Here is a 115,343-nt window from a genome sequence, read left to right on the forward strand (position 1 = left end):
ACGCTGCTGACAGCAGATGGCAAAGTCATCGTGGTGCCAAATGGCAAAATTATCGCAGGGAATATTATCAACAGTTCCCGTGAGCCGAATCGTCGTACTGAAATTATTGTCGGCGTGGCCTATGACGCGGATATCGATGTGGTGAAAAATGTGCTGGGCGCTATCGTCGCGGCGGATAACCGTATCCTGCATGATAATGGCGTCACTATTCGGCTCAATGAACTGGGGCCGTCTTCGCTTAACTTTGTGGTGCGGGTGTGGACCAATAATGGCGATGCGGCGGCGGTGTATTGGGACCTGCTGGAGAACTTCAAACGGGCGTTGGATGAGCACCGTATCGGTATTCCGTATCCACAGATGGATGTGCATTTGCACCATACGCCGTCAGTCCAGACGGGGTCGCAGGGCGCGCCGACACTGTAGTTTTTCATGCGAATTTATGCCTGCGGCTGTTGTCTGTAGCGGAGTGTGAGCTATTTCCTCTATTGCATCGCATAACATGCTGTTTCATGATGGTCTTTGTCCCGGCAGAGGTGGATGTCCTGGCGGGCGTAATGAGAGGAAGATCAGACGTGATAAATGAACATAGCATTGATGACGAGGGGAAGGCGGAAAAGCCGCTGGGAAGTCAAAGCCTGTTTCGCGGTTTACAGTTGATCGAAATACTTAGCGACTATCCTAACGGGTGCCCGTTGGCGCGGATTGCTGAGTTGTCCGGCATGAATAAAAGCACCGTCCATCGCTTGTTGCAAGGGCTGGCTGGGTGCGGTTACGTGGTGCCTGCACGTCAGCCAGGTAGTTACCGACTGACCACCAAGTTTATCGCTATCGGCCAGAAGGCGCTCTCGTCGTTAAATGTGTTGCACGTAGCGGCACCGCACCTTGAGGCGTTGAACCTGACGGTAGGTGAGACAGTTAACTTCTCAACGCGTGAAGATGACCACGCGATTCTGATTTATAAGCTGGAACCGACTACCGGCATGATGCGTACCCGCGCTTACATCGGCCAGCATATGCCTTTGCACAGTTCGGCGATGGGGAAGATTTTCATGGCCTACGGCGCGGAGGATTACCCTGCAGAATACTGGCGGACCCATCAGAACAGTATTTATCCTCTGACTGATAACACCATTGTTGAGCTTCCCACCATGCAACAGGAACTGGCGGAAATTCGCCGCCAGGGGTTGGCGATGGACCGGGAAGAGAATGAATTGGGGGTTTCCTGTATTTCTGCGCCGGTGTTTGATATTCAGCACCGGGTGGCCTATGCCGTTTCCATTTCGCTGTCGATGGCGCGTTTGCAACAGATGGGGATTGATACGCTGGTTGACCCCTTACGGGAAACCGCCCGCACTATTTCCCTTGAGTTAGGATTTACACCGCCTGCGGCGTAAGCGGGCGTTTGGCATTGTGTTTCTCGATGCTTAGTCGGTATTCGCGCATTCATCTATCCAGATATTCACCTATTCAGACATTCGCCTATAGTGAATAAAGCCTGCCCCGGGTAGGCTTCGTCACTCACTCACGCGCAAAGGAGATACTGTGAAGCTGAACGTTCTGGTTTTGACTATGCTGCTCGGTTTGTCGTCACTGACGGCACAGGCCGGTAATGAGTTGCCCAGTGGGCCGCACATTGTGACTTCCGGTACGGCGAGTGTGGATGCAACGCCGGATATCGCCCGGCTGGCGATAGAAGTTAGCGTGTCCTCCAAAGATGTGTCCGACGCCAAAAAGCAGGTGGATGATCGTGTCGCGCAATACTTTGCTTTTCTGGATAAAAACGGTATCGACAAAAAAGATATCAACGCGGCCAATTTGCGTACCCAACCGGAGTACGATTTCCTGAAGAACGGCGGCTCGGTCCTGAAAGGGTACCGTGCGGTGCGGCAGGTGGAAGTCACGCTGCGTCAGTTGGATAAGCTCAATGAATTGCTGGATGGCGCGCTCAAATCGGGTCTTAACGAGATCCGGGCGGTGGAATTGGGGGTGTCTAACCCGGATACCTACCGTGAGCAGGCGCGTAAAAAAGCGATAGAGCAGGCGACACTACAGGCGCAGTCGTTAGCCTCTGGGTTTAACGCTACGCTGGGGCCGGTTTACAGTATTCGTTACCACGTTGCCAACTACCAGCCGATACCGGCTGCGCGTATGTTCAAAACCACCAATATGGCGGCGCAAAGCGAGGTGGCGCAAACCTACGAACAGCAGACTATTCACTTTGATGATCAGGTGGATGTGGTGTTTGAATTACAGCGAGCGCCCTGAGGGCGCCGCGTAAGCGAGTCGGTCTGACGAATTCAGGATTGACGTAGAACCTGGCGTCCGTGCGTGAGCAGGGCGTCGGTCACCTGCCGCATCATTCTGCTTTCCGGCGCGAAACGATGCCAGTACAGCATACGACGCTGGCATAGCCCCGGTGTCAGGTCGATAAGCTCGCCATTCGCCAGTTCGCGTTCTATCTGCAAATGGGGGATCATACAGCAGGTGGTGCCCTGGCGGGCGAGCTGCACGAACGCTTCAGATGAGTTAACGATGTGGCAGGGTACGCTACCCGGCGGCAGGTCGAAATTTTGCTGCAAAAATGCCTGATGCATATCATCCAAATGGTCGAACGCCACCACTGGCGCACGCAGCAGCGCCGAACGTGTTACCCCGTTAGGAAAGTAGCGATTGGCGAAGCCTGGCGAGGCGACGAACAGATAATCCAGCGCGCCCAGTTTATCTACCAGACAGCTTGGCAGCGGCTGCGGCTGAATACTTACGGCCCCTACCACTTCACCCCGGCGCAGGCGCTCCTGGGTTCGGGTTTCATCTTCCACCTGCAAATTCAACCTGATGGGGGAGTCCACCAGTACAGGTTGCAGGGCGGGTAACAGCCAGGTCGCCAGGCTGTCGGCGTTGACCGCCAGAGACAGCAAGAGTGGGGTTTCATTGCTGTTTTCATTGCCCAGCCACTCTTCTTCCAGCAATTCCACCTGATGCAGCAAGGCCAGCAATTTTTGCCCTTGTTCGGTCGGACGCGGCGGAATCGTTCTTACCAGTAGCGGCTGGCCGAACAGGTTCTCCAACTGTTTGATGCGTTGCGAGACGGCGGACTGCGTAATACAGAGTTTTTGTGCGGCGCGCTCAAAGCCACGCTCACGGATCACGGCGTCCAGCGCCTGAAGCGTGCGATAGTCCGGGCGTTTCATGAAGGTGAAGATTCCTTTGCGTAAAAACTATATTTGGCAATATGCCACATTTTTGTGAGGTATCGCCGAAAAAAATCGCCCGGCCTGCCGCTGTGAGACTGAAATATTACCGTACCTGACAGGCAAGGCTCTCCTTTTGACGATGGCATGCCCTATAATACGCACACGTTTTCGTAGCTACAGGCATAAGCACATCATGACGCAGGATGAACTGAAAAAAGCCGTTGGTTGGGCCGCACTCGACTATGTTCGCCCCGGTACTATCGTTGGCGTGGGAACCGGCTCTACCGCCGCTCACTTTATTGACGCACTGGGGTCTATCAAGCATCAAATTGAAGGCGCGGTTTCAAGCTCTGACGCTTCTACCGCCAAGCTCAAAAGTCTGGGGATTCCGGTTTTTGACTGTAATGACGTGGATGTGCTTGATGTCTACGTCGACGGCGCTGATGAAATCAACCCACACATGCAGATGATCAAAGGTGGCGGTGCCGCATTGACCCGCGAAAAAATCGTGGCGGCGATCGCGCGTCAGTTCGTGTGTATCGTCGATGCGTCCAAACAGGTTGATGTGCTGGGGCGTTTCCCATTGCCGGTGGAAGTTATCCCGATGGCGCGCGCCTATGTGGCCCGTGAGCTGGTCAAACTGGGTGGTCAGCCGGTGTATCGTGATGGGGTTATCACTGATAACGGCAACATTATTCTGGATGTGCACAATATGGATCTGTCGGATGCGGTGGCGATGGAAAACCGCATCAATAGTCTGGCTGGCGTGGTAACGGTGGGGTTGTTTGCTAACCGCGGTGCGGATGTCGCGCTGGTGGGGACCGCCGATGGGGTGAAAACCGTTCGCCTGAAATAAGTCATTCCTGACGCAACCTATTCTGGCCACAGCAGTGTCGAAACCATAGTGTTGAAACCATCCCACTGAAAGCGTGCCATGAATAGAGTGCCATTGTTGTTATCTCTCGCAGAGGTCCGGCCACGCTAACAGCGGCCGGATTTTTTTATCTAAAAAATCCCACTTTCTCTAACGGCTCATTTTTGGTACTTAATATCAGTTTTTCTTATTTCGCATCATCCCTGTCTGGTCTTGCTGAGGGTTGGCAGTATTTTTTGCCATGAAATCACTGACGGGTGGAGGTAAGAAAAAACGCGAAGGCAATCGTTTGTATTGCCGCCTGCGTATTTTTTGTTATGTTTGCACAGACCGGTTTGCAAACCGTCATATCTGAAGTCTGAAAATAAGGTCGGGAAATGGCAAAGGTATCACTGGAAAAAGACAAGATTAAGTTCCTGCTGCTGGAGGGGGTACACCCGAATGCGCTGGAGAATCTGCGTGCCGCAGGTTACACCAATATTGAATACCATAAAGGGGCGCTTGACCCGGAAGCGCTGAAAGCGTCGATTCGTGACGCGCACTTTGTGGGGATTCGATCGCGTACGCATCTGACGGAAGACATTTTCGCAGCCGCTGAAAAATTGGTGGCAGTGGGTTGCTTTTGTATCGGCACGAATCAGGTTGAATTGTCGGCTGCAACCAAACGTGGCATCCCGGTCTTCAACGCACCTTTTTCCAATACCCGCTCCGTAGCCGAAATGGTTATCGGTGAACTGCTGCTGTTGTTGCGCGGCATTCCGACTGCTAACGCTAAAGCGCATCGTGGTATCTGGCACAAACAGGCGGTTGGCTGCTTTGAGGCTCGCGGTAAGAAGCTCGGTATCATTGGTTATGGTCACATCGGTACCCAACTTGGGATCCTGGCTGAAAGCCTGGGGATGCACGTCTATTTCTACGATATCGAAAGCAAATTGCCGTTGGGGAATGCCCAGCAGGTTCGTCATTTGTCTGAACTGCTGAATATGAGCGATGTAGTCAGTCTGCATGTGCCGGAAACCGACAGTACCCAGAATATGATCGGTGCCAACGAACTGGCGTTGATGAAACCAGGTTCGATTTTGATCAACGCATCACGCGGTACCGTGGTCGATATTCCGGCATTGAGCGACGCTCTTGCCAACAAGCACCTCTCTGGTGCGGCTATCGACGTGTTCCCGCAGGAACCGGCCACCAACAGTGACCCGTTCCTGTCGCCGCTGTGCGAATTCGATAACGTGATCCTGACACCGCATATTGGTGGTTCGACGGAAGAAGCGCAGGAGAATATTGGTATCGAGGTTGCCGGGAAACTGGTGAAATACTCTGATAACGGTTCTACCTTGTCTGCTGTCAACTTCCCGGAAGTATCGTTGCCGACGCACAGCGATCGTGCCAGCCGTCTGTTGCACATCCATGAAAACCGTCCTGGCATCATGACGCAGATTAACAACATCTTTGCTGAGCAGGGCATCAACATTGCAGCACAGTATCTGCAGACCAGCCCGACCATCGGTTATGTGGTTATCGATGTGGAAACTGACGGTGCTGACACCGCGCTGCAACTGATGAAAGCTATCCCCGGCACTATTCGTGCCCGTTTGTTGTACTAAGCAGCGAATAGCAAGTCGGTGGTAGCCGATATTGCGTGGATGAAAAGCCAGCTCGACGGGCTGGCTTTTTTTATGCTGACGCTGTCACGGGGACTTGCACTCACAGAGTGATGACGAGCTTACCGCGCATATGACCATTCAGTATGGCTTCGTGGGCCTGTTTTAGCGTTTCAGGCGTTAATCCGTTCAGGGTCTGGCTAAGGGTGCCCTGCAAGAGACCGTTATCCACCTGTTGCGCCACCTCACGCAGAATTTCTCCCTGACGAGCGATGTCCGGTGTGGTAAACATGCTGCGGGTAAACATGAATTCCCAGTGCAGCGCTGCGCTTTTTAACTTCAGCGCGTTTTGATCTAAGGGACGGGTGTTTTCCACGATGGTACAGATATGTCCCAGCGGGGCGATTAACTGACTGATGGCATCCCAGTGGCCGTCAGTGTCATTCAGGCAGAAAATGTAATCGACGTGCTCAATATTCTGCTTTTTCAGGTCATCAACCAGATGGCGATAATCCACCACCAGATGAGCGCCACGGTCGCGACACCATTGTGCGGAGTCGGGACGAGACGCCGTCGCGATGACGGTCACCTCGCTACGTTGTGCCGCCAGTGAAATCGCCAGTGAACCAACGCCGCCAGCACCACCGATAATCAACAGTGTTTTGCCTTTAGCTGCGGTCTGAATGTTCAAATGTTCAAATAGCCCTTCCCAGGCGGTCAGCGCTGTCAACGGCAAGGCGGCTGCTTCAGCCCAGTTCAGTGACGCGGGCTTGTGTGCGGCGATGCGGGCATCGACTAACTGATGGGTGCTGTTGCTGCCCGGGCGCGTGATATCACCGGCGTACCAGACTTCATCTCCGACGTTGAAGTTGCTGACACCTGAGCCGGTTTTTATCACGACGCCACTGGCATCCCACCCAAGAATACGCGGGTGTTGCAGACCGTTTCGACGTAATCCTGCGTGTACTTTGGTATCCACCGGATTAACCGACACCGCTTTTACGGCTACCAACAGGTCATGCTCACCGGGCTGTGGTAATTCGGCCGTAATTTCTACGAAATTATCAGGAGAACTGGGGTCAACGGCGATTGCTTTTACTGTCATGATCAATGTTTCCATCGTTGCGTGTTGGATGTAACAACAGTGTAGAACCTGTCGATAGTACTGATAAGATGGACAATCACTAACGACGTGTTCGACTGAGAAGAACAATCATGTTCAGACAATTGCAGGATATGGCGCTGTTCGCCCTTGTGGCGGAATGCGGCAGTTTTACCGAGGCGGCCAGACAGGCTGGTATGGCTAAGTCGAGTCTCAGTTTACGCGTCAGTCAATTAGAGCAATCGTTGGGGTTACGGTTGTTCAATCGAACGACTCGCAAGCTGAACCTCACCTTTGCAGGTGAACGCTATCTGGTGCATTGCCAGGAAATGCGCCAGGCCAGCGAGCGCGCTGAGATGGCGATGCAACACTTACGCGATAAACCCAGTGGGCGCTTGCGAATAACCAGTCCTGCTGGATTAGGGGCAACCTTGTTGGCGCGTTTGACCGCCGAGTTTCAGTCCCGCTTTCCGGCGGTATCGTTGGAGATTGTGGTGGCTGATCGGGTTATTGATCTGGTGGCAGAAGGGTTCGATGCCGCGTTGCGTACCGGTAAACCGCAGGATTCTTCCCTGATTGGTCGTTCTTTGGGGCAAGTGCCGCATTATCTGGTGTCTTCCGACGCCTATCTAGCGGCATTTCCGCCGATTACGCACCCGCGTGAATTGCAAGCGCACCGGTGTATTGCTCACCGTGCCTGGCCGGAATGGGGATTTCGCCGGGAAGCAGAGTATTTTCTCTGGCGGTTGCCGCAATCACACATCACTGACAATCTGCTGTATGCGCGTGCTTGTGTACTGGCGGATGGCGGTATTACGTTGTTACCGGCATTTTTGTGCCGTGAGCAGATAGATAGTGGTGAGTTGGTTTGTCTTTTGTCGGAATGGCAGGCTGATACTAATGATCTCTATTTGATTTATCCTGGGCGCAAGTTGAACTCTCCTGCTCTGAATAGCTTTATTGATTTTGCACTGAGCTTTGACGCGTTGTGCGATTATTCTTCACGGTAAACCATGCCGTTTTCCCAGGAAGTACAGTAGGGCGACGTACCCTGCGAAGGCTTTTTCTGCCCGTCAGTTATCGTCAGGCTATCAGCGTACGGGCTGCAACCTTCCTTTGCCATCTTTTGTATTTTCCCCTGCAAAGACTAATTTTCGGTTGATATCCCCGCCTGATATATGATGACTTCATCATAAAAAAGGAACCTGAGCGCTTCTGGTTACCACTTATCAACAGAGCATGCTACAGTCGTCACGGTTTTTCTTTTTTAAAGAAACAACAATACAATTAAAATAAAATGTCGTTTTGTTTTGCGCTTGGGAGTGACGTTTGTTGCCTTACCGGACGCTGATGTGGCAGCAGCCGGTGTATGCCTGGGAGTACTAAAATGGCGCAAAGCTATACGTGCTTCTGCTGTTGAGACAGCGGAAGTGTTCAGCATCTTGTAGTGAAAGTGAGAAATCGGAATGGCAGAACAAAAAGGAAATATTTCTTCGATAAATAACATTCGTCTTGTGACGCTGTTTATTACCCTGTTAACCATTATTTTGGTTCTGTTTGCTCTCTCAATAGGTACTGCCAGTTATTTTCTCAAACAGAGTAATGCCTCTCTGGAGCGGGCTAATCTGGTTTCCGATATCCGGGCTGGGGTCAGCAGCAGTATGGACCAACTGCGTGTTTCCCGTCAGTTGCTGGTTCAAGCCGTGGCATCGTCGCGTATCGGTGATACTGAGGCTTACAAACAGGCCTTTACCGAAGGTCTGGATCGCATCAAAAGCTCACAGAAGCGCTTTGATGAGTATATGGCGCGAACTGACAAATCCGCACAAGAGACATCCCTGGATTCTGAGTTGAGCGCCAACTACACCGCCTATCGTGACAAGATAATGTTGCCGATGGTGGAGTTTGTGCGTAACGGTGAATTCGAAAATACCATTGAACTGGAAACGACACTGGCTCGCCAGTTGGATACGAATTACGCCCTTCAGGTGCGTAAGGAAGTGAAGTACCTGACAGATCACGCAAACAGCATTAATGCGCAGGCCTCTGCTAACGCTCGTCTGGGGAATATCCTGATGGGAGCGTCGTTTATTTTAGCGATTCTGCTGGCCGCGCTGACGTATCTGGTCATCCGTCGGGCGATTTTGGTACCGGTTAACGTGCTGATTGCCCGTATCCAGAAAATTGCTCAGGGTGATCTTACCCAACCGGCTGAAAATCTGGGACGCAACGAAATCGGTATTCTGGGGCAAAACCTACAGCACATGCAGGAGTCTTTGACCAATACCGTGACGGTCGTTCGCGAAGGTGCCGATTCTATCTATCAGGGGGCGTCAGAAATTAGCGCGGGCAACGTCGACCTTTCTTCCCGTACGGAGCAACAGGCGGCGGCGCTGGAGCAGACGGCAGCCAGCATGGAAGAGCTGACCTCCACCGTGAAGCAGAACTCCGATAATGCCAACCATGCCAGCCAACTGGCACGTAATGCCTCCAGTAAGGCGGAGCAGGGTGGTTCTATTGTTCAGGACGTGGTGAGAACCATGGGCGATATTTCCTCCAGTTCGAGAAAAATATCGGAGATCACCAGTGTGATTAATAGCATCGCTTTCCAGACCAATATTCTGGCGCTGAATGCGGCGGTAGAGGCCGCCCGTGCTGGTGAACAGGGTCGGGGATTTGCGGTGGTGGCGGGTGAAGTGCGCAACCTGGCACAACGCAGCGCGCAGGCAGCGAAAGAGATTGAATCACTGATTGGTGAATCCGGCAAGTTAGTGGACGCTGGCTCCGTTCTGGTGGCAAAAGCGGGTGATACGATGGATGAGATCGTAAAAGCGGTTGTCAGCGTGACGGATATCATGGGTGAAATTGCCTCTGCATCTGATGAGCAAAGCCGTGGCATTGGTCAGGTGAATCAGGCTGTGCTGGAAATGGAAGGCACAACACAGCAAAACGCCGCACTGGTGCAGGAGGCTTCCGCCGCTGCGTCTTCACTGGAATCGCAGGCTGAGCGGTTGACCCAGGCGGTAGCAGTCTTCAAGGTGAGTCATCGCCGGGACCACGAGCCTGCTCGTGCCTCGTTACCATCCCGCCCAACTTTACAGGCAGTTCCCGCCGTGGCCGCTATTGGCGCGGGTAAAAGTAGCCGCAGCGAGCAGAATTGGGAAACGTTCTGACGGTTATCCGGGTGTGGCTTAATTCGCCACACATGATGATTACTTATTGTATTCAAATGAAAAGCCCGCCAATCGGCGGGCTTTATTGTCACAGGAACCGGCTGTGACAGCATAGAGCAGAATAGAAAGGGCGTAGTGTTACGCCATTTTCTTATACTTGATGCGATGTGGTTCCAGCGCCTCTGCACCCAGCGTACGTTTTTTGTACTCTTCGTATTCCGTGAAGTTACCTTCAAAGAATTCCACCTTACCTTCATCCTGATAGTCGATGATGTGGGTGGCGATACGGTCCAGGAACCAGCGGTCATGGGAGATGACCATGGCGCAACCTGGGAACTCCAGCAGGGCGTTTTCCAGCGCTCGCAGCGTTTCGATGTCCAGGTCGTTGGTTGGTTCGTCAAGCAGCAGCATGTTGCCGCCAACCTGCAGCAGCTTGGCCAGATGTACACGGCCGCGTTCACCACCGGAGAGCTCTCCAATCCGTTTACCCTGATCGACGCCTTTAAAGTTGAAGCGACCGACGTAGGCACGGCTTGGGATTTCGAAATTACCGATGCGCATAATATCCTGACCACCGGAAACCTCTTCCCATACGGTCTTACTGCCGTCCATTTTGTCACGGAACTGATCGACTGACGCCAGTTGAACGGTATCACCCAGTGAAATCGAGCCGGAATCCGGTTGTTCCTGAGCGGACAACATGCGGAACAGCGTTGATTTACCGGCACCGTTAGGGCCGATAATCCCAACGATGGCACCTTTAGGAATGGAGAACGACAAGTTGTCGATCAACACCCGGTCGCCATAGGACTTGGTAAGGTTCTGAACATCCAGCACCTTGTCGCCAAGGCGAGGGCCGGGCGGAATAAACAGTTCGCTGGTTTCATTACGCTTCTGGTATTCCACGCTGTTAAGTTCATCGAAGCGGGCCAGACGCGCCTTACCTTTGGCCTGACGGCCTTTCGGATTTTGACGTACCCACTCCAGCTCTTTCTCAATGGATTTACGCCGTGCGGCTTCGGTTGCTGCTTCTTGTGCCAGACGCTGATCTTTTTGTTCCAGCCAGGAAGAATAGTTGCCTTCCCATGGGATCCCTTCACCACGGTCCAGTTCCAGAATCCAGCCCGCAACGTTATCAAGGAAGTAACGGTCATGGGTGATGGCGACGACGGTGCCTTCATAGTCATGCAAGAAGCGTTCCAGCCAGGCGACGGACTCAGCATCCAGATGGTTGGTCGGTTCGTCGAGCAGCAGCATGTCGGGTTTTTCCAACAGCAGGCGACAGATAGCGACACGACGGCGTTCACCACCGGATAAATTGGCGATTTTGGCATCCCACGGCGGCAGACGCAGCGCATCAGCGGCTCGCTCTAGCTGATTATCAAGATTATGGCCATCGTGCGCCTGAATAATCGCTTCCAATTCACCTTGTTCTTTCGCCAGTTTATCGAAGTCAGCTTCCGGGTCGGCATAGGCGGCGTAAACCTCGTCCAGACGGGTCAGCGCGTGTTTCACTTCGCCGACTGCCTCTTCAATGGCTTCACGAACGGTGTGTTCCAGATTCAGTTGGGGTTCCTGAGGCAAATAACCGATCTTAATTCCCGGTTGCGGGCGTGCTTCGCCTTCGATGTCTTTATCAATCCCCGCCATGATGCGCAGCAGAGTGGATTTACCCGCACCGTTTAGCCCCAGCACGCCGATTTTGGCGCCGGGAAAGAAACTAAGGGAGATATTTTTCAGGATATGGCGCTTCGGCGGAACAACCTTACCGACGCGGTGCATAGTGTAAACGTATTGAGCCACGTTGCTCTGAGCCTCTTTCTGTCCAGTTTAGCGTTATGCCATTAAAAGCATGGCGCCTGTAGGGGCATGATACCGGAAGCGCACAAGTGCTCCACCGGCAAAAGGAATTTACTGTTGACGGAGTTTAGCTGTTTTCGCCTCATGATCCCAGCCATCCTGTCATCGTGTTGCTGACTCTGCGAGGCGGCTTCCATCCGTGATGATGTAATCGACACTGATATCCGCTAAAACTGCGAGTGTTATTGATACAACGGGGAAAACACGATGAATTTCGTTCTGTTTTAGCGCGCTTTCGGCGTATCGTTGCCGGGCTGGATATGCCACACTGATTTGGTTTGAAAAAGCCAGACGTTGCCAGTGTTAATGTGGTCGTTGTGGGTCTGGAACGGCATGGCTGAGCGCTTGAATTGATAACGCATTGATAACACATTGATAGTATGTTGATAGGGTATGAAGGCGGTATCTGGCGCAATAGCAGAATCGATAACGAGTGAGGTCAGGGCAGTATGTTCAAAATAGGGTATTGGCGATCTGTGGCCGCCGTGCTGTGTCTCGTTGGGGTTTCGTACCAGGTGCTGGCTGATTCGCTCGATGAGCAGCGGCAGCGCTATCAGCAAGTAAAGTCCGCCTGGGATAATAATCAGATGGACGTTGTTTCCCAATTGATGCCGACGCTGCGTGATTACCCGCTTTATCCCTATCTGGAATATCGCGCTCTGACTCAGGATCTCTCGACGGTTAGCACCGTGCAGGTCAGGCAGTTTATGACGTCACACCCAACACTGCCCGCGGTACGGACGTTGAATAACAGTTTTATCAATGAGCTCGCCCGTCGTCAGGACTGGAGCGGCTTGTTGGCATTCAGCCCTCAACCGCCTAAACCCGTCGCTTCGCTCTGCAACTATTTGTATGCCAAGGTGATGACGGGGCAGGCACAGGGTGTCTGGGAGCAGACACAAGAGATCTGGCTGACCGGCCGTTCTCTGCCACCGACCTGTGACAAGCTGTTTTCCGTCTGGCAGCAACAAGGCGGTTTAACTTCAATGATGGTGCTTGAGCGGATGCGGTTGGCCATGGATGCGGGCAGCGCCGGGTTGGTCAACCATCTTGCCCGGCAACTACCGGCAGATTACAAAACCATCACCGATGCGTTGCTGAAGTTACAAAGCAACACGAAATCGATTGAACGATTCGCCCGCTCTGTAGGCCCAACGGATTTTACTCGCAGGGCGGTGTTGTCGACATTTAGCCGTATTGCCCGTCAGGATCCCAATGAGGCACTGGCCCTATTACCGCAGTTAGTACGGCTGCAAAAAATGCGTCCGCAGGAACGCCAGAGCATGGAAGATGACGTGGCCTGGCGGCTGATGAGCAGTGATGCTACCGACGAACAGGCACGCTGGCGTGATGCGGTGATTTTGCGTAGTGCCTCGGCTCCCTTGCTGGAGCGACGTGTCCGTATGGCGTTGGGGCAAGGTGATCGTGTCGGTCTGGCACAGTGGATGGCGCGTTTGCCAGCTGAGGTGCAGCAAAAAGACGAGTGGCGTTACTGGCGAGCAGTACTGTTGCTTGAACAAGGGCAAAAGCAAGAGGGGGAGAATCAACTGCGCGAGCTGATGAAGACCCGAGGTTTTTACCCGATGGCTGCTGCACAGAAACTGAATGTTAACTATCCGCTGACGATCATGATTGCCGCCAAACCGGAGCGCTCGATTGGACAGTCACCGGAGGTGGCAAGAGTACGTGAGCTGATGTTCTGGGGACTGGAAAGTCTGGCCCGTTCAGAGTGGGCCGGTCTGGTCGCCAGCCGGGAGAGACCTCAGCAGGAGGCGCTGGCACGTTTTGCATTAGAACAACGTTGGTATGATTTGAGTGTGCAGGCCACGATAGTGGCGAAACTGTGGGATAACCTGGAAGAGCGTTTCCCTCTGGCATGGAGTGACGATTTCCGTCAGGCTATACAAGGTAAAGGAATTAGCCAGAGTTATGCCATGGCTATCGCTCGTCAGGAAAGCGCCTGGAATCCACAGGCTCGTTCTGCTGTAGGTGCAGCGGGGTTGATGCAACTGATGCCAGCTACCGCACAGCACACCGCCGAGATGTTTAACATTGCCAGTTATAGCAATAGCAGTCAGTTGCTCGATCCGCAGATGAATATTCAGCTTGGTACCAGTTATCTGGACTATGTCTATCAGTCGTTTGGTCAGAACCGTATTCTGGCGTCGGCGGCTTATAATGCGGGGCCGTCGCGGGTCAATAACTGGTTGAAAGACACAAATGGCCGTATTGATGCGATCGCGTTCGTGGAAAGCATTCCGTTTTCAGAAACCCGTGGGTACGTTAAAAACGTGCTGGCGTATGACGTTTTTTATCGCAGTTTGATGCAACAACGCCAGACGGCTTTGTTGATGAATAATGAGTGGCAGCGACGTTACTGATAAATCAACCTGTGACCGATTATCACCAAACTGCATGCGGATTTAGCACCTAACCGTCAGCAACGCGTGATTATCTCAATGCCCACCTCGTTGGGGCGGGTGTTTATCCTTTTTCCTGAACTTTTTTTTGAAGGGAATCGTATGCTATGCTGCTGTACTAGTTAAATAGTATGGTGGCCGTTATGACATTACCTTCACTTCACGATCCGAGTTTTTCCGAGTCAGATGATGAAAACTGGCACGCTTTTGTCAGCCTGTTTCAGCAGGCAATGGCAGAAGGATTGGAACAGCCGCTACTGCAATTGTTGTTAACACCGGATGAGAGGGCCTCTCTCGGTACTCGTGTGCGCATTATTCAGGAATTGATGCGGGGCGAAATGAGTCAGCGTGAATTGAAAAATGAGCTGGGTGCCGGTATTGCTACCATCACCCGTGGCTCTAATAGTCTCAAGTCTGCTCCAGTCAGGCTGAAAATCTGGCTGGAGGAGCAGTTGTTACCAGAGAAGAAAACATAACGCTTGGGGCTTCAGGCTGATGCCGCATGAATGGATTGCTGATAAACCGGGTTATGAAACGGCACCAGTGCCAGTAGCAGCGCCTGATAATACACGCTGGTTCTGGAGAGCTTGCCATCGGTAAATACGCCGATCGCACCACCCTGACGTTTGATGTCCTGAATGCCGGTAATGCGGGCCATTTCGTCCCCCAGCTCACGGCCTTGACCGATTCCCTGCAGAATGCTTTGCGGTAATACCAGACTGGCCGAGCGAGATTCACCCCGAATGGTGGCGTTTTCAATGACCATCCAGGCGAAGGTCATGCTTTCTTCGATACCTGCCTCGACTCCCACCCAGAAATCTGCTTCCGGGCGAACCTGACGAGCCCTCATCACGCGGTTCCTTGCGCCTGTTCGGGTTTCAACGGAGCCAAGTGGTTGACTGGGGACGCCACTGTCCACATCAACCCCTTCAATACGGCAATTATCTGCACCAAATACGTCGGCAAATGCTAAAGTTATGGCACTAATCTTGGCCGGGTTGGTCGTAGATGCGACAACATGGTACATAATGTTTCCCTACCTTGTAGTTAGTTTGACGCAGTATAACGGAAAAAAATCATGTTACAGGTATATCTTGTTCGCCACGGTGAAACAGAGTGGAATGTGGCGCGACGTATCCAGGGGCAGTCGGACAGTCCGTTAACCCCAGGTGGTGAACATCAAGCTCGTTTGGTCGCCGACAGGGTAAAAAAATTGGGGATCACCCATATTCTTACCAGTGATCTGGGGCGTACCCGACATACCGCCGATATTATCTCGCAGGCTTGTGGTGGCTGTCAGGTCATCATCGAACCAGACCTGAGAGAACTGAACATGGGAGTGTTGGAAGAAAGGCTGATTGATTCGCTAAGCCATGAAGAAGAAAGCTGGCGTAAACAATTGGTGGATGGCACCCGTGATGGCCGTATTCCCGGCGGAGAGTCCATGTCGGAGTTGGCTGTGCGTATGCACCGTGTGCTGGAAAAATGCCAGGCGTTAGAGCAAGGGAGTCGCCCATTGCTGGTCAGCCACGGTATTGCGCTGGGGTGTTTGCTAAGTACGTTGCTGGGCCTGCCCGCCTGGGCAGAGCGTCGTCTGCGTCTTCGCAACTGCTCGCTATCTCGTGTGGATTACCAGCAAAGCCCCTGGCTTGCTCCGGGCTGGATAGTGGAAACGGCCGGAGATGTTTCTCATCTTGATGCTCCGGCGTTGGATGAATTGCAGCGTTAACGCTGGATGGGAATCAGATATTCACAGCGTATGATTTTCGGGGGGTCAGCGTCATGGTCCCCTTTGGGATGAAAACGTTCGGCATCGAACCCTTTGCGCCGGGTCAGTTTATAGGTCGGCAGGCAGGTGTCGTATAGCGTGATGATGAAATCTTGCAAATCATCCGCCGGGCCTTCGTAGATAAACAACGCGTAATCGCCAGCCGGGAGTGTGACGGGCTCACCAGGGTGCACGCCTTCCGGTACATGATGAGGCTCCAGTGCGGTGGTATACAGCACTTCATGTTCATCATCTTTCTCTTTACTTGGGCGAGAATGATGCAACCCGTATAACACGGGTGGAACCTGCTTTACTTCACCCAGGTACTGACGCCAGAAGTGGATGCGTATTTCGGTGCGAAAACAGCTGATCTGTTCCAGATTACAGTTGTAGCTCTGAGTCAGGCCTACCAGCTGCGTTTCCGGCATGACGATAAATTGCGGTTGCGGCATGGTGAACGCACCCAGCCGAATCGGTGGATGGATACCAAAGGTGTTCCAGTCATCCGCCCGGCGATAGGAGGCTGGTGTCTGCGCAAACTGCTTTTTGAAGGCGCGGGTGAAGGTCTGTTGCGAATCGAAACGGTATTGTAAGGCGATATCCAGAATAGGGCGACTGGTCAGACAGAGTGCGACAGCCGCTTTGGTGAGCCGACGGGCGCGAATATAGGAGCCGATAGCATGACCTGTTACGTCCTTGAACATTCTCTGCAAATGCCACTTGGAATAGCCGGCCTTGGCTGCAACATTATCCAGCGATAAAGGCTGGTCCAGATGACCCTCCAGCCAGTTGAGCAGGTCACGTATGATACTGGCTTGATCCATAGATCGTCCTCATAGAACACACCGAGAGCTAAGCGTATAAGCTCGGCATAATAGCAACTTTTTCCCTGGCGCACTTACCAAGATTTTTGTGCCTTATGAATAAAGAATTTGATTAACATAGGTCACCAGAGAAATCTATCTGACAAACGGTCTGTAGACCACAGAAACTACGCTATGGTGGCAACGAGCGAAAGAACGGCAATTGTGAGAGAGTGGCAATGATGATGAAAAGACACGTTATATTGACGGTTGCAGCCCTGTTTTTCGGTATCACCTCAGCCAGGGCAGAAGAGATAGGTTCAGTGGATACAGCGTTTAAACTGTTAGGCCCAGACCATAAAATCGTGGTGGAAGCGTTTGATGATCCTGATGTGGCAAATGTCACTTGCTATTTGAGCAGAGCGAAAACCGGTGGCATCAAAGGCGGGCTTGGTCTGGCGGAAGATACATCGGATGCCGCTATCTCTTGTCAGCAGGTAGGGCCTATCACCCTGAGTGACAAGATAACCAGTAGTAAAGGCAAGGGGAATGTGGTGTTTCAGCAGCGTACTTCACTGATCTTCAAGAAATTGCAGGTAGTGCGTTTTTACGATGCGAAACGTAATGCGCTGGTGTATCTGACCTATTCTGATCGCCTGGTGGATGGTTCGCCGAAGAATGCGCTCAGTGCAGTACCGATTCTGCCTTGGGTGAAGTAACGACCACTGTCGCGAGAATGACTGTTCGTGAATAAAAAAGCCGAGAGCAATCCCGGCTTTTTCGTGGTATTTGAATAGCGGTACCTGATGTGCTGGGTGATCAGTCTTCCAGATCACCGCAGAAGCGATAGCCTTCACCGTGAATCGTCGCGATGATTTCCGGCGTATCGGCGGTGGATTCAAAATGTTTGCGGATACGGCGGATAGTCACATCGACCGTGCGGTCATGCGGCTTCAGCTCGCGACCGGTCATTTTCTTCAACAACTCGGCACGTGACTGGATTTTGCCCGGGTTCTCGCAGAAATGCAGCATGGCGCGGAATTCGCTACGCGGCAGTTTATACTGTTCGCCGTTGGGGCTGACCAGTGAGCGGCTGTTAATATCCAGCTCCCAGCCGTTGAAACGGTAACTTTCAACCAGACGACGTTCTTCCGTGCCGCCGCCCAAATTCATGGTGCGGGACAGCAGGTTACGCGCGCGAATAGTCAGTTCACGGGGGTTAAACGGTTTGGTGATATAGTCATCCGCACCGATTTCCAGGCCCAGAATTTTGTCGACTTCGTTGTCGCGACCCGTCAGGAACATCAGCGCTACGCTTGCCTGTTCACGCAGTTCACGTGCCAGTAATAAGCCATTTTTGCCCGGCAGATTAATATCCATAATGACCAGATTGATATCATGCTCGGACAGTATGTTATGCATCTCGGCGCCGTCTGTGGCCTCGTGAACAACGTATCCCTCAGCCTCAAAAATACTTTTGAGGGTGTTGCGAGTTACCAACTCGTCTTCGACAATAAGAATGTGGGGGGTCTGCATGTTTGCTACCTAAAATTGCCAACTAATATAGAGATTCGAAAGTACAGAAGTCCTGGTTCTCTCGGGCGCTTTGGGAAATCGTGTTCACCGTTTTTCGCCGACCGACTCAAGTACGCAAATACGTGTTGATGCACTTGTTTCCACCTGACGCACGGCCTGATAACAGGTAGCGATGAGGTTTTTCAACAGGGCCTATTGTGGCGCATAGTTTAACCTTATTAACAGCAACATAACAGTGAGCTCTGATTTCACCGACTGGCAAATCTACGGTTCCATTGACATATATCAAATTCCATTGTAGCACGTTAGCGCTTTGTGGAAAACGCGCTACGAATGCTGCTATCTATCACAATTTAACATTTTTATACTGACCACGGCATAATAAATGCTAATGGCTGAAGCGTTTCCATTTTCATGGAGTCGTCCCATTCAGGTCGGTGTGTCAAGGTTGACGTTTCTGTCCGCCTGTCTGATATACCCAACCCTGGTAGAGGGCCGGTCAAATCGTCGTTATATCTGAATCGTCAGCGCACCTGCCAGGTGTCGTTTGGGAGGTTATGTGCAGTTTTATATCATTTTAGTGGCACCAGCCAGGCCCGAGAACGTGGGGGCGGCAGCGCGAGCCATGAAAACGATGGGGTTTGGTCGTTTGCGGATTGTAGATAGTCGCGCGCATCTTGAACCCGCGGCGCGCTGGGTGGCGCATGGCTCCGGCGATATTCTGGATGGTGTCGATGTTTTTCCGACGCTTGCTGATGCGCTGGCGGATATTGATTTTACGGTGGCGACAACTGCCCGCAGTCGTGCGCGTTTTCATTACTACTGTGAACCGGCCCAACTGCTGGGGGTGTTGCAGGAAAAGCAGCAATGGGTGGGTTCTGCCGCGCTGGTATTTGGCCGGGAAGACGCCGGGCTGACGAATGAAGAGCTGGCGCTGGCAGACATCCTGACCGGTGTACCGATGGCGGCAGATTATCCATCACTGAATTTGGGGCAGGCTGTAATGGTGTATTGCTATCAGTTGGCGTCGTTGATGCAGGTGGCGGTAGCGGAGCCGATGCCTGCGGAGTCAGGGCAACTGGGAGCGCTGCGTGAGCGATTTTCGCGCTTGTTGGTTCGGGTTGGCGCGCGGCAGGATGAAAAGTTGTGTGACTGGCTCCAGCAGCGTCTTGGATTATTGGAACAGCGAGATAATGCCATGCTGCACAGACTGTTGCATGATGTAGAAAAAGCCTTGTTGGCAGAAGATAAGGGGAAATGAAGGTAATGCGGCGAAACATATCGGCAAGCCGTATTTACTGAACAATTGTCTGGCTTTTTTGTTTTTCTGTAGAGGCTTTCCCCATTGCGGTCATCGAGGGGCAAACAGCGAAATGAAGAAATCCGTTGACTTAGCAAGGAGATTGCCCTAACTAATAGGGCAGATAATTTTTTTGAATCACGAGAACGCTACGCGATGCATTACACCAGCCAGGTTACCACCACCATTATTATTACCACCGGTACTACCAGTAACGGTGCGGGCTGACGCGTACAGATGAATCCAGAAAAAGCCCGCACTTCAGAGTGCGGGCTTTTTTTTTACAGTTATTGCGGGCTTGTTTCTGCCCGTCAAGGATACAAGGCTGTTGCAAGCGGTTTTCAAAGGCGCTTTGGCGTTTTTGGCCAGAAAAAATTCAGGAGAACAGACAAGATGCGAGTGTTGAAATTTGGCGGGACCTCGGTAGCCAACGCGGAGCGGTTTGCGCGTGTTGCCGATATCATCGAAAGTAATGCACGACAGGGACAGGTCGCGACGGTGCTGTCAGCACCGGCGAAAATCACCAACCATTTGGTCGCCATGATTGAAAAAACGGTGGCGAAACAGGACATCCAGCCAAATATCATCGAAGCAGAAGTCATTTTTGCCGATTTATTGCAGGGACTGGCCCAATCCCAGCCTGGTTTTGCTTATGACCGACTGAAAGCGCGGGTAGACGAAGAGTTCGCCCAGCTCAAACAAGTATTACACGGTATCGCGTTGCTGGGGCAGTGCCCGGATAGCGTCAACGCAGGCATTATCTGCCGGGGCGAAAAACTCTCTATCGCGATTATGGAAGCGGTATTTCAGGCGCGTGGCTATCAGGTGTCGGTCATTGATCCGGTTCGCAGTCTGTTGGCGCAGGGGCACTATCTGGAGTCCACGGTTGATATCGCTGAATCGACCCGCCGTATTAGTGACCTGGTGATCCCGGCGAACCATGTGATCCTGATGGCAGGCTTTACCGCCGGTAATGATAAAGGCGAACTGGTGGTGCTGGGCCGCAATGGTTCTGACTACTCGGCGGCGGTGCTGGCCGCCTGTCTGCGTGCCGATTGCTGTGAGATCTGGACGGATGTTGACGGCGTGTACACCTGTGACCCGCGTCAGGTACCTGACGCGCGATTGTTGAAGTCGATGTCCTATCAGGAAGCGATGGAATTATCGTACTTCGGCGCCAAAGTTCTCCACCCCCGCACCATCGCTCCTATCGCCCAGTTCCAAATCCCCTGCCTTATCAAGAATACTGAAAACCCTCAGGCCCCGGGTACACTCATCGGGCTGGAAAGCGACGATATCCGCTATCCGGTCAAGGGCATCACCAACCTCAATAACATGGCGATGATCAACGTTTCCGGCCCCGGCATGAAAGGGATGGTCGGGATGGCTGCACGTGTGTTTGCCGTGATGTCACGTGCCGGTATTTCGGTGGTACTGATTACCCAGTCCTCTTCTGAATACAGCATCAGCTTCTGTGTATCCCAAAATGAGCTGTCGCGTGCGCGCAAAACGCTGGAAGACGAATTCTATCTGGAACTGAAAGAGGGTGTGCTGGAGCCGCTGGATGTGGTGCAGCGACTGGCGATTATTTCCGTGGTGGGTGACGGCATGCGTACGCTGCGCGGCTTGTCGGCGCGTTTGTTTACCGCGCTGGCGAGCGCCAATATCAACATCGTGGCAATCGCACAGGGGTCGTCCGAACGTTCAATCTCGGTTGTCGTGAACAACGACGTGGCGACCACAGGTGTGCGGGTGGCGCATCAGATGCTGTTTAATACCAATCAGACGCTGGACGTCTTTGTGATTGGTGTGGGCGGTGTAGGCGGCGCGCTGCTGGAGCAAATTCAGCGCCAGCAGTCATGGCTCAAACAAAAACACATTGATGTGCGGGTGTGCGGCATCGCCAATTCCAAAGCAATGCTCACCAACGTGCACGGTATTCCGATGGACCGCTGGCGTGACGAACTGGCGCGTGCGCGTGAGCCATTCAGCCCGGCCGCGCTCAGCCGTCTGGTGAAAGAGTATCACCTGCTCAACCCGGTGATCATCGATTGTACTTCCAGTCAGGTCGTGGCCGATCAATATGCCGATTTTCTGGCAGACGGTTTCCATGTCGTTACGCCGAATAAGAAAGCCAACACCGGTTCACTGCGTTACTACCACCAGTTGCGGCAGGTTGCGGCGAAATCACGTCGCAAATTCCTGTATGACACCAACGTTGGTGCAGGTCTGCCGGTTATCGAAAACCTGCAAAATCTGCTGAATGCCGGTGATGAGCTCATCCGCTTCAACGGTATTTTGTCGGGTTCCTTATCCTTTATTTTCGGCAAGCTGGATGAAGGCATGCCGTTGTCCGCCGCAACGCTGCTGGCGAAAGAAAAAGGCTTTACCGAGCCGGACCCGCGTGACGATCTGTCTGGTATGGATGTGGCGCGTAAGCTGTTGATCCTGGCGCGTGAGGCGGGGTATGAGCTGGAGCTGGAAGATATCCAGGTTGATTCTGTGCTGCCAGCGGAATACACGCAGGGCGATGTAGCCAGTTTTCTGGAACGTTTGCCGCAGTTGGATGCCGAATTTGCCCACCGGGTTGAAGCCGCGCGTGCAGAAGGTAAAGTGTTACGCTACGTCGGTAAGATCGAAGACGGCAAATGTCAGGTGACGATCAGTGCCGTTGGCGGTAACGATCCGTTGTTCAAAGTGAAGGACGGTGAGAATGCGCTGGCGTTTTACAGCCGCTACTATCAGCCGCTGCCGCTGGTGTTGCGAGGATACGGGGCAGGTAATGATGTGACGGCGGCCGGGGTATTTGCAGACCTGCTGCGTACGCTGTCGTGGAAGGTGGGAGTGTGAGAATGGTGAAGATTTATGCCCCGGCATCCATTGGGAATGTGAGCGTGGGGTTTGATGTGTTGGGCGCGGCGGTATCACCGGTGGATGGTACCCTGTTGGGCGATTGCGTTAGCGTGCGCGAAGCGGATCTGTTCAGCCTGCACAATGAAGGGCGTTTTGTCAGTAAGCTGCCGGATAACCCGAAAGATAACATCGTTTATCAGTGCTGGGAGCGGTTCTGTCAGGAGATTGGCAAGACCGTGCCGGTTGCCATGACGCTGGAAAAAAACATGCCGATTGGATCAGGTTTAGGCTCCAGCGCCTGTTCGGTGGTCGCCGGATTGATGGCGATGAACGAATTCTGTGGTAAGCCGTTGGATGATACCCGACTGCTGGCACTGATGGGTGAGCTGGAAGGCCGTATTTCCGGCAGCGTACATTACGACAATGTTGCGCCGTGCTTTCTGGGCGGCGTGCAACTGATGATTGAAGAGCAGGGCATCATCAGCCAGCCGGTACCGGGATTTGACGACTGGTTATGGGTGATGGCGTATCCGGGCATCAAGGTGTCCACGGCTGAAGCGCGGGCAATCTTACCCGCGCAGTATCGCCGTCAGGATTGTATTAGCCACGGTCGCTATCTGGCGGGTTTCATTCACGCCTGCCATACCGGTCAGGCGGAACTGGCGGCCACACTGATGAAAGACGTGATCGCCGAGCCGTATCGTACGCGCCTGCTGCCGGGATTCGCCGAGGCACGTCAGGCTGCCAACGAACTAGGGGCGCTGGCCTGTGGCATTTCCGGTTCCGGGCCGACGCTGTTTTCCGTGTGCAACGATATGGACGTTGCACAGCGTCTGGCAAACTGGCTGCGGGAAAACTATCTGCAGAACGACGAAGGTTTTGTTCATATTTGCCGTCTGGATACCGCAGGCGCGCGACAACTGGGATAACGCATGAAACTGTACAATCTGAAAGATCACAATGAACAGGTGAATTTCGCCGAGGCGATCCGTAAAGGACTGGGAAGCAATCAGGGCCTGTTTTTCCCGTTGGAGCTGCCTGAATTCGACCGCACTACCGTTGATGAACTGCTGGAGCTGGATTTTGTCACCCGCAGTAGTCGTATCCTATCGGCGTTCATTGGTGATGAAATGTCCGATGAAACCGTCTACCAGCGCGTGAAAGCGGCGTTCCGCTTCCCTGCACCGGTCGTGCCGGTGAGTGAGGATATTGCCGCGCTGGAGCTGTTCCACGGCCCGACGCTGGCGTTCAAAGACTTCGGTGGCCGTCTGATGGCGCAGATGCTGGCGGAGGTGGCGGGCGATCAACCGATCACGATTCTGACCGCGACGTCTGGTGATACCGGGGCGGCGGTTGCTCACGCGTTCTACGGCCTGAAAAATGTGCGGGTGGTGATTCTGTACCCGAACGGCAAGATCAGTCCGTTGCAGGAAAAACTGTTTTGTACCCTGGGTGGCAACATTCACACCATCGCTATCGACAGCGATTTCGACGCCTGTCAGGCGCTGGTGAAGCAGGCGTTTGATGATGAAGAACTCAAGCGTGCTATCGGGCTGAACTCTGCCAACTCTATCAACATCAGTCGTCTGCTGGCGCAGATCAGTTACTATTTTGAAGCGGTAGCGCAGTTGCCACAGGAAGCACGCAACCAACTGGTGGTATCGGTGCCAAGTGGTAACTTCGGCGACCTGACTGCCGGTCTGCTGGCGAAATCGCTGGGCCTGCCGGTGAAACGTTTTATCGCCGCGACCAATGCTAACGATACCGTGCCTCGCTTTTTGCAAAGTGGTGCCTGGCAGCCAAACCCGACAGTGGCGACGCTTTCCAATGCGATGGATGTGAGCCAGCCGAACAACTGGCCGCGCGTGGAGGAATTGTTCCGCCGTAAAAACTGGCAACTGAAGGATCTGGCGTTCGGTGCAGTGAGTGACGAAACCACCAAAGCCACCATGCTGGAACTGGAAGCGCTGGGTTATACCTCAGAGCCGCACGCGGCGATCGCTTACCGTTTGTTACGTGACCAACTGCAACCGGGTGAGTACGGCCTGTTCCTGGGTACTGCCCATCCGGCGAAGTTTAAAGAGAGTGTGGAAGCGATTCTGGGTAAAGCCTTGCCGTTACCGCAGGCGCTGGCCGATCGTGCAGATCTGGCATTGCTGTCGCACCACTTCGCCCCGGATTTTGCGCTGCTGCGTAAGTTCCTGATGGAGCTGCCGTACTAATCTACTCTGGGTCGTGAGGCAGACTGGCCTCACGACGACCTTGCCAAACGACCGGAAAATAGGGAACCATCTTCCGGTCGTTTTTGTTGTCAGCTTTAAACCACCTCCTTGGGAGGTGGTGATTGTTTTAAAGCACGCTAAACGTTGTGCTCATGTTTTCAGGCATCGCGCTCGCGACGTCGGAAGACGAGTTCGTCCGCCGAGGAGTCGGCAGGGTCGAAGTAATAGCCATCGCTGTTAAAATCTTTTAGCTGTTCCGGTTGTGTCAGACGATTTTGAATGATGAAGCGACTCATCAGGCCACGAGCCTTTTTGGCATAAAAACTGATCACCTTGAACTTGCCGTTCTTTTCATCCAAAAAGACGGGTTTGATAATCCGTGCCTTTAGTCTGGCGGGCTTGACGGATTTGAAGTACTCATCTGAGGCCAGATTGATCAGGATATCGTCGTTTTGTTCGGCCAGTGCCTGATTAAGCGTTTCCGTAATGGTATCACCCCAAAACTGATACAGGTCGTTGCCGGTGCCGTTTTTCAAGCGAATGCCCATTTCCAGACGATAAGGCCGCATCAGGTCCAACGGACGCAATACGCCATACAAGCCGGACAGTATGCGCAAATGCTGCTGCGCAAAATCAAAATCTGCCTCGCTGAAATCTTCCGCGGCCAGACCGGTATAGACATCACCTTTGAAGGCCAGCAGTGCCTGACGTGCGTTATCCAGCGAAAATTCCGGGCCCCATTCCTGAAAACGAGCGGCATTCAGGTCTGCCAGCTTGTCGCTGATGCTCATCAGCGAGGCGATATCCGCCGGGGTCAATTGCTTGCAATGCTGTATCAGTTGCTGGGAGTACGCCAGCAGCGCAGGCTGCGTATAGCGTTGAGTCGGCAGAGGGCTGGTGTAATCCAGCGTTTTAGCCGGTGAAAGGGTGATGAGCATAAGCATATCCCGTTGGTGTATTGGCAGGCCTTACTGTAGCAAAAGTCAGTAAAAAAGGGGCGATAGCTGCGACAGGCATGATAAATCGGTGTTATGTGGCGTAGCGCGCGATTTTTGGTTAAAAACAGGAATAAATAAAAATGGATGTTAGTTATTTCTTTGATTTTTAATCTTAATTTTCCAATTTTTCTTTTGGCTGGTTTTTTGCTGGTCCGCTTGCGCGGTCTTTGGCGCGTGTTATTATCAGGCTCTGGCGACAGTTCCTGCCACCAGTTCATGCACAAACAATGAGAAAGGCCAACATGACGGATAAACTGACTTCCCTACGCCAATTCACCACCGTAGTGGCAGATACCGGCGATATCGCGGCAATGAAGCTTTACCAGCCGCAGGACGCCACTACCAACCCTTCCCTGATTTTAAATGCTGCGCAGATTCCGGAATACCGTACGCTGATTGATGACGCCGTAGTCTGGGCCCGCGCACAGAGCAGCAAACGCGAGCAGCAGCTTGTTGATGCGACTGACAAACTGGCCGTCAATATCGGTCTGGAAATTCTTAAGCTGATTCCGGGCCGTATCTCTACCGAAGTTGACGCCCGTCTTTCTTACGATACCGAAGCCAGCGTTGCCAAGGCAAAACGTCTGATCAAACTGTATAACGACGCCGGTATCAGCAACGACCGTATTCTGATCAAACTGGCTTCTACCTGGCAGGGTATCCGCGCTGCTGAGCAGTTGGAAAAAGAAGGTATCAACTGCAACCTGACCCTGCTGTTCTCGTTTGCCCAGGCACGTGCCTGCGCAGAAGCCGGTGTGTTCCTGATTTCTCCGTTCGTAGGCCGCATTCTGGACTGGTACAAAGCCAACAGCGACAAGAAAGAGTTTGCTGCACACGAAGACCCGGGTGTTATCTCCGTGACCGATATCTATGAGTACTATAAGTCGCATGGTTATGAAACCGTGGTCATGGGTGCCAGCTTCCGTAATGCGGGCGAGATTCTGGAACTGGCGGGTTGTGATCGTCTGACGATTGCCCCGGCATTGCTCAAAGAACTGGCGGAAAGCCAGGGTGAGGTGGTGCGTAAGCTGTCTTATCAGGGCGAGGTGAAAGCACGTCCGGCTAAGCTGACTGAGTCTGAGTTTTACTGGCAGCACAATCAGGATCCGATGGCGGTGGATAAACTGGCCGACGGTATCCGTAAATTTGCGGTAGACCAGGAAAAACTGGAAAAAATGATCGCCGACCTGCTGTAAGACGTTATCTGTTATAACGACTTGCTTGCAGTAAGGTTTACACCGGTAGGATTGAATACCGTGTGTCTGTCGAAAACGGTCAGCTGGCGCTGGCCGTTGTTGTTTCTGTCATGTTCTGTTGGGCCGATGCGGGCAGCGTGGCGATAGTGCAGTTCCGTGATCGTTTGGCCTGATAGAGATTAACGTCGGCACGACGGATAATTTCATCCAGCCTCTCATCGGGCAGTTCTGCGGCCACCAACCCAATGCTGACGGTAATCCCCGGTGCTACCGAGGCGGCGTTGTACCCGAATTCATGGATCCCTTCTCTGACCCGTTCTGCCACACGCATGGCGTTTTCCAGCGTGATGCCGGGGAGTACGACGGCAAATTCATCACCACCCAGACGACAAATGATGTCACGGTTACGAAACGAGTGCCGAATAATGTCGGCAATGGTTTTGAGCGTTTTATCGCCAGCGGCATGCCCCCATGTGTCGTTCACCTGCTTGAAATGGTCGATATCGATCAACATCGCGCAGAGTGGCTTATCTTCCTGATAGGCGACTTTTAATGCTCGGTTGGCCAACTGGTAAAAGGCGTCCCGGCGCAAAACACCAGTCAGATCGTCGTAACGAGCTGTGGTAGGCAGTTCTATCAGGTACTTCTTCGCAAACAGCGACAACAGGCTACCCATAATGGCAATCAGCAGGCTGATGCAAACCAGCGTGACGACTTCTGCAGAAGAGGTAAGAATGCTGATAAATCCGGGCACATTACTCAAGGTGGTGATGCGCACGCGCGCGCCGATCAGCTTGTCGGTGGGCGAGAGGATGGGCATTACGGTAATAAACTGATCTTTTTCCGGTGAATTACCGGCTGAGGCCAGCATATTCTGGCAGACCCGGATAATCGCCATATCATTAAGCGGCAGGTTGAGTTCAGACAGACGGTTGATGCATTCGTGGCGGGTGTCATGGGTGTTGAACGCCATAATGCGCACCCGGGAGAACATGGAATTGCCGACTTTGTAGAACTGATCACTTTCAGTGACGTCGCCACCCATGTTATTGGCGTCGTACAAACGAATAATATTATCAAAACTGCGTTTTTCTTCCTGCCAGTCTTTTTGACGGGAATTCAGTAACAACAGGCTGGTCAGCGCAACGGAGAACAAGCCGAACAAGACAAAAGCGGAAAATGGATTGGCAAACAACCTTACCAGGTGACTTTTAATAACATTCATTCACTTTTCCTGAACTGCACGGTGGTACGCTATTGTCCGGCCCTGATGTTACTTGCAAAATCAGCCTCGTTGAGGCGCTACGCGGGTTTCCGGAGCCCGGAATTAGTGTAGCCGTTATTCACGTGATGATTTACGCGTACTCTCCCTGTGCAATCTGACTGCGATAATCATGCAAGCTGGGGTAGACTCTTAATTATTATTATGGTCAAAAATATTAATCGATAGTTGAGCATTAACTCGTTGAATCGTTAGATATTGTGCATGGTCATGGCGCGGTTGTTGACGACATCGCGCAGATCTCAGGCATTGTCTCATTAGTGAGCTGATTTTTGAATGGGTTTAATGCATTGGATGATTAATCTGGCTGATAGAACTAATTTTTGGATAAACAAGAGGTGCTTATGAACAGTCTATGTGTTGGTTTGGTATCCATTTCTGATCGCGCGTCCAGCGGGGTTTATCAGGATGAAGGCATTCCGGCTCTGCAGTCATGGCTGAGCGAAGCACTGAGCACCCCTTTTGATGTGCAAACCCGTCTGGTGCCGGATGAACAACCACTAATCGAGCAAACGCTGTGTGAGCTGGTGGACGAATGTGGTTGTCATCTGGTACTGACGACGGGCGGTACCGGGCCAGCTCGTCGTGATGTCACGCCTGATGCCACGCTGGCGGTTGCCGATCGGGAAATGCCGGGGTTCGGCGAACAGATGCGCCAGATTAGCCTGCGTTTTGTGCCTACCGCGATTTTGTCACGTCAGGTTGGTGTCATTCGCAAGCAGGCATTGATTCTCAATTTGCCGGGGCAACCGAAATCTATTCGTGAAACCTTGTCTGGCCTGAAGGATGCAACGGGGCAGGTTATCGTGCCGGGTATTTTTGCCAGTGTCCCCTACTGCATCCAACTGCTGGAGGGGCCTTATATCGAAACCAATCCTGACGTGGTAGTCGCTTTTCGCCCTAAGAGTGCGATACGCGATATAAAAAGCTGAAGTTGACGTATTGAATCAATAATTACCGCTCGATGCTGGTGTGCCAAAAATTTGCCGCTATAGTAATTTTTTATTTACACGATAATATAAAATTATTTTCTTATCATACTGGCATTGCGCGGTGATTTATGGCTAGTGAGCAGCATCGTCGATTGAATCGACACGATTATCAAACCCTCTCGTTGGCGGCATTGGGCGGCGCGCTGGAGTTTTACGACTTCATCATCTTCGTCTTTTTTGCCGCTGTTATTGGTGATCTGTTTTTCCCGTCTGATATTCCCGAATGGTTACGGCAGGTACAGACCTTCGGTATCTTTGCTGCTGGCTATCTGGCGCGTCCGCTAGGCGGTATCGTGATGGCACACTTTGGCGATCGTGTCGGTCGCAAGAAAATGTTCAGCCTGAGTATCCTGCTGATGGCATTGCCGACGTTGGGTATGGGGATGCTGCCAACATACGCCTCCATCGGTATCGCGGCTCCGCTACTGTTATTGTTGATGCGGGTGCTGCAAGGGGCGGCGATTGGCGGTGAAGTGCCGGGCGCGTGGGTGTTTGTGGCGGAACATGTCCCCCGTTCCCGTATCGGTATTGCCTGCGGTACGCTGACTGCTGGACTGACGCTCGGCATTCTGTTTGGTTCGATGGTCGCCACTGTGCTCAATACCTTACTGCAGCCTGGGCAGATTGTTGCCGGTGGCTGGCGTATCCCGTTCTTTATCGGTGGTATTTTTGGGTTGATTGCCTTGTACCTGCGCCGCTGGTTACAAGAAACGCCGATTTTCCGCGAGATGCGGGCGCATAAGGCGCTGGCGGATGAACTGCCGCTCAAAACCGTCGTCTTTCGCCACAAGAAGGCGATAGTAGTCAGTATGTTGCTAACCTGGCTGTTATCCGCGGGCATTGTGGTGGTGATACTGATGGCACCGGTGTACTTGCAGAAATTGCACGGTATTCCGGCAGCGTTAACATTGCAGGCCAATAGTGTGGCTACCATCATGCTGATGGTGGGGTGCATTATTGCCGGGCTGGCATCGGACAGGATTGGCGTTGGCCGCACCTTTATTATCGGTAGCCTGCTGTTTGCCGTATGCAGTTGGTTCTTTTATTCCCATGCCGCCATGAGCCATGGTGTGTTGTTCATCAGCTATGCGCTGGCGGGGTTGAGCGTGGGCGTCGTGGGTGCAGTGCCGTACGTGATGGTGCGTGCATTCCCGGCTGCGGTACGCTTTTCCGGCATTTCTTTTTCCTATAACGTGGCGTACGCCATTTTTGGCGGCATGACACCTATTTTTGTCACGTTGTTGATGAAATGGACACCGCTGGCACCGGCTTTTTATGTGCTGGCGTTGTGTGCACTGGGGTTGGTACTGGGGGTTTATCTCCAGAGTCAAACCCATCGTGAAGTGGAATCGAAAGCCGAGCAGGTGACGTCGCCTGCCAGCGTATAATCGCAGTGGGTAAAAAAGTGAACGAAAAAAGAGAGGCGCAACATGCGCCTCTCTTTTTTACCTGATAGCGAGCGTCACGCGGCTCTATCAGTGTGCGCCACGAGCACCAATCGGCAGTACGGTACGGCCATACTGCTCGTTGAGCACTTCGGCCATCGCCAGGTAGATGGCGCTGGCACCACAGATAATGCCTTCGTAACCGGCGAAGGTCAGCAGTGCGTGGTTGCCGGTGATGTTACCCATCGCCAGCAAGGCGAACAGTACGGTCAGGCTGGCGAACACGAATTGCAGCGCGCGGTTGGCACCCAGTGTGCCGAAGAACATAAACAGGGTGAAGATGCCCCACAGTGCCAGGAATACGCCCAGGAACTGTGCATCGGCGGCTTCCGCCAGGCCCATTTTGGGCAGCATGATGATAGCAACCAGCGTCAACCAGAATGCGCCGTAGGAGGTAAAGGCAGTGACGCCAAAGGTGTTGCCTTTTTTATATTCCAGCAGGCCAGCCAGGATCTGGGCGATACCGCCGTAGAAGATGCCCATGCTCAGAATAATAGAAGTCAGTGGGAAAAAGCCTGCGTTGTGCAGGTTTAACAAAATGGTGGTCATCCCGAAGCCCATCAGTCCCAATGGGCCCGGATTCGCCAACGTTTTCTCGTGCATACATCCTCAGCAATAACAAAATGGTCAATGTGGTGTTGTGTCTCAAAGTTTGCCCGGCGGGCACGCCTTCGAGATGAACGGCCTGCCGCCGTTACCCGCTGTCAGGCCGGGTTAATCCCTTTTCTGCGGCGAGCGCGGCATCATAGCGGGCGGCAATAGGCGATACAACCAGATAGGTTGCGAATAATTTGATCAAAAACGGGGAAGATGCAGTTTTTTTTGGTGACTCCCCCTTGATGCCGGAATTGTCGTCCCCATCTTAGAGTCATCGAAGCGGTTTGACTGAAAAGATAATGACGATTTTGGGGTGTTGAAAAGTAGTATTTCGCCCGCATAGTAGGTTAAACCACCACACCGAATATGACTTTTAAGTGGAGATGTTTAGATGGGTAAGATTATTGGTATCGACTTGGGTACAACCAACTCTTGTGTAGCGATTATGGACGGTACGCAGGTCAAAGTACTGGAAAACAGCGAAGGTGATCGCACCACGCCTTCCATTATTGCTTATACGCAAGATGGTGAAACTCTGGTTGGCCAACCGGCTAAACGTCAGGCGGTGACTAACCCGAAAAATACGCTGTTTGCTATCAAACGCTTGATTGGTCGTCGTTTCCAGGATGAAGAAGTTCAGCGCGACACCAACATCATGCCGTACAGAATTATTCCGGCTGACAACGGCGACGCGTGGGTAGAAGTCAAAGACCAGAAACTGGCTCCGCCGCAGATTTCCGCTGAAGTGCTGAAAAAAATGAAAAAGACGGCGGAAGATTATCTGGGTGAAACCATCACCGAAGCCGTCATTACCGTTCCGGCTTATTTTAACGATGCTCAGCGTCAGGCGACCAAAGATGCCGGCCGTATCGCGGGCCTCGAAGTAAAACGTATCATCAACGAACCGACCGCCGCTGCGCTGGCATACGGTCTGGACAAAGGTGTTGGCAACCGCACTATCGCCGTGTATGACCTGGGTGGTGGTACGTTCGATATATCCATCATCGAAATCGATGACGTGGACGGCGAAAAAACCTTTGAAGTACTGGCGACCAACGGTGATACCCACCTGGGTGGCGAAGACTTCGATAGCCGTATGATCAACTATCTGGTTGACGAGTTTAAAAAAGAGCAGGGCTTTGACCTGCGTAACGACCCGCTGGCGATGCAGCGTCTGAAAGAAGCGGCAGAAAAAGCGAAGATTGAGCTGTCTTCTGCTCAGCAGACTGACGTTAACCTGCCGTATATCACGGCGGACGCAACCGGTCCGAAACACCTGAACATCAAGGTGACTCGCGCCAAACTGGAATCGCTGGTTGAAGACCTGGTAACCCGTTCACTGGAACCGCTGAAAGTGGCGTTGCAGGATGCTGGCCTGTCCGTATCCGAAATCCACGACGTGATCCTGGTCGGTGGTCAGACACGTATGCCGCTGGTACAGAAGAAAGTGGCCGATTTCTTCGGAAAAGAGCCGCGTAAAGACGTTAACCCGGATGAAGCCGTGGCGATCGGTGCTGCGGTGCAGGGTGGCGTGCTGGCCGGTGACGTAAAAGACGTACTGCTGCTGGACGTGACTCCGCTGTCTCTGGGTATCGAAACCATGGGCGGTGTGATGACCCCGCTGATTACCAAGAACACCACGATCCCGACCAAGCACAGTCAGGTGTTCTCAACGGCGGAAGACAACCAGTCTGCGGTGACCATCCATGTACTGCAGGGTGAGCGTAAGCGCGCTCACGATAACAAGTCGCTGGGCCAGTTCAACCTGGACGGTATCCAGCCGGCACCGCGCGGTATGCCGCAGATTGAAGTGACGTTCGACATCGATGCCGACGGTATCCTGCATGTATCGGCTAAAGACAAGAACAGTGGCCGTGAGCAGAACATCACCATCAAAGCCTCTTCGGGCCTGAATGAGGATGAAATTCAGAAAATGGTACGTGACGCTGAAGCTAACGCCGAAGCGGACCGTAAGTTTGAAGAACTGGTACAGGCGCGTAACCAGGGTGACCACCTGCTGCACAGCACCCGTAAGCAACTGGAAGAAACCGGTGACAAACTGGCTGCCGCTGACAAGACCGCTATTGAAGAAGCACTGAAAGCTCTGGAAACTGCGCTGAAAGGTGAAGATAAAGCGGATATCGACGCGAAAATCCAGAAACTGGCCGAAGCATCGACCAAACTGCTGGAAGCCGCTCAGCAGCAACAGGCTCAGGCCGGTGCGGCGGGCGCTGACAATGCCGCCCGTCAGGATGACGATGTGGTTGACGCCGAGTTCGAAGAAGTCAAAGACAAGAAATAATCGCCCTTAAGCGGGCGCAGTAGCGGTAGCTCATACTGTTGCTGGCAACCAGCACGGGCGTCGGGGAAACTCTGCGCCCGTGCACGCATGTTGAGGGCAGGAAAAAAGAATGGCGAAGCAAGACTACTACGAAATTCTGGGTGTTGCGAAAGGCGCGGACGAACGCGACATCAAAAAGGCTTATAAACGGCTGGCGATGAAATATCATCCAGACCGCAATCCGGGCGATAAAGAAGCTGAAGCCAAGTTCAAGGAAGTCAAAGAAGCCTATGAGATTTTGACCGATGCTCAGAAACGCGCCGCCTACGATCAGTATGGACATGCCGCGTTTGAGCAAGGTGGCATGGGAGGCGGTGGTGCCGGTGGTTTCGGCGGCGCTGATTTCGGCGACATTTTTGGTGATGTATTCGGCGATATCTTTGGCGGCGGACGCCGTCAGCGTGCAAGTCGCGGCTCTGATTTACGTTACACCATGGAGCTGACGCTGGAAGAAGCGGTACGCGGCGTCACAAAAGAGATCCGCATCCCGACGTTGCAAGAGTGTGATGTTTGCCATGGTAGCGGCGCTAAACCGGGCAGCAATGCGGTCACGTGCCCGACGTGCCACGGCAACGGACAGGTGCAAATGCGTCAGGGCTTCTTTACGGTGCAGCAGACGTGTCCGCACTGTCATGGGCGCGGGAAAATCATCAAAGACCCTTGCACGAAGTGCCACGGTCACGGTCGTGTCGAGAAGAGCAAAACGCTATCGGTCAAGATCCCGGCAGGGGTCGATACTGGCGACCGCATCCGCCTGGCAGGTGAAGGGGAAGCGGGAGAATTTGGCGCGCCAGCAGGCGATTTGTATGTTCAGGTGCAAGTACGTGAACACCCGATCTTCCAGCGTGAAGACAATAACCTCTATTGCGAAGTACCGATTAACTTCGCGATGGCGGCGCTGGGAGGGGAAATCGAAGTGCCGACGCTCGATGGCCGGGTGATGCTGAAAGTCCCCGCGGAAACGCAAACCGGTAAACTGTTCCGTATGCGCGGTAAAGGTGTGAAATCGGTTCGTGGTGGCGTTCAGGGCGACCTGCTGTGCCGGGTGGTGGTAGAAACCCCGGTCAACTTGAGCGATCGTCAAAAACAACTGTTGCAGGAATTGCAGGAAAGTTTCGGTGGGCCGACTGGCGAAAGCAACAGCCCACGTTCCAAAAGTTTCTTCGACGGTGTGAAAAAATTCTTTGATGATTTGACGCGCTAAGTCGATTCTCCGCCCGTCTTAATAAAAGCCAGCCAGGGTAACCCGGCTGGCTTTTTTACCGATATCGTCTGATTGCTCGATTTATTCGAGCAATAATCCAGTTTAAAACTGCTTTTAACGATGAGTACTGTGGCTTAACCTTGCATCTCATTATCGGGCCGTGATGCCCGTCGATGGGGTAAGGGAGACAAAAATGATAAAGCTATTTCGCTATTTAACCGGCCTGGAAGCGGCTGCCGGTATGATTTTGATTATCGCCACGCTGTTGGCGTTACTGGTTGCCAATATCCCCGCCACACTATCGTGGTATCACGCCTTTCTGGAGATACCGGTTGTACTGGGGATTGGCGCACTGGATATCAACAAACCGCTGCTGTTGTGGATCAATGACGGTTTGATGGCGCTGTTTTTCCTGCAGGTAGGGCTGGAGGTGAAGCGCGAATTGGTCGTCGGTGCGCTGGCGAGTCGACGTCAGGCCATACTGCCGGTGGTGGCGGCGTTTGGTGGGATGCTGGTGCCCGCGCTGTTTTTCCTGCTGTTCAACGCTACCGAAGTAGAAACTCGCTCCGGCTGGGCGATTCCGACAGCGACGGATATCGCTTTCGCGGTCGGTATCCTGGTGCTGTTGGGTAAACGAGTGCCAACCGGGTTAAAGGTGTTTCTGCTGGCACTGGCGATCATTGATGACCTGGGGGCTATCGTCATCATTGCCTTGTTCTATACACAGCAGTTGCATTGGCTGGCGCTGTCAGGCGCACTGGCCGCGATCGCGGTACTGGCGTACATGAATCACCAGCAGGTGATGAAAACCTCAGCCTATCTGTTGGTTGGTATCGTGCTGTGGGTGTGTATTCTGAAATCTGGCGTGCATGCTACGCTTGCTGGGGTGATTGTAGGGTTCTTTATTCCTCTGCGCGTTCCGACTGGTCATACTTCGCCTGCCAGTACGTTGGAGCACGGGCTGGCGAGTTGGATTGCCTTTTTGGTGATTCCGCTGTTTGCTTTCGCTAATGCCGGTATTTCGTTGCAGGGTGTTGAGTTCCGGCACTTGCTGTCGCCATTAACGTTGGGTATCGCCAGCGGATTACTGGTGGGCAAGCCGATTGGTGTGTCGTTATTTAGCTGGCTGGTGATCCGCCTTGGGCTTGGCCGGTTACCGGCTGGCGTGGATTTTCGTCAGGTGATGGCGGTATCGGTGTTGTGCGGTATTGGGTTTACCATGTCTATCTTCATTACGCTGCTGGCGTTTGGCGATGTGTCGGCACAGGATATTCTGTATGCCAAGCTGGCCATTTTGCTGACGTCGTTGACCACGGCGGTGTTAGGCTACCTGACGTTGCGTGCGGTGTTGCCTGCGGCACGCTGAACGGTGCATACATGAACTATGCATACATGAACGATGCTCGCATAAACCATGCGGAACATGAATGAAGGGACGCGGGCCTATGGCGCATATTAACTTCAATCATCTCTACTATTTCTGGCAAGTGTGTAAGACCGGTTCGGTGGCTGCCGCCGCCGAACGGCTATTTTTGACGCCACAAACGATTACCGGGCAAATAAAACTGCTGGAAGAGCGGCTACAGGGAAAACTGTTCAAGCGTAAAGGCCGTGGGCTGGAGCCAACAGAGCTGGGGCAACTGGTATTTCGCTATGCGGACAAGATGTTTGCCTTGAGTCAGGAGATGCTGGATATCGTGAATTACCGCAAGGAATCCAGCCTGCTGTTTGATGTCGGTGTGGCGGATGCCTTGTCTAAACGGCTGGTAAGCCGGGTGTTGGAAACGGTGGTGAATGAACAAATGCCGATTCACCTGCGCTGCTTCGAATCCACCCATGAGCTGCTGATTGAACAGTTAAGCCAGCACAAGCTGGATATGATTTTGTCTGATTGCCCGGTAGATTCCGGCCAGCAGGCAGGACTATTTTCCCGCAAACTGGGTGAGTGCGGGGTAAGCTTTTACAGCCGCCGTCCGGGGCCGAATGTGCCTTTCCCCGCTTGTCTGTCGCAAAGTAAGCTATTAATTCCTGCCCGCCGTACCATGCTGGGGCGCAAACTGCTCAATTGGTTTAGTGAGCAGAATCTGTTAGTGGATATTATGGGCGAGTTCGATGATGCGGCATTGATGACCGCTTTCGGAATGAGTCACGATGCGATTTTTGTCGCGCCATCGCTGCATGCCGATGAAATGGTGGCTCAGGGCGAGATTGTAGAGATTGGCCGCATCGACAACATTCAGGATGAGTATTACGTTATCTTTGCCGAACGCATGATTCAACACCCGGCGGTGCAACGCGTCTGCAACGAAGATTTCTCTTCCCTGTTTTGTGAATAACGGTGTTTTTGCTGTTTAGCAGGCACAAAAAAACCGGCCTGAGCCGGTTTCTTTTAGCGATTTATCACGTAAACGTGATTACTGCATCGCGTTGATCTGCGCAGTCAGATTGGATTTATGACGAGCAGCTTTGTTTTTGTGGATCAGACCTTTGCTGGCCTGACGGTCCACGATCGGTTGCATGTCATTAAATGCTTTCTGCGCAGCTTCTTTATCGCCAGTGGCGATGGCCGCATACACTTTCTTGATGAAAGTACGCATCATGGAGCGACGGCTTGCATTGTGCTTGCGGCGCTTCTCAGACTGTACGGCGCGTTTCTTAGCTGATTTGATATTAGCCAAGGTCCAACTCCCAAATATATTCTATCGAGGACAATTCAAAGGCCGAGGAATATGCCCTTTTAGCCTTCTTTTGTCAATGGATTTGTGCAAATAAGCGCCGTTTGTACGCCAGCGCTTGTTACGTTGTGATGGCGCGGGATTTTAGCAGCTTAAGCGTCGGGAATACAGCCTTTCGCGTCATAAATTCGCCCTTTGCCGCCTTTGTCGCGTCAAGCGTTTGATTACGGGTTAAAAGCCGTGCGCCCGTCGATGCGCCTGCTAGCGGCCAGGTGAAAAATTCTCATTGAGGTGGGAAGGCGAAATACGCTGACATGGCAACAAAAGGCATGAATCGCGGGTTAACCTTGTTCGCTGTACAAGGTATAATCCGCCGATTTCCACTGTTTTGAGCCAGTTATGCAGCTAATACGCGGTATACACAATCTCCAGGCCTGCCACTACGGCTGTGTGCTAACTATTGGTAACTTTGACGGTGTCCACCGCGGGCATCAGGCATTGCTTGAGCGCCTGAAGCAGGAAGGTCAGGCCCGTGGGTTACCGGTCATGGTGATGATTTTTGAGCCTCAGCCGCTGGAACTGTTTGCCTCGGAGAAAGCACCAGCACGGTTGACCCGGCTGCGCGATAAGGTGAAGTATCTGGCGCAGGCCGGTGTGGATTATCTTTTGTGCGTGACCTTTGACGCCCACTTTGCCGCGAACCATGCCAGTACCTTTATTTCCAGCCTGTTGGTGGAAAAGCTGGGGGTGAAATTTCTGGTGGTGGGGGATGACTTCCGCTTCGGGGCTGGCCGCGAAGGGGATTTCCTGTTATTACAGAAAGCGGGCGTCGAACAGAATTTCGACGTGATCAGCACGCAGACCTTTTGCAGCAGTGGCAAACGGGTGAGCAGCACCGCCGTACGTGAAGCGTTGGCGCAGGACAACCTGACGCTGGCGCAGGAACTGTTAGGGCACCCGTTCAGTATCTCTGGTCGGGTGGTGCACGGCAACGAGCTGGGGCGCACCATCGGTTTTCCAACGGCCAACCTGCCTTTGAAACGTCAGGTTTCTCCGGTAAGCGGTGTCTATGCCGTCCAGGTGTACGGACTGGGTGATGCGCCGTTGCCCGGTGTTGCCAATATCGGTACCCGTCCGACCATAACGGGCGATAAACGCCAGCAACTGGAAGTGCATTTGTTGGATGTCACACTGGATCTGTATGGGCGACATATAGATGTGGTGATGTGTAAAAAATTACGTAGTGAGCAGCGGTTTGCTTCGCTGGATGCGCTGAAGCAGCAAATCGCCAACGATGTGGTGGCCGCCCGTGAGTTCTTCGGGTTGAAGGCACCGGTTTAATTTTTCTCTAGCCGAAAACGAAATCGAGAAGCGAATGAGTGACTATAAAACTACCCTGAATTTGCCGGAAACAGGGTTCCCGATGCGTGGCGATTTAGCCAAGCGCGAACCTGACATGCTGAAACGTTGGTATGAGCAGGATTTGTACGGGATTATTCGTGGCGCCAAGAAGGGTAAAAAAACCTTTATCCTTCATGATGGCCCGCCGTATGCGAACGGCAACATTCATATTGGTCACTCGGTTAACAAGATTCTCAAAGACATTATTATCAAGGCCAAAGGTTTATCCGGTTATGACTCGCCGTATGTGCCGGGCTGGGACTGCCACGGTCTGCCAATCGAACTGAAAGTAGAACAATTGGTGGGCAAACCGGGTGAGAAAGTCAGCGCCGCACAGTTCCGTGAAGAGTGCCGGAAATACGCAGCCGAGCAGGTAGCCGGGCAGAAAAAAGATTTCATCCGTCTGGGTGTGCTGGGTGACTGGGATCGCCCCTACCTGACCATGGATTTTAAAACCGAAGCCAATATTATTCGCGCACTGGGTCGTATCATCGAAAACGGCCACCTGCACAAGGGTGCCAAGCCGGTGCACTGGTGTGCCGACTGCGGTTCCGCGTTGGCGGAAGCGGAAGTGGAGTATTACGACAAAACCTCCCCGGCGATTGATGTCGCGTTCAACGCGGTTGACCGTGCTGCCGTGCTGGCGAAGTTCGGGTTGGCGGCCGATGCGGTAAACGGCGATGTCGCGCTGGTTATCTGGACCACGACACCCTGGACGTTGCCGGCTAACCGTGCGATTGCCCTGAATGCAGACATTGATTATGTGCTGGTGCAGGTTGCCGACAAGGCAATCATCGTGGCGCAAGGGCTGGCCGACGCGGTGACTAAACGCGTTGCTGGCAGTGATACCAGCAGCTGTTTGGGCCATGCGGTCAAGGGTAGCGAGCTGGAATTGCTGCGTTTTCGTCATCCCTTCCTGGATTTCGATGTTCCGGCTATTTTGGGCGATCACGTCACGCTGGATGCCGGTACCGGTGCGGTACACACCGCCGGTGGTCACGGCCCGGACGACTATGTCATCAGCCAGAAATACCAGTTGGAAATCGCTAACCCTGTCGGACCCAACGGCTGCTACCTGCCGGGTACCTTCCCGGGGCTGGATGGTCTGTTTGTGTTTAAAGCCAACGACAAGATCGTTGAATTGCTGCGTGAGCGCGGCGCGTTGTTGCACCATGAAAAGCTGCAACACAGCTACCCGTGCTGCTGGCGTCACAAGTCGCCGATCCTGTTCCGTGCTACGCCGCAGTGGTTCGTGAGCATGGATCAGAATGGCTTGCGTCAACAGTCGCTGTCCGAAATCAAAGGCGTGCAGTGGATCCCGGATTGGGGTCAGGCGCGCATTGAGTCGATGGTCGCGAACCGTCCTGACTGGTGTATTTCCCGCCAGCGTACCTGGGGCGTGCCGATGTCGTTGTTCGTGCATAAAGAAACGCAGGAACTGCATCCTCGTACCGCAGAGCTGATTGAAGCGGTAGCCAAACGTGTTGAACAGGATGGCATTCAGGCATGGTGGGATCTTAACCCGGCAGACCTGATGGGCGCGGAAGCGGCCGATTATGAAAAAGTACCGGATACGCTGGATGTGTGGTTCGACTCCGGGTCGACGCATGCTTCTGTGGTGGATGTTCGCCCGGAATTTGGCGGCCACGCAGCAGATATGTATCTGGAAGGCTCTGACCAGCATCGTGGCTGGTTCATGTCTTCACTGATGATTTCTACCGCGATTAAAGGCAAAGCGCCTTACCGTCAAGTGCTGACACACGGTTTCACTGTGGACGGTCAGGGTCGCAAGATGTCGAAATCCATCGGCAACACCGTCAGCCCGCAGGATGTGATGGATAAATTGGGGGCTGATATTCTGCGGTTATGGATCGGCTCTACCGACTACTCTGGCGAGATTGCGGTATCTGATGAAATCCTCAAACGTTCTGCCGATGCATACCGCCGTATCCGTAACACCGCACGTTTCCTGCTGGCTAACCTGAATGGTTTCGATCCGGCGCTGCACAGTGTGAAGCCGGAAGACATGGTGGTGCTGGATCGTTGGGCGGTAGGCTGTGCCAAAGCGGCGCAGGATGAGATTGTCGAGGCTTACGAGAGCTACGATTTCCACCGTGTGGTGCAGCGTCTGATGCAGTTCTGTTCTATTGAGATGGGGTCGTTCTATCTCGATATCATCAAGGACCGTCAGTACACCGCGAAACACGACAGCGTGGCGCGTCGTAGCTGCCAGACTGCACTGTTCCATATCGCCGAAGCGTTGGTTCGTTGGATGGCCCCGATTATGTCGTTTACCGCCGATGAAATCTGGGGGTATCTGCCGGGTAAACGTGCGCAGTTTGTCTTTACCGAAGAGTGGTATGACGGTTTATTCGGGCTGGCCGACAGCGAGCCGATGAACGATGCGTTCTGGACTGACATGCTGAATGTGCGCAGTGAAGTCAACAAGGTGATCGAGCAGGCACGTAACGACAAACGCATTGGCGGTTCACTGGAAGCAGCCGTGACGTTGTATGCGGATGAGCGGTTGTTTGCACAGCTCAACAGCCTGCAAGGTGAGTTGCACTTTGCCTTGTTAACCTCCAAAGCGCGGTTGGAACGTGGTGAGAATGCACCGGCTGACGCGCAGCAAAGTGAATTACCGGGACTGAAAGTTGTCCTTACTAAAGCCGACGGGGAGAAATGCCCGCGTTGTTGGCACTATGAAACGGATATCGGCAGTGATGCCGCGCATCCGGATGTATGCGGTCGCTGTGCGACCAATGTTGGCGGTAATGGCGAAGAGCGTAAGTTTGTCTGATGAGTAAATCTACTGGAGCAACGGGTCTGCGCTGGCTGTGGCTGGCTGCACTGGTACTGGTGGTCGATCTCGGCAGCAAGCAGTGGGTAATGACCCACTTCCAACTGGGCGAGTCGGTATCGCTGGTGCCGTTCTTCAATTTTACCTACGCCCATAACTATGGTGCGGCGTTTAGCTTTCTGGCAGACAAAGGCGGCTGGCAACGCTGGCTGTTTGCGGTGATAGCACTGGTCATTATTGTGGCGTTGCTGGCGATGATGCTTCGCTCCAGTGCCAGCCAGAAGCTGAACAACATTGCTTATGCGATGATCATTGGTGGCGCTATTGGCAACCTGGCCGATCGATTGGTACATGGTTATGTGATCGATTTTCTGGATTTTTACGTCAATAACTGGCATTACCCGACGTTTAATCTGGCGGATAGCGCCATTGTCGTGGGAGCGTTGCTGATTGTGCTGGAGGGGTTTTGGGCTTCTCCGCAAAAAAAGCAGGCGGAAGGTAAATAACGCATGACGGAATTCGTGACAAACGGCAGCGAAGTGCTGGTGCATTTTACGCTGATGCTGGAAGACGGTTCCGTGGCGGAAGCCACCCGCGACGGCGGTAAACCGGCGATGTTTCGGCTGGGAGATGGTAGCCTGTCGGCGGCGCTGGAGGCTCAATTGCTGGGTTTACAGGTCGGCGATAAGCGTACATTCAGCCTGCCGCCGGAGTCTGCTTTTGGTCCGTCGAATCCCGACTTGATCCAATTCTTCCTGCGCCGTGATTTTGCGCAGACCGGGGTGCCCGAAGTGGGCACCATCATGCTGTTTAGCGGTATGGCGGGCAATGACATGCCGGGTATTATCCGTGAGGTGGCAGAAGAGTCGGTAACGGTGGACTTCAACCATCCATTGGCCGGACATACCATCACGTTTGACGTAGAAGTACTGGAGATTCATCCCCCTTCTGACGGAGGCAACGCATGAAAATCCTGCTGGCTAATCCCCGTGGATTCTGCGCTGGTGTTGATCGTGCTATCAGTATTGTCGAGCGGGCGCTGGAAGTGTACGGCGCACCGATTTACGTCCGTCATGAAGTGGTACATAACCGCTATGTGGTGGAAGGGTTACGCGATCGCGGCGCTGTCTTTATCGAACAAATCGAAGACGTACCGGATGGCGCGATTCTGATCTTCTCCGCGCACGGTGTATCGCAGGCGGTGAGAGCGGAAGCCAAAAGCCGTGAATTAACCGTTTTTGATGCGACCTGTCCGCTGGTAACAAAAGTGCATATGGAAGTGGCGCGTGCCAGCCGTAAGGGGACGGAAGCTATCCTGATAGGCCACGCCGGGCACCCGGAAGTGGAAGGCACGATGGGGCAGTACAATAATCCGGCTGGGGGCATGTACCTGGTGGAAGGGCCGGAGGACGTCTGGTCGCTGCAGGTAAAGGATGAAACCAATCTCTGTTTCATGACCCAGACGACCTTGTCGGTGGATGATACCTCGGCAGTCATCGATGCGCTGCGGGCGCGTTTCCCGCAGATTATCGGGCCGCGCAAAGATGATATCTGCTACGCCACCACCAACCGTCAGGAAGCAGTACGTAACCTGGCGGCGCAGGCAAATGTGGTGCTGGTGGTCGGTTCGAAAAACTCCTCTAATTCCAATCGTCTGGCCGAGTTGTCACAGCGTGTGGGCAAACCGTCTTACCTGATTGATTCTGCGGATGATATTCAGGAAGAGTGGCTAAAGGGTGTTGCTTGTGTGGGGGTGACCGCCGGGGCTTCTGCGCCGGACGTGCTGGTTCAGCAAGTCATTAAACGCCTGCAAAGCATGGGGGGAGAAGTGGCCATGGAGATGGAAGGTCGCGCAGAGAACATCGTGTTTGAAGTGCCGAAAGAATTGCGTATGGACGTTCGTGAAGTGGAGTAAGTCCTTCGCCTCATCAGTAAAAATGATGCCAGACGATGAAAATCGCCTGGCATTTTTTTGGGAGAACGCGCATGAACCAAATCCCCATTATTCTGGATACTGACCCAGGCATCGACGATGCTGTTGCCATCGCAGCGGCGTTGTTTGCCCCTGAACTGGATCTGAAGCTCATTACGACAGTGGCAGGCAATGTGGACGTGGAAAAAACCACGCGCAATGCGCTGCAACTCCTGCATTTTTGGGACGCAGTCGTGCCAGTGGCGCGAGGGGCGGCGACACCGTTGGTACGTCCGCTGCGTGACGCTGGCTATGTTCATGGTGAGTCTGGCATGGAAGGCTATGACTTTGTGGCGCATGAACGCACGGCGCTGGAAACGTCTGCCGTCCAGGCCATGTATGACTGCCTTAACCGTAGCCCTGAGCCTGTCACGCTGGTGACCATCGGGCCGCTGACCAATGTCGCCTTACTGCTGACGCTTTACCCGCAGTGTAAAAAACAGATTAAACGTCTGGTGATGATGGGGGGATCGTCAGGGCGTGGTAATTTCACGCCGAATGCGGAATTTAATATGGCGATCGACCCGGAGGCGGCGGCGCGTGTCTTCGACAGTGGTATCGATATCGTGATGTGTGGGCTGGATGTGACCAATGAGGCGGTGCTGACGCCGGATTATCTGGCGACACTGCCGGGCCTTAACCGTACCGGCGCGATGTTGCATGCGCTGTTCAGCCATTATCGCAGCGGCAGTATGGCGACTGGTTTGCGTATGCATGACCTGTGCGCTATTGCTTATCTGGTGAAACCCAGCCTGTTTACCCTGCAACACTGTTTTGTCGCGGTGGAAACGCTGGGAGAATATACCGCGGGTACCACGGTGGTGGATCTCCAGCATCGGTTGCATCGCCCGGCTAATGCACAGGTGGCACTAGCGTTGGATGTTACTGGGTTTCGCGCGTGGGTGGCGCAGGTGTTGGCGTTAGCGCCTTAATGTTTTGGTTAAGCCTGCCTGCTCAGGGGGATGGACATAATCTGACTCATAACGCGCGCTTGCTAAACAATAGCTTTTACTGATATCCCCGCGGGTTTGTCATAAATTTCTAATTACGGGGGTTTTCGGCTGGCAGCGCCCGGCTGGGCTGGTTAACCTGAGAGCCTTTTCTCACTTATCAACAAATGAAGAGTACGAATATGCGTGATGCACAAATCCGCGTCGCCATCGCAGGAGCGGGTGGCCGCATGGGGCGGCAGTTGATTCAGGCTGCGTTACAGATGGAAGGCGTTGTACTGGGTGCGGCGCTGGAACGTGAAGGTTCATCTTTGCTGGGGAGTGACGCGGGAGAGTTGGCCGGGGCAGGGAAAACGGATGTTACCGTACAGAGCAGTCTTGAGGCGGTGGTGAACGATTTCGACGTGTTTATCGATTTTACCCGTCCGGAAGGTACGCTCAGTCACCTCGCGTTTTGTCGCCAGCACGGCAAAGGGATGGTGATCGGCACCACCGGTTTTGACGACGCCGGTAAAGCAGCGATTCAGCAGGCCGCCGCCGACATTGGGATTGTGTTTGCCGCTAACTTTAGTGTTGGCGTGAATGTGTTGCTCAAGCTGCTGGAAAAAGCGGCCAAAGTCATGGGTGATTACACGGACATTGAGATCATTGAGGCGCACCACCGTCATAAAGTGGACGCGCCATCAGGCACGGCATTAGCGATGGGCGAAGCGATCGCCGGGGCGTTGGGTCGTGACCTGAAAGAGTGTGCGGTTTATGCACGTGAAGGGTATACCGGTGAGCGTGAGCCAAAAAGCATCGGTTTTGCCACCATTCGGGCTGGAGATATCGTGGGAGAGCATACGGCGATGTTTGCAGACATCGGCGAACGCATCGAGATAACACACAAGGCTTCCAGCCGTATGACATTCGCAAATGGCGCTGTCAGGTCTGCATTGTGGGTAAGCTCTCATAATCATGGTCTTTTTGACATGAGGGATGTGTTGGGGCTTGATGATTTGTAAGGTGTGGCTCTCTGATTTTTTATTAATGTATTGATTTTAATGGCGCTAAAAACAGCGCCATTGTTTTGTGTGATAAATGATGGTTTGGTTTTTATATCGGTATATATTCGATATTTTTCATGGTTATCTGTATTTTTGTTCGTCGTCTGTCGGCCGTTTATGATTCAGGGTACCAATTTTGGCGTGATTTTAATCATTCTTTCATTCATTGCTGCTGGCAACCGTTTACTTTTCCCAGTTGATGTGTGTTTTTACCGATATGGCGATGTATTACTTCCTGAAGCCATAAAATAGTGAAAAAAAATCCGGTTTGGCTAGACAATGGTCAGGGGCATCATTAAAATGCGCGCAATTTGCCAAAAATTTGCCTTACAGGTGGTTTTTGCATTGATTTAGTCCATCAAATCTGAATTAATATGCAAATAACGTGATTTTTTATTCCTTGGAGGGTGTTTTGATTAAGTCAGCGCTATTGGTTCTGGAAGACGGAACCCAATTCCACGGTCGGGCCATTGGGGCAGAGGGAACGGCAGTGGGGGAAGTCGTTTTCAATACGTCAATGACCGGTTATCAAGAAATCCTCACTGATCCTTCCTATTCCCGCCAGATTGTCACTCTTACTTATCCCCATATCGGAAATGTCGGCACCAACAAAGCCGATGAAGAATCTCCCGCCGTTCATGCTCAGGGTTTGGTTATCCGTGATTTACCCCTGATTGCCAGCAACTACCGCAACGAAGAAAGCCTGTCTGATTACCTCAAACGCAACAATATTGTGGCGATTGCGGATATCGACACTCGCAAACTGACGCGGTTGTTGCGTGAAAAAGGCGCGCAGAATGGCTGCATCATCGCAGGTGACGCACCGGATGCGGCGCTGGCGCTGGAAAAGGCTAAAGCGTTCCCCGGCCTGAAAGGGATGGATCTGGCGAAAGAAGTGACCACCCACTCCAGCTATAGCTGGTTGCAGGGTAGCTGGACGCTGGAAGGCGACTTGCCAGCGGCAAAAACCGAGAACGAACTGCCGTATCATGTGGTGGCGTATGACTACGGTGTGAAGCGCAATATCCTGCGTATGCTGGTGGATCGCGGCTGCCGTCTGACGGTCGTACCTGCGCAAACCCCGGCCGAGGATGTGCTGAAACTCAATCCGGACGGTATTTTCCTCTCTAACGGTCCTGGCGATCCGGAGCCGTGCGATTACGCCATCAAGGCGATTAAAGCCTTCCTGGAAACCGATATTCCGGTGTTCGGCATTTGTCTGGGCCACCAGTTGCTGGCGCTGGCCAGTGGCGCGAAAACCGTCAAGATGAAGTTCGGTCACCACGGCGGCAATCACCCGGTGAAAGATCTGGACGGTAATCGTGTGATGATCACCGCGCAAAACCACGGCTTTGCGGTAGACGAAACGTCGCTGCCCGCCACACTGCGTGCAACGCACAAATCGCTGTTTGATGGTTCGCTGCAGGGCATTCATCGCACCGATAAAGCGGCATTCAGTTTTCAGGGGCATCCTGAAGCCAGCCCCGGCCCACATGACGCCGCGCCGCTGTTTGATCACTTCATCGAGCTGATTGAGTCTTACCGTAGCCATACCAAATAATCAGAATCCGTTTAGTCACGCGGCGATAAAAGAACAGGGCGAAAGTGCCAGCGCGGCGGTGAGTAAACGGGTTCGCAGGAGCGAAAAATGCCAAAACGTACAGACATAAAAAGTATCCTGATTCTCGGTGCCGGTCCGATCGTGATCGGTCAGGCGTGCGAGTTTGACTACTCCGGCGCTCAGGCGTGTAAGGCGCTGCGTGAAGAAGGCTACCGCGTGATTCTGGTGAACTCCAACCCGGCCACGATTATGACCGACCCGGAGATGGCCGACGCCACCTATATTGAACCGATCCACTGGGAAGTGGTGCGCAAAATCATCGAAAAAGAACGTCCGGATGCCGTATTGCCGACGATGGGCGGTCAGACGGCGCTGAACTGCGCGCTGGAACTGGAACGTCAGGGCGTGCTGGCAGAGTTCGGCGTGACCATGATTGGTGCGACCGCTGATGCCATCGATAAGGCGGAAGATCGTCGCCGTTTCGATATCGCGATGAAGAAAATCGGCCTTGAAACCGCACGTTCCGGCATTGCCCACAATATGGACGAAGCGCTGGCGGTCGCGGCGGATGTGGGGTATCCCTGCATCATTCGCCCGTCTTTCACCATGGGTGGCACGGGCGGCGGTATTGCTTATAACCGTGAAGAGTTCGAAGAAATTTGTACCCGTGGTCTGGATTTGTCACCGACCAAGGAACTGTTGATCGACGAATCGTTGATCGGCTGGAAAGAGTATGAAATGGAAGTGGTGCGGGATAAAAACGATAACTGCATCATCGTCTGCTCTATCGAAAACCTCGATGCGATGGGGATCCACACCGGTGACTCCATCACTGTCGCACCGGCACAAACCCTGACCGACAAGGAATACCAAATCATGCGTAACGCCTCGATGGCGGTACTGCGTGAAATCGGGGTAGAAACCGGCGGCTCCAACGTGCAGTTTGCGGTCAATCCGAAAACCGGGCGTCTGATCGTTATCGAAATGAACCCGCGTGTATCCCGTTCCTCGGCGCTGGCTTCCAAAGCGACCGGTTTCCCGATCGCCAAGATCGCGGCCAAACTGGCGGTGGGTTATACGCTTGATGAACTGATGAACGACATTACCGGCGGGCGTACCCCGGCATCGTTCGAACCGTCCATCGATTATGTGGTTACCAAGATCCCGCGCTTTAACTTCGAAAAATTCGCTGGCGCTAACGATCGTCTGACGACGCAGATGAAATCGGTGGGTGAAGTGATGGCGATCGGCCGTACCCAGCAGGAATCGCTGCAGAAAGCGCTGCGTGGTCTGGAAGTCGGGGCGACCGGTTTCGATCCTAAAGTGAGTCTGGACGATCCGGAAGCGCTGACTAAAATCCGCCGCGAATTGAAAGACGCCGGTGCCGATCGTATCTGGTATCTGGCGGACGCATTCCGCGCGGGTATGTCGGTTGACGGCGTATTCAACCTGACCAACATTGACCGCTGGTTCCTGGTGCAAATCGAAGAACTGGTGCGTCTGGAAGAGCAGGTGGCAGAACAAGGCGCTAACGGCCTGACGAAAGAATTCCTGCGCTTGCTCAAACGCAAAGGCTTTGCCGATGCACGTCTGGCAAAACTGGCTGGCGTGTCTGAAGGTGAAATCCGCAAGCTGCGTTACAAATATGATCTGCACCCGGTCTACAAGCGTGTAGATACCTGTGCCGCCGAGTTCGCCACCGATACCGCCTACATGTACTCCACGTATGACGAGGAGTGCGAGGCCAACCCGAATCAGGATCGTGACAAGGTAATGGTACTGGGCGGTGGCCCGAACCGTATCGGTCAGGGGATTGAGTTCGACTATTGCTGTGTACATGCGGCGCTGGCGCTGCGTGAAGACGGCTATGAAACCATCATGGTCAACTGCAACCCGGAAACCGTCTCTACTGACTACGATACTTCCGATCGCCTCTACTTCGAGCCGGTCACGCTGGAAGACGTGCTGGAGATCGTGCGTATTGAGCAGCCTAAGGGCGTTATCGTGCAGTACGGCGGACAGACGCCGCTTAAACTGGCGCGTCAGCTTGAGGCCGCGGGTGTGCCGGTGATCGGCACCAGCCCGGATGCTATCGACCGTGCGGAAGACCGTGAGCGCTTCCAGCAGGCGGTTAATCGCCTTGGCCTGAAGCAACCGGCCAACGCCACGGTCAGCACCATCGACCAGGCGGTGGAAAAAGCCGTTAACATCGGTTATCCGCTGGTGGTGCGCCCGTCTTACGTGCTGGGCGGCCGGGCGATGGAAATCGTGTATGACGAAATCGATTTGCGCCGCTATTTCCAGACGGCGGTCAGCGTTTCCAACGATGCGCCGGTGCTGCTGGACCGTTTCCTGGATGACGCGGTGGAAGTGGATGTGGACGCTATCTGCGACGGTGAGCGCGTCTTGATTGGCGGCATCATGGAACATATCGAACAGGCGGGTGTGCACTCCGGTGACTCGGCCTGTTCGCTGCCAGCTTATACCCTGAGCAAAGAGATTCAGGATGTGATGCGCCAGCAGGTGGAAAAACTGGCGTTTGAGCTTGCGGTGCGTGGCCTGATGAATGTGCAGTTCGCGGTGAAAAACAACGAAGTGTACCTGATTGAGGTGAACCCGCGTGCGGCGCGTACCGTGCCGTTTGTTTCCAAAGCCACAGGGGTTCCGCTGGCGAAAGTGGCGGCGCGTGTGATGGTTGGGCAAACGCTGGCGCAGCAGGGCGTCACCAAAGAGGTGATCCCGCCGTACTATTCCGTTAAGGAAGTGGTGCTGCCGTTTAATAAATTCCCCGGTGTGGACCCGATCCTCGGGCCGGAAATGCGTTCTACCGGCGAAGTGATGGGGGTAGGGCGTACCTTTGCTGAAGCCTTCGCCAAGGCGATGCTGGGCAGTAACTCACCGATGAAGAAAACTGGCCGCGCATTGCTGTCGGTACGTGAGGGTGACAAGGCCCGCGTGGTGGATTTGGCGGCCAAGCTGCTCAAACACGGTTTTGAACTGGATGCGACTCACGGCACCGCGGTGGTATTGGGCGAAGCCGGTATCAATCCGCGTCTGGTGAACAAGGTGCATGAAGGCCGTCCACATATTCAGGACCGCATCAAGAATGGCGAGTACACCTACATCGTTAATACCACGGCAGGTCGTCAGGCGATCGAAGATTCCAAACTGATTCGCCGCAGTGCGCTGCAGTATAAAGTGCATTACGACACCACCATGAATGGCGGTTTTGCTACAGCGATGTCGCTGAATGCTGACCCAACCGAGCAGGTCATTTCCGTTCAGGAAATGCATGCCCGTATTCAGGGATAATGGCTAAAAACGCGTCTGGATTCAGGCGCGTTGTCGTGAAATCGTGAAAGGTCAATCACGAAAGATAAAACCGGCCTGGTGCGTGGCATCAGGCCGGTTTTTTTCGTCTGTTATCAGGGTGGCGGTTTAGCTTAATGCCACCTTGATTCCCAGTGTAATCAACACACCGCCAAGCAGTTTGTCGATCAGTTTTTGCGCTTTGGTCAGGCCGCGACGTACCGGTTCGCTCTGAATCAGAATAACCAGCAGTGGCCACCAGATAAGCGTCAGCCCCAGGATTATCCCGGCGTACCACAACTTTTCCCCCATGCTGGAGTTCAGCCCCAACACCTGGGTGAAGACCGCCAGAAAAAACAGTGTCGCTTTCGGGTTCAGCAGGTTGCAGAGATAGCCCTGAAGAAAGGCTTTCCACAATCCGACGCGCTGCGGCGTCAGGCCGGACAAATCCAGTTTACTGCCGCCGCGCGAGCACAGTGCCTGAATGCCCAGCCAGATCAGGTAAGCGGCACCGACGTATTTCAGCAAGCTGAATAGCCAGGGCGTGGTGGTGATGACGACCGCCAGACCCGCGACACAATACGCCATATGGGTGGCAACACCGGCAATCACACCGACAGTGGTCATCATGGCGGCCAGCCGTGGGTAACGTACCGCATTTTTGATCACCAGAAAAAAGTCCGGGCCGGGAGATATCATCCCCAGTGCAGCGATGGTCGCCACAAATAAAGAGGTTTCAAGCATGATGGATCACGTATGACAATCAAGGATTCGACGAAAAAAGGTGGGCATAATACCGTCAGTGGCATTTTTTCGCACTATCAATCATCGATTTGAAATGTTAATAAACTTATAAAAACCACGCTTATAGTGGTTGTACTCAGGACAGGGGACGAAGTGTAAGATGGTAAATGAAACCACACAGCAGCGTGATATTACCCGATTGTGTATTCAGTGTGCACTGCTGCTATTGCAGCATGGTGCGGAAAGTATGTTGGTCGAGCAACTTTCGTCACGACTTGGCGTGGCATTAGGAATGGACGCGGTAGAAAGCTCTATTTCGGCTAACGCGATAGTGCTGACCACCATTATGCAAGGGCATTGCCTGACATCCACCCGTAAAAACGTGGATCGCGGCATCAACATGCATGTGGTGACGGAAGTGCAGCGTGTGGTGATCATGGCAGAACATAAACTGCTGGATGTGGCGGGCGTGGCAAAGCGCTTTAGCCATATCAAACCGTTGCGTTACCCGCGTTGGCTGATGGTGACCATTGTAGCGTTGTCGTGCGGCTGTTTTAGCCGTTTAAACGGCGGCGGTTGGGATGCGTTTCTGGTGACACTGATTGCCAGCGGTATGGCGATGTATGTTCGTCAGGTTCTGACCACCCGGCACCTTAACCCATTGATCAATTTCTGTATTACCGCTTTTGTGGCGACATCGGCATCCGGGTTGTTGATGCGGGTGCCCGCTCTTGAGCACAGTTCCTCCGTGGCAATGGCGGCCAGCGTATTATTGCTGGTACCCGGCTTTCCGCTGATTAATGCGGTCGCCGATATGTTTAAAGGCCATGTGAACACTGGGCTGGCACGCTGGACGATGGCCAGCCTGCTGACGCTGGCGACCTGTATTGGTGTGGTAACGGCAATGGTGGTATGGGGGCTGCACGGATGGTGATTGAACTGGTTTGGGCGTTGATTCAGGACATGGTGCTGGCCGCGGTGCCGGCGGTCGGTTTTGCTATGGTATTTAACGTACCGATGCGGGCGTTGCCGTATTGCGCATTACTTGGCGCATTGGGGCATAGTATGCGCTTTTTGATGATTCGCTTCGGTATCCCTATCGAGCTGGCGACTTTTGTGGCATCGATCATGGTGGGGATCATCGGTATTCGCTGGTCCCGCTGGTTCCTGGCTCACCCTAAAGTCTTTACCGTTGCAGCGGTGATCCCGATGTTCCCCGGTATTTCAGCTTATACGGCGATGATTTCGGTGGTGCAGCTTTCCCAGCATGGATACAGCGAAGCATTGATGCAAACGCTGATCACCAACTTCCTGAAAGCCAGTTTTATCGTTGGGGCACTGTCTATCGGGCTGTCGCTGCCGGGGGTCTGGATTTATCGTAAGCGTCCAGGGGTGTAGCGCTTCGTCTTTCTCTTGAAAGATTCGGTGCTCTTTTAAGGCATTCAGTGTTCTCTTAAATAGTGGGTGGCGACCCGGTAAGCATATCGACGCATGGGCAGGCTTTCCGTATAGTGGCACCAATTTTGTAGCCTGTAGGGTTTTACCATGGTGATTAGTTTGATTGCCGCACTGGCAGTGGATCGTGTGATCGGAATGGAGAACGCCATGCCGTGGCACCTGCCAGCTGATTTGGCGTGGTTTAAGCGCAATACACTCAACAAACCCGTGATTATGGGGCGTAATACGTTCCGCTCCATCGGGCGGCCGCTGCCGGGACGACTGAACATTGTGGTGAGCAGTCAACCGGGCGACGATGAACGGGTAACCTGGGTGACGTCGCTGGACGCGGCGCTGGCGGCGGCTGGCGACGTGGAAGAAGTGATGGTGATCGGTGGAGGCAGCATTTATCAGCAGATGCTGCCGCAAGCCGGTCGCCTTTATCTGACCCATATTGACGCTGAGGTGGAAGGCGATACCCATTTCCCGGATTATGAACCGGATGAGTGGGTATCGACGTTCAGTGAATTCCATGATGCTGATGAGCAAAACTCTCACAGTTATTGCTTCGAAATCCTCGACCGTCGCTAAGTGCGCTTGTCTGCGATAACGCTCTGTCGCTCATACGATAGCCAGCCAGCTAAACCCGTCTTATGACGGGTTTTTTCGTTTTCTGTGCTTACAGCGAAAGGCTTTTCATGCCTATCAACCCGTAAGACACATTTTCGTCATCTGCCATCGTTAGTATAAAGATGAGTAACAGCTTTCGTTGTTAAATCAACGATGTCAGTGATCCGTTGTGTTTGATAAGCAGGAGACCGTACGCATGACAAATAGACACAGCAACCTGAATACTGACCGTTTGAGCGATCCACGTCGCCGTGAATTGCCCTCAGGTGATCTGGAAGTCGTTGGTCTGGCCGGATTTCTGGGCGGCGGCATCTGGTCGATTCCCGTCAGGGCGTCAGCCGAGCCGTCGTCCCAAAAGGTTCAGTCTGGGACGACTTTTTCGTTGCTATGACATGATTAGCATGGCTTTGGATAATAGGGGCGCTGTTACTTATCCGTTTAGCGCGATATCGCCAGAAAACTCGGTATTGGATGAGAGTGACGGTTGCGTGAAATAGCGCTTATCGTCCCAACGCAGACAAGTGAGTGAGCCACCCCAGCAGCAGCCGGTATCCAGCGCGTAGATACCTTCCGGTGTGCCTTTTCCTTCCAACGATGCCCAGTGACCAAACGCAATAGCGTATTCGGTTGGAACCGGGCCCGGTAGAGCAAACCAGGGCTTAAGTAGCGATGGTGCCTGTGAGGGCGCCTCTTTACACAGCATATCGAGCTGACCGCCTGAAAAGCAGTAGCGCATGCGGGTAAACACGTTGGTACTAAAGCGCAAACGCGCCAGCCCACTCAATTCCGGGCTCCAATGATTCGGCATATCGCCGTACATCGCATCCAGAAACAGCGGGTAGCTGTCACTGCTGAGGATCGCTTCGACTTCCCGAGCGCACATTTTGGCGGTGTCCAGATCCCATTGCGGCGTGATACCGGCGTGGGTCATCACCAGCTTACGTTCTTCGTCTACCTGCAATAGTGGCTGGCGTCGCAGCCAGTTGATCAGATCGTCCGCGTCCGGTGCTGACAGCAGTGGATCCAGGCGATCTTTGGGCTTATTGCGGCTGATACCCGCGTATACCGCCAGGAGATGGAGGTCGTGGTTGCCGAGCACCATACGCACTGAATCGCCCAGTGAGCGCACATAACGCAACACATCCAGCGAATCGGGGCCACGCGCGACCAGATCGCCGGTCAGCCATAGCGTGTCACTTTCGGGGTTAAACGCAACTTGCGCCAGCAACGCTTTGAGCTCGACGGCACAGCCGTGAACATCGCCAATAAGATAGGTAGCCATAGTCTTTCAATGTATCAATGAGGGAATGGCCAGGCGGAATACCGTAATGGGAACCTGAAATGTTTCACCCTGATGATCAATCATCTGGTAATGACCTTCCATGGTGCCCATCGGCGTTTCCAGAATGGTGCCGCTGGTATACTGGAATTCGCTGCCTGGCTGAATGACTGGTTGCAGGCCGATCACGCCCTCACCCTGTACTTCAGTTTGTTTGCCGTTGCCGTTGGTAATCATCCAGTAACGGTTAAGCAGTTTGACGTCATGACGACCGAGATTGCGGATGGTGATGGTATACGCGAAGACGAAACGGCCTTCTTCTGGCTGAGATTGCGCTTCTACATAGAAGCTCTGAACCTGTATACACACTCGGGGCGCATTCATCATGACGACAACTCCAGCTTATTCCTGCGATGTGGGGTGCGCGGTCAGCCACTCGGCCAGACGGCAATATTGCGCAATAGTGACGTTTTCAGCCCGGGTGTTAGGGTCTACTTCCAGTGCAGTCAATTGCTCTGGCGTGAACAGGTTACCCAGACTGTTACGCAACGTTTTACGTCGCTGATTAAAGGCTTCCGTGGTAATCCGGCTCAGGATACGGGTATCCACAGCCGGATAAGGCGACGTCGTGTGCGGTACCAGCCGCACTACCGCAGAATCCACTTTAGGGGCCGGTTTGAAGGCGGTCGGCGGCACTTCAAGCACCGGAATAACCTGACAATAGTACTGCGCCATCACACTCAGACGACCATAAGCTTTGCTGTTTGGCCCTGCCACCAGCCGGTTGACCACTTCTTTTTGCAACATGAAGTGCATGTCGTGAATAGCCTGAGTATAGCTGAACAGGTGGAACATCAGCGGTGTCGAAATATTATACGGCAGGTTACCAAAAACCCGCAGTGGTTGTCCCGCCTGTTGTGACAGGGCGGCAAAGTCCACGGTCATCGCGTCCTGCTGGATGATGGTCAGCTTGTCCTTGAGCGTCGGATGTACCTCCAGCCGAGCGGCCAGATCGCGGTCCAGTTCGACGACAGTAAAGCGGTCGATACGTTCGCCGACAGGAATAGTTAACGCCCCCAGACCGGGGCCGATTTCTACCATGGCCTGACCCGGTAGCGGGTGGATGGCGGAAACAATACTGTCGATCACAAACTGATCGTTGAGAAAATTCTGGCCAAAACGCTTACGCGCGAAGTGACCTTGATGGACGCGATTATTCATTATGGTTAGCAATCATATGTAGAGCGAGATTCAATGCAGTGCCAAAGCTGCCCGGATCGGCCTGACCGCGACCGGCAAGTTCCAGCGCGGTGCCGTGATCGACGGACGTGCGGATAAACGGTAGCCCCAGCGTGATGTTGACGGCTCGACCAAAGCCCTGATATTTCAGTACCGGCAAGCCCTGGTCGTGATACATCGCCAGCACAGCGTCGGCGTGTTCGAGGTACTTGGGTTGGAATAAGGTGTCGGCAGGCAGCGGGCCAACCAGTTGAATACCAGACTGACGCAGTTCATCCAGCGCGGGAATAATGACATCCAGTTCTTCACGCCCCATATGGCCGCCTTCGCCAGCGTGTGGGTTCAAACCACAGACGTAGATGACCGGTTGGGCGATGCCAAATTTGCGCTGCAAATCCTGATGCAGAATGGTAATCACTTCGTGCAGGCTATCGCGGGTGATGGCATCCGATACGGCCTTTAATGGCAGATGCGTGGTCGCCAGCGCAACCCGTAACTCCTCGGTCGCTAGCATCATCACCACACGTGAGCAGTGACTGCGTTCGGCAAAGAATTCTGTATGGCCGGAAAACGCAATACCTGACTCGTTGATAATGCCTTTGTGTACCGGCCCGGTGATCAGCGCGGCAAAATCGCCTTTCAGACAGCCATCACAGGCGCGGGCCAGCGTATCGAGCACATAGCGGCTGTTCAACACGTTCAACTGCCCTGGTACCACCGTAGCGTCGGTGGCAACCGGCAGCAGTGTCAACGTACCTGCCGCTTGCGGTTGCGCCGCCAGATGCGGTTGATATTCACGCAAGGTTAGCGGGAGTTTCAGCGCCAGCGCACGGCTTAACAGTAGCTCGGCATCGGCACATACCACCAGTTCCACCGGCCAGCTTTGCTGGGCCAGTGCAACCACCACATCGGGACCAATCCCGGCGGGTTCGCCGGGGGTAATCACGACTCGCTGTACCTGCGTTTCAATGGACATCAGTTCTGAGCATCCAGGATTTTCACGTATGCCGCCGCGCGTTTTTCCTGCATCCAGGTTTGGGCTTCTTCGGCAAATTTACGGTTAAACAGCATGCGATAGGCACGATCCTTCTGTGCTACGTCAGTCTTGTCCACCTGACGGGTATCCAGCAGTTGGATCAGGTGCCAGCCAAAGGAGGAGTGCACTGGTGCGCTGATTTCGCCTTTTTTCAGGTCCATCAACGCGTCGCGGAATGCCGGGTCATACATCTCGGGTGATGCCCACCCCAGGTCACCGCCCTGATTGGCTGATCCCGGATCCTGAGATAACTGTTTGGCGGCGGTGGCAAAGCTCAGCTTGCCACTCCTGATTTGGCTTGCCACCTCTTCGAGTTTAGCTTTGGCTTGCGCGTCGTTCATGACGACCGAGGTCGTCAGCAGAATGTGGCGGGCATGTACTTCGGTGACCGACACGGCCTGAGAACCACCGCGGGTATCGTTAACACGCAGAATATGGAAGCCGACACCAGAACGGATTGGCCCAATGATCTGGCCTTTCTGCGGGTTAGCCAGACGTTCGGCAAACAGCGATGGCAGTTCTTGCGGACGACCCCAACCCATCTGCCCGCCTTTCAGTGCTTGCGGGTCGGCAGAGTAGGTAATCGCCAGTTTGCCGAAGTCAGCACCCTGCGAGGCTTCTTTCACCAGACGATTGGCCAGATTTTCTGCTTTATCAACCTGATCTTGCGTCGGGTTTTCCGGCAGCGGGATCAAAATTTGGCTCAGGTTAACTTCGGGACCGTTTGCCCCCTGACTGGCAAGCTGCTGAGCCAGCGAGTCCACTTCCTGCGGTAGCACGGTGACACGACGGCGCACTTCACTGTTACGCACATCCGCGATCATCATGTCTTTGCGGATCTGGCTACGGTAAGTATCGAAACTTATGCCTTCGGCGGCCAGGCGGCTGCGCAACTGGTCAAGGCTCATGTGGTTTTGCGCCGCAATATTGGCGATAGAGCGATCCAGTTGGTCATCGGTGACCTGAACACCCATTTTTTGCGCCATTTGCAGGATGATGTTATCCATGATCAAACGCTCCAGAATCTGGTGACGGAGCGTGGCGTCGTCCGGCAACTGCTGACCGGCTTCTTGCGCGTTCAGTTTGACGGACTGCAGCAGGCTATTGATATCACTTTCCAGAACCACACTGTTGTCGACGATGGCGGCTATCTTGTTGACCTCTTGTGGGGCCGCAAACGCCATATTGGCACTCAGTGCCAGTCCCAGGACAAGCGCTCTCCAGTTCTTCATACCTTTCCCGTTAATTTGATCCGCCAGGGCGGGTTACATGTTTAATCGCTACCGGTTATTAGACGTTTATTGTTGCCAGAGTTCCCGGCGTTACCTCATCAGAACGCGCGCTGGTAAGGCAATATACCGTTTCTCAGCATTTTGTCCGTACCCAGATTGTAATTGCTGCTCAGGCCACGCAATTCGAAGCTGAAGCCAATCTTGCTGTCGTAGACGCTCTGATTGGTCGTGCTATTCCATTTGGTTATCTTACGTTCGTAGCCCACGTTGACCGCCCAACAGCAGGTGTTGTACTGCAGGCCCACTAACTGGTCGGCGGGTTGATTGGCCTTGGTATCATAGTAATAAGCACCCACGATAGCCCAGCGATCGGACAACGGCCAACTGGCAGTGGCGCCGACTTGGGAAATACCTTGCTGGAAGCCGGGGTTTGTGATGTTTGGCAGCATTGCCTGAATATATTCCGAGCTGGCGAAACGGTAATTCAACTGGAACATACGTTCACCGCCGCCACGGTATTCGAGAATAGCGTCGCCAAGGGTGACGCTTTTAAGGCGTTCATCGTACTGTGCGCCGCCACGCAGACCCCAGTTGTCGGCAAATTTCCAGTAGGCGTCACCCGCCCAGTTCAGGCTGCCGCGTTCATCATTCTGGTCGAGACTGGAGTTGGTGCCAGTGCGCGGGCGATCAAAATAATAAATTTGCCCCAGTGACGCATTGAAACGCTCTTCCAGCGCACTGTCATACAACCGCGTTGTCACCCCGCTCGATACCTGATTCGCGGAAGCGATGCGATCCAGACCACTGAAGGTTCGGTCACGGAATAACCCGGCGTAGTCTGCCTGCAACAGGGTGGAGTCATAGGCGCGGATATCAGACTGATCACGGTATGGCACATATAAATACTGCACTCGCGGTTCGAGTGTCTGGGTATAGCCTTTCGCCCAGTCCATATCGCGTTCAAACACCATCTTGCCGTCGGTTTTGAACTGCGGCATCACACGGTTGACGCTACTTTTTAATGGTGAGTCCGGGTTACTGGCGTTATAAGCATCCAGATTTTCCTGCTGATAGTGGGTTGCCATCAGCTTAGCTTCAGTATTCAGGCTGGCCCACTGATTGGAGATCGGCATGGAAATCGTCGGCTCGAAATGCAGACGGGTCGCATCAGGCAGGCTGGGGTTAATATTGGTAAATTTTACCGCCTGACCGTAAAGGTGCAGATCGAAGGGGCCGATATCATTCTGATAGTAATTCATATCGAGCTGCGGCAGAGCTCGATAGATATCACGTGAAGCCAGATTGCTGAATATTTGGTATTGACGTGTTGAGACGGTGGCATCCCAGTTTTGGTTGGCGTAGCCCAGGCTGAATTTCTGGCTGGCGTAACCGTCGGTGGTGTTACCGTAAACCGAATCCAGATCGGTGAAATAATTCGGGTCACTGACCTTGGTATAGTCAGCGCTAAAACGCCACACCTGGTCCATCACGCCGAAATGCTGCCAGTGGAACAGCCAACGGGTGTAATTATCATCAGGCGCATAACCTGATTTACCAGACAGAACATCGCTTTTGTACTGCCTGTCGTCCGGTAACCAGTCGAATTCGACCAGGCCCAAGCCCGCGCGCGATAGATAACGGAATTCGTTCTGCCACTGCATACCACGATTGGTCTGCACATGTGGCGTGATGGTGGCGTCGTAGTTGGGCGCGATATTCCAGTAATAAGGCGTCACCAGCTCAAACCCATTATTCCTGCCGTATTTCGCGTTAGGAATAAGGAAGCCGGAACGACGCTTATTACCAATCGGGAGTTGCATGTAAGGGCTATAGAATACCGGGACACCCGCGATGCGAAAACGGGCGTTCCATATTTCAGCGACTTCCTCCTGCCGGTCCTGAATCACTTCCGAACCGACGACGCTCCAGCTATCATCACCTGGCAGGCAGGATGTAAATGAACCATGATCTAAGATGGTATAGCGGTTGTTTTCGCGCTGCTTCATCTTGTCGGCATCGCCGCGACCCTGACGTCCGACCATCTGGTAGTCGCCGTCTTCGACATCGGTATCCTTGGTGTTAAGGTTGGACCAGGCGCGCGGGCCTTTCAGGATGACCTGATTATCATCGTAATGCACATTACCGATAGCCGTGACAGTGCGAACAGGGTCAGTCTGGCCCGCCTGTTGTTTCTGATGTAGCTGCACCTGATCTGCGGTCAGTACGCGATTACCCTGCTCGACGTTAACATTGCCGGTAAATAAGGCGCTGTCGGGGTAGTTGGCCTGTGACTGATCCGCGCTGATGTGAACCGGCAACTGACTGGTGTCCCCGGTTACCAGCGGGCGATTGTATACAGGAACGCCCGACATACACTGAGAGGCGAGATCGGCCAGCGCATGCTGACTGTACAGCGCCGACCCAATTAACGAGGCCAGCAGGGTTGGAAAACTTTTTTTCATACGCGGTATCTGGTGTTCCGTCATCAAGGGCGTCATGCCGACAAACGGTCAGAGACTATATTAGCCACCGGCGTAGCGCCAGTGCAAAATCCCCGCCATTTTCTATGCGTTGCCGTTAGGAGCAAAGATAAATGACGGGTATGATAAAGCAATTTTTGGCCGACGGCATGGGGATTTGAGGAGTATATGCGGTATTGGGGAAAGTTGCTGGGACTGGCGTTGGGGATTGTATCCAGCGCTGGTGTCGGTGGGTTGATAATCGGGCTGCTGTTGGGTCATTTGCTTGACAGAGCTCGGGCATCCCGTCGTCGCGACTTTTTTTCCGCGCAAGCCACCCGCCAGGCGCTGTTTTGTCTGACGACCTTTCAGGCAATGGGGCATCTGGCCAAATCAAAAGGGCGGGTGACGGAGTCTGATATCCGTATCGCAACCACCATGATGGACCGGCTGGAACTGCATGGCGAGGCGCGTAATGCCGCGCAACAGGCGTTCCGTGAAGGGAAAGCCAGTCAGTTTCCGGTGCGTAATAAGCTGCGTAAGTTACGCGACGCCTGCATTGGCCGTTTTGATTTAATCAGAATGTTTCTGGAGATTCAGTTACAAGCTGCGTTTGTAGACGGCGCATTACACCCGAATGAACGGCGGCTGCTGTATGTGTTTGCTGATGAGCTGGGTGTAACCCGTGAACAGTTTGAGCTGTTCATGCGCAATATGGAGCGTGGTGCCCATCAGTCGTCAAAACAGAGCAGCAGTGGTTACCAGTCACGACAAGGCAATACCTACCAGTCGCGGCAGGGGAGCACCCATCAGTCACGGCAGAATAGTCAGCAACAATCATCAAGACAGGGCAATAAGTCTTATCAGCGGCGTAATCAGTCTTATGGTGGGCAGTCCTATGGTCAGCGGCCGCCGGTATACTCGCGCGGGCCGACTATCGAAAGCGCCTGTCGGACATTAGGGGTGCGTAGCACGGATGATGCTGCGACGGTGAAACGTGCTTATCGCAAGCTGATGAGCGAACACCATCCAGATAAAATGATGGGCAAAGGCCTGTCGCCGCGCATGATTGAGATAGCCAAGCGTAAAGCGCAGGATATCCAGGCTGCCTATGAGTTTCTGAAAATCAACAAGTTTTCTCGCTAATTCTTCTTCTCTTTTTGCTTTTCCCATTGTCGTGCGCCTTTCCATGCTTGCCTGCTTTCATACATAACGGTCGTTTCTAAAGCAGCACGGTTTTCAGCATCAGAACCGGGGGCTTGAACACCACGACTAGAAGTCGGCTTCGCAACGAAAGTGCATTGGTGTCGTAAAAACCGGATGGGTAATGGCCAGTTCCTGTGCATGCAGTAGCAGGCGGGGTGCCAGTGCTTTCGCTTCTGGGTGGGCGTAAAACCCGTCACCCAGAATGGGGTGACCCAATGCCAGCATGTGGACACGTAACTGATGTGATCGACCGGTGATCGGCATCAGTTTTACGCGGGTGGTGCCATCGCTGTCCCGTGATAAGACGATGTAGTCGGTCTGGGCGGGTTTACCTTGCTCAAAGCAAACTTTTTGTTTCGGACGGTTAGGCCAGTCGCAAATGAGCGGCAGGTCGACCAGCCCTTCATCCTGCGCCAGATGGCCCCAGACGCGGGCAACGTAAGACTTCTTCGGTTCCCGCTCGCGGAACTGGCGCTTTAGCTCCCGTTCAGCCGCTTTGGTCAGGGCGACCACCATCACACCGCTGGTGGCCATGTCCAGACGATGGACGGACTCGGCGGTGGGAAAGTCAGCCTGAATACGGGTCATGATGCTGTCTTTATGTTCTTCGGCGCGACCGGGAACGGAGAGCAGTCCGCTAGGCTTGTTCACTACCATGATGTGCTGATCCTGATACAGGATGTGCAGCCAGGGCTCGCGAGGGGGGTTATAGGGTTCCATGAAGGCTCCGGCATCGCGGCAAGGCAGGCCTCGCCGCGAAGTAGGTAGATAACGGATGAGGTTTACTGGTGCGCCACCATCACCAGACGGATGGCATCCAGACGCCAGTTGGCCTGTTGCAGATTCAGCAGCACCTGTTCACGCTGTTCTTCCAACGCTTCGAGCTCATCGTCACGGATGTTCGGGTTGACGGCTTTGAGCGCTTCCAGTCGTTCCTGCTCGCGGCGTAACTGCGTTTCGGCGTTACGCTGCGCCTCGGCGATCAGCGCCTGCGCCTGTGCTTCTACCAATGGCTGAGCCTTCTGTAACATATCGTGCACCTCGTCTTGCACCGCATTGACCAGCTTGCTGGAAGTGTGGCGATTGACGGCGCTCAGTTGACGGTTGAAGCTCTCGAACTCCACCTGTGCTGCCAGATTGGTGCCTTTGCGGTCGAGCAGGACGCGAATCGGCGTCGGTGGCAGGAAGCGGGTCAGTTGCAGTTTCTTCGGTGCCTGTGCTTCCACGACATAGACCAGCTCTGCCAGCAGGGTGCCGACCGGCAAGGCTTTGTTTTTCAGCAGAGAGACGGCGCAACTGCCGGTGTCGCCAGACAGGATCAGATCCAGACCATTGCGGATCAGCGGATGCTCCCAACTCACGAATTGCGCATCTTCGCGAGACAGCGCCTGATCGCGATCGAACGTGATGGTACAGCCATCCTGCGGCAAGCCGGGGAAGTCCGGCACCAGCATATGATCAGACGGTGTCAGCACGATCAAGTTATCGCTACGGTCATCCTGATGAATACCGATAATGTCGAACAGGTTGAGCGCGAAATTGACCAGATTGACGTCGTTATCCTGCTCGGCAATGGCCTGGGCTAGTGACTGTGCCCGCTCGCCGCCGTTGGAATGCATCTCCAGCAGGCGGTCACGTCCTTGCTCCAGTTGCGTTTTCAACGTGTCATGTTGCTGACGGCAGGTATGGATAAATTCATCCAGTCCGGTTTGTTCAGACGGCTTCGCCAGCAGGTTGATCAGCTGCTCGTAGTGGCTATCATAAATTGCGCGACCCGTCGGGCAGGTATGTTCGAACGCATCCAGCCCTTCGTGATACCAGCGTACCAGCAATGCCTGAGCGGTATTTTCCAGATAAGGCACCAGAATCTGAATGTCGCGGCTCTGACCGATACGATCCAGACGACCGATACGTTGTTCCAGCAGATCCGGATTAAACGGCAGATCAAACATGATCAGATGGCTGGCAAACTGGAAGTTGCGACCTTCGGATCCGATCTCCGAACAGATCAATACCTGAGCGCCTTCTTCTTCCGAGGCGAAATACGCGGCAGCACGGTCACGTTCGAGTATAGAGAGCCCTTCGTGGAAGACGGCAGCACGGATAGCTTCACGGGTACGCAGCACTTGTTCGAGTTGCAACGCGGTGGCGGCCTTAGCGCAGATCACCAGTACTTTTTCATCGCGATGGCTGGTCAGAAACTCCAGCATCCATTCGACGCGTGGATCGAAGCTCCACCAGGTGGCGTTATCGTCTTCGAACTGCTGATAAATTTGCTCTGGGTAGAGCATGTCACGTGCGCAGTCTTCAGCGGATTTACGGGCATTCATAATGCCGGATACGCGAATCGCTGTTTGATACTGCGCGGGTAACGGCAGTCTGATTTGGTGCAGCTCGCGTTTCGGGAACCCTTTCACGCCCTGGCGGGTATTGCGGAACAGCACACGGCTGGTGCCGTGGCGGTCCATCAACATAGTGATCAGTTCCTGACGTGCGGCGGCGCTGTCTTCACTGTCGCTGGCGATGGATTTCAGCAGCGGTTCGATATCCTGTTCACCCAGCATCTCGCTCAGGGCGTTGCGTTCGCTATCGCTGATACTGTTGCCGCTCAGCAGCAGGGTGACCGCATCGGCGACCGGGCGGTATTGTTGCTGTTCAGCAATAAATTCGTGGTAGTCGTGGAAACGGTCCGGGTCGAGCAGGCGCAGGCGGGCGAAGTGGCTTTCCTGACCTAATTGCTCTGGCGTTGCCGTCAGCAGCAGGACGGCCGGGATAGCGCGTGCCAGTTGCTCAATCGCTTTATAGCCAGCGCTCGGTGCGGCTTCGCTCCAGGCCAGATGATGGGCTTCGTCCACCACCAGCAGATCCCAGTCGGCATCCAGCAACTGTTCGAAACGGGAAGGGTTACGACGTACAAAATCCAGCGAACAGATGATCAATTGTTCGGTTTCAAACGGGTTGTCGCTGTCAAGACGCGCTTCGGCGTAGCGTTCGTCATCAAACAACGAAAACAGCAGGTTGAAGCGACGCAACATTTCCACCAGCCATTGATGCTGCAGGGTTTCCGGCACCACGATCAGTACGCGCTCGGCACGACCTGCCAGCAATTGCTGGTGGATAATCATGCCCGCTTCGATGGTCTTACCCAAACCGACTTCATCGGCCAGCAACACGCGTGGTGCATGGCGTTGGCCTACTTCGCGGGCGATGTGTAACTGGTGTGGGATCAGGCTGGCGCGCATACCGCGCAATCCACCCCAGGGTTGCAGCGCCTGCTCATGCTGGTGCAGACGGGCACGGTAACGCAGGGCGAAGCGATCCATCCGGTCAATCTGCCCGGCGAACAACCGGTCTTGCGGTTTATTGAAGGTCAGTTTGCTGTCGAGGAAGACTTCCCGCAGTTCAGCGGGCTCATGGGTATCCAGGCGCTGACCTATGTAGGTGCGCAGGCCGTTCTCATCGCGAACGTCTTCCACCTCTAGCTGCCAGCCTTCGTGACTGGTGACGGTATCGCCAGGATTGAACATGACACGGGTGATGGGCGCGTCATTTCTGGAATAGAGGCGGTTTTCGCCGCTAGCCGGAAATAGCACAGTAATCATGCGGGCATCCATCGCCACTACCGTACCCAATCCTAAATCGCTTTCTGTATCGCTGATCCAGCGTTGACCAAGTGTAAAAGGCATAAATTCTAAGCTCGATACTCGTCGTTGTCGGAGAATGTCTGAACAGGAGGCTGCCGACCCCTGCGTACGGCAATACCTTACCCGCCCTGCGCGAGAGTGATGCTATCGCGCACAGCCTGTGATGCGGGTATGGGGGATGCGCCCCGGATGTTATTGACCGTTGTCTAAACTGACAGACGTGGACCCACGCCTGATATTTTTGAAAGGGCGCTATGGTACTGGATGGCGGCCTGTTCGTCACCTGTCAGGCACCATCGGATTGTCAAAATAACCCCATCTGTCCGGTAATCAGTGTAGCAAAATCATCGTGAATGAAAGGCAGAATGGCATCGGCCACCGGTTGCAGTTGTTTTTCCACATAGTGATTATAATCCAGCATCGAGTGACGATTCTCCAGCGGTTCCGGGCCATTGACCGTGATAACGTAGCTTATCCAGCCGCCGCTTTGGTACTGCAAAGGACGGTCATGCTGACGGTTGTACTCGTCGGCCATTCTGGCGGCGCGTACTTGTGGCGGCACATTGCGTTGATAGTCGCTCAGTTTATGGCGCAGTCGTTTGCGGTAGACCAGCAGGTCGTCATGTTCGCCTTCCAGCGTTTTAGCCACGTATTCCCGCACCCATTCCTGATACGGCTCACGGTGGAAAATACGCTGGTAAAGCTGTTGCTGGAATTGCTGTGCCAGGGGGGTCCAGTCCGAACGTACTGTTTCCAGGCCTTTGAACACCATCTGCTCACCCTGTGGCGTCATGGTAATACCGGCGTAGCGTTTTTTGCTGCCCAGTTCGGCACCACGGATAGTGGGCATCAAAAAACGGTGAAAATGGGTTTCGTATTCCATCTCCAGCGCGCTGTTCAGCCCATGTTGCTGATGCAGGTGCTGTTGCCACCAGTCGTTGATATAAGTGACCAATTCACGACCGATGGCGTCTGCTTCGTCCGCGCGATGGGGGCGTTTAAGCCACACGAAGGTCGAATCCGTATCGCCATAAATCACCTGATAACCTTTGGCTTCAATCAGAGAACGGGTTTGGCGCATGATCTCATGGCCGCGCAGGGTGATAGACGACGCCAGCCGCGGATCGAAAAATCGGCAACTGCTCGACCCCAGTACGCCATAAAATGCATTCATGATGATCTTCAGCGCCTGCGACAGCGGTTTATTGTTCTCCTGCTTGGCAAGATCACGCCCGTGCCACACCTCTTCCACGATAGCGGGCAGGCAGTGCTGGCGGCGGGAAAACCAGGCACCGCGAAAACCTTCGATGGCGTGCTGTTCATCAGGCTGCTGCAAGCCAGTGATAAGCCCGACCGGGTCAATCAGAAAGGTGCGAATGATGGAGGGATAAAGGCTTTTATAGTCCAGTACCAGCACCGAATCATACAGACCGGGGCGGGAGTCCATCACGTAGCCGCCGGGGCTGGCTTCCGGCGGGATCTCACCCAGGTTGGGGGCGACAAACCCGGCCCGATGCATACGTGGCAGGTAGAGATGAGTAAATGCCGCCACCGAACCGCCGCTGCGGTCTGCCGCCAGCCCGGTGACGCTCGCCCGCTCCAGTAAAAAGGCGATTAAATGGGTTTTCTCGAAGATGCGCGTCACCAGCTCGCAGTCTTTCAGGTTGTAGCGTGCCAGTGCCGGTTTGTCTTGCTGAAAACGCTGCTCGATCTCTTCCAGCCGCTGATAAGGATTGTCGCTGGCTTTCCCTTCGCCAAGCAGCGACTGGGCGACAAATTCCAGGCTGAACGAGGCAAAATTCCAGGTGGCGGATTTCAGTGCTTCGATACCATCGACGATCAACCGGCCCGGCGCGCTGGCGAAAAAATGCCCCTGTCGATAGCCATGCTCGCGCCACTCCAGCTCCTGAGCGTCGCGTCCGAATCGTAGTGGTATGCGGTAACGCTCGGCGTGCTGTTGCAGCACCCGCAGGTCAAACTGCACCAGATTCCAGCCGATAATCACATCCGGATCGTAGGTGTGCAGCCACTGATTGAGTTTTTCCAGCAGCTGTGGACGACTGGCGACGTATTCCAGCGTCAGGTCGCCAGCATCCTCTCTGTTGCCATTTTCTGGCCCCAGCATAAATACCTGGCGCTGGCCGCACCCTTCCAGACCGATGCAGTAAAGCTCGCCGTGGCGGCTGGTTTCGATATCCAGCGACACGGTTTTGAGTGACGGGCGGTAGTCAGGGGCCGGTTTGAGTTTGACGTTATCAATCAGCCCGTCAGTGGTTTCTTCGCCGCTAAACCAGACTGGCGCGGTGATAAAACGCTCCATCAGAAACCGCTCCGGCGGGCGGATATCCGCTTCGTACACCGGAATTCCCGCCTCCTGTAGCTTCTTTTCCAGTCGCAACAGCTGGCGATATTGCAGGCAGTAGAGCCCCAGTTGAGGCTCGTGGTGGAAGTCTTTCAGTGCCAGCGGCCGCAGTTGCCAATGCTTTTCCCCACTGAGTAACTGGCTGATACGTGCCTGATGACGCATCGGGACAAACGCTACCGCCTGTTGCGGTGACAACCTGACCCGACAGGGGCCAGTGTCCGTCGCCAGCCAGCATTGAACCCTGATCCCGGCCGGGGTGTCTTGCCAGTGGCGGGTCAGTACAAATCCCTGACGTGGTGGGGAAAGGGTCATGGCGTATTGTCAGAGGGTCAGTGGAGTAATGGCATAAATTATGTATATGCATACAGCTTTTGTCCAGTTGCCGTACCCACACGTTGGAGCGGTCTACTTGTCGGTTAAGCATTAAATTATTATAGTGACCTCGCTACTTTTTCATATCATTCATAATATGGAATTAAAGGGAATTTAATGGCCAATATCATTTATCTGAAAATAGAAGGTAAGAATCAGGGGCTGATTTCTTCTGGGTGTGGATCGTATGATTCAATGGGAAATAAATGGCAACAAGGTCATGAAAATGAAATTTTTGTTTATGAGTTGAATAATTCAGCTGAACGTATTGATAATGTGGCATATCAGCCGGTTGAAATTAGAAAGCCCATTGATAAATCAACGCCATTATTACTCAGCGCATTAAATGAGAATGAATATTTGACCTGCACTTTCATTTTCTATCGAACCTCTGAGAATGGTGGGATGGAGCAATATTTCTCAATCAAACTGTCTGATGCAAAAGTAAAAAATATCAGAATGCACTACCCGAGTTCGATAACACATAACGAGTATCAGCCGGAAGAATTTATCTCTTTCACTTACAAGAATATGTTATGTGAGCATGTTAAGGCGGGAACCAGTGCATACTGCATTTGGGAAAGCCAGCTGTTTTAACTGGTAGTCATGTTGTTAGCCTGTCAGGCACCTAATTTTAATTCAGGTGCCTGACAATTGAATGACGTTAATCGGGTATGGAACTCTGGTTTTCTTTGAGGTATTTTCTGAGGTCTATAATACTTTTCTTCTCAGAGTAAAGCTGTAGTTTCTCAATTGTATTGCTTACGTCTATTATTGCTTTCCTTTCTTTGTCTAACTCAAGCAAAAAATAGTTCTGTGCTGTTCTGTCACGTAATGCTACGGTATAAACAAAGCCAATAAATGTTCTTCCTTTAACTTCAATTTTCCCCACAGCATCAAGGCTTAGGCAAGTCACTGTTTCGAAAAATCCCCGACCGATAGAAATTTTTATATCTGAAACGTCTTTCCTGTCGGACGACCAACCGATAAAACAGAGTGGCTCAATATCGTTGTAATACCCTTCTGCAGGCAAAATAGTACCCAGATATCTTCCATCTTCGCTAATGTCAAAAATCTGATTTTTTTGTATTTTTACATCAGTGATTTCTGATGACTGGCTTCTTGTTATCAATTTGCTTAATATGTCGCTGTCATGAGATTTTGTAAGCGTAACAGTCGAATACGAGCTAAATGGCATTGCCAACATAATTACTATAAAAATAATTTTCACTCTTTATTTTTCCATTTCTTTTTTAAGATGTTTTCTGATTGCAGTAATGCTCTTTATTTCATCGGTATTTTGCAGAGCATCTACAATATTACTTTTATCTGTAATGGTTTTTTTATTCTTATCAATCTCTAATAGGAAGTAGTTTTTTTCTGTTCTGTCATCAGGTAAACCGACAGAGTAAACAAAACCAATGAATGTTTTTCCTGCAGACTCTATCTTTCCTACTGCATCAAGGTTTTCGCATTGTGAAAATTCAAAGTCGCCATTTCCCATTGACAATACAATGTTGGAAATGGTCTTCTTGTCTGTAGACCAACTAATAAAACAAACTGGATAGTAATTTTTATAAAATCCTTTCCCAGGTATTATTGTTCCTATGTTGTTATTGTTTTCATTAACATCAAACGCTTGCTCTTCTTGTATTTTTATATCAACAATTCCTCTTTTGTTTGCATCTTCAATGGTTGTTTTCATTAATGACGCATCGTTGTTTTTCACCAGGCTAATTGCGGCGTGAGATTGTAATGAAACAGTTAGCATGATTAGGAGTAATGTTTTTTTCATAAAATTATCTACTGTCTGCTTGTTAGTGAATGATAGTTATTTGCCATTTTTATATGATAGTTTCTTTCGGCATATTTTTTTCCGTTGTAGAGCTTTGCAAATGTTGTCCAATCTTTATTTTGTAATGCTGTACGCAAGGTCGGCGTATTTTTTATATGGTTAATAAAAGCAAATACCTGACCGTTAGTGTTTTTCATTGCAGAAACAAAGTCTTCAAGCTCATTAAATCCTGCACTTCTATAATTTGCTCCCATAATCTGGAACGCTCCCCAGGAGACAGACATTAGTGCGGCTTGTCTATCCAATGCCATGGCTTTTTCGAGCCTTTCATATTGAAGTTCATGTGAGCCATACTGCTTGTAACGCTCACCAGATATCTCTGGGTACGAATGGTCATATCTACCTTGTGTTAGTCGTCGAAAGTAGTGTCGTTCATAAAGTATTTTTGGTTTCCCTGGGCTGATAAAGGCACTACGTAGCGCCGTTTCCGTCATCACCACCGCTTTGATTGCCGCCACTTCGCAGTTTAATTCTCTGGCGGCATTCAGATAGAGTTCTTCGGAAACGCTGTCACCAGAATCGCTGGAAAACGAGGGTTGAGAGGTTGCCGGGCGTCGGATATGAAGATGATTTAATTTCCTCAGTGTGGGGCCATTCGGGGAAACGATGCCGTCAGGCGAATGCATTCCTACGATCTGGCGTTGAAAGTGGGTGATGGCGGTTTGTGTTCTGATACCGACAATACCATCAACGCTCAGCGTTCCATTTGAGCGGCTATTCAGTAACTGTTGAACGGTTTTGACATCTTCAACCCTGTTGACTTGCCCTTTGCCAACAGGAAAAGCAATCCTGGCTTCTTCCATCGGTAAATCCATTCACGTCTTTAAAGTGTTGCTTTTATAACAACAAAATAGCGCTGCTTCAAGGAAGCGAGGTGTCGGTGATGATGAGTACCGTGCCAGAGGCACTTTTACTCCTTCCTGCCATACGCCAGCGGTTTCCTGCTATCATCCCGTTATCTTTGTTTATAAAAAAGCAGAAATGTAGAGAATTATGGAAGCCTGGCTGGAGCATCTGATCACTCAATCGTTGGCGTATTCGCTGACGGCGGTACTGCTGGTGGCGTTTCTGGAATCGCTGGCGTTGGTAGGGCTGCTGTTACCCGGCACAATCATGATGGCGTCACTGGGCACCTTGATTGGCAGCGGTAATATGGGGCTATATCCCGCCTGGGGGATGGGCATCATTGGCTGTCTGCTGGGGGACTGGATTTCCTATTTCATCGGCTGGCACTTTAACGAGAAACTGCATAACTGGTCGTTCCTGCAAAAGCACCGGGCATACCTGTATCGCACAGAGAAAATGCTGCACCAGCACAGTATGGCGACGATTCTGATTGGCCGGTTTTTTGGCCCGACCCGGCCGCTGATCCCGATGGTAGCGGGGATGTTGCAGCTATCGCCCCGGCGTTTTGCACTGCCGAATATCATCGGTTGTCTTACCTGGCCTCCGGTGTATCTGCTGCCCGGTATTCTGGCCGGTGTGGCGATTGATATTCCCAAACAGGCGGACAGCGGTAGCTTTAAGTGGCTGCTGCTGGTGACGGCTGTCCTGCTGTGGTGTGCGGGCTGGTTGGTATGGCGGTGGTGGCGTGCTCCCCGTGGGAATACGGCGGAACCAACCGGTTGGCTGACACTGGCGCGCCTGCGCTGGCTGGCACCATTGACGGCCGTTATCGCGGTCATCAGTCTGTGGCAGTTGTGGCAGCACCCGTTGATGCCGGTTTACCGACACCTGCTGTGGCAAATTCTCAATGGGTAAGTTTTTAAACCGCTAAATGAGTGGAGGCGATACCAGACAGAGCGGTATCGCCTTCTGAGGGCTAGCGGTAAAACTCCGCTACCTGATCAAAGATTTTCATCTCTTCGCCGTGGCGGGTCACCTGTAATACGTCTTCGAGTTTTTCTACCTGGCTTATCATCTGCGGTAAGCGGTGGTCATCTTTCACCAATAGCCAGATACGGCTTTGTTCATTGCCGGGTAGCGGCATACACATGATGCCTTCCACGTTGAACGCGCGGCGGGCGAACAGCCCGCATACATGGGACATCACGCCTGGGTGGTTGCGTACTGAGAGTTCCAGTGTGACCTGTGCAGTCGTCGATGAAGTCTGCATAATTTAATCTCCAATCATCTCAATATTGGCGGCACCCGGCGGTACCATCGGGAACACTTTTTCGTTGATATCAATCGCGGCGTGAATCAATGTCGGGCCGGGGCGTTGCAGTGCGTCGCGCAAGGCGGCTTGCGGGTCTTTCGCAGCGTTCAGATCGCAGGTGGCGAAACCGAATCCTGCGGCGATCGCCAGAAAGTTGGTTTGGTAACGGTAGTCTGATGCGACGAAGTTCTGCTTATAGAACAGCTCCTGTTGTTGGTGCACCAACCCCAGTGACTGGTTGTTCATCAGGACGATTTTGACGTTCAGGTTCTCTTCCGCCGCAGTAGCCATTTCCTGAATGTTCATCATCAGGCTGCCGTCACCGGAAAAGCACACCACTGTGCGTTGCGGTTCTGCCAGCGCCGCGCCGATAGCCGCCGGTACGCCAAAGCCCATGGTGCCGAAACCGCCGGAGGTGAGCCATTGACGTGAACGTCGCAGTGGATACGCCTGCGCGACCCACATCTGATGCTGGCCTACGTCCGTGGTGATGATGGCCTGGTCGTCCAGTTGCGCCGCCACCGCGCGGATCAACCCATAATGGCTGAGCGGGTCGTCGGCATTTGGCATATTGAACGGAAAATCACGTTGCAGGGCACGCACCTGTTCGAGCCACTCGGTGCGGGGCTTGTGTTCGACCAATGGCAGTAACTGCTCCAGTGCTTGCGCGACATCGGCGTGAAGCGCAACGTGCGGCTGGCGGATCTTACCGAGTTCAGCGGGATCGATATCGATGTGGATAACACGGGCATCCGGGCAGAATTCTTCCGCTTTACCGATAGCGCGATCGTCAAACCGGGCACCCAGTACGATCAGCAGGTCAGACTGTTGCAGGATCATGTTGGTATAGCGGGCGGCATGCATACCCAGCATCCCGAGCGACAGCGGGTGATCCACTGGCATCGCGCCCAGCGCCATCAGCGTCATGGTGGTGGGTAACCCAGCGCGCTCAGCCAGTTCGATGGCGTGTTGATGCGCATCTGCACTAATGATCCCTCCACCCAGATACAGGATCGGTCGTTTGGCCTGATTGATCATCGCGGCGGCCGCGTTCAGGGCATGGGTATCGACAGCCGGAGCCGGGGACAGCGTGGCCGGTGCAGGCAGTTCCGTCAGTTCGATGGTCGCGGTTTGCACGTCTTTAGGGATGTCCACCCAGACCGGGCCGGGACGGCCGGATTGTGCCAGCCGAAAGGCGTCGTTAATCACCTGCGGCAGTTCGCTGATATCGCGCACCAGATAGTTGTGCTTGGTCACCGGGATCGAGATGCCATAGGTGTCGACTTCCTGAAACGCGTCGGTGCCGATCATGCCGGAAGGCACCTGACCGGTGATGCACACCAGTGGAATAGAATCGAGCTTGGCATCGGCGATGGCAGTCAGCAGGTTGGTGGCTCCGGGTCCGCTGGAAGCCATACACACCGCCGCTTTACCACTGGCGCGAGCCATCCCCTGAGCGATGAATCCGGCACCCTGTTCATGGCGGGCGAGTACATGGCGAATAGTGCGGCTTTTTCCCAACGCATCGTACAACGGCAGCGCCGCGCCGCCCGGAATACCGCTTACTGTGGTGATGCCTTGCTGCTCCAGCAGACGGATAATCAGCTCAGCTCCTGTATAACGCATAGTCATATCCTTTATCAGAGCCGGTCAGGAGGAGCGGGGAGGGTGGACATAAAGAAACCCCGCTCGGCTTGCGCCGGCGGGGTTTGGGAATCTAGGTTTGATTCGGAACCCGTTACGGCGCGCTGCCGACCACGACCACCACGCGCACGACGACGACCGCGTCAAGCAGCGCGGCGTTGTTTAGTAGTGCGAAAGTAGAGGTGGTGTGTTTCACGGGTAACCTTAATGTTCGTTTTGGTTAATTTGCGCTCCCATATAACCATGAGCGCGGAAAAATAGACAAGGCTTCAACACAGCAAAACCACAAAAATGTGCTTAATGTCACATTTTAAATGGGGTGTTTGTCATCCCAGCCCCAGTATTTTCGCGGCCTGTGCATGCTGCGCCAGTTCGCGGGTCGGGCCATCGTGATAGATTCGGCCGTCTACCACCAGCACGCTGCGTGGCGCAATGCGTATGGCGTCTTCCAACTGGTGTGACACCATTAAGAGTGTCAGGTGCCGTTCGCGGCAAATCTCATCCACCAGTGACAGCATTTCCTGACGTAGCGCCGGATCGAGTGCGGAAAACGGCTCATCCAGCAGCAGGATTGGTTGCTGGCGAATCAGGCAGCGCGCCAGTGCCGCCCGCTGGCGTTGCCCGCCAGACACCTGCGACGGCAGGCGTTCCAGCAGTGGTGAAAGCCCCATGCGGCCCGCGATATCACGTAGTGTTTGCTGCTGATCGGCACTTAATTTCAGACCGGGATGCAGACCAAGGGCGATATTCTGCGCCAGCGTCAGATGGGGGAACAGGTTGTTTTCCTGAAACAGGATCGACACCGGGCGTTTCGCCGGTGGCGTGGCATCATGATCCTGCCCGTTAAGCTGTAACTGGCCGCTATCGGCTGACAGAAAACCCGCTATCAGGCTCAGCAGGGTACTTTTCCCCGCGCCACTCGGGCCCAGAATGGCAAGGCGCTCGCCGGGTTGCACCTGTAAATCGAAGCGCATCGGCAGGTGTTGGTAGAGGTAGGTCAACTTATGGAGCGCTATCATGTAAGCCTGCCAGTTTCTCAATCAGGGTAAACAGCGTAAAGCACAATACCAACAGTAGCAGCGCCGTTACCGCGCCATCGGCACTGCGATACGCGCCGATTTGTTGATAAAGGTAAAACGGCAGGGTGCGAAACTGCTCGTTGCCAAATAGCGCGATGATGCCGAAATCACCCACCGATAATACACAAGCAAAGGCCAGCGCCTGTGCAATAGGCGCGCGTAGCGCCTTCAGTTCCACCACCCTGAGTCGATTCCAGCCACGAATATCCAGTGACTGACACAACAAGCTGTAACGTGCGGCGGCGTCCGTCATCGGGTTTTCCAGCACCTTCATCGCATAGGGAATAGCCAGCAGCGCATTGGTCAGCACCACCAGTCCGTAAGGGGAGGAGGGTAGCCCGATAGTCCGATTGAATAGCAGGAAAAACCCTGACGCCAGCACAATGCCCGGCATCGCCAGAATCAGCATACCACTCAGGTCCAGCCACTGGGCGGCTAACCGTTGCTGACGCAGTTTCAGCTCACGGCTGCTCCACAATAACATCAGGGTTAACGCGACGCTGAGCACACCGGCCGCCAGCGCGATACGCAACGAGGTCCAGAGCGTTTGCCACAATGCCGGCTGGCGCAATACGTCTGGCAACGAGCGATTTAGCCCATCGGCGAAGACGGCCAGGAGCGGTGGCAACAACAATAACAGCGCTGCTGTAATCAGTAGCGTATCGGTGACCCGGCTAAACAGGCTGTCCTGTGGGTCGCGCCAGCGCTGGCGGTTGCTGACACCGACCGCCAGTAACCGGCTCAGCCGTTGGCTGAGTAACACCAGCCCCAGACAACAGACCATCTGCAACAGCGCCAGCAGCGCGGCCCGCGCAGGGTCATAATCAAAGTTCAGCGCCTGATAGATAGCCAGTTCGATGGTCGTCGCCTGCGGGCCACCCCCCAGCGCCAGCACGGTAGCAAAGCTGGCAAAGCACAGCATGAAGATCAGTGCTCCGGCGGGTAAGAGCTGGCGGCGTAGCCACGGCCACTCCACCAGACGGAAGAAGTACCAGCCGCGCAGGCCGAGTTGGGCCGCCAACTGGCGTTGTTCGGTCGCAATGCCTTCCAGCGCCTGCAAGAACAGTCGCGTTGCCAGCGGCAGATTAAAAAAGACATGAGCCAGCAGGATGCCCTGCAAGCCGTAAGGCGAAAACCGGTATTCGATGCCCACCTGCATCAGCAAACGTGCCAGCCAGCCTTCCCGGCCATAGACGCTGAGTATACCGAACACGGCCACCAGCACCGGCAGTACCAGCGTCATCGCGCACAACCGCAGCAGCAGGCGATGGCCGGGAAAACGGCGACGATACAACGCCCGCGCCAGAAATAGCGCGGGCAAGGTGGAAAGCAGTGCCGATAACAACGCCTGCCAAAAGCTGAAGCGAATGACATGCCACAGATAGCTGTCATTCCACAGCGACAGCCAGGGGGTAGGGGGGGCGTCCAGCCACAGTGCGCCGAACGCCAGTGCCGCAGTTGCGATCAACAGAACCGCGGCCAGCAGCCCTGGCCACAGCCAGCCTGGGATCAGCGGCTGACGGCGCGCTGCCATGCCTGAACCCAATTCGCCCGCTGTTCTGCGACTTGCTGTGCGGAAAACTCCAGCGTGCTGGCTGGCAGCGTCAGGGTGTTGTAGCCCGCAGGCAGCTCGGTTTTGATCACCGGGTACATCCAGTTGGTGGTCGGAATGAGCTGTTGAACGGTGGGGCTTATCATAAATTGCAGGAAGCGTGCCGCCAGCTGCGGGTTTTTACTGCCAGCCAGTGAGGCGGCGACTTCGACCTGCATATAGTGGCCTTCGCTGAAGTTGGCGGCGGCATAGCTGTCTTTTTTCTCGGCGATGAGATGGTAGGCCGGTGAGGTGGTGTAGCTCAGTACCAAATCGGCTTCACCTTTCAGGAACAGGCCGTAGGCTTCACTCCAGCCTTTGGTGACGGTGACGGTTTTCGCCGCCAGTTTCTGCCAGGCTTGTGGTGCTTTATCGCCATACACTTTTTGCATCCACAACAGTAACCCTAGCCCCGGTGTGCTGGTGCGCGGATCTTCGTAGATCACTTTCCACGGCTGGTCGCTTTCCACCAGTTCATGCAAGCTTTTTGGCGGGTTTTTCAGTTTGTCTTTGTTATAGACGAAGGCGAAATAACCGTAGTCGAACGGCAGGAAGGTCTCGTTGTGCCAGCCACCGGGCACTGTCAGCGTGCTGGTGTTCACGCCATGCGGGGCGAACAGGCCGGTCTGTGCTGCGGCCTGTACCAGATTGTTATCCAGCCCCAGCACCACATCCGCCGACGTATTTTTACCTTCCATTCGCAGGCGGTTGAGCAGGGCGACGCCATCTTCCAGCGCCACGAATTTCAGCTCACAGTCGCACTCTTTTTCAAACGCGGTTTTGACCGCCGGGCCGGGGCCCCACTCCGAGGCGAACGAGTCGTAGGTGTAGACCGTCAGAATGGGTTTGGCAAACACAGGGGCGGACAGCAATAACAGGCAGGACAATAATTTCTTTAACACTTTGCGCTCCAAATTGTTGAAGGCGGCAAAGGTCTTTGAGCAAGCAGAATGCAGTCTCAAATCCCTTCGCCGGTATTAACCGGATCAGGTTCGACGGGTATTTTCTCAGCGGCGCAAACGTACATGGTTGTTCGTGCATGACTCTTCGTACATGACGACGGGTACATGAATGTTGGGGCCGCACCCCGTTGAGAACGGCACCATTGTAAAGTGTTTGTCACATCAGGAAAAGCGCCATGACGGGGAGCGGAGGGTCAGGTGGTGGGGGCGGGCGGCGCGAACCAGGCTGACTTGAAATCGAACCAACCCAGTGTGTTCATGTGCAGCCCTCGCATGTTGGCCTGCCCTTGCAAGCGCAACCAGTGATGGAATAGCGGGTGAAGTTGCTGGTTACTGACCAGCGACTGGCTCCACTCCGCCAGCGACAGGTCACCCTGACGCCACCGACGTGCGGTGTTATCCAGCTCATCCTCCCCTAAACAGTGTCGCAGCAACGGCAGCTCATACAGCATCGCGAACAGAGAAAACTCCAGCGGCAGATAAACATTGGCGCTACCGAGCCAGATATCGCCGACATCGGTGCCCTGGCACCAGGCGTCGAATTCCAGGCTGCGTAGTGTCAGTGTGACGCCGTGTGATGCCAGCAAGCGGCTCATGATGTCGCTTATCACCGCGTACTCAGGGTGGTCACGGTAGTAAGTGAGCGTGAGGTGGGTCAGCCCGGCCGGTTTTTCGCGTACCGCGCGCGGTGGACTGTGATGCCAACGCGGGAGCAAGCCATAGGCAGGAGACCAGTCACTCTGGTATGGGCTGTCAGCCAGGGCAAGCATGGCTACCGGGCTTAATACCTGACACAGCCAGTGGCGGATCTCCGGGTCTGTCATTGGCGCAGAACGGCGGTCAAACAGCAGGAAATAACAGCCTTCTTCGAGCCGATTCTCCAATTCATTGTCGATGGTGTCATCGCCTTGTAGCGTGACGGTACAGGCAGGGATCGTCGGGGCGTCCGGCAGTACCCAGATACTGACCTCATCAATCAGCGCCCGGTAGCCGAAGTAATCGTCAAACGCGGCAATTTTTAACTGATTTGGGGAATTGCGCACCACCTTATAGGGCCCGGTGCCCACGGGTTGACGCATAAAGTCCGGCAGCGTTGGCCATTCTTGCGGCAGGATCATCGCCGGTACGCTGCCGAGCAACCACGGTAGCCAGTCGTCCGGCATGCTGAGCCGGATATCCAGCACGAACGGCGTCGGTGACGAGATGTCTGTTAAATGGGAAAACAGCGGCAGCGACGTTAACCGGGATAACGAAGCGATCACGTCTTCCATCGTCAGCTCCCGGCCGTGGTGGAAACGAATTGCCGGGCGCAAGTAGAAACGCCAGTGCAAGGGGGACAACGCCTGCCAGTGGTGCGCGATATCTGGCAACAGTTCCCCATTTTCCTCATTTAGGCTGGTCAGCCCGCTGAAAATCTGGCGGGCGATGTGGGTTTCCGAGCGGCGTAACGCACTGCCGGGCAGCAGATTATGCATCGGTCGATAGTAGAGGATTCTCAGCAGGTGGCGGCCCTGGCGCACGCTGCGGCCAAGGTGTGACATCAGCATCTGGCGTACGGTTTCCTTGTCACCCACCAGTTGTACCAACTGGTCGATGCGGTCCTGCTCCAGCAAGTCTTCGGCCCGCTGCTGTTGCAGGGTTAATCCCGTGTAGAGAAAGCTGAGACGCGAGCGTTTACCACGCCCGGCTTCTGCCTGCCAGGTGAGCCAGCCTTGTTGTTGCATGGCGTTGAGTAGCGAGCGGACATGGCGACGGGAGCAACTGAGCAACCCGGCCAGTTCCTGCAGCGTAGTGTCAGTATCCTGACCTTGCAGGCATTGCCATAACCGAACGAATTGTTGTTGCAGGCGTGGGGAGGACATAAAAGGGGAACTCCACGACTCAAGGTCATCAATATATTTTTCCCTATATTACGCGGATACTGAATAGCAGTGAATGGTTCTGTACGCGAACCGTCGTGAAGGGGAGGCTATATGTGCCGGTTATTCCGCTTTTATCGTCGCTGGCTTTGCCGAGGCTGTCGTCGGGGATGGGGTGTACTCACCGCTCCACAGCGAATGGCATTGCTGTTACAGGTTACGCAGTGGCAGATCCAGGATATGGACGAGGAAGACTATCGCCGCTGGCTGTAATGCTGGTGGTCATCGAATGAGAGTGAGAACGGCGGCGGGAAACCGCCTCAGTGTTCTGAGTAATGGTGCTGTTCACCAGCCAGCGGAGTGTTCCGCTGGCTTTTTTATGGCAGGTTTTATGGTGGCGCGTTATTCCACCGGTTTCAGCCGGGCGACAAAGTGGCGCAATACCGGCGGCTCATAGGTGAACGTCAGACCTTTGATGCTGCTGGCCCTTTCTTTCAGTGCAATCAGCGAGTCGGCGATATAGTCCATGTGATCGTTGGTATATACCCGACGCGGAATGGTCAGACGCAGCAGTTCCAGCGGCGACGGTTTCTGTTCGCCGGTGTCCGGGTCACGCCCCAGCAGCAATGAACCGATTTCCACACTGCGGATACCCGCTTCCAGATACAGCTCGTTATTCAGCGCTTGTGCCGGGAACTGCTCCGCCGGGATATGCGGCAGCAGCTTTTTCGCATCGACAAACACCGCATGCCCACCTACCGGGTATTGAATCGGAATCCCACCGGCACGCAGGCGCTCGCCGAGGTAGGTCACCTGGCCGATACGATAGGTCAGGTAGTCTTCGTTCATACCTTCTTCCAGACCAATAGCCAGCGCTTCCATGTCGCGCCCGGCCAGCCCACCGTAGGTCACAAACCCTTCCATTGGTACACAGCGGATGCGTACCTCGTTGAACAGATCTTCGTCGCTGCGAAAACAGCACAGTCCGCCGATGTTCACCATCGGATCCTTCTTCGCTGACATGGTAAGCATGTCGCCGTACTGGTACATCTCATGGACGATCGCTTTGATCGAGCGGTTCTCATAACCGGCTTCTCGTTGTTTGATAAACCAGGCGTTTTCGCAAAACCGGGCAGAGTCGATCACCACCGGAATGCCGTGCTGCTGCGCGATGCGATACACCTCACGCATGTTGCCCATTGAAATCGGCTGGCCGCCGGAGCTGTTGCAGGTGACTGTAGTGATGATCGCCACCACGTTGTCAGCACCATGTTGCTCGATGGTGGTCTGTAACAGGTCAAGGTCGAAGTCGCCTTTCCAGTCGTAATAGGTGGTGGTGTCGAAGGCTTTGGGGGTCACCACATTGATGGCGCGTGCACCGTTCAGCTCTACATGGGCCGCGGTGGTGTCAAAATGGAAGTTGGAAATGAACACCGGTTTTTTGCCGCCACCAGCGCGTTGCTTCTTGGCAATCAGACACGGGAACAGAATCTGTTCCGCGCCACGGCCCTGATGGGTTGGAATCGTGAACGGATAACCCAGCAGCGCTTTCACCTGATCGCACAGATGGTAGTAGTTGCGCGACCCGGCATAGGCTTCGTCGCCCATCATCAGCCCGGCCCACTGGCGGTCGCTCATGGCGCCGGTACCGGAGTCGGTCAGCAGGTCGATGTAGACATCCTCACTGCGTAACAAAAACGGGTTGTAGCCTGCTTCCTGCAAGGCGCGTTCCCGTTCGTCGCGGGTGGTCATACGGATGTTTTCTACCATTTTGATACGAAAAGGCTCAGGGATGCGTTTCATGCACTTTCTCCATAACGCCAGTCAGCAGGCCGGTTTGCCGCTGTATGACGTCAAAAAACAATAAATTGAAATAAAAGGAAAAAATCAGCGAGATGCTGAATCAGGCATGAAACGAGCGTGGGAAATCGTCGGTAAGGCGGTGGTCGATGTTGAACCAGGGGCGACAGTCGCCGGAGAGGCTCAGGCGATAACACCGGATGATGCGTGTCATGAGGTCTCCTTATCTCGTGAATAACGAACAATCAGAATAGGGCAAAAGTACCGGATAAAACCGTGATCACGCGGGCAATCCCGCACTGACAGTACTGGCCTTATATGAGAATTAAAATTGATTCAATAATGGTTCTCATTAGCATTTTTTAATGTTAAAACAGTCGACGTTTGGCATCGGAACCAGTTGCTGGGGCGTGTTGCCGTGGAGTCACTAACAAAGAGGTAAAGACAGGTTATGGCTGGGGTAAAGGAATATAAAGTGTTTGATGTGACGTTGGCCCATAAGACATTGCTTACCCCCTCGCTAATGCGCTGTGTCTTTCGTGGTGAGTCGGTGAAAAAGATGAAAATCTGCGCGCCGGATCAACGCATTAAAGTGCTGTTGCCTGCTGAAGACGGCACGCCGCCATGCCTGCCGGATGTGGGGGAGTGGTATAAGCTGGTACAGGCTATGCCGAAGCCACAGCGCCCCATCCCGCGCACTTATACGTTGCGCAGTCTGGATACCGAAGTCGGCGAAATGGTGGTGGAGTTTGTGGTGCATGGCACGGAAGGCCCAGCGTCAGCGTGGGTGCTGAGTGCGCAACCGGGTGCGACATTGCAGGTAGTGGCACCACGTGGTGACTTTGCTGGCGATAACGGCGGTTATGAGTGGGTACTGTCAGCCAACACCCGTCAGGTGTTGTTGATGGGTGATGAAACCGCGTTGCCAGCCATCAAAGGCATTCTGGAACAGTTGGCGCAGCAGGATAACCCACCGGAAGTGCAGGCATTTATCGAAGTACCGTTACAGGCCGATTGCACTGACGATTATCGCAATTTGCCGTTCGCCGAGGTGGTCTGGTTGCCGCGTGAAGGCACGGGCGCGACCTATGGTGAGCGCTTGCTGGAGGCGGCGCGCCATTGGTCATGCCCGGTAGCGCAGGTAGCAGCACAGCCAGTGATGGTGGCAGATATCGCAGAGGGCGAGAAGGTCTGGGAACCGGCCAGCACGCAGCAGGGGCAGTTCTTCGGGTGGGTGGCCACTGAATCCTCAGCGGTGAAGGCGCTGCGCCGGTATCTGCTGGCAGAAAAAGGCCTGGCGCAAGAATCTATCACCTTTATGGCCTACTGGAGCCGTGGTCCGCGTCCTTATTGAGGTTGTCGACAAACAACCGCGTTGTTTTTGTTGCTGACGAGTTTATGCAAGACCGGTGGGAGGTTTCGTGCGCGATAACGTCGATTCTCCCTTTGCAGCACCGCCGCACGCACGACAAGGAGAGGCTCAGACGCCGCCTCTCCTTGACCACTGGCTGAAGGCTAAACTGTGCCGCTTAGCGGTCCCTTCGGCGTTCGCCTTCGCTCTTCGGGCCGCCCGTGACGCGTTCCAGACGCGGCACGGGCTTTCGCGGCATCCATGCCGCTTACCCGGCGAAGTCGCCCACCTCAGCACAGTTTTTGACGCCAGAAACCCTTCATCTGCACTTAAGTGGTTTAAAAGCCTACAAGGCAAAACTAGCGCAGAAACGCCGGTTGTTGCTGCTCGTAGCGGGCGATGGATGCGTCGTGCTGCAGCGTCAGGCCGATGCTGTCCAGACCGTTTATCATGCAGTGACGGCGGAAGCTGTCTATTTCAAACGAATAGGTCTTCTCGCCTGCTTTAACCTGCTGCGCTTCCAGATCCACGGTGAAGGTAATGCCTTCATGGCTGGCTACCAGTTTGAACAGGTCGTCGATATCGGCATCGCTCAGTTTGACTGGCAGCAGCTGGTTGTTAAACGAGTTACCGTAGAAAATATCGGCGAAGCTCGGGGCGATAACGACCTTAAAGCCGTAGTCGGTCAATGCCCACGGTGCGTGTTCGCGGGAAGAGCCACAGCCGAAGTTTTCGCGTGCCAGCAGAATGCTCGCACCTTTATAGCGCGGCTGGTTCAGCACGAAATCCGGGTTAGGCTGCTGACCGGCATCGTCCAGAAAACGCCAGTCGTGAAACAGATGCTGACCGAAACCGGTACGGGTCACCTTTTGCAGAAACTGCTTCGGGATAATCGCGTCGGTATCGACATTGGCAGCATCCAGCGGCACCACCAAACCAGTGTGTTGGGTAAATTTAGCCATGGTTGCCTCTCTTAATTCAGTTCACGGATGTCTGCAAAACGACCGGTAATCGCTGCCGCCGCCGCCATGGCGGGGCTGACCAGATGGGTGCGGCCACCACGGCCCTGACGCCCTTCAAAGTTACGGTTACTGGTCGAGGCGCAACGCTCGCCCGGATTCAGACGGTCGTTATTCATTGCCAGACACATAGAGCAGCCGGGCAGACGCCATTCGAAACCGGCATCCAGGAAGATTTTGTCCAGACCTTCGGCTTCCGCCTGCGCTTTGACCGGGCCGGAACCGGGGACAACATAGGCTTGTACACCGTCGGCCACTTTGCGCCCTTTGGCGATAGCAGCGGCGGCACGCAAGTCTTCAATACGGGAGTTGGTGCAGGAACCGATAAACACTTTGTCGATTGCCACCTCCGTCAATTTCACGCCCGGCTGCAAGCCCATATACGCCAGCGCTTTTTCTGCCGAAGCGCGCTCTACCGGATCATGGAAGGATTCCGGCGTCGGGATGATTTGATCAACCGCGATCACCTGACCGGGGTTGGTGCCCCAGGTCACTTGCGGCGCGATGTCGGCGGCATTCAGTGTGACGATGGTGTCGTAGTGCGCATCAGCATCGGAACGCAGGGTGTTCCAGTACTCCACGGCGGCATCCCAATCGCTACCAGTCGGCGCGAACTGACGACCTTTCAGGTAAGCAAAGGTGGTGTCGTCCGGCGCGACCAGACCGGCTTTGGCCCCCATTTCGATTGCCATGTTGCACAAGGTCATGCGGCCTTCCATGCTCAGCGCTTCGATAGCGCTGCCAGTGAATTCCACAACATGGCCGGTACCGCCAGCACTGCCCGTTTTACCGATGATAGCCAGCACGATGTCTTTGGCGGTGATACCCGGGGCCGCGTCACCCACGACCTCGATCTTCATGGTTTTGGCGCGGCCTTGTTTCAGCGTCTGCGTCGCCAGTACATGTTCTACCTCAGAGGTACCGATACCGAATGCCAGTGCGCCGAACGCGCCGTGGGTGGCGGTGTGGGAGTCACCACAAACGATGGTCATCCCCGGCAGCGTCATACCTTGTTCTGGCCCGATAACGTGTACGATGCCCTGAAACGGGTGGTTCAGGTCATACAGTTGCACGCCAAACTCGGCGCAGTTTTTGATCAACTCCTGCATCTGGATGCGGGCCATTTCGCCGCTGGCGTTGATGTCACGTGTCTGAGTCGAGACGTTGTGGTCCATGGTGGCGAAGGTTTTGCCCGGCTGGCGGACTTTACGGCCCATGGCGCGCAAACCGTCGAAAGCCTGCGGTGAGGTCACTTCGTGTACCAGGTGTCTGTCGATATACAGCAGCGGGGTTTCATTCGGTACTTCGTGTACCACATGTGCATCGAACAATTTCTGATATAAGGTCTTAGCCATGATTACGCCCCTTCTGCTACAAATCGGGCAATCGCATCGCCCATTTCATCGGTGGTGATGGCGTTGCCGCCGCTGGCCAGATCGCCGGTGCGGTAACCTTCCGCCAGCGCCTGGTTGACCGCCTGCTCAATGGCGGTGGCAGCATCATCTGCACCCAGGCTGTAGCGCAGCAACAGTGCAGCGGACAGGATTTGGGCGATCGGGTTGGCAATGTTCTTGCCAGCGATATCCGGTGCGGAACCCCCCGCGGGTTCGTACAGACCAAAGCCCTGCTCGTTGAGGCTGGCTGACGGTAACATCCCCATTGAGCCGGTGATCATCGCGCATTCGTCGGACAAGATGTCGCCGAACAGGTTAGAACACAGCAGCACGTCAAACTGGGACGGATCTTTAATCAACTGCATGGTGGCGTTGTCGATATACAGATGATTCAGGCGAACATCCGGGTAATCGCGGGCGATTTCGTTGACGATTTCGCGCCACAAAATGGAGCTTTGCAACACGTTGGCTTTATCGATAGAGGTGACGATGCTGCGGCGCTTGCGTGCGGATTCAAAGGCGATACGGGCAATGCGCTCGATTTCGAAACGGTGATACACCTCGGTATCGAAGGCACGTTCGTACATGCCGCTGCCTTCACGGCCTTTCGGCTGGCCGAAGTAGATACCACCAGTCAGTTCACGCACGCACAGAATGTCGAAACCGTTGGCGGCGATGTCGCTACGCAGCGGGCAGAAGGCTTCCAGCCCCTGATACAGGCGCGCCGGGCGCAGGTTGCTGAACAGGCGGAAGTGTTTGCGCAGGGGTAACAGCGCGCCACGTTCTGGTTGCTCTGCCGGTGGCAGATGTTCCCATTTCGGGCCGCCAACCGAGCCGAACAGAATAGCGTCGGCCTGCTCACAGCCCTCAATCGTCCCCTGTGGCAGCGGCGTACCCTGCCGGTCGATGGCGATGCCACCGACGTCGTATTCGCTGGTGGTGATGCGCAAACCAAAACGCTGGCGAACCGCATCCACTACTTTATACGCCTGAGCCATCACTTCCGGGCCGATGCCGTCACCGGGTAAGACGGCAATATGGTAACTCTTGCTCATCACACTGTTTCCTGACTGTTGTGTTTGTTGTGTTGCTGCAAACGCTGCACTTCTTTTTCAACCAGTTGCGCACGTTTGATGTTGTTTAATACGTTAACCATCGCATTGGCGGAGGATTCGACGATGTCCGTCGCCAGACCGACGCCGTGGAAACGACGGCCCTGGTATTCCACTACAATGTCCACCTGGCCGAGTGCTTCCTTACCTTGTCCTTTGGCGGACAACTGGTATTTGACCAGATTGATCGGGTAACCGGTAATGCGGTTAATGGCCTGATACACGGCGTCAACCGGGCCGTTACCGGTAGCGGCTTCGGACAGTGTCTCGTCGCCACATGACAATTTGACGGACGCTGTAGCCATAACACTAGAACCAGATTGCACGCTGAAGTAGTCCAGACGATAGAATTCGGAGCTTTCCTGCTGGTTGTTGATAAATGCCAGCGCTTCCAGGTCATAGTCGAATACCTGACCTTTCTTGTCGGCCAGTTTGAGGAAATCGGCGTACAGTGTATCCAGATTGTAGTCGCCTTCTTTATAGCCCATTTCTTCCATGCGGTGTTTAACGGCAGCACGACCAGAGCGGGAAGTCAGGTTCAACTGCACTTCTTTCAGGCCGATGGATTCCGGCGTCATGATTTCGTAGTTTTCGCGGTTTTTCAGCACGCCGTCCTGATGGATGCCGGAAGAGTGAGCAAACGCATTGGCGCCGACTACCGCTTTGTTGGCCGGGATCGGCATGTTGCAGATCTGGCTGACTATCTGGCTGGTACGGTAGATTTCCTGATGGTTGATGCTGGTGTGCAGGTTCATCAACTGGCTGCGTACCTTGATGGCCATGATCACTTCTTCCAGTGAACAGTTGCCAGCGCGTTCGCCGATGCCGTTGAGTGTGCCTTCTACCTGACGGGCACCCGCGTGCACCGCTGCCATGGCATTGCCCACCGCCAGACCGAGGTCGTCATGGGTATGCACGGAAATGATCGCTTTATCGATGTTCGGCACACGCTGATACAACGAAGCGATGATGTTGCCGAATTCGTGGGGCAGGGTATAACCCACGGTATCCGGGATATTGATGGTACGGGCACCAGCATTAATGGCGGCTTCCACTACCCGGCTCAGGTCTTCGATCGGGGTACGGCCAGCGTCTTCACAGGAGAATTCCACATCGTCGGTGTAGTTGCGGGCGCGTTTAATCATATACGTGGCCCGCTCAATGACTTCATCCAGCGTGCTGCGCAGTTTGGTCGCGATATGCATCGGCGAGGTGGCGATAAACGTATGGATACGGAACGCCTCGGCAACGCGCAAGGATTCGGCCGCCACATCAATGTCTTTTTCAACGCAACGTGCCAGGGCACAAACACGGCTGTTTTTGATGTTACGGGCGATAGTTTGTACCGATTCGAAATCGCCGGGAGAGGAGACGGGAAAACCGACTTCCATCACATTGACGCCCATCCTTTCCAGCGCCAGGGCAATCTGGAGCTTTTCTTTCACACTCAGGCTGGCCTGCAACGCTTGCTCACCGTCACGCAACGTCGTATCGAAAATAATCACTTGTTGGTTCATCGGTCTGGTTCCTTTGTTCTGTTTCTGGGCGCCCGGCGAGTAAAAAAAAACCCGCGCAACGGCGCGGGTTTTTTATGGGGGTGACCTGAAATCAGCTCTGAATTTCGCCCACCGGCATACCGCGCAAATAAGATGCGTTTAGTAGTAGGCCTGGTAGCTGAGCGACGTTAAACATGCTGTTTCAGTATCCAAAATGAGTTGAAAACGAATTTCTGCTTTTATTGGTACTTGATTCCCGCAGTGATGTCAACATCGGGATCATCACCGGTGGTGATATTCGGGGTGTTTTGCCCGTCACATTCCTGGTGGAAAAGCGGCGTAAAGGGCTTTGACGCTACTGATGGGCGCGGTAGACTGCCTGCCCGGTTTTTACGCCTATTTTTGAGATTGTCAGACTTTTACGCGCATGAAGACGAATTTACTCCCACAATACCATCTGGTTCACCGCATTCAACAACAAATAGCCCAACGTCCTGACGCGCTGGCGTTTCGTGAATGGGAACCCGGTCAGGAACAGCAACTTGACTGGCATCAGGTGGGCGAGCGTATTCGCCGCATCGCCTGCGGCCTGCTGGGTGTGGGCGTTGATGTTCAGGAGCGGGTGGCCATCTTCTCTGATAATTCGATCAACTGGTCGCTGGCAGACTTGGCATTGTTGCACTTGCGCGCGATTACCGTGCCGCTTTATGCCACCAGTGCAGCGCAACAGGCGGCCTTTATTCTCAATGAGGCGGATATCCGAACCGTTTTTGTGGGCGGTCAGGCACAGTTTGATTTGCTGATGTCGCTACGCAGTACCTGTCCACAACTGCGCACCATTATTTTGCTTGATGAGCAGACACGTCGCCGGGGTTGCGATATTGCCGTCTCACTGCAGGAGTTTGAAGCGCAGGCCGAGTTATCCGTGTGGGAGTCTGTCCTGCGCCAGCGTGTGGCAGAGCGGGACCTGCACGATCTGTTCACGCTCATCTATACCTCCGGTACTACCGGTGAGCCGAAAGGCGTCATGCTGGATTACGCCAACATGGCAACCCAACTGATGTTGCATGATGAGCGGTTGCAGATAAGCGAACAGGACGTGTCGCTATGCTTTTTGCCGTTATCGCATGTATTCGAACGTGCCTGGAGCTTCCTTATCATGCACCGCGGCGCACAGAATGTGTATCTGCGTGATACCAATCAGGTACGTGCGGCGATGACAGCGGTGAGCCCGACGGTGATGTGCGCCGTACCTCGCTTTTACGAGAAGGTATTTAGCGCTATCCATGAAAAAGTGGCGCAGGCACCGTGGCATCGACGTGCGCTGTTTCATTGGGGAATCGCCCAGGGCACGAAGCGGTTTTTACGCCAACAAGCCGGAAAACGCGCAGGTGTGTGGAATGCGCTGACCTGCCAGCTTGCTGATCGACTGGTATTGTCACGTCTGCGTCAGTTGCTGGGAGGAAAGGTGCGTTTTCTGCCAGCGGCAGGTGCGCGTCTGGATGACAATATCATCGCTTTCTTTCAGGCGATGGGGGTGCGTATCGTTTATGGCTACGGCCTGACGGAAACCTGCGCCACGGTGTCCTGCTGGGAAGCGAATCAGTACCTGCTCGGATCGGTGGGGACGCCATTGCCGGGTATTGAGGTGCGTATTGGTGAGCAAAATGAAATCCAGGTACGTGGTGCGACTGTGATGCGTGGCTACTACCAGCGTCCACAAGACACCGAGGCGGCGTTCACACCAGACGGCTGGTTTAAAACCGGCGATGTGGGTGACGTAGACGGGAACGGTAACCTGTTCATCACCGAACGCCTCAAAGATCTGATGAAAACCTCAGGCGGCAAATACATCGCGCCGCAGCATTTGGAAGGGGCGCTGGGGCAGGATCGTTTCATTGAGCAGGTCGCGGTGATAGCGGATGCCCGCAAATATGTCTCTGCGCTGATTGTGCCGTGTTTTGAAGCGCTGGAAGAGTATGCCCATTCAATTAACCTGCGGTATCAGGACCGGCTGGAGCTATTGCGCCATAGCCATATTGTGTCGCTGTTCGAACAGCGGCTGCGTGAGGTGCAAAAAGAGTTTGCCCGCTTTGAGCAGGTGAAGAAATTCACCTTGTTGCCGACGCCGTTTAGTCAGGAGGAAGGCGAACTGACTCCAACATTAAAACTCCGTCGTAAGGTCATTCATCAGCGTTATCAGCTGGAAATTGAGGCAATGTACACCGAGTAGCAGACATTTCGACGGCGATGACGCACGTTGAGTCGCATTTTTATCGTCAATATTTCACTCTGTAATGCCTGACCACGGCGGGATATTTTTTAATGCCGTGGTCACTCCCCAGCGTTTTATCTGTTTCGTTCCTCTTTTAACAGTTGATTTACCATTATCTCACCGTTGCCAGCCCGGCAGCAGCGTTTGCCTGCTTCATAATCTGGCGTTATGTTAATAAGTTATATGTAAAAACCCGGGCGATATACTGTGAAAGCGCAGGCGTGTGGCGAAAGCTCGCACGCTGTTGTTTCATTCACCGCGTATCGTCTAATGAGCGCGGGGGGTTCCCCTGTCAATGCAGAAGCAACTCGCTATCTGAACAATAAGAGGCAAACCCATGGAGATGTTGTCAGGCGCCGAGATGGTGATTCGATCGTTGATCGATCAGGGCGTAAAACATGTGTTCGGCTATCCGGGCGGTGCGGTGCTGGATATTTACGATGCGCTGCACACCGTTGGTGGTATAGAACACATTCTGGTGCGCCACGAGCAGGGCGCAGTACATATGGCAGACGGCTACGCCAGAGCGACGGGTGAAGTCGGCGTCGTGCTCGTGACCTCGGGGCCGGGCGCAACCAATGCCATTACCGGTATTGCCACCGCGTACATGGATTCCATTCCGCTGGTGGTGATTTCCGGCCAGGTGGCGACGTCACTTATCGGGTATGACGCCTTTCAGGAATGCGACATGGTGGGGATTTCCCGCCCGGTGGTGAAGCACAGTTATCTGGTTAAACAGACCGAAGACATTCCTACCGTGCTGAAAAAAGCCTTCTATCTGGCGTCGACGGGGCGTCCAGGACCGGTGGTGGTGGATTTGCCAAAAGATATTCTTAATCCGGCGAAAAAGCTGCCGTATGCCTATCCTGATCAAGTGAGCCTGCGCTCTTATAACCCGACGGTGCAGGGGCACAAAGGCCAAATCAAACGCGCGTTGCAAACATTGCTTGCCGCTGAACGCCCGGTCATTTACAGCGGTGGCGGCGTTGTCAACGCCAATTGCCATCAGGAACTGCGCGAACTGGCGGAAAAACTCAACCTGCCAGTGGCAAGCTCGTTGATGGGGTTGGGCGGTTTTCCGGGTACCCATCGCCAGAGTCTCGGTATGCTTGGCATGCACGGTACCTACGAAGCCAACATGGCGATGCATAACGCTGATGTTATCTTCGCTGTTGGGGTTCGTTTTGACGACAGAACCACCAATAACCTTGCGAAGTACTGCCCGAACGCCACCATTTTGCACATCGATATCGACCCGGCGTCCATCTCTAAAACGGTGGCGGCGGATATTCCGATCGTCGGCGATGCACGTCAGGTGTTAAGCCTGATGCTAGAGCTGCTGACGCAAGGTGGCGAGGTTCAGCAGAAATTCGACGCGATGCGTGACTGGTGGCTGCGTATCGAGCAGTGGCGTTCTCGTCAGTGCCTGAAATACAACACCGATGGTGATGCCATCAAACCGCAGGCGGTTATCGAAACGCTGCATCGCCTGACACAAGGCAAGGCTTACGTGGCATCCGATGTGGGACAGCATCAAATGTTCGCTGCGCTGTATTATCCGTTTGACCAGCCGCGTCGTTGGGTCAATTCCGGCGGCCTGGGGACAATGGGCTTCGGTTTGCCTGCCGCGCTGGGTATCAAGCTGGCATTGCCAGAAGAAACAGTTATCTGCGTGACCGGTGACGGCAGTATCCAGATGAATATTCAGGAGCTGTCTACCGCACTGCAATATGACCTGCCGATTGTGGTGGTGAGCTTGAATAACCGCTTCCTTGGTATGGTGAAACAGTGGCAGGACATGATCTACTCCGGCCGTCACTCCAGTTCTTACATGGAATCCCTGCCTGATTTCGTCAAGCTGGCGGAAGCCTATGGCCATGTCGGCATGACCATCGATACTCCGGATGAGCTGGAGCCGAAGTTGAAAGCGGCGCTGGAACAGAAAAATCGGCTGGTGTTTGTGGATGTGCGAGTAGACAGCAGCGAGCATGTCTATCCGATGCAGATCCGCGGCGGCGGGATGGATGAGATGTGGCTAAGCAAAACGGAGAGGACCTGATCATGCGTCGTATTTTGTCGGTATTGCTGGAGAACGAATCGGGTGCTCTGTCGCGCGTGATTGGCCTGTTTTCTCAACGCGGTTACAACATTGAAAGCCTGACCGTCGCCCCGACGGACGACCCTACCTTGTCGCGCATGACCATCCAGACCGTGGGTGACGAGAAAGTGCTGGAGCAGATTGAAAAGCAACTGCATAAACTGGTGGACGTGCTGCGGGTTAGCGAACTGGGTCAGGGCGCGTACGTTGAACGTGAACTGATGCTGGTGAAATTGCAGGCCACTGGTTATGGCCGCGAAGAGGTCAAACGCAGTGCGGAAATCTTCCGCGGTCAGATAGTCGATGTCACTGCATCGCTGTATACCGTGCAACTGGCGGGGACCAGCGAGAAGCTGGATGCGTTTCTTAACAGCGTGCGCGAAGTGGCTGAAATTGTTGAAGTGGCGCGTTCCGGCATTGTAGGCGTATCGCGCGGAGAGCGCGTTATGCGCTGACGCTGTGCTGAAATGTCGTCGATTGTTTGACGATTTGCTGATTTTCATACAGCAATACCTGCTTTTCTGATGGTATTATTGAGCCCGGCCATGAAGCCGGGCTTTTTTGATCCTGATTGCTGTAAATAATAAAAGCGGTTGCCCGTCAGTGTTTTCTGCGTTTAGATCGGTATCATATCCACGGTTAATGCATGGTTATCTTTCCATTCTTTGTTTTTTGTCCGGCTTATTAAGGGGTTGCCAGTGAAACTGGATGAAATCGCGCGTCTTGCTGGGGTTTCGCGTACGACGGCCAGTTATGTGATTAACGGTAAAGCGAAACAATATCGTGTCAGCGATAAGACCGTTGAGAAAGTGATGGCGGTGGTCAGGGAGCACAACTACCATCCGAACGCCGTCGCAGCTGGTTTGCGCGCCGGGCGTACCCGTTCTATCGGGCTGGTCATTCCCGATCTGGAAAACACCAGCTACACCCGTATCGCCAATTATCTGGAGCGTCAGGCCCGGCAGCGTGGTTATCAGTTGCTGATCGCCTGTTCCGAGGATCAACCCGATAATGAGATGCGTTGCATTGAACATCTGTTGCAACGTCAGGTGGATGCCATCATCGTGTCGACGGCGCTGCCGCCGGAGCACCCGTTTTATCAGCGCTGGGCCAACGATCCTCTGCCGGTCATAGCCCTCGATCGCGCACTGGACCGTGAGCATTTCACCAGTGTGGTCGGCGCAGACATGGAAGATGCTGAGATGCTGGCGCAAGAGCTGCGCAAGGTGCCTGCTGAATCGGTTATGTACCTGGGGGCACTGCCGGAACTGTCGGTGAGTTTTTTGCGTGAGCAAGGATTCAGACGTGCCTTCGCAGAGGATCCGCGCCAGGTGAATTATGTCTATGCCAACAGCTATGAGCGTAGTGCAGCGGCGGCAGTGTTTGAAGAATACCTGAAGACCCACCCCATGCCGCAGGCGCTGTTTACCACCTCGTTTCCGTTATTGCAGGGCGTGATGGACATAACGCTCAGGCAGAGTGGCCGTTTGCCGAACAATCTGGCTATCGCCACATTCGGTGATAATGAATTGCTGGATTTCCTTGAGTGCCAGGTGCTGGCGGTGGCGCAGCGTCATCGTGAAGTGGCTGAACGCGTACTGGAACTGGTACTGGCCAGTCTGGATGAACCGCGGAAGCCGAAGCCGGGTTTATACCGTATTCGCCGGAATCTCTACCGTCGTGGTTTTTTGAGCCGTCATTGATCGACATCATGCGGAGCGGGAGTCATTTTTCACTCCGCACCGCATGAGATAATTCTTATTTTTATCTTTATGCCCAAAATAATTCGAGCATTCAGGAATGCCGCCAAAACACCTGTAACGTGAAGTATGACAGGTATATTGATATGGCTGTTTATTGTTCAGAATTAATGGCCAGCAATTTGCGCACGAGAAGAAACATCAACCCGAAACAGGCGACGACAATATTCCAGAAAATAACCGTACGCCACCCCCATCACCATCGAGATTACCGCATTGCTGGCGACAGCTTTCAGAATTTGCGATGGTTCTGCACCAATCGTTAACAGAATAGCGACATAAACTGGCGACTGAAAACTGACGTAGGCAAACAGGTCCGCCATATTTTTCCCCCAACGTGAATTGGCGTTCAGACGTAGTGCCAGTGCAACAATCCAGTCCCGATAAAGCCCATAAGGCCAGGCAATCACGATATTGACCGGAATCGACAGTAATCGGGAGGAGAGTGACTGCTCGAAGGTCATTCCTGACAATACGATTTCGATTGCCATACCAGTCAGGAAGCAATACACCACCATGGCCACCGTATCGGCGATGATGCCACGCATGCGGGAAATGAAGGAAAACATATCGTAGGGCTCCTTGGTGAAGGATAATAACGTTGCTTATGGTGTGTTTTATTGGTGTTTCATTTTGCTTTATTGGTTTTTTTGTAGTTTATATAACTATTTATTATTTTTTAACTAGCTTAAAAAACTTATTTTTGGTCATTTTTTGTTCAGGGGCGCAACTTTATGGTTGCAAATCGTCTTTTTCATTCGTTTATCGTGACTAATATGATTAATTTAATATAAAACAAATGGTTATAAATATTGGTGGTGGTGGGGAAACCAATGAGTCGAAAGAGAGAAAGATTGCAACGGAAACGTTGCTGAACAGTAAAGTGCAAGTGAATGTGAATGGTACTGGAAATAAAGCCAGTTATTCTGTCTGGTAAAGGTAGGACAGCGGGTTAATGTTTCAGGCATGAATAGATAACCTGAGTTGAAGTGGCCGACAGTGTGGTTCAGGTCAAAAAAATGCGATCCCAGAGGCGATAATTTCATTTTTCGAGCCATGATTTTTGCTGGCGGGAATAATTATTTCCAAAAATGCTTAAAAATCAGCCTGTAAAAATATTTCGACATCGTTAGAATATTTAAGAAATAGGTATCGAACGGTAATAGTCAAAATAATATTGCACCGAAAGAAAAATCCTATATCTTTAGCCCCCTCGCTGAAAGCCATTAATTTTCCTTAAATAATCACAGCGTTAATCCGCATTATTTTTTCGTGGTGGTTTTTGAACTGTTTTTTCACTCTCTGACCTGGCAGGAAATAATGCCCGGGCGCATCCGTGCTGGCTTGACAAGGTTTTCATCCCCTCCGTAAACTCTCAATAGTGGGGATTTGTGGGGCAAAGTGGTAAAAAGGGTCATGAAGGACTAAATACTGTCATGTTTCGTGGGGCGACGCTGGTCAATCTCGACAGTAAAGGGCGGCTTGCCGTTCCTACCCGTTACCGGGACTTACTGAACGAGGAAGCTCAAGGTCAAATGGTATGTACCATCGACCTGCATCAGCCCTGCCTGCTGCTTTACCTGCTACCTGAATGGGAAATTATCGAACAGAAACTTTCTCGCCTGTCGAGTATGAACCCCGCTGAGCGTCGTGTTCAGCGCCTGCTACTCGGGCATGCCAGCGAATGCCAGATGGACAATGCCGGAAGGATATTAATTGCCTCGACGCTACGTCAGCATGCGGGTCTTACGAAAGAAGTGATGCTGGTTGGACAGTTCAACAAGTTTGAACTGTGGGATGAACAGACCTGGTATCGACAAGTCAAGGAAGATATTGACGCAGAGCAGTCAACTCAGGAACCCTTGTCTGAGCGGCTGCGGGACTTATCACTATAGTCATGGCAGAAACGTTTAAGCACACCACCGTGTTGCTGGATGAGGCCGTCAACGGCCTGAACATTCGCAGCAACGGTATCTACATCGACGGTACGTTTGGCCGGGGTGGCCATTCCCGTCTTATTCTGTCCCACCTTGGGCCGGAAGGTCGTTTGTTAGCTATCGATCGCGATCCTCAGGCGGTTGCTGTTGCTAATACCATTGATGACACTCGCTTTTCTATTATCCACGGACCTTTTTCCGAACTGGCCGATTACGTCGATGAACGTGGGCTGACCGGCAAAATCGACGGTATTTTGCTGGATTTGGGCGTGTCTTCCCCTCAGCTTGATGACCCGGAGCGAGGATTCTCGTTTATGCGTGACGGGCCGCTGGATATGCGTATGGACCCCACGCGAGGCCTGTCCGCCGCCGAATGGCTGATGAAGGCGGAGGCGGATGATATCGCCTGGGTACTGAAAACGTTCGGCGAAGAGCGTTTTGCCAAGCGTATCGCCCGCGCGATTGTGGAGCGTAACCGCATCGACCCATTGACCCGTACCAAAGCGTTGGCGGAGTTGATTGCCGCTGCCAGTCCGATTCGGGAAAAGCACAAACATCCGGCGACCCGGTCATTTCAGGCTATTCGCATTTATATCAACAGTGAGCTGGAAGAGATCGAGCGGGCGCTGGACGGGGCATTGAAAGTACTGGCTCCCGAAGGGCGTTTGTCGGTGATCAGCTTCCATTCGCTGGAAGACCGTATTGTGAAACGTTTTATCCGTCAGCATAGCCGGGGGCCGCAGGTGCCAGCCGGTTTGCCGTTGACGGAAGAACAACTGCGTAGTCAAGGCGGCCAGACGCTCAAGTCAATCGGCAAAATGATGCCGCCTGATGACGAAGTGGCGGAAAATCCGCGTGCGCGCAGCTCGGTATTGCGCTTTGCCGAGAGGCTGCCGTCGTGATCGGGAATGAGCGCCATTCGCTGGGCGGCGTTATCGGTGATGACCTGTTGCGCCATGGCAAGTTGCCGCTGTTATTGCTGATAGCGGTCTTGGTGTCCGCCGTCATGGTGGTCACCACCGCACATCGTACACGTCTGTTGACGGCAGAGCGTGAGCGGTTGTTGCTGGAGCGCGATGCGCTGGATATCGAGTGGCGCAACCTGATTTTGGAAGAGAATGCCCTGGGCGATCACAGCCGTGTCGAGCAGATCGCTACTGAGAAACTGCATATGGTGCACGTTGATCCTTCACAGGAAAATATTGTGGTTAAACAACAATGAATTAGCAGGTATCGCCTAAATTATGAGAGCAGCGCGACCAGGAAAAGTGAAACGTCAGGAAGAACATGCCAGCTTTGTCAGCTGGCGTTTTGCGTTGCTTTGCGGCGGTATTTTGTTGTGCATGTTGGGGTTGATGTTGCGCGCGGCATACTTGCAGGTGATCGCGCCTGATAAGTTGGTGCGTGAAGGGGATATGCGTTCCCTGCGCGTACAAGAGATTCCCACCGCTCGCGGTATGATCAGCGATCGTGCAGGCCGTCCGCTGGCGGTGAGCGTACCGGTCAATGCGGTCTGGGCCGATCCGAAAGACGTGAATGATCATGGCGGTATCTCGCTGGATACGCGCTGGAAGGCACTGGCGGATGCGCTGGAAATCCCGCTCGATCAGATAGCCACTAAAGTGAACGCCAACCCGAACGGCCGTTTTGTTTATCTTGCTCGTCAGGTAAACCCGGCGATCGGCGAGTATATCCACAAGCTAAAATTGCCAGGCATCAACCTGCGTCAGGAGTCTCGCCGTTATTACCCTTCCGGACAGGTGACGTCGCACCTGATCGGTTTTACCAATATCGACGGTCAGGGTATTGAAGGGATTGAGAAAAGTTTTGATCGCTGGCTGACCGGCCTCCCCGGTGAGCGGACCGTGCGCAAAGACCGCTTTGGGCGGGTCATTGAAGATATTTCTTCAGTGGACAGTCAGGCGGCACACAACCTGATGCTCAGTATCGATGAGCGCCTGCAGGCACTGGTATACCGCGAACTGAATAACGCCGTGGCGTTCAATAAAGCTGAGTCAGGCACTGCCGTACTGGTGGATGTGAACACCGGTGAAGTACTGGCTATGGCCAACAGCCCTTCTTACAACCCGAACAACCTGAGCGGCACGCCAACCGACGTCATCCGTAACCGCGCCATCACCGACATTTTTGAACCTGGCTCCACCGTAAAACCTATGGTGGTGATGACGGCGCTACAGCGTAATGTGGTCAAGGAAAACGCAGTACTCAACACGATGCCGTATTACATCAACGGCCATGAAATCAAGGACGTGGCGCGTTACAGCGAACTGACGCTGACTGGGGTGTTGCAGAAATCCAGTAACGTTGGCGTCTCACACCTGGCATTGGCGATGCCAGCTTCCGCGTTAGTGGATACTTACTCTCGCTTTGGATTGGGTAAAGCCACCAATCTAGGGCTGGTGGGCGAAAGTCTGGGGCTGTACCCGAATCGTCAGCGCTGGTCGGATATTGAACGCGCCACCTTCTCGTTTGGCTATGGCCTGATGGTCACGCCGCTGCAACTGGCGCGTGTCTACGCGACCATCGGCAGTTTCGGTATCTACCGCCCGCTTTCCATTACCAAGGTTGACCCGCCGGTACCCGGAGAGCGTGTGTTCTCTGAACAGATTGTCCGTACCGTGGTGCACATGATGGAAAGTGTCGCGCTGCCCGGTGGCGGTGGTACTAAGGCCGCGGTGAAAGGCTACCGCATCGCGATTAAAACCGGTACGGCGAAAAAGGTCGGCCCGGACGGCAAGTACATCAACAAATACATCGCCTATACCGCTGGGGTGGCACCAGCCAGTAATCCGCGCTTTGCGCTGGTGGTGGTGATTAACGACCCTCAGGCGGGGAAATACTACGGTGGTGCGGTGTCGGCACCGGTATTTGGCGCGATCATGGGCGGCGTGCTGCGCACCATGAATATCGAGCCGGATGCGTTGGCGACCGGTGAGAAAAGTGAGTTTGTAATCAACAGAAAAGAGGGTTCAGGTGACAGATCGTAACTTGCGCGATGTCCTGACTCCGTGGGTGAAAGACGCCCCGGAGCGCGCGCTGCGGGAAATGACATTAGACAGCCGCGTGGCGGCTGCCGGGGATCTGTTTGTGGCAGTGGTCGGCCACAAGACGGATGGGCGGCACTATATTCCGCAGGCCATTGCGCAGGGCGTCGCGGCGGTTGTCGCGCAGGCGGATGACGCTACGCCCGATGGCACCCTGACTGAAATGCACGGCGTACCGGTGATTTATCTGGCGCACCTCAACCAGCGGTTGTCGGCGCTGGCGGGGCGCTTCTACCGCCAGCCATCGACCGCGTTGCAACTGATTGGCGTCACCGGGACTAACGGTAAAACGACGACGACCCAGTTGCTGGCGCAATGGAGCCAGGCATTGGGCAAAACCAGTGCGGTCATGGGCACGGTGGGTAATGGGTTGCTGGGGCATGTAGTGCCATCAGAAAACACCACCGGTTCGGCGGTGGATGTACAGCAGATTCTGAGCCAACTGGTGGATCAAGGGGCAGATTTTGCTGCCATGGAAGTGTCTTCGCATGGGCTGGTGCAGCATCGGGTTGAAGCCTTGTCGTTTGCGGCCGCTGTCTTTACCAACCTGAGCCGCGATCACCTCGATTACCACGGCGACATGGCGAATTATGAGGCCGCAAAGTGGCGGTTGTTTGCTGAGCATCAGGTCGGTCAGAAAATCATTAACGCTGACGATGAAGTCGGGCATCGTTGGTTAAGCCGCCTGCCAGACGCGGTGGCGGTGAGTGTCGCGGGCAGCGTCGATAGCGCCCGTGCACATTGGCTGAAAGCCACCCACATCGATTATCACGACAGCGGTTTTACGGTGCAGTTTGATTCCAGTTGGGGCGCAGGTTCCATCAATAGCCGTCTGATGGGGGAGTTCAACGTTAGTAACCTGTTGCTGGCCCTGGCGACGCTGCTGTCGTTAGGGTATCCGCTAGAGCAACTGGTGGAGGCCGGTTCTGCGTTGCAGCCTGTTTGCGGTAGAATGGAAGTTTTTCTTGCCAGTGGACGTCCGACGGTCGTGGTGGATTATGCCCATACCCCGGATGCGTTGGAGAAAGCACTGGCAGCGGCACGTTTGCACTGCCGGGGAACGTTATGGTGCGTCTTCGGATGTGGCGGCGATCGTGATAGAGGTAAGCGCCCACTAATGGGGGCGATTGCAGAACAACTGGCAGATCGGGTGATTGTGACTGATGACAACCCGCGTAGCGAAGACCCGCAGGCGATCGTGACGGATATTTTGAGTGGGCTGCTGGATGCAGGTCGGGTGCAGGTGATTGCCGGGCGAGCGGAAGCTGTCACCAGTGCGGTGATGCAGGCGGCGGCCGATGATGTGGTACTGGTCGCCGGTAAAGGGCATGAAGATTACCAACTGGTAGGAAATGAGCGGTTGGATTATTCGGATCGCATTACGGTCGCACGTTTGCTGGGGGTTATCGTATGATCAGCGTTTCGTTGCAACAGCTGGCTGACGTACTGGGTGCCCGTCTGGTGGGTGAAAACCTGACTATCAGCGACGTTTCCACCGATACCCGCAAACTTAGCGCTGGGTGTTTATTCATCGCGTTACGTGGCGAGAAATTTGATGCTCATGATTACGCGGCGGATGCCGTTAATAATGGGGCAGCAGCATTATTGGTGAGTAAGCACTTACCAATCGATGTGCCGCAATTGGTGGTAGAGGATACGCGTTTGGCGCTGGGCGTGATGGCCGGTTGGGTGCGCCAGCAAAGTCGTGCACGCGTCGTGGCGCTGACAGGGTCATCGGGAAAAACGTCTGTTAAGGAAATGGCCGCATCGATTCTGCGTCAGTGCGGCAATGTGCTCTATACCGCCGGTAACTTCAACAACGACATTGGTGTGCCGTTGACGCTGTTTCGCCTGACGCCAGAGCATGACTACGCGGTGATTGAACTGGGTGCTAACCATATCGGTGAAATTGCCTACACCACGGCGATGGTACGACCGGAGGCGGCATTGGTGAATAACCTGGCTGCTGCGCATCTGGAAGGCTTTGGTTCGCTGGAAGGGGTGGCTCAGGCCAAAGGTGAAATTTTTGGCGGTTTGCCTTCGCAGGGCGTGGCGATCGTCAATGCGGACAGTCACGACGAAGCCCGCTGGCAGAATGTGCTGACAGGGAAAACACTGTGGCGCTTTTCCCCACAGGGACGCGCTGGGGTTGATTTTTACGCCAGTGATATCCGTGTCAGCGAACGGGGTACGGATGTCGTATTGCACACGCCGATGGGCTATATCGCTGTGACGCTACCGTTACCGGGGCGCCACAATATCGCCAACGCGCTGGCTGCAACGGCGCTGGCGTTGGCGGTCGGGGCATCGCTTGCGGCGGTGAAAGCGGGTCTTGAGCAGTTACAGGCGGTGTCTGGGCGCTTGTTCCCCATTGCTCTGGCCCCCGGGAAGTTGCTGCTGGACGACAGCTACAACGCCAATGTCGGTTCAATGACGGCCGCCGCGCAGGTGCTGGCGGAGATGCCCGGCTATCGGGTGCTGGTGGTCGGCGATATGGCGGAGTTGGGTCAGGACGCCCAGGCATGTCATCGCCAGGTAGGTGAAGCGGCCCGCAACGCGAATATTGATAAGGTGCTGAGTGTGGGAACGCTGAGTGCGTTGATTGGCGAAGCGAGCGGCACTGGCGAGCATTTTGATAATAAAGCGGCGTTGATTGACCGTTTGCGTGCGCTGGTAACACAACATAATACCATTACCGTCTTAATTAAAGGTTCACGCAGTGCTGCGATGGAACAGGTAGTACACGCATTACAGGAGAATGCTTCATGTTAGTTTGGCTGGCCGAATATCTGGTCAAGTTTTATTCCGGCTTCAACGTCTTTTCGTATCTGACGTTTCGGGCCATTGTCAGCCTGCTGACGGCATTAATTATTTCCCTGTGGATGGGGCCGCACCTGATTGCCTGGCTGCAACGCCTGCAAATCGGTCAGGTAGTGCGTAACGAAGGGCCGGAATCTCATTTTAGCAAGCGGGGTACCCCGACCATGGGCGGCGTGATGATCCTCGCATCGATCATTATTTCGGTGTTGTTGTGGGTCAATTTGGCTAACCCCTATGTCTGGTGCGTACTGCTGGTGCTGGTGGGATACGGCATCGTCGGGTTTGTAGATGACTATCGCAAAGTGGTGCGTAAAGACACCCGTGGGCTGATTGCCCGCTGGAAGTATTTCTGGCAATCGGTGCTGGCGTTGGCCGTCGCGTTTTCCATGTATGCGATTGGTAAAGATACCCCGGCAACACAACTGGTGGTGCCGTTCTTCAAAGACGTAATGCCACAGCTTGGCCTGATGTATATCGTGCTGGCTTATTTCGTGATTGTCGGCACCAGCAACGCGGTTAACCTCACTGACGGTCTGGATGGGCTGGCTATCATGCCGACGGTGTTTGTGGCGGTGGGTTTTGCGTTGGTGGCCTGGGCGACCGGTAACATGAATTTCGCCAGCTATCTGCACATTCCGTATATCCGGCATGCCAGTGAACTGGTGGTGGTCTGTACCGCGATTGTCGGCGCGGGTCTCGGGTTTTTGTGGTTTAACACTTACCCTGCGCAAGTCTTCATGGGTGATGTTGGTTCACTGGCGTTGGGCGGCGCATTGGGCACTATCGCCGTGCTGCTGCGTCAGGAGTTTTTGCTGGTGATTATGGGCGGGGTTTTCGTGGTGGAAACGCTGTCCGTTATTTTGCAGGTCGGTTCTTTCAAACTGCGCGGCCAGCGGATTTTCCGCATGGCACCTATCCACCACCACTATGAACTGAAAGGGTGGCCGGAGCCGCGAGTCATCGTGCGGTTCTGGATTATTTCGCTGATGTTGATGCTCATCGGACTGGTAACGCTCAAGGTACGGTAAAAATGGACTATCAGGGTAGAAAGGTTGTCATTATCGGGTTAGGGCTGACAGGGCTCTCCTGTGTTGATTTTTTCCTTGCACGCGGGGTTGTGCCGCGCGTGATGGATACCCGTACCAGTCCGCCGGGTTTGGATAAACTGCCCGCTTCCGTCGAGCGTCATCTTGGCGGCCTTAATGATGAATGGTTGCTGTCTGCTGACTTGATTGTCGCCAGCCCCGGTATCGCGTTGGCGACGCCGGTGCTGTGCGATGCGGCGACGGCCGGTATTGAGATTATCGGCGATATCGAATTGTTCTGCCGTGAGGCTCAGGCGCCGATTGTCGCGATTACCGGCTCTAACGGCAAAAGCACTGTCACCACACTGGTGGGCCAAATGGCGCAGGCGGCCGGTTGGGCTGTCGGTGTGGGCGGTAACATCGGTGTTCCGGCACTGGAGTTGCTCAAGCAAGAAAGCCAGCTGTATGTGCTGGAGTTGTCGAGCTTTCAACTGGAAACCACCCACAGCCTGCATGCGGCTGCCGCGACGATCCTCAACGTCACGGAAGATCACACCAACCGTTACCCGCTTGGGTTGCAGCAGTACCGTGCCGCCAAGTTGCGCATTTATGAGAATGCCAAAGTCTGCATCGTGAATGCCGATGACGCTCTGACGATGCCGGTACGCGGCGCTGATGCGCGTTGTCTGAGCTTCGGGGTGGATGTGGGCGATTATCATCTGAACCGGCAACAGGGTGAAACCTGGCTGCGGGTGAAGGGTGAGCGGGTGTTGAATACCCGAGAAATCAAACTGGTCGGGCAGCATAACTACACCAATGCGCTGGCAGCGCTGGCGCTGGCGGATGCGGTGGGTATCCCACGCTCGTCGGCATTGACCGCGCTGACCACCTTTACCGGCCTGCCGCACCGTTTCCAGTTGTCGCTGGAGAGTAACGGTGTGCGTTGGGTGAATGACTCTAAAGCCACCAATGTAGGTAGCACCGAAGCGGCATTGAGTGGGCTACATGTCGACGGAACGTTGCATTTGCTGCTGGGTGGAGATGGAAAGTCGGCTGATTTCTCTCCGTTGCTGCGTTACCTGCAAGGTGATCGTATTCGGCTGTACTGCTTTGGACGTGACGGCGGGCAACTGGCGGCGTTACGCCCCGAGATTGCCCAGCAGACTGACACCATGGAGCAGGCGATGCGCCTGATAGCCAGCGTCGCCCAACCGGGGGATATGGTGTTGCTGTCACCGGCCTGCGCCAGTCTCGATCAGTTCCGTAGCTTTGAACAGCGTGGCGATGAGTTCGCTCGTCTGGCGGAGGAACTGGGATAATGCGCCTTATCGGGGCCGGCATGTTCGAGCGTCTCAAGAGCTGGGTGATGGGGACGCGTGAAAGCGACAACCTCAGCACGGTGCTGTATGACCGGACGTTGCTGTGGTTGACCCTGGGGCTGGCGGTTATTGGTTTTGTGATGGTGACGTCGGCGTCGATGCCCGTCGGACAACGTCTGGCCAGCGATCCTTTCCTGTTCGCCAAACGCGATGCGCTGTATCTCGGGTTGGCGTTCGGTTTATCGCTGGTCACCATGCGGGTACCGATGGAGGTCTGGCAGCGTTACAGCGTGGTATTGCTGCTGGTATCGATGGTGATGTTGTTGATAGTGCTGGTGGTCGGGAGCTCGGTGAACGGGGCGTCCCGCTGGATTTCTCTGGGGCCGTTGCGTATCCAGCCTGCGGAATTATCGAAGTTGTCGTTGTTTTGCTACCTCTCCAGCTACATGGTGCGCAAAGTCGATGAGGTGCGGAACAACTTCTGGGGGTTTTGTAAGCCGATGGGCGTGATGGTGGTGCTGGCAGTATTGCTGCTGGCCCAGCCGGACCTCGGTACGGTGGTGGTGCTGTTTATTACGACGTTGGCGATGTTGTTTCTTGCAGGGGCGAAGCTGTGGCAGTTCCTGGCAATCATCGGCTGTGGCATCTTCGCCGTCGCACTGTTGATTATCGCTGAGCCGTATCGTGTGCGTCGTGTCACCTCGTTCTGGAACCCGTGGGACGACCCGTTCGGTAGTGGCTACCAGTTAACACAGTCGCTGATGGCGTTTGGGCGCGGTGAGTTGTGGGGGCAGGGGCTCGGTAATTCGATACAGAAGTTGGAGTATCTGCCGGAGGCGCACACTGACTTTATTTTCTCCATCCTGGGGGAAGAGCTGGGCTATATCGGTGTGGTTTTGGCGTTGTTAATGATATTCTTCGTCGCTTTTCGAGCGATGTCGATAGGACGTCGCGCACTGGAAATCGACCAGCGTTTTTCGGGTTTTCTGGCGTGCTCCATCGGTATCTGGTTCAGCTTTCAGACGCTGGTGAACGTTGGTGCCGCCGCCGGTATGTTGCCGACCAAGGGGCTGACATTACCGCTTATCAGCTACGGTGGCTCCAGTTTGCTGATTATGTCGACAGCCATTGTGTTGTTGTTGCGAATTGATTATGAAACGCGCCTGACCAAAGCGCAGGCGTTTACGAGAGGTGCCCGATGAGTGGCGAAGGCAAGCGTTTGATGGTGATGGCTGGCGGGACGGGGGGACATGTGTTTCCCGGTTTGGCCGTAGCGCATCACTTGATGGCGCAAGGCTGGCAGGTCCGCTGGCTGGGCACAGCTGACCGGATGGAAGCGGACCTGGTGCCGAAGCACGGTATCGACATCGATTTTATCCGCATTTCCGGTCTGCGTGGCAAGGGGCTGAAAGCCTTGTTGCTGGCACCGGTGCGTATTTTCCGGGCGGTGCGGCAAGCGCAGGCGATTATGCGTCGCTATCAGCCAGATGTGGTGTTGGGTATGGGCGGTTATGTCTCGGGGCCTGGCGGTCTGGCAGCCTGGCTGTGTGGTATCCCGGTGGTGTTGCATGAGCAAAACGGCATTGCCGGATTGACTAACCGCTGGCTGTCCCGCATCGCCAAAAAAGTCTTACAGGCGTTTCCGGGGGCATTTCCGAATGCGGATGTAGTCGGGAATCCGGTGCGTACTGACGTACTGGCGCTACCATCCCCGACAGAACGGTTAGCCGAGCGCAGTGGCCCGGTGCGCGTCCTGGTTGTTGGCGGTAGTCAGGGGGCCAGGGTATTGAATCAAACCCTGCCCGGCGTGGCGGCGCGATTACATGATGCAGTTACCATCTGGCATCAAACCGGCAAAGGGGCACAGGCGGAAGTACAGGCAGCCTATGCAAAAGCGGGTGAGTCTCAACACCGGATTACCGAGTTTATCGACGACATGGCGGCGGCGTATGCGTGGGCAGATGTCGTTGTGTGCCGTTCTGGTGCCCTGACGGTTAGCGAGATTGCCGCCGCCGGGTTGCCAGCGTTGTTTGTGCCGTTCCAGCATAAGGATCGGCAGCAGTACTGGAATGCACTGCCGCTGGAGCAAGCGGGGGCGGCAAAGATTATCGAGCAGGCTCAACTGAGCGTGGACGCGATAAGCGACGTGTTGTCCTCTTGGGATCGTACCACCTTGCGTGATATGGCGCAGAAAGCCAGAACCGTTGCGATCCCTGATGCGACGGAGCGGGTAGCGGCTGAAGTGGCGGCAGCGGCGATGCAGCGGACAGCTCAGGCTGTCCGGAATTAATTGATGATGGCCGACAGTCGTCGGCGTTGATGTAGGTTGCGATAAAAGATAGTGAATACTCAAGAACTGGCGAAACTGCGTTCAATCGTGCCCGAGATGCACCGTGTCCGGCACATCCACTTTGTCGGCATCGGCGGTGCTGGCATGGGCGGTATCGCCGAAGTACTGGCTAATGAAGGGTATGAGATCAGCGGTTCCGATCTGGCACCTAATGCGGTAACGCAACAACTGACCGATCTGGGCGCCCGGATCTATTTCCACCATCGTCCGGAAAACGTGAACGAGGCGAGCGTTGTGGTCGTGTCCAGCGCGATTTCGGCTGATAACCCGGAGATTATCGCGGCACATGAGGCCCGTATTCCGGTGATTCGTCGGGCAGAGATGCTGGCAGAATTGATGCGCTTTCGCCACGGCATCGCCATTGCCGGGACGCACGGCAAGACAACCACTACCGCGATGGTCACCAGTATCTACGCGGAAGCCGGTCTGGACCCAACGTTCGTGAATGGTGGTTTGGTTAAAGCGGCGGGAACGCACGCCCGTTTAGGGTCGAGCCGTTACCTGATTGCGGAAGCCGATGAAAGTGATGCGTCGTTCCTGCATTTGCAGCCGATGGTCGCGATTGTGACGAACATCGAAGCCGACCACATGGACACTTACCAGGGAGATTTTGAGAACCTCAAGCAGACGTTCATCAACTTCCTGCACAACCTGCCGTTTTACGGCCATGCGGTGATGTGTCTTGATGATGCGGTGATTCGTGAATTGTTGCCAAAAGTGGGGCGTCACATCACCACCTACGGCTTTAGCGAAGACGCGGATGTGCGGGTCGCTGATTACCGGCAGGTAGGGGCTCAGGGGCTGTTTACCCTGGCGCGTCAGGGCAAACCGTTGCTCAACGTGACCCTGAACGCACCGGGTCGTCACAATGCGTTGAACGCGGCAGCAGCGGTGGCGGTAGCGACAGAAGAAGGGATTGATGACGAGGCTATCCTGAGGGCATTGGTGCGTTTTCAGGGAACGGGCCGCCGGTTCGATTTCCTGGGCGAGTTTCCGCTACAGCCGGTCAACGGCAAAAGCGGCAGCGCCATGCTGGTGGATGATTACGGGCATCACCCTACGGAAGTGGACGCCACGATTAAAGCGGCGCGAGCAGGCTGGCCGGATAAGCGTCTGGTGATGATTTTCCAGCCGCATCGATATACCCGTACGCGCGATCTGTACGATGACTTTGCACATGTGTTATCGCAAGTGGATGTGCTGCTGATGCTGGATGTGTATTCGGCCGGTGAAGCACCGATTCCGGGAGCGGATAGCCGATCGCTGTGCCGCACGATCCGTGGTCGCGGTAAAATTGACCCGATCATGGTGCCCGATGTCGAGACGCTGCCTGAGTTGTTAGCGCAAGCGTTGCAAGGCGATGATCTGGTGCTGGTTCAGGGTGCCGGCAATATTGGCAAACTGGCGCGTCGGCTGGCGGAAAACCGCCTGCAGGCGAAGTCTACAGACTGAGAACAGGATGACTGAGCTTGTGATGGTAGTGATGAAACACGCCAACGCTGACTACGATGAAACCCGCCAACGGCAGGGTGAGGTGTGTTGCATCGATATGTCGCGCCCAGTCATGACAAACAACGGTTACCGCCGCGTACCTGTTGTGGAGTTAGCGGATTAGTATGTCGCAGGCGGCGCTGAATACACGCGGACGTGAGCAGGAAAAAGGCGCACGGCGTAGCAATGGTGGTCAACTGGCAGGAATTATTTTTCTGTTGATGGTGGCCGGTACCATCCTGTGGGGAAGTTGGATGGTGTTGGGCTGGATGAAGGATGCCAGCCGTTTGCCATTATCCAGACTGGTGGTGACAGGTGAGAGGCACTACACCACCAATGACGATATTCGTCAGGCGATTTTGTCGCTGGGGCCGCCCGGCACATTCATGACCCAGGACGTGAATGTCATTCAGCAGCAGATAGAACGTCTGCCCTGGATTAAGCAGGCCAGTGTGCGCAAGCAGTGGCCGGACGAATTAAAGATTCATCTGGTTGAATTCGTTCCGTTTGCGCGGTGGAATGACCAGCTTATGGTTGACAGCGAAGGTAATGCCTTCAGCGTGCCAGCAGAACGTATCGGCAATAAAAAAATGCCGATGCTATATGGCCCGGAAGGTGGAGAGGAGGATGTGCTGGAGGGATACCGCGAGATAAGCCAGACACTCGCGGCAGGCAAATTTACGGTAAAGATGGTGGCAATGACCGCGCGTCATTCATGGCAGGTTGGGCTGGACGATGATATTCGCCTTGAACTGGGACGTGATGACAGAAGCCGCCGTCTGGCGCGTTTTCTGGAGCTTTATCCGTTGCTGCAGCGGCAGGCTCAAAATGAAAACAAGCGGATTGGTTATGTGGATTTACGGTATGACACCGGCGCTGCAGTAGGTTGGAGCCCGGCATTTATTGATCAGCAAAAAGACATTGATCAGCAAAAGAACGGTAATCAGCAACAGAATCAGGCACAGGCTAAACAGCAATGATCAAGTCGACGGACAGAAAACTGGTAGTTGGGCTGGAAATCGGTACAGCAAAAGTCGCTGCACTGGTCGGTGAAGTTCTGCCTGATGGCATGATCAATATCATCGGTGTGGGAAGCTGCCCGTCACGGGGCATGGATAAAGGCGGCGTCAACGATCTGGAGTCGGTGGTCAAATGCGTGCAGCGTGCCATCGATCAGGCGGAGCTGATGGCCGATTGTCAGATCTCTTCAGTGTATCTGGCGTTGTCTGGCAAGCATATCAGCTGCCAGAACGAGATTGGTATGGTGCCTATCTCTGAAGAAGAAGTCACGCAGGATGATGTAGAAAGCGTGGTGCATACGGCCAAGTCTGTCCGGGTACGTGATGAGCACCGAATTCTGCATGTTATCCCGCAGGAATACGCTATTGATTATCAGGAAGGGATTAAGAACCCGGTCGGTCTGTCTGGTGTGCGGATGCAGGCCAAAGTGCATCTGATCACCTGTCATAACGACATGGCGAAGAACATTGTGAAAGCGGTGGAACGCTGCGGTCTTAAAGTTGACCAGCTGATTTTCGCCGGTCTGGCATCGAGTTATGCCGTATTGACGGAAGACGAACGCGAGCTGGGTGTGTGTGTGGTGGATATCGGTGGTGGCACCATGGATATGGCGGTGTATACCGGCGGCGCGCTGCGTCACACAAAAGTGATTCCTTATGCTGGTAACGTAGTCACCAGCGATATAGCCTATGCGTTTGGTACGCCGCCGACAGATGCAGAAGCAATTAAAGTGCGTTACGGTTGCGCGCTCGGTTCCATCGTCAGTAAGGATGAAACCGTGGAAGTACCGAGTGTTGGCGGGCGTCCACCACGTAGTCTGCAGCGGCAGACGCTGGCGGAGGTGATTGAGCCTCGCTATACCGAGTTATTGAATCTGGTGAATGACGAGCTGTTGCAGTTGCAAGAACAACTGCGCCAGCAAGGTGTGAAGCATCATCTGGCAGCGGGTATCGTGCTGACCGGCGGTGCGGCGCAAATTGATGGTCTGGCAGCCTGCGCACAGCGTGTGTTCCATACACAGGTGCGTATTGGTCAGCCGCTGAACATCACTGGATTGACGGACTATGCGCAGGAGCCCTATTACTCGACAGCAGTGGGGCTGCTGCATTACGGCAAAGAGTCTCATCTGAGTGGTGAACACGAAGTTGAGAAACGGACTTCGGTCAGCAACTGGTTTAAACGCCTGAATAGCTGGCTGAGAAAAGAATTTTGACGGTTATCAAAAGAGATCATTAGCACGACTTTTTTGATCTTGAAGCAATACAGGCACAAGACGGAGAGAAACTATGTTTGAACCAATGGAGTTAACCAACGACGCGGTGATTAAAGTCATCGGCGTCGGTGGTGGCGGCGGTAACGCTGTCGAACACATGGTGCGTGAACGCATCGAAGGTGTTGAATTCTTTGCGGTTAACACCGATGCTCAGGCGCTGCGTAAAACAGCTGTCGGCCAGACCATCCAGATCGGTAGCGGTATTACCAAAGGTCTGGGGGCGGGTGCTAACCCGGAAGTCGGCCGTAATTCTGCCGAAGAAGATCGCGAAGCGCTGCGTTCTGCTCTCGAAGGGGCGGACATGGTGTTTATCGCCGCAGGTATGGGTGGCGGCACCGGTACTGGCGCTGCACCCGTCGTGGCTGAAGTCGCTAAGGATCTGGGTATCCTGACCGTGGCGGTTGTGACCAAGCCATTTAATTTTGAAGGCAAAAAACGCATGGCGTTTGCCGAGCAGGGGATCGCGGAGCTGTCTAAGCACGTTGATTCACTGATTACCATCCCCAATGACAAGCTGTTGAAAGTGTTGGGTCGTGGTATTTCTCTGCTGGATGCGTTTGGCGCGGCTAACGACGTGCTCAAAGGCGCAGTACAGGGTATCGCTGAGCTTATCACTCGTCCGGGTCTGATGAACGTCGACTTCGCTGACGTGCGTACCGTCATGTCCGAAATGGGCTATGCCATGATGGGTTCTGGTGTGGCTCGCGGTGAAGATCGTGCCGAGGAAGCGGCTGAAATGGCGATTTCCAGTCCATTGCTGGAGGATATCGACCTGTCTGGTGCGCGTGGCGTGCTGGTCAACATTACTGCCGGTTTCGATCTGCGTCTGGATGAATTTGAGACTGTTGGTAATACCATTCGCGCGTTTGCATCCGATAATGCAACCGTCGTAATTGGTACATCGCTCGATCCGGATATGAATGATGAACTGCGGGTGACCGTGGTGGCGACCGGTATCGGCATGGATAAACGTCCTGAAATTACGCTGGTTACTAACAAACAGAGCAGCCAGCCGGTTATGGATCACCGCTATCAGCAGCATGGCATGGCGCCGCTGACGCAGGAAAAACCTGCGGCCAAAGTGGTGAATGACCAGAGCGTACAGACCAATAAAGAGCCGGATTATCTTGATATTCCTGCTTTCCTGCGTAAGCAGGCAGACTAAGGTTTGGTTGGAATCTCCGCTCTTTGTGCTAAACTGTGCCACCGGCCTTAGTATAAGCTAAGGCTGTAGGTTCAGATGAATGCGAGATAATACGATGATCAAACAACGTACATTAAAACGTATCGTACAGGCGACAGGGGTCGGTCTTCATACCGGCAAGAAAGTCACCCTGACTATGCGTCCTGCACCGGCTAATACCGGGGTCATCTATCGTCGTACTGACTTGAATCCACCGGTTGATTTTCCGGCTGATGCCAAATCCGTGCGTGATACCATGCTCTGTACTTGCCTGGTTAATGAGCATGACGTGCGTATTTCAACGGTGGAGCATCTGAATGCGGCTCTGGCGGGATTGGGCATCGACAATATCGTTGTTGAAGTGGATGCGCCTGAAATTCCGATCATGGATGGTAGCGCTAGTCCATTTGTCTACCTGCTGCTGGATGCTGGTATCGAAGAACTGAACTGTGCCAAGAAGTTTGTTCGAATCAAACAGCCTGTACGCGTAGAAGACGGTGACAAATGGGCAGAACTGAAGCCTTTCAACGGATTCAGTCTGGATTTCACTATCGATTTCAATCACCCGGTGATTGATTCTGGTTCACAACGCTTCAAGCTGGATTTCTCCGCTGATGCATTCGTGCGCCAAATCAGCCGCGCGCGTACCTTTGGTTTTATGCGTGATATCGAGTATCTGCAGTCCCGTGGTTTGTGCCTGGGCGGCAGTTTCGATTGTGCGATCGTGGTGGATGACTATCGTGTGCTGAACGAAGACGGTTTGCGCTTTGATGATGAATTTGTTCGCCACAAGATGCTGGACGCGATTGGCGACCTGTTCATGTGTGGTCACAACATCATTGGTGCGTTCACGGCATTCAAATCTGGTCATGCGCTCAACAACAAGCTGTTGCAGGCGGTGTTGGCCAAACAGGAAGCATGGGAATACGTGACCTTTGAAGACGAAGCGGAAATGCCGCTGGCTTTCAAAGCGCCGTCTACCGTTCTGGCCTGAGTCTGTTCTGATATGACATTATGACGACTGGTTTTTGCTGGTATTCTCTCCGGCCAGCGAAGCCAGTCGTTTTAATATTTTCTGTAGCCGTTCCGGGCTTTGCTCCGCTAATTCTTTCAATATCTCCGCACTCTGTGCGCTGAGTATTCTTGTGGTCGTCGTGGTTGTGGCATCTGTTGACGTAACGTCAGGTGTTTTCTCGTTTTCATGTATTTTTGCGGCCAGTACTGGATTAATCCTGATGTCGATCGCCGCCAATGATGGTAGTATTTGTGCGCGCAGAGCGGAAAGTAGGGCGGGTTGTTCATAACGTAACCGCATCAGCCAGTTGGCGCTGGCGGTTTCCAGCACCAGCAGTCCGTGACGATAGTTTGCTACCCGACAATACGGACGCAGCGCGGTCGGCAGCAGCGCATGCACAGCCCGATTGAGCTTTAATAGTGCGAGCGCGCGTTGCTGAATGTCATGCAATGGGCCTGACCCGGTTTGCGATGCGCCATCGAAAAATGACTCCAGTGATTGTGGACGGTTATCACGCATAACGCAGGCTCCGACGGAAAGAAACTTGTGATTGGTATTTTAAATCGTTGGCGACAATTTGGCAGACGTTATTTCTGGCCTCACCTGCTGTTGGGGATGGTCGCGGCAACGCTTGGCCTGCCTGCTAACTTCGCCGAGTCTCGTGATACTGCTACCGAGCCTAATTCCGCTTCGGCGTTTAGTCGTCCCAATGTATCTTATTTCAACCTCACGCATCTGGCGGCATTAAAAGACTCACGTCGTCGCTCGCCATTCAGTAATGATTTCTGGCATCAGCATGCCATCCGCACGGTAATCCGTCACCTGTCATTTGCGTTTACGCCACCCGCTACCATTATTGAAGCGGCTGAGGCTTCCCGGTTGCACCATCACCAGGTGCTATTGGAAACGCTGAATGCGTTGCTGACTCGCGAAGCCGCACCACAACGTACTGCCAGTACAGAACTGGCACCGACGTATTTTTCTCCTTCCCATCACACCGGTCTATGGCTGGCGCAGGTTCAGGGTATTCGCGCCGGGCCGATGTTCTCCTGATTGTCATCGTATTTTGTTTATATCAGGCCTGTGGCCGTAGACTCTTTTTTCTGATGTCGTGCCAGCATCGATAAACTGGCATTGTTGAGATTAAAATTACTATGTTAATCAAGTTATTGACGAAAGTTTTCGGTAGCCGTAATGACCGTGCGTTGCGCCGTATGCGCAAAATTGTGGAAGTGATCAATCGCCTCGAACCAGACATGGAGAAGCTCTCCGATGAAGAGCTGAAGGCACAAACCCAGGTATTTCGTGACCGTATCAAGAAAGGTGAAGCTCTGGAGTCGCTGCTGCCAGAGGCGTTTGCCGTGGTGCGTGAAGCCAGTAAGCGTGTGTTTGGTATGCGTCACTTCGATGTGCAGCTGATTGGCGGTATGGTGCTGAATGAGCGTTGCATCGCGGAAATGCGTACCGGTGAAGGTAAAACGCTGACTGCGACCTTGCCAGCCTACCTTAATGCGCTGACGGGGCGTGGTGTGCACGTAGTGACCGTCAACGACTATCTGGCACAGCGTGATGCCGAGAACAACCGCCCGTTGTTTGAATTCTTAGGTCTGACGGTTGGCATCAACTTGCCGGGGATGCCGGCACCAGCCAAACGTGCTGCGTATGCTGCCGATATCACTTACGGCACCAACAACGAATACGGTTTCGATTACCTGCGCGACAACATGGCGTTCAGCCCGGAAGAGCGTGTACAGCGTGAACTGTATTATGCACTGGTGGACGAAGTGGACTCCATCCTGATTGACGAAGCGCGTACCCCGTTGATTATCTCGGGTCCGGCGGAGGACAGCTCTGAGCTGTATATGCGGGTGAACAAAATCATCCCGCATTTGATCCGTCAGGAGAAAGAAGACTCGGATACTTTCCACGGTGAAGGTCACTTCTCGGTGGATGAGAAAGCCCGCCAGGTTAACCTGACTGAACGCGGTCTGGTTAAAATTGAAGAGTTGCTGGTGCAAGGCGGCATTATGGAAGAGGGCGAATCGCTGTATTCACCTGCCAACATTATGCTGATGCATCATGTGACGGCGGCGCTGCGTGCGCATGTGCTGTTTACCCGTGATGTTGACTACATCGTGAAAGATGACGAAGTCATCATCGTTGATGAACATACCGGCCGTACTATGCAAGGTCGCCGTTGGTCTGATGGCTTACACCAGGCGGTGGAAGCCAAAGAAAACGTCAAGATCAACAACGAAAACCAGACACTGGCGTCGATCACCTTCCAGAACTACTTCCGTATTTACGAAAAACTGGCCGGGATGACCGGTACGGCAGATACCGAGGCATTTGAGTTCAGCTCGATTTATAAGCTGGACACCATTGTGGTGCCGACTAACCGCCCAATGATCCGTAAAGACCTGCCAGATCTGGTGTACATGACCGAGCAGGAAAAAATCAATGCGATCATTGAAGATATCAAAGATCGCGCGACTAAAGGGCAACCGGTATTGGTGGGGACCATTTCCATCGAAAAATCCGAAGTGGTGTCGCATGCGTTGACCAAAGCGGGTATCAAGCACAACGTGCTGAACGCCAAATTCCATGCGATGGAAGCGGATATCGTGGCTCAGGCCGGCCGTTCAGGCGCGGTGACTATTGCTACCAACATGGCCGGTCGTGGTACGGATATCGTATTGGGCGGTAGCTGGCAGGCTGAAGTGGCAGAACTGGAAAGCCCGGATGATGCGCAAATTGTCGCTATCAAGGCAGAATGGCAAAAACGTCATGACGACGTCCTGGCGGCGGGTGGTTTGCACATTATTGGTACCGAGCGCCATGAGTCTCGCCGTATCGATAACCAGTTGCGTGGTCGTTCCGGTCGTCAGGGGGACCCAGGTTCTTCCCGTTTCTACCTGTCGATGGAAGATGCGCTGATGCGTATTTTCGCGTCGGACCGTGTTTCCAACATGATGCGTAAACTGGGTATGAAAGAAGGCGAAGCGATTGAACACCCTTGGGTTACCAAGGCTATCGCCAATGCTCAGCGCAAGGTAGAAAACCGTAACTTCGATATTCGTAAGCAATTGCTGGAATACGATGATGTGGCTAACGATCAACGTCGTGCTATCTACACCCAGCGTAATGAACTGCTGAATGCCTCTGATATCAGCGAAACCATCAACAGCATTCGTGAAGACGTGTTCAAGGCTACCCTTGATGCTCACATCCCGCCTCAGTCTCTGGAAGAAATGTGGGATATTCCGGG

At 53.9% G+C, this 115,343-nt stretch carries 102 protein-coding genes, 1 riboswitch and 1 other annotated feature (2 of these 104 cut by a window edge); of the genes, 62 read left to right on the top strand and 40 right to left on the bottom strand.

Features of this window, described 5'->3' with window-relative positions; translation table 11 throughout:
• The 3 genes from mscS to LF929_RS02695 form a co-directional block, all read left to right on the top strand.
• A protein-coding gene (mscS, locus tag LF929_RS02685) for a small-conductance mechanosensitive channel MscS (RefSeq protein WP_226093029.1) crosses the window boundary here: on the top strand, positions 1 to 423 show its 3' portion. Its footprint begins 459 nt before the window's first position; 423 of the gene's 882 nt are visible here — the last part of the coding sequence; the start codon falls outside the window, past its left edge; it ends in the stop codon at positions 421 to 423.
• Positions 424 to 554: 131 nt separating this feature from the next.
• Positions 555 to 1,394, top strand: coding sequence for an IclR family transcriptional regulator (locus LF929_RS02690; protein WP_226093030.1), 840 nt, complete (start codon positions 555 to 557; stop codon positions 1,392 to 1,394).
• A gap of 148 nt (positions 1,395 to 1,542) precedes the next feature.
• Positions 1,543 to 2,265 (top strand): oxidative stress defense protein, encoded by a 723-nt coding sequence (locus LF929_RS02695; protein ID WP_226093031.1) that lies wholly within the window; start codon positions 1,543 to 1,545, stop codon positions 2,263 to 2,265.
• 32 nt (positions 2,266 to 2,297) lie between these two features.
• On the opposite strand, the gene LF929_RS02700 is transcribed toward LF929_RS02695, so the two are convergent.
• A complete protein-coding gene (locus LF929_RS02700; RefSeq protein WP_016940682.1) occupies positions 2,298 to 3,191 on the bottom strand; it encodes a LysR family transcriptional regulator ArgP in 894 nt (297 codons plus the stop codon).
• 196 nt (positions 3,192 to 3,387) lie between these two features.
• On the opposite strand from LF929_RS02700, the gene rpiA reads away from it, so the two are divergent.
• Positions 3,388 to 4,050, top strand: a complete 663-nt coding sequence (rpiA, locus tag LF929_RS02705; RefSeq protein WP_038905725.1) for a ribose-5-phosphate isomerase RpiA — start codon at positions 3,388 to 3,390, stop codon at positions 4,048 to 4,050.
• A 395-nt stretch (positions 4,051 to 4,445) separates the two neighbouring features.
• The gene (gene serA / locus LF929_RS02710; protein ID WP_038909070.1) at positions 4,446 to 5,678 is read left to right on the top strand and encodes a phosphoglycerate dehydrogenase; all 1,233 of its coding nucleotides are present in this window, start codon (positions 4,446 to 4,448) and stop codon (positions 5,676 to 5,678) included.
• A gap of 100 nt (positions 5,679 to 5,778) precedes the next feature.
• Here serA and LF929_RS02715 read toward each other — a convergent pair whose 3' ends face one another.
• Positions 5,779 to 6,780: a zinc-binding alcohol dehydrogenase family protein gene (locus LF929_RS02715; RefSeq protein WP_226093032.1), complete on the bottom strand. Its 1,002-nt coding sequence runs from the start codon at positions 6,778 to 6,780 to the stop codon at positions 5,779 to 5,781.
• A 110-nt stretch (positions 6,781 to 6,890) separates the two neighbouring features.
• On the opposite strand from LF929_RS02715, the gene LF929_RS02720 reads away from it, so the two are divergent.
• Both LF929_RS02720 and LF929_RS02725 read left to right on the top strand, forming a co-directional pair.
• Complete coding sequence (locus LF929_RS02720; protein WP_038909068.1) at positions 6,891 to 7,787, top strand: LysR family transcriptional regulator; 897 nt, start codon at positions 6,891 to 6,893, stop codon at positions 7,785 to 7,787.
• A gap of 456 nt (positions 7,788 to 8,243) precedes the next feature.
• Complete coding sequence (locus tag LF929_RS02725) at positions 8,244 to 9,950, top strand: methyl-accepting chemotaxis protein (protein ID WP_038909067.1); 1,707 nt, start codon at positions 8,244 to 8,246, stop codon at positions 9,948 to 9,950.
• A gap of 138 nt (positions 9,951 to 10,088) precedes the next feature.
• Here LF929_RS02725 and ettA read toward each other — a convergent pair whose 3' ends face one another.
• Positions 10,089 to 11,753 (bottom strand): energy-dependent translational throttle protein EttA, encoded by a 1,665-nt coding sequence (gene ettA, locus LF929_RS02730; protein WP_038905722.1) that lies wholly within the window; start codon positions 11,751 to 11,753, stop codon positions 10,089 to 10,091.
• Between the two features lie 281 nt (positions 11,754 to 12,034).
• Complete coding sequence (locus LF929_RS02735) at positions 12,035 to 12,370, bottom strand: hypothetical protein (protein WP_193744527.1); 336 nt, start codon at positions 12,368 to 12,370, stop codon at positions 12,035 to 12,037.
• On the opposite strand from LF929_RS02735, the gene sltY reads away from it, so the two are divergent.
• On the top strand, positions 12,260 to 14,191 hold the full coding sequence (sltY, locus tag LF929_RS02740) for a murein transglycosylase (protein ID WP_210174625.1): 1,932 nt from the start codon (positions 12,260 to 12,262) through the stop codon (positions 14,189 to 14,191). The two genes, LF929_RS02735 and sltY, sit on opposite strands and share 111 nt — an antisense overlap.
• A 182-nt stretch (positions 14,192 to 14,373) precedes the next feature.
• Entirely contained in the window at positions 14,374 to 14,706 is a 333-nt protein-coding gene (gene trpR, locus LF929_RS02745; RefSeq protein WP_210174624.1) for a trp operon repressor, read from the top strand.
• Positions 14,707 to 14,717: 11 nt separating this feature from the next.
• Here the strand turns inward: trpR and yjjX are convergent, their stop codons facing one another.
• Complete coding sequence (gene yjjX / locus LF929_RS02750; protein WP_012886237.1) at positions 14,718 to 15,257, bottom strand: inosine/xanthosine triphosphatase; 540 nt, start codon at positions 15,255 to 15,257, stop codon at positions 14,718 to 14,720.
• A gap of 51 nt (positions 15,258 to 15,308) precedes the next feature.
• Here yjjX and gpmB point away from each other — a divergent pair, with 51 nt between their 5' ends.
• Positions 15,309 to 15,959: a 2,3-diphosphoglycerate-dependent phosphoglycerate mutase GpmB gene (gene gpmB / locus LF929_RS02755; RefSeq protein ID WP_210174623.1), complete on the top strand. Its 651-nt coding sequence runs from the start codon at positions 15,309 to 15,311 to the stop codon at positions 15,957 to 15,959.
• Here the strand turns inward: gpmB and robA are convergent.
• On the bottom strand, positions 15,956 to 16,822 hold the full coding sequence (robA, locus tag LF929_RS02760; protein ID WP_226093033.1) for an MDR efflux pump AcrAB transcriptional activator RobA: 867 nt from the start codon (positions 16,820 to 16,822) through the stop codon (positions 15,956 to 15,958). The genes gpmB and robA overlap by 4 nt on opposite strands.
• A 221-nt stretch (positions 16,823 to 17,043) precedes the next feature.
• Between robA and creA the strand changes: the two genes are divergently transcribed.
• Positions 17,044 to 17,520 carry a protein CreA gene (gene creA / locus LF929_RS02765; protein ID WP_080647431.1) on the top strand — a complete coding sequence of 159 codons (477 nt, stop codon included), beginning with the start codon at positions 17,044 to 17,046 and terminating at the stop codon, positions 17,518 to 17,520.
• A 100-nt stretch (positions 17,521 to 17,620) separates the two neighbouring features.
• Here the strand turns inward: creA and arcA are convergent, their stop codons facing one another.
• On the bottom strand, positions 17,621 to 18,337 hold the full coding sequence (arcA, locus tag LF929_RS02770; protein WP_012768295.1) for a two-component system response regulator ArcA: 717 nt from the start codon (positions 18,335 to 18,337) through the stop codon (positions 17,621 to 17,623).
• A gap of 559 nt (positions 18,338 to 18,896) precedes the next feature.
• On the opposite strand from arcA, the gene LF929_RS02775 reads away from it, so the two are divergent.
• From LF929_RS02775 to thrC, 4 genes are all read left to right on the top strand, one after another.
• A complete protein-coding gene (locus LF929_RS02775) occupies positions 18,897 to 19,598 on the top strand; it encodes a tRNA/rRNA methyltransferase (RefSeq protein ID WP_226093034.1) in 702 nt (233 codons plus the stop codon).
• Positions 19,599 to 19,803: 205 nt separating this feature from the next.
• Positions 19,804 to 19,920, top strand: a sequence feature (Thr leader region).
• Between the two features lie 110 nt (positions 19,921 to 20,030).
• A complete protein-coding gene (thrA, locus tag LF929_RS02780) occupies positions 20,031 to 22,487 on the top strand; it encodes a bifunctional aspartate kinase/homoserine dehydrogenase I (RefSeq protein ID WP_016940662.1) in 2,457 nt (818 codons plus the stop codon).
• A gap of 2 nt (positions 22,488 to 22,489) precedes the next feature.
• The gene (gene thrB / locus LF929_RS02785; RefSeq protein ID WP_016940661.1) at positions 22,490 to 23,419 is read left to right on the top strand and encodes a homoserine kinase; all 930 of its coding nucleotides are present in this window, start codon (positions 22,490 to 22,492) and stop codon (positions 23,417 to 23,419) included.
• Positions 23,420 to 23,422: 3 nt separating this feature from the next.
• Positions 23,423 to 24,712, top strand: a complete 1,290-nt coding sequence (gene thrC / locus LF929_RS02790) for a threonine synthase (protein WP_210174621.1) — start codon at positions 23,423 to 23,425, stop codon at positions 24,710 to 24,712.
• 158 nt (positions 24,713 to 24,870) lie between these two features.
• Here thrC and yaaA read toward each other — a convergent pair whose 3' ends face one another.
• The gene (yaaA, locus tag LF929_RS02795; RefSeq protein WP_210174620.1) at positions 24,871 to 25,650 is read right to left on the bottom strand and encodes a peroxide stress protein YaaA; all 780 of its coding nucleotides are present in this window, start codon (positions 25,648 to 25,650) and stop codon (positions 24,871 to 24,873) included.
• Between the two features lie 302 nt (positions 25,651 to 25,952).
• On the opposite strand from yaaA, the gene tal reads away from it, so the two are divergent.
• Positions 25,953 to 26,906 (top strand): transaldolase, encoded by a 954-nt coding sequence (gene tal / locus LF929_RS02800; protein WP_038909062.1) that lies wholly within the window; start codon positions 25,953 to 25,955, stop codon positions 26,904 to 26,906.
• 79 nt (positions 26,907 to 26,985) lie between these two features.
• Here tal and LF929_RS02805 read toward each other — a convergent pair whose 3' ends face one another.
• Complete coding sequence (locus tag LF929_RS02805) at positions 26,986 to 28,131, bottom strand: GGDEF domain-containing protein (protein WP_210176306.1); 1,146 nt, start codon at positions 28,129 to 28,131, stop codon at positions 26,986 to 26,988.
• 401 nt (positions 28,132 to 28,532) lie between these two features.
• Between LF929_RS02805 and mog the strand changes: the two genes are divergently transcribed.
• On the top strand, positions 28,533 to 29,120 hold the full coding sequence (gene mog, locus LF929_RS02810; protein WP_038905711.1) for a molybdopterin adenylyltransferase: 588 nt from the start codon (positions 28,533 to 28,535) through the stop codon (positions 29,118 to 29,120).
• Positions 29,121 to 29,248: 128 nt separating this feature from the next.
• Positions 29,249 to 30,568, top strand: a complete 1,320-nt coding sequence (locus tag LF929_RS02815) for an MFS transporter (protein WP_038909060.1) — start codon at positions 29,249 to 29,251, stop codon at positions 30,566 to 30,568.
• Between the two features lie 87 nt (positions 30,569 to 30,655).
• On the opposite strand, the gene satP is transcribed toward LF929_RS02815, so the two are convergent.
• Complete coding sequence (gene satP, locus LF929_RS02820; RefSeq protein WP_016940653.1) at positions 30,656 to 31,228, bottom strand: acetate uptake transporter; 573 nt, start codon at positions 31,226 to 31,228, stop codon at positions 30,656 to 30,658.
• A gap of 385 nt (positions 31,229 to 31,613) precedes the next feature.
• Between satP and dnaK the strand changes: the two genes are divergently transcribed.
• The 4 genes from dnaK (at position 31,614) to nhaR (ending at position 37,103) form a co-directional block, all read left to right on the top strand.
• On the top strand, positions 31,614 to 33,524 hold the full coding sequence (gene dnaK / locus LF929_RS02825; protein WP_012886223.1) for a molecular chaperone DnaK: 1,911 nt from the start codon (positions 31,614 to 31,616) through the stop codon (positions 33,522 to 33,524).
• Between the two features lie 109 nt (positions 33,525 to 33,633).
• On the top strand, positions 33,634 to 34,767 hold the full coding sequence (gene dnaJ, locus LF929_RS02830; RefSeq protein ID WP_016940651.1) for a molecular chaperone DnaJ: 1,134 nt from the start codon (positions 33,634 to 33,636) through the stop codon (positions 34,765 to 34,767).
• A gap of 193 nt (positions 34,768 to 34,960) precedes the next feature.
• On the top strand, positions 34,961 to 36,133 hold the full coding sequence (nhaA, locus tag LF929_RS02835) for a Na+/H+ antiporter NhaA (protein WP_210174617.1): 1,173 nt from the start codon (positions 34,961 to 34,963) through the stop codon (positions 36,131 to 36,133).
• A 79-nt stretch (positions 36,134 to 36,212) separates the two neighbouring features.
• A complete protein-coding gene (gene nhaR, locus LF929_RS02840) occupies positions 36,213 to 37,103 on the top strand; it encodes a transcriptional activator NhaR (protein WP_210174616.1) in 891 nt (296 codons plus the stop codon).
• 78 nt (positions 37,104 to 37,181) lie between these two features.
• On the opposite strand, the gene rpsT is transcribed toward nhaR, so the two are convergent.
• Positions 37,182 to 37,445 (bottom strand): 30S ribosomal protein S20, encoded by a 264-nt coding sequence (gene rpsT, locus LF929_RS02845; RefSeq protein WP_012768310.1) that lies wholly within the window; start codon positions 37,443 to 37,445, stop codon positions 37,182 to 37,184.
• Positions 37,446 to 37,841: 396 nt separating this feature from the next.
• On the opposite strand from rpsT, the gene ribF reads away from it, so the two are divergent.
• From ribF to carB, 9 genes are all read left to right on the top strand, one after another.
• Positions 37,842 to 38,783, top strand: coding sequence for a bifunctional riboflavin kinase/FAD synthetase (ribF, locus tag LF929_RS02850; protein ID WP_210174615.1), 942 nt, complete (start codon positions 37,842 to 37,844; stop codon positions 38,781 to 38,783).
• A gap of 34 nt (positions 38,784 to 38,817) precedes the next feature.
• Complete coding sequence (gene ileS / locus LF929_RS02855) at positions 38,818 to 41,643, top strand: isoleucine--tRNA ligase (RefSeq protein WP_210174614.1); 2,826 nt, start codon at positions 38,818 to 38,820, stop codon at positions 41,641 to 41,643.
• Positions 41,643 to 42,149 (top strand): signal peptidase II, encoded by a 507-nt coding sequence (lspA, locus tag LF929_RS02860; protein ID WP_038909055.1) that lies wholly within the window; start codon positions 41,643 to 41,645, stop codon positions 42,147 to 42,149. Before ileS ends, lspA begins: the two co-directional genes overlap by 1 nt.
• Before the next feature lie 3 nt (positions 42,150 to 42,152).
• A complete protein-coding gene (fkpB, locus tag LF929_RS02865) occupies positions 42,153 to 42,611 on the top strand; it encodes an FKBP-type peptidyl-prolyl cis-trans isomerase (RefSeq protein ID WP_038905704.1) in 459 nt (152 codons plus the stop codon).
• Positions 42,608 to 43,558 carry a 4-hydroxy-3-methylbut-2-enyl diphosphate reductase gene (ispH, locus tag LF929_RS02870; RefSeq protein WP_038905703.1) on the top strand — a complete coding sequence of 317 codons (951 nt, stop codon included), beginning with the start codon at positions 42,608 to 42,610 and terminating at the stop codon, positions 43,556 to 43,558. The genes fkpB and ispH overlap by 4 nt, the downstream gene beginning before the upstream one ends.
• Positions 43,559 to 43,629: 71 nt before the next feature.
• Positions 43,630 to 44,547, top strand: coding sequence for a ribonucleoside hydrolase RihC (gene rihC / locus LF929_RS02875; RefSeq protein WP_226093035.1), 918 nt, complete (start codon positions 43,630 to 43,632; stop codon positions 44,545 to 44,547).
• Between the two features lie 200 nt (positions 44,548 to 44,747).
• Positions 44,748 to 45,569, top strand: a complete 822-nt coding sequence (gene dapB / locus LF929_RS02880) for a 4-hydroxy-tetrahydrodipicolinate reductase (RefSeq protein WP_038905701.1) — start codon at positions 44,748 to 44,750, stop codon at positions 45,567 to 45,569.
• Positions 45,570 to 46,023: 454 nt separating this feature from the next.
• Positions 46,024 to 47,172 (top strand): glutamine-hydrolyzing carbamoyl-phosphate synthase small subunit, encoded by a 1,149-nt coding sequence (gene carA, locus LF929_RS02885; RefSeq protein WP_210174613.1) that lies wholly within the window; start codon positions 46,024 to 46,026, stop codon positions 47,170 to 47,172.
• A gap of 87 nt (positions 47,173 to 47,259) precedes the next feature.
• Complete coding sequence (gene carB, locus LF929_RS02890) at positions 47,260 to 50,484, top strand: carbamoyl-phosphate synthase large subunit (RefSeq protein ID WP_038905700.1); 3,225 nt, start codon at positions 47,260 to 47,262, stop codon at positions 50,482 to 50,484.
• 126 nt (positions 50,485 to 50,610) lie between these two features.
• Here carB and LF929_RS02895 read toward each other — a convergent pair whose 3' ends face one another.
• Complete coding sequence (locus tag LF929_RS02895; RefSeq protein WP_019843353.1) at positions 50,611 to 51,225, bottom strand: LysE family translocator; 615 nt, start codon at positions 51,223 to 51,225, stop codon at positions 50,611 to 50,613.
• A gap of 160 nt (positions 51,226 to 51,385) precedes the next feature.
• Between LF929_RS02895 and LF929_RS02900 the strand changes: the two genes are divergently transcribed.
• From LF929_RS02900 to LF929_RS02915, 4 genes are all read left to right on the top strand, one after another.
• Positions 51,386 to 52,159, top strand: a complete 774-nt coding sequence (locus LF929_RS02900; protein ID WP_038905699.1) for a threonine/serine exporter ThrE family protein — start codon at positions 51,386 to 51,388, stop codon at positions 52,157 to 52,159.
• A complete protein-coding gene (locus LF929_RS02905; protein WP_038905698.1) occupies positions 52,153 to 52,623 on the top strand; it encodes a threonine/serine exporter in 471 nt (156 codons plus the stop codon). The genes LF929_RS02900 and LF929_RS02905 overlap by 7 nt, the downstream gene beginning before the upstream one ends.
• Positions 52,624 to 52,770: 147 nt before the next feature.
• Complete coding sequence (gene folA / locus LF929_RS02910; RefSeq protein ID WP_016940638.1) at positions 52,771 to 53,253, top strand: type 3 dihydrofolate reductase; 483 nt, start codon at positions 52,771 to 52,773, stop codon at positions 53,251 to 53,253.
• Between the two features lie 235 nt (positions 53,254 to 53,488).
• Positions 53,489 to 53,683, top strand: coding sequence for a hypothetical protein (locus LF929_RS02915; RefSeq protein WP_210174612.1), 195 nt, complete (start codon positions 53,489 to 53,491; stop codon positions 53,681 to 53,683).
• A gap of 39 nt (positions 53,684 to 53,722) precedes the next feature.
• On the opposite strand, the gene apaH is transcribed toward LF929_RS02915, so the two are convergent.
• The 6 genes from apaH to lptD all read right to left on the bottom strand — a co-directional run bounded on the left by apaH (position 53,723) and on the right by lptD (position 60,576).
• Entirely contained in the window at positions 53,723 to 54,574 is an 852-nt protein-coding gene (apaH, locus tag LF929_RS02920) for a bis(5'-nucleosyl)-tetraphosphatase (symmetrical) ApaH (RefSeq protein ID WP_038905697.1), read from the bottom strand.
• Positions 54,575 to 54,580: 6 nt separating this feature from the next.
• On the bottom strand, positions 54,581 to 54,958 hold the full coding sequence (gene apaG, locus LF929_RS02925) for a Co2+/Mg2+ efflux protein ApaG (RefSeq protein WP_226093036.1): 378 nt from the start codon (positions 54,956 to 54,958) through the stop codon (positions 54,581 to 54,583).
• A 15-nt stretch (positions 54,959 to 54,973) separates the two neighbouring features.
• On the bottom strand, positions 54,974 to 55,792 hold the full coding sequence (gene rsmA, locus LF929_RS02930) for a 16S rRNA (adenine(1518)-N(6)/adenine(1519)-N(6))-dimethyltransferase RsmA (protein WP_038909048.1): 819 nt from the start codon (positions 55,790 to 55,792) through the stop codon (positions 54,974 to 54,976).
• On the bottom strand, positions 55,785 to 56,786 hold the full coding sequence (gene pdxA, locus LF929_RS02935) for a 4-hydroxythreonine-4-phosphate dehydrogenase PdxA (protein WP_038909047.1): 1,002 nt from the start codon (positions 56,784 to 56,786) through the stop codon (positions 55,785 to 55,787). The genes rsmA and pdxA overlap by 8 nt, the downstream gene beginning before the upstream one ends.
• Positions 56,786 to 58,078, bottom strand: a complete 1,293-nt coding sequence (gene surA, locus LF929_RS02940) for a peptidylprolyl isomerase SurA (RefSeq protein WP_226093037.1) — start codon at positions 58,076 to 58,078, stop codon at positions 56,786 to 56,788. The genes pdxA and surA overlap by 1 nt, the downstream gene beginning before the upstream one ends.
• Positions 58,079 to 58,176: 98 nt before the next feature.
• Positions 58,177 to 60,576: an LPS assembly protein LptD gene (gene lptD, locus LF929_RS02945; RefSeq protein WP_210174611.1), complete on the bottom strand. Its 2,400-nt coding sequence runs from the start codon at positions 60,574 to 60,576 to the stop codon at positions 58,177 to 58,179.
• A 150-nt stretch (positions 60,577 to 60,726) separates the two neighbouring features.
• On the opposite strand from lptD, the gene djlA reads away from it, so the two are divergent.
• Positions 60,727 to 61,683: a co-chaperone DjlA gene (gene djlA / locus LF929_RS02950; RefSeq protein ID WP_016940630.1), complete on the top strand. Its 957-nt coding sequence runs from the start codon at positions 60,727 to 60,729 to the stop codon at positions 61,681 to 61,683.
• Positions 61,684 to 61,809: 126 nt separating this feature from the next.
• Here the strand turns inward: djlA and rluA are convergent, their stop codons facing one another.
• The 3 genes from rluA to LF929_RS02965 all read right to left on the bottom strand — a co-directional run bounded on the left by rluA (position 61,810) and on the right by LF929_RS02965 (position 68,064).
• Entirely contained in the window at positions 61,810 to 62,463 is a 654-nt protein-coding gene (rluA, locus tag LF929_RS02955) for a bifunctional tRNA pseudouridine(32) synthase/23S rRNA pseudouridine(746) synthase RluA (RefSeq protein WP_038905691.1), read from the bottom strand.
• Between the two features lie 62 nt (positions 62,464 to 62,525).
• On the bottom strand, positions 62,526 to 65,429 hold the full coding sequence (rapA, locus tag LF929_RS02960; protein ID WP_226093038.1) for an RNA polymerase-associated protein RapA: 2,904 nt from the start codon (positions 65,427 to 65,429) through the stop codon (positions 62,526 to 62,528).
• A 262-nt stretch (positions 65,430 to 65,691) separates the two neighbouring features.
• A complete protein-coding gene (locus LF929_RS02965; RefSeq protein WP_226093039.1) occupies positions 65,692 to 68,064 on the bottom strand; it encodes a DNA polymerase II in 2,373 nt (790 codons plus the stop codon).
• 177 nt (positions 68,065 to 68,241) lie between these two features.
• Here LF929_RS02965 and LF929_RS02970 point away from each other — a divergent pair, with 177 nt between their 5' ends.
• Positions 68,242 to 68,721 (top strand): Hcp family type VI secretion system effector, encoded by a 480-nt coding sequence (locus LF929_RS02970; RefSeq protein WP_019843365.1) that lies wholly within the window; start codon positions 68,242 to 68,244, stop codon positions 68,719 to 68,721.
• A 67-nt stretch (positions 68,722 to 68,788) separates the two neighbouring features.
• Here LF929_RS02970 and LF929_RS02975 read toward each other — a convergent pair whose 3' ends face one another.
• The 3 genes from LF929_RS02975 to LF929_RS02985 are packed head-to-tail and all read right to left on the bottom strand — an operon-like array spanning position 68,789 to position 70,782.
• A complete protein-coding gene (locus tag LF929_RS02975) occupies positions 68,789 to 69,355 on the bottom strand; it encodes a hypothetical protein (RefSeq protein WP_038909042.1) in 567 nt (188 codons plus the stop codon).
• Between the two features lie 3 nt (positions 69,356 to 69,358).
• On the bottom strand, positions 69,359 to 69,919 hold the full coding sequence (locus LF929_RS02980; RefSeq protein WP_038909041.1) for a hypothetical protein: 561 nt from the start codon (positions 69,917 to 69,919) through the stop codon (positions 69,359 to 69,361).
• Between the two features lie 8 nt (positions 69,920 to 69,927).
• A complete protein-coding gene (locus tag LF929_RS02985) occupies positions 69,928 to 70,782 on the bottom strand; it encodes an N-acetylmuramidase family protein (RefSeq protein ID WP_210176297.1) in 855 nt (284 codons plus the stop codon).
• Between the two features lie 190 nt (positions 70,783 to 70,972).
• Here LF929_RS02985 and LF929_RS02990 point away from each other — a divergent pair, with 190 nt between their 5' ends.
• Entirely contained in the window at positions 70,973 to 71,740 is a 768-nt protein-coding gene (locus LF929_RS02990) for a DedA family protein (protein ID WP_226093040.1), read from the top strand.
• A gap of 61 nt (positions 71,741 to 71,801) precedes the next feature.
• On the opposite strand, the gene ilvN (LF929_RS02995) is transcribed toward LF929_RS02990, so the two are convergent.
• The 7 genes from ilvN (LF929_RS02995) to sgrR all read right to left on the bottom strand — a co-directional run bounded on the left by ilvN (LF929_RS02995) (position 71,802) and on the right by sgrR (position 79,275).
• Positions 71,802 to 72,095 carry an acetolactate synthase small subunit gene (gene ilvN / locus LF929_RS02995; RefSeq protein ID WP_019843370.1) on the bottom strand — a complete coding sequence of 98 codons (294 nt, stop codon included), beginning with the start codon at positions 72,093 to 72,095 and terminating at the stop codon, positions 71,802 to 71,804.
• 3 nt (positions 72,096 to 72,098) lie between these two features.
• Positions 72,099 to 73,763: an acetolactate synthase large subunit gene (gene ilvB, locus LF929_RS03000; RefSeq protein ID WP_226093041.1), complete on the bottom strand. Its 1,665-nt coding sequence runs from the start codon at positions 73,761 to 73,763 to the stop codon at positions 72,099 to 72,101.
• 112 nt (positions 73,764 to 73,875) lie between these two features.
• A complete protein-coding gene (locus tag LF929_RS03005) occupies positions 73,876 to 73,977 on the bottom strand; it encodes an ilvB operon leader peptide IvbL (protein ID WP_100224696.1) in 102 nt (33 codons plus the stop codon).
• Between the two features lie 130 nt (positions 73,978 to 74,107).
• On the bottom strand, positions 74,108 to 74,800 hold the full coding sequence (gene thiQ / locus LF929_RS03010) for a thiamine ABC transporter ATP-binding protein ThiQ (RefSeq protein ID WP_226093042.1): 693 nt from the start codon (positions 74,798 to 74,800) through the stop codon (positions 74,108 to 74,110).
• On the bottom strand, positions 74,784 to 76,394 hold the full coding sequence (gene thiP, locus LF929_RS03015; RefSeq protein WP_226093043.1) for a thiamine/thiamine pyrophosphate ABC transporter permease ThiP: 1,611 nt from the start codon (positions 76,392 to 76,394) through the stop codon (positions 74,784 to 74,786). Before thiP ends, thiQ begins: the two co-directional genes overlap by 17 nt.
• Positions 76,370 to 77,353 carry a thiamine ABC transporter substrate binding subunit gene (gene thiB, locus LF929_RS03020; protein ID WP_226093044.1) on the bottom strand — a complete coding sequence of 328 codons (984 nt, stop codon included), beginning with the start codon at positions 77,351 to 77,353 and terminating at the stop codon, positions 76,370 to 76,372. The genes thiP and thiB overlap by 25 nt, the downstream gene beginning before the upstream one ends.
• A 43-nt stretch (positions 77,354 to 77,396) precedes the next feature.
• Positions 77,397 to 77,551, bottom strand: a riboswitch (TPP riboswitch).
• A 56-nt stretch (positions 77,552 to 77,607) separates the two neighbouring features.
• The gene (gene sgrR, locus LF929_RS03025) at positions 77,608 to 79,275 is read right to left on the bottom strand and encodes an HTH-type transcriptional regulator SgrR (protein ID WP_226093045.1); all 1,668 of its coding nucleotides are present in this window, start codon (positions 79,273 to 79,275) and stop codon (positions 77,608 to 77,610) included.
• Between the two features lie 111 nt (positions 79,276 to 79,386).
• Between sgrR and sgrT the strand changes: the two genes are divergently transcribed.
• Entirely contained in the window at positions 79,387 to 79,545 is a 159-nt protein-coding gene (sgrT, locus tag LF929_RS03030; protein ID WP_038905677.1) for a glucose uptake inhibitor SgrT, read from the top strand.
• Between the two features lie 129 nt (positions 79,546 to 79,674).
• Here the strand turns inward: sgrT and tnaA are convergent, their stop codons facing one another.
• Together tnaA and tnaC are read right to left on the bottom strand one after the other, a co-directional pair.
• Positions 79,675 to 81,075, bottom strand: coding sequence for a tryptophanase (gene tnaA / locus LF929_RS03035; RefSeq protein ID WP_012886183.1), 1,401 nt, complete (start codon positions 81,073 to 81,075; stop codon positions 79,675 to 79,677).
• Positions 81,076 to 81,175: 100 nt separating this feature from the next.
• Entirely contained in the window at positions 81,176 to 81,286 is a 111-nt protein-coding gene (gene tnaC / locus LF929_RS03040; protein ID WP_071603311.1) for a tryptophanase leader peptide, read from the bottom strand.
• A 237-nt stretch (positions 81,287 to 81,523) separates the two neighbouring features.
• Here tnaC and LF929_RS03045 point away from each other — a divergent pair, with 237 nt between their 5' ends.
• On the top strand, positions 81,524 to 82,426 hold the full coding sequence (locus tag LF929_RS03045; RefSeq protein ID WP_226093046.1) for a siderophore-interacting protein: 903 nt from the start codon (positions 81,524 to 81,526) through the stop codon (positions 82,424 to 82,426).
• Positions 82,427 to 82,782: 356 nt separating this feature from the next.
• On the opposite strand, the gene leuD is transcribed toward LF929_RS03045, so the two are convergent.
• The 5 genes from leuD to leuL form a co-directional block, all read right to left on the bottom strand.
• Positions 82,783 to 83,385, bottom strand: a complete 603-nt coding sequence (gene leuD / locus LF929_RS03050; RefSeq protein WP_012768354.1) for a 3-isopropylmalate dehydratase small subunit — start codon at positions 83,383 to 83,385, stop codon at positions 82,783 to 82,785.
• An 11-nt stretch (positions 83,386 to 83,396) separates the two neighbouring features.
• Positions 83,397 to 84,797 (bottom strand): 3-isopropylmalate dehydratase large subunit, encoded by a 1,401-nt coding sequence (gene leuC, locus LF929_RS03055; protein ID WP_226093047.1) that lies wholly within the window; start codon positions 84,795 to 84,797, stop codon positions 83,397 to 83,399.
• A 2-nt stretch (positions 84,798 to 84,799) separates the two neighbouring features.
• Positions 84,800 to 85,891 (bottom strand): 3-isopropylmalate dehydrogenase, encoded by a 1,092-nt coding sequence (leuB, locus tag LF929_RS03060; RefSeq protein WP_226093048.1) that lies wholly within the window; start codon positions 85,889 to 85,891, stop codon positions 84,800 to 84,802.
• The gene (gene leuA, locus LF929_RS03065; protein ID WP_016940610.1) at positions 85,891 to 87,465 is read right to left on the bottom strand and encodes a 2-isopropylmalate synthase; all 1,575 of its coding nucleotides are present in this window, start codon (positions 87,463 to 87,465) and stop codon (positions 85,891 to 85,893) included. The genes leuB and leuA overlap by 1 nt, the downstream gene beginning before the upstream one ends.
• Before the next feature lie 91 nt (positions 87,466 to 87,556).
• Entirely contained in the window at positions 87,557 to 87,640 is an 84-nt protein-coding gene (gene leuL, locus LF929_RS03070; RefSeq protein WP_210174679.1) for a leu operon leader peptide, read from the bottom strand.
• A gap of 231 nt (positions 87,641 to 87,871) precedes the next feature.
• Between leuL and LF929_RS03075 the strand changes: the two genes are divergently transcribed.
• The 4 genes from LF929_RS03075 (at position 87,872) to cra (ending at position 93,520) form a co-directional block, all read left to right on the top strand.
• Complete coding sequence (locus tag LF929_RS03075; protein WP_038909031.1) at positions 87,872 to 89,677, top strand: long-chain fatty acid--CoA ligase; 1,806 nt, start codon at positions 87,872 to 87,874, stop codon at positions 89,675 to 89,677.
• Positions 89,678 to 90,056: 379 nt separating this feature from the next.
• A complete protein-coding gene (gene ilvI / locus LF929_RS03080) occupies positions 90,057 to 91,778 on the top strand; it encodes an acetolactate synthase 3 large subunit (RefSeq protein WP_226093049.1) in 1,722 nt (573 codons plus the stop codon).
• 2 nt (positions 91,779 to 91,780) lie between these two features.
• Complete coding sequence (gene ilvN, locus LF929_RS03085) at positions 91,781 to 92,272, top strand: acetolactate synthase small subunit (RefSeq protein WP_038905674.1); 492 nt, start codon at positions 91,781 to 91,783, stop codon at positions 92,270 to 92,272.
• Positions 92,273 to 92,515: 243 nt separating this feature from the next.
• Positions 92,516 to 93,520: a catabolite repressor/activator gene (gene cra, locus LF929_RS03090; protein WP_038905673.1), complete on the top strand. Its 1,005-nt coding sequence runs from the start codon at positions 92,516 to 92,518 to the stop codon at positions 93,518 to 93,520.
• 164 nt (positions 93,521 to 93,684) lie between these two features.
• Here the strand turns inward: cra and LF929_RS03095 are convergent, their stop codons facing one another.
• Entirely contained in the window at positions 93,685 to 94,146 is a 462-nt protein-coding gene (locus LF929_RS03095; protein ID WP_210174599.1) for an L-alanine exporter AlaE, read from the bottom strand.
• Positions 94,147 to 95,013: 867 nt separating this feature from the next.
• Here LF929_RS03095 and mraZ point away from each other — a divergent pair.
• The 16 genes from mraZ to lpxC all read left to right on the top strand — a co-directional run bounded on the left by mraZ (position 95,014) and on the right by lpxC (position 112,054).
• Entirely contained in the window at positions 95,014 to 95,472 is a 459-nt protein-coding gene (mraZ, locus tag LF929_RS03100) for a division/cell wall cluster transcriptional repressor MraZ (RefSeq protein WP_012886172.1), read from the top strand.
• 2 nt (positions 95,473 to 95,474) lie between these two features.
• The gene (gene rsmH / locus LF929_RS03105; protein ID WP_038909030.1) at positions 95,475 to 96,416 is read left to right on the top strand and encodes a 16S rRNA (cytosine(1402)-N(4))-methyltransferase RsmH; all 942 of its coding nucleotides are present in this window, start codon (positions 95,475 to 95,477) and stop codon (positions 96,414 to 96,416) included.
• Entirely contained in the window at positions 96,413 to 96,736 is a 324-nt protein-coding gene (gene ftsL / locus LF929_RS03110) for a cell division protein FtsL (RefSeq protein WP_050567114.1), read from the top strand. Before rsmH ends, ftsL begins: the two co-directional genes overlap by 4 nt.
• A gap of 22 nt (positions 96,737 to 96,758) precedes the next feature.
• Positions 96,759 to 98,522: a peptidoglycan glycosyltransferase FtsI gene (locus tag LF929_RS03115; protein ID WP_038905668.1), complete on the top strand. Its 1,764-nt coding sequence runs from the start codon at positions 96,759 to 96,761 to the stop codon at positions 98,520 to 98,522.
• Positions 98,509 to 99,993, top strand: coding sequence for a UDP-N-acetylmuramoyl-L-alanyl-D-glutamate--2,6-diaminopimelate ligase (gene murE / locus LF929_RS03120; protein WP_226093050.1), 1,485 nt, complete (start codon positions 98,509 to 98,511; stop codon positions 99,991 to 99,993). Before LF929_RS03115 ends, murE begins: the two co-directional genes overlap by 14 nt.
• Positions 99,990 to 101,351 carry a UDP-N-acetylmuramoyl-tripeptide--D-alanyl-D-alanine ligase gene (murF, locus tag LF929_RS03125; RefSeq protein WP_226093051.1) on the top strand — a complete coding sequence of 454 codons (1,362 nt, stop codon included), beginning with the start codon at positions 99,990 to 99,992 and terminating at the stop codon, positions 101,349 to 101,351. Before murE ends, murF begins: the two co-directional genes overlap by 4 nt.
• Positions 101,345 to 102,427, top strand: a complete 1,083-nt coding sequence (gene mraY, locus LF929_RS03130; RefSeq protein WP_019843387.1) for a phospho-N-acetylmuramoyl-pentapeptide-transferase — start codon at positions 101,345 to 101,347, stop codon at positions 102,425 to 102,427. Before murF ends, mraY begins: the two co-directional genes overlap by 7 nt.
• 2 nt (positions 102,428 to 102,429) lie before the next feature.
• A complete protein-coding gene (gene murD, locus LF929_RS03135) occupies positions 102,430 to 103,743 on the top strand; it encodes a UDP-N-acetylmuramoyl-L-alanine--D-glutamate ligase (RefSeq protein ID WP_226093052.1) in 1,314 nt (437 codons plus the stop codon).
• The gene (gene ftsW / locus LF929_RS03140; protein WP_016940598.1) at positions 103,743 to 104,945 is read left to right on the top strand and encodes a cell division protein FtsW; all 1,203 of its coding nucleotides are present in this window, start codon (positions 103,743 to 103,745) and stop codon (positions 104,943 to 104,945) included. The genes murD and ftsW overlap by 1 nt, the downstream gene beginning before the upstream one ends.
• Positions 104,942 to 106,033, top strand: coding sequence for an undecaprenyldiphospho-muramoylpentapeptide beta-N-acetylglucosaminyltransferase (murG, locus tag LF929_RS03145; RefSeq protein ID WP_016940597.1), 1,092 nt, complete (start codon positions 104,942 to 104,944; stop codon positions 106,031 to 106,033). Before ftsW ends, murG begins: the two co-directional genes overlap by 4 nt.
• Positions 106,034 to 106,084: 51 nt before the next feature.
• Positions 106,085 to 107,545 (top strand): UDP-N-acetylmuramate--L-alanine ligase, encoded by a 1,461-nt coding sequence (murC, locus tag LF929_RS03150; protein WP_038909025.1) that lies wholly within the window; start codon positions 106,085 to 106,087, stop codon positions 107,543 to 107,545.
• 7 nt (positions 107,546 to 107,552) lie between these two features.
• Complete coding sequence (locus LF929_RS03155) at positions 107,553 to 107,708, top strand: hypothetical protein (protein WP_193744856.1); 156 nt, start codon at positions 107,553 to 107,555, stop codon at positions 107,706 to 107,708.
• A gap of 1 nt (position 107,709) precedes the next feature.
• On the top strand, positions 107,710 to 108,564 hold the full coding sequence (ftsQ, locus tag LF929_RS03160; protein ID WP_016940594.1) for a cell division protein FtsQ: 855 nt from the start codon (positions 107,710 to 107,712) through the stop codon (positions 108,562 to 108,564).
• Positions 108,561 to 109,817, top strand: coding sequence for a cell division protein FtsA (gene ftsA, locus LF929_RS03165; protein WP_012768377.1), 1,257 nt, complete (start codon positions 108,561 to 108,563; stop codon positions 109,815 to 109,817). Before ftsQ ends, ftsA begins: the two co-directional genes overlap by 4 nt.
• 73 nt (positions 109,818 to 109,890) lie before the next feature.
• Positions 109,891 to 111,042, top strand: coding sequence for a cell division protein FtsZ (gene ftsZ / locus LF929_RS03170; protein WP_012886159.1), 1,152 nt, complete (start codon positions 109,891 to 109,893; stop codon positions 111,040 to 111,042).
• Between the two features lie 94 nt (positions 111,043 to 111,136).
• Entirely contained in the window at positions 111,137 to 112,054 is a 918-nt protein-coding gene (gene lpxC / locus LF929_RS03175; RefSeq protein ID WP_012886158.1) for a UDP-3-O-acyl-N-acetylglucosamine deacetylase, read from the top strand.
• An 18-nt stretch (positions 112,055 to 112,072) separates the two neighbouring features.
• On the opposite strand, the gene LF929_RS03180 is transcribed toward lpxC, so the two are convergent.
• Positions 112,073 to 112,594, bottom strand: a complete 522-nt coding sequence (locus LF929_RS03180) for a DUF721 domain-containing protein (RefSeq protein WP_038909021.1) — start codon at positions 112,592 to 112,594, stop codon at positions 112,073 to 112,075.
• A 27-nt stretch (positions 112,595 to 112,621) separates the two neighbouring features.
• Here LF929_RS03180 and secM point away from each other — a divergent pair, with 27 nt between their 5' ends.
• Together secM and secA are read left to right on the top strand one after the other, a co-directional pair.
• Positions 112,622 to 113,128: a secA translation cis-regulator SecM gene (gene secM, locus LF929_RS03185; protein ID WP_038909020.1), complete on the top strand. Its 507-nt coding sequence runs from the start codon at positions 112,622 to 112,624 to the stop codon at positions 113,126 to 113,128.
• Positions 113,129 to 113,229: 101 nt separating this feature from the next.
• Positions 113,230 to 115,343 carry the 5' portion of a preprotein translocase subunit SecA gene (secA, locus tag LF929_RS03190; protein WP_226093053.1) on the top strand. 580 nt of this gene lie beyond the right edge of the window, so the window shows 2,114 of its 2,694 coding nt (coding positions 1-2,114); the start codon lies at positions 113,230 to 113,232; its stop codon lies beyond the right edge, outside the window.

The sequence above is a fragment of the Dickeya oryzae genome, from assembly GCF_020406815.2.
Taxonomy (GTDB): Bacteria; Pseudomonadota; Gammaproteobacteria; order Enterobacterales; family Enterobacteriaceae; genus Dickeya; species Dickeya oryzae.

What these genes read in the sequence shown, in the direction of transcription:
- LF929_RS02690 (WP_226093030.1), top strand. Translation starts at nt 555, where the DNA reads ATGAGAGGAAGATCAGACGTGATAAATGAACATAGCATTGATGACGAG.
- LF929_RS02700 (WP_016940682.1), bottom strand. Translation starts at nt 3,191, where the DNA reads ATGAAACGCCCGGACTATCGCACGCTTCAGGCGCTGGACGCCGTGATC.
- rpiA (WP_038905725.1), top strand. Translation starts at nt 3,388, where the DNA reads ATGACGCAGGATGAACTGAAAAAAGCCGTTGGTTGGGCCGCACTCGAC.
- serA (WP_038909070.1), top strand. Translation starts at nt 4,446, where the DNA reads ATGGCAAAGGTATCACTGGAAAAAGACAAGATTAAGTTCCTGCTGCTG.
- LF929_RS02715 (WP_226093032.1), bottom strand. Translation starts at nt 6,780, where the DNA reads ATGACAGTAAAAGCAATCGCCGTTGACCCCAGTTCTCCTGATAATTTC.
- LF929_RS02720 (WP_038909068.1), top strand. Translation starts at nt 6,891, where the DNA reads ATGTTCAGACAATTGCAGGATATGGCGCTGTTCGCCCTTGTGGCGGAA.
- LF929_RS02725 (WP_038909067.1), top strand. Translation starts at nt 8,244, where the DNA reads ATGGCAGAACAAAAAGGAAATATTTCTTCGATAAATAACATTCGTCTT.
- sltY (WP_210174625.1), top strand. Translation starts at nt 12,260, where the DNA reads ATGTTCAAAATAGGGTATTGGCGATCTGTGGCCGCCGTGCTGTGTCTC.
- trpR (WP_210174624.1), top strand. Translation starts at nt 14,374, where the DNA reads ATGACATTACCTTCACTTCACGATCCGAGTTTTTCCGAGTCAGATGAT.
- yjjX (WP_012886237.1), bottom strand. Translation starts at nt 15,257, where the DNA reads ATGTACCATGTTGTCGCATCTACGACCAACCCGGCCAAGATTAGTGCC.
- gpmB (WP_210174623.1), top strand. Translation starts at nt 15,309, where the DNA reads ATGTTACAGGTATATCTTGTTCGCCACGGTGAAACAGAGTGGAATGTG.
- robA (WP_226093033.1), bottom strand. Translation starts at nt 16,822, where the DNA reads ATGGATCAAGCCAGTATCATACGTGACCTGCTCAACTGGCTGGAGGGT.
- creA (WP_080647431.1), top strand. Translation starts at nt 17,044, where the DNA reads ATGATGAAAAGACACGTTATATTGACGGTTGCAGCCCTGTTTTTCGGT.
- arcA (WP_012768295.1), bottom strand. Translation starts at nt 18,337, where the DNA reads ATGCAGACCCCCCACATTCTTATTGTCGAAGACGAGTTGGTAACTCGC.
- thrA (WP_016940662.1), top strand. Translation starts at nt 20,031, where the DNA reads ATGCGAGTGTTGAAATTTGGCGGGACCTCGGTAGCCAACGCGGAGCGG.
- thrB (WP_016940661.1), top strand. Translation starts at nt 22,490, where the DNA reads ATGGTGAAGATTTATGCCCCGGCATCCATTGGGAATGTGAGCGTGGGG.
- thrC (WP_210174621.1), top strand. Translation starts at nt 23,423, where the DNA reads ATGAAACTGTACAATCTGAAAGATCACAATGAACAGGTGAATTTCGCC.
- yaaA (WP_210174620.1), bottom strand. Translation starts at nt 25,650, where the DNA reads ATGCTCATCACCCTTTCACCGGCTAAAACGCTGGATTACACCAGCCCT.
- tal (WP_038909062.1), top strand. Translation starts at nt 25,953, where the DNA reads ATGACGGATAAACTGACTTCCCTACGCCAATTCACCACCGTAGTGGCA.
- LF929_RS02805 (WP_210176306.1), bottom strand. Translation starts at nt 28,131, where the DNA reads ATGAATGTTATTAAAAGTCACCTGGTAAGGTTGTTTGCCAATCCATTT.
- mog (WP_038905711.1), top strand. Translation starts at nt 28,533, where the DNA reads ATGAACAGTCTATGTGTTGGTTTGGTATCCATTTCTGATCGCGCGTCC.
- LF929_RS02815 (WP_038909060.1), top strand. Translation starts at nt 29,249, where the DNA reads ATGGCTAGTGAGCAGCATCGTCGATTGAATCGACACGATTATCAAACC.
- satP (WP_016940653.1), bottom strand. Translation starts at nt 31,228, where the DNA reads ATGCACGAGAAAACGTTGGCGAATCCGGGCCCATTGGGACTGATGGGC.
- dnaK (WP_012886223.1), top strand. Translation starts at nt 31,614, where the DNA reads ATGGGTAAGATTATTGGTATCGACTTGGGTACAACCAACTCTTGTGTA.
- dnaJ (WP_016940651.1), top strand. Translation starts at nt 33,634, where the DNA reads ATGGCGAAGCAAGACTACTACGAAATTCTGGGTGTTGCGAAAGGCGCG.
- nhaA (WP_210174617.1), top strand. Translation starts at nt 34,961, where the DNA reads ATGATAAAGCTATTTCGCTATTTAACCGGCCTGGAAGCGGCTGCCGGT.
- nhaR (WP_210174616.1), top strand. Translation starts at nt 36,213, where the DNA reads ATGGCGCATATTAACTTCAATCATCTCTACTATTTCTGGCAAGTGTGT.
- ribF (WP_210174615.1), top strand. Translation starts at nt 37,842, where the DNA reads ATGCAGCTAATACGCGGTATACACAATCTCCAGGCCTGCCACTACGGC.
- ileS (WP_210174614.1), top strand. Translation starts at nt 38,818, where the DNA reads ATGAGTGACTATAAAACTACCCTGAATTTGCCGGAAACAGGGTTCCCG.
- lspA (WP_038909055.1), top strand. Translation starts at nt 41,643, where the DNA reads ATGAGTAAATCTACTGGAGCAACGGGTCTGCGCTGGCTGTGGCTGGCT.
- fkpB (WP_038905704.1), top strand. Translation starts at nt 42,153, where the DNA reads ATGACGGAATTCGTGACAAACGGCAGCGAAGTGCTGGTGCATTTTACG.
- ispH (WP_038905703.1), top strand. Translation starts at nt 42,608, where the DNA reads ATGAAAATCCTGCTGGCTAATCCCCGTGGATTCTGCGCTGGTGTTGAT.
- rihC (WP_226093035.1), top strand. Translation starts at nt 43,630, where the DNA reads ATGAACCAAATCCCCATTATTCTGGATACTGACCCAGGCATCGACGAT.
- dapB (WP_038905701.1), top strand. Translation starts at nt 44,748, where the DNA reads ATGCGTGATGCACAAATCCGCGTCGCCATCGCAGGAGCGGGTGGCCGC.
- carB (WP_038905700.1), top strand. Translation starts at nt 47,260, where the DNA reads ATGCCAAAACGTACAGACATAAAAAGTATCCTGATTCTCGGTGCCGGT.
- LF929_RS02895 (WP_019843353.1), bottom strand. Translation starts at nt 51,225, where the DNA reads ATGCTTGAAACCTCTTTATTTGTGGCGACCATCGCTGCACTGGGGATG.
- LF929_RS02900 (WP_038905699.1), top strand. Translation starts at nt 51,386, where the DNA reads ATGGTAAATGAAACCACACAGCAGCGTGATATTACCCGATTGTGTATT.
- LF929_RS02905 (WP_038905698.1), top strand. Translation starts at nt 52,153, where the DNA reads ATGGTGATTGAACTGGTTTGGGCGTTGATTCAGGACATGGTGCTGGCC.
- folA (WP_016940638.1), top strand. Translation starts at nt 52,771, where the DNA reads ATGGTGATTAGTTTGATTGCCGCACTGGCAGTGGATCGTGTGATCGGA.
- LF929_RS02915 (WP_210174612.1), top strand. Translation starts at nt 53,489, where the DNA reads ATGACAAATAGACACAGCAACCTGAATACTGACCGTTTGAGCGATCCA.
- apaH (WP_038905697.1), bottom strand. Translation starts at nt 54,574, where the DNA reads ATGGCTACCTATCTTATTGGCGATGTTCACGGCTGTGCCGTCGAGCTC.
- apaG (WP_226093036.1), bottom strand. Translation starts at nt 54,958, where the DNA reads ATGATGAATGCGCCCCGAGTGTGTATACAGGTTCAGAGCTTCTATGTA.
- rsmA (WP_038909048.1), bottom strand. Translation starts at nt 55,792, where the DNA reads ATGAATAATCGCGTCCATCAAGGTCACTTCGCGCGTAAGCGTTTTGGC.
- pdxA (WP_038909047.1), bottom strand. Translation starts at nt 56,786, where the DNA reads ATGTCCATTGAAACGCAGGTACAGCGAGTCGTGATTACCCCCGGCGAA.
- surA (WP_226093037.1), bottom strand. Translation starts at nt 58,078, where the DNA reads ATGAAGAACTGGAGAGCGCTTGTCCTGGGACTGGCACTGAGTGCCAAT.
- lptD (WP_210174611.1), bottom strand. Translation starts at nt 60,576, where the DNA reads ATGACGCCCTTGATGACGGAACACCAGATACCGCGTATGAAAAAAAGT.
- djlA (WP_016940630.1), top strand. Translation starts at nt 60,727, where the DNA reads ATGCGGTATTGGGGAAAGTTGCTGGGACTGGCGTTGGGGATTGTATCC.
- rluA (WP_038905691.1), bottom strand. Translation starts at nt 62,463, where the DNA reads ATGGAACCCTATAACCCCCCTCGCGAGCCCTGGCTGCACATCCTGTAT.
- rapA (WP_226093038.1), bottom strand. Translation starts at nt 65,429, where the DNA reads ATGCCTTTTACACTTGGTCAACGCTGGATCAGCGATACAGAAAGCGAT.
- LF929_RS02965 (WP_226093039.1), bottom strand. Translation starts at nt 68,064, where the DNA reads ATGACCCTTTCCCCACCACGTCAGGGATTTGTACTGACCCGCCACTGG.
- LF929_RS02970 (WP_019843365.1), top strand. Translation starts at nt 68,242, where the DNA reads ATGGCCAATATCATTTATCTGAAAATAGAAGGTAAGAATCAGGGGCTG.
- LF929_RS02980 (WP_038909041.1), bottom strand. Translation starts at nt 69,919, where the DNA reads ATGAAAAAAACATTACTCCTAATCATGCTAACTGTTTCATTACAATCT.
- LF929_RS02985 (WP_210176297.1), bottom strand. Translation starts at nt 70,782, where the DNA reads ATGGAAGAAGCCAGGATTGCTTTTCCTGTTGGCAAAGGGCAAGTCAAC.
- LF929_RS02990 (WP_226093040.1), top strand. Translation starts at nt 70,973, where the DNA reads ATGGAAGCCTGGCTGGAGCATCTGATCACTCAATCGTTGGCGTATTCG.
- ilvN (WP_019843370.1), bottom strand. Translation starts at nt 72,095, where the DNA reads ATGCAGACTTCATCGACGACTGCACAGGTCACACTGGAACTCTCAGTA.
- ilvB (WP_226093041.1), bottom strand. Translation starts at nt 73,763, where the DNA reads ATGCGTTATACAGGAGCTGAGCTGATTATCCGTCTGCTGGAGCAGCAA.
- thiQ (WP_226093042.1), bottom strand. Translation starts at nt 74,800, where the DNA reads ATGATAGCGCTCCATAAGTTGACCTACCTCTACCAACACCTGCCGATG.
- thiP (WP_226093043.1), bottom strand. Translation starts at nt 76,394, where the DNA reads ATGGCAGCGCGCCGTCAGCCGCTGATCCCAGGCTGGCTGTGGCCAGGG.
- sgrR (WP_226093045.1), bottom strand. Translation starts at nt 79,275, where the DNA reads ATGTCCTCCCCACGCCTGCAACAACAATTCGTTCGGTTATGGCAATGC.
- sgrT (WP_038905677.1), top strand. Translation starts at nt 79,387, where the DNA reads ATGTGCCGGTTATTCCGCTTTTATCGTCGCTGGCTTTGCCGAGGCTGT.
- tnaA (WP_012886183.1), bottom strand. Translation starts at nt 81,075, where the DNA reads ATGAAACGCATCCCTGAGCCTTTTCGTATCAAAATGGTAGAAAACATC.
- tnaC (WP_071603311.1), bottom strand. Translation starts at nt 81,286, where the DNA reads ATGACACGCATCATCCGGTGTTATCGCCTGAGCCTCTCCGGCGACTGT.
- LF929_RS03045 (WP_226093046.1), top strand. Translation starts at nt 81,524, where the DNA reads ATGGCTGGGGTAAAGGAATATAAAGTGTTTGATGTGACGTTGGCCCAT.
- leuD (WP_012768354.1), bottom strand. Translation starts at nt 83,385, where the DNA reads ATGGCTAAATTTACCCAACACACTGGTTTGGTGGTGCCGCTGGATGCT.
- leuC (WP_226093047.1), bottom strand. Translation starts at nt 84,797, where the DNA reads ATGGCTAAGACCTTATATCAGAAATTGTTCGATGCACATGTGGTACAC.
- leuB (WP_226093048.1), bottom strand. Translation starts at nt 85,891, where the DNA reads ATGAGCAAGAGTTACCATATTGCCGTCTTACCCGGTGACGGCATCGGC.
- leuA (WP_016940610.1), bottom strand. Translation starts at nt 87,465, where the DNA reads ATGAACCAACAAGTGATTATTTTCGATACGACGTTGCGTGACGGTGAG.
- leuL (WP_210174679.1), bottom strand. Translation starts at nt 87,640, where the DNA reads ATGTTTAACGTCGCTCAGCTACCAGGCCTACTACTAAACGCATCTTAT.
- LF929_RS03075 (WP_038909031.1), top strand. Translation starts at nt 87,872, where the DNA reads ATGAAGACGAATTTACTCCCACAATACCATCTGGTTCACCGCATTCAA.
- ilvI (WP_226093049.1), top strand. Translation starts at nt 90,057, where the DNA reads ATGGAGATGTTGTCAGGCGCCGAGATGGTGATTCGATCGTTGATCGAT.
- ilvN (WP_038905674.1), top strand. Translation starts at nt 91,781, where the DNA reads ATGCGTCGTATTTTGTCGGTATTGCTGGAGAACGAATCGGGTGCTCTG.
- LF929_RS03095 (WP_210174599.1), bottom strand. Translation starts at nt 94,146, where the DNA reads ATGTTTTCCTTCATTTCCCGCATGCGTGGCATCATCGCCGATACGGTG.
- mraZ (WP_012886172.1), top strand. Translation starts at nt 95,014, where the DNA reads ATGTTTCGTGGGGCGACGCTGGTCAATCTCGACAGTAAAGGGCGGCTT.
- rsmH (WP_038909030.1), top strand. Translation starts at nt 95,475, where the DNA reads ATGGCAGAAACGTTTAAGCACACCACCGTGTTGCTGGATGAGGCCGTC.
- LF929_RS03115 (WP_038905668.1), top strand. Translation starts at nt 96,759, where the DNA reads ATGAGAGCAGCGCGACCAGGAAAAGTGAAACGTCAGGAAGAACATGCC.
- murF (WP_226093051.1), top strand. Translation starts at nt 99,990, where the DNA reads ATGATCAGCGTTTCGTTGCAACAGCTGGCTGACGTACTGGGTGCCCGT.
- mraY (WP_019843387.1), top strand. Translation starts at nt 101,345, where the DNA reads ATGTTAGTTTGGCTGGCCGAATATCTGGTCAAGTTTTATTCCGGCTTC.
- murD (WP_226093052.1), top strand. Translation starts at nt 102,430, where the DNA reads ATGGACTATCAGGGTAGAAAGGTTGTCATTATCGGGTTAGGGCTGACA.
- ftsW (WP_016940598.1), top strand. Translation starts at nt 103,743, where the DNA reads ATGCGCCTTATCGGGGCCGGCATGTTCGAGCGTCTCAAGAGCTGGGTG.
- murG (WP_016940597.1), top strand. Translation starts at nt 104,942, where the DNA reads ATGAGTGGCGAAGGCAAGCGTTTGATGGTGATGGCTGGCGGGACGGGG.
- LF929_RS03155 (WP_193744856.1), top strand. Translation starts at nt 107,553, where the DNA reads ATGACTGAGCTTGTGATGGTAGTGATGAAACACGCCAACGCTGACTAC.
- ftsQ (WP_016940594.1), top strand. Translation starts at nt 107,710, where the DNA reads ATGTCGCAGGCGGCGCTGAATACACGCGGACGTGAGCAGGAAAAAGGC.
- ftsA (WP_012768377.1), top strand. Translation starts at nt 108,561, where the DNA reads ATGATCAAGTCGACGGACAGAAAACTGGTAGTTGGGCTGGAAATCGGT.
- ftsZ (WP_012886159.1), top strand. Translation starts at nt 109,891, where the DNA reads ATGTTTGAACCAATGGAGTTAACCAACGACGCGGTGATTAAAGTCATC.
- lpxC (WP_012886158.1), top strand. Translation starts at nt 111,137, where the DNA reads ATGATCAAACAACGTACATTAAAACGTATCGTACAGGCGACAGGGGTC.
- LF929_RS03180 (WP_038909021.1), bottom strand. Translation starts at nt 112,594, where the DNA reads ATGCGTGATAACCGTCCACAATCACTGGAGTCATTTTTCGATGGCGCA.